Annotated in this window: 98 protein-coding genes and 4 pseudogenes (2 of these 102 running past the window's edge); 67 read left to right on the top strand and 35 right to left on the bottom strand. The window is 33.7% G+C overall.

What is annotated here, in order from left to right:
- Window positions 1-1,689, bottom strand: the 5' portion of a protein-coding gene (gene ptsG / locus JQN76_RS02610; protein WP_001227723.1) for a glucose-specific PTS transporter subunit IIBC. 357 nt of this gene lie to the left of the window's left edge; only the first 1,689 of its 2,046 coding nucleotides appear in the window; the start codon lies at window positions 1,687-1,689; its stop codon lies beyond the left edge, outside the window.
- A gap of 585 nt (window positions 1,690-2,274) precedes the next feature.
- Between ptsG (JQN76_RS02610) and mupG the strand changes: the two genes are divergently transcribed.
- From mupG to rpiRb, 4 genes are read left to right on the top strand one after another with little or no spacing between them, the layout of a single operon-like run.
- On the top strand, window positions 2,275-3,330 hold the full coding sequence (gene mupG, locus JQN76_RS02605) for a 6-phospho-N-acetylmuramidase (RefSeq protein WP_001836747.1): 1,056 nt from the start codon (window positions 2,275-2,277) through the stop codon (window positions 3,328-3,330).
- Window positions 3,330-4,226, top strand: a complete 897-nt coding sequence (murQ, locus tag JQN76_RS02600; RefSeq protein WP_000432017.1) for an N-acetylmuramic acid 6-phosphate etherase — start codon at window positions 3,330-3,332, stop codon at window positions 4,224-4,226. Before mupG ends, murQ begins: the two co-directional genes overlap by 1 nt.
- An 11-nt stretch (window positions 4,227-4,237) precedes the next feature.
- A complete protein-coding gene (locus JQN76_RS02595) occupies window positions 4,238-5,692 on the top strand; it encodes a PTS transporter subunit EIIC (protein WP_000159750.1) in 1,455 nt (484 codons plus the stop codon).
- Between the two features lie 2 nt (window positions 5,693-5,694).
- Complete coding sequence (gene rpiRb, locus JQN76_RS02590; RefSeq protein ID WP_000181832.1) at window positions 5,695-6,570, top strand: pentose phosphate pathway transcriptional regulator RpiRB; 876 nt, start codon at window positions 5,695-5,697, stop codon at window positions 6,568-6,570.
- Between the two features lie 193 nt (window positions 6,571-6,763).
- Here the strand turns inward: rpiRb and JQN76_RS02585 are convergent, their stop codons facing one another.
- The gene (locus JQN76_RS02585; protein WP_001550030.1) at window positions 6,764-7,045 is read right to left on the bottom strand and encodes a hypothetical protein; all 282 of its coding nucleotides are present in this window, start codon (window positions 7,043-7,045) and stop codon (window positions 6,764-6,766) included.
- Between the two features lie 212 nt (window positions 7,046-7,257).
- On the opposite strand from JQN76_RS02585, the gene JQN76_RS02580 reads away from it, so the two are divergent.
- Window positions 7,258-10,047, top strand: a complete 2,790-nt coding sequence (locus JQN76_RS02580; protein WP_000331341.1) for a type I restriction endonuclease subunit R — start codon at window positions 7,258-7,260, stop codon at window positions 10,045-10,047.
- Between the two features lie 146 nt (window positions 10,048-10,193).
- On the opposite strand, the pseudogene JQN76_RS02575 reads toward JQN76_RS02580, so the two are convergent.
- Window positions 10,194-10,782, bottom strand: a pseudogene (locus tag JQN76_RS02575) (hypothetical protein).
- A gap of 125 nt (window positions 10,783-10,907) precedes the next feature.
- Here JQN76_RS02575 and JQN76_RS02570 point away from each other — a divergent pair.
- The 9 genes and pseudogenes from JQN76_RS02570 to JQN76_RS14150 form a co-directional block, all read left to right on the top strand.
- A complete protein-coding gene (locus tag JQN76_RS02570) occupies window positions 10,908-12,020 on the top strand; it encodes an efflux RND transporter periplasmic adaptor subunit (protein ID WP_001253190.1) in 1,113 nt (370 codons plus the stop codon).
- Complete coding sequence (locus JQN76_RS02565; protein ID WP_000571407.1) at window positions 12,017-12,697, top strand: ABC transporter ATP-binding protein; 681 nt, start codon at window positions 12,017-12,019, stop codon at window positions 12,695-12,697. The genes JQN76_RS02570 and JQN76_RS02565 overlap by 4 nt, the downstream gene beginning before the upstream one ends.
- On the top strand, window positions 12,694-13,872 hold the full coding sequence (locus JQN76_RS02560) for an ABC transporter permease (RefSeq protein WP_001233237.1): 1,179 nt from the start codon (window positions 12,694-12,696) through the stop codon (window positions 13,870-13,872). The genes JQN76_RS02565 and JQN76_RS02560 overlap by 4 nt, the downstream gene beginning before the upstream one ends.
- 206 nt (window positions 13,873-14,078) lie before the next feature.
- The gene (locus JQN76_RS02555) at window positions 14,079-14,300 is read left to right on the top strand and encodes a putative cyclic bacteriocin (protein ID WP_000915920.1); all 222 of its coding nucleotides are present in this window, start codon (window positions 14,079-14,081) and stop codon (window positions 14,298-14,300) included.
- Window positions 14,301-14,337: 37 nt separating this feature from the next.
- Window positions 14,338-16,056: a hypothetical protein gene (locus tag JQN76_RS02550; protein WP_000517850.1), complete on the top strand. Its 1,719-nt coding sequence runs from the start codon at window positions 14,338-14,340 to the stop codon at window positions 16,054-16,056.
- A 58-nt stretch (window positions 16,057-16,114) separates the two neighbouring features.
- Window positions 16,115-16,558, top strand: a complete 444-nt coding sequence (locus JQN76_RS02545) for a stage II sporulation protein M (RefSeq protein ID WP_001557563.1) — start codon at window positions 16,115-16,117, stop codon at window positions 16,556-16,558.
- An 11-nt stretch (window positions 16,559-16,569) separates the two neighbouring features.
- Window positions 16,570-17,292: an ATP-binding cassette domain-containing protein gene (locus JQN76_RS02540; RefSeq protein WP_000960712.1), complete on the top strand. Its 723-nt coding sequence runs from the start codon at window positions 16,570-16,572 to the stop codon at window positions 17,290-17,292.
- 165 nt (window positions 17,293-17,457) lie between these two features.
- On the top strand, window positions 17,458-17,655 hold the full coding sequence (locus tag JQN76_RS02535; protein ID WP_000794565.1) for a helix-turn-helix transcriptional regulator: 198 nt from the start codon (window positions 17,458-17,460) through the stop codon (window positions 17,653-17,655).
- 173 nt (window positions 17,656-17,828) lie between these two features.
- Window positions 17,829-17,900, top strand: a pseudogene (locus JQN76_RS14150) (hypothetical protein); the annotation flags it as partial.
- A gap of 264 nt (window positions 17,901-18,164) precedes the next feature.
- Here the strand turns inward: JQN76_RS14150 and JQN76_RS02530 are convergent.
- Window positions 18,165-19,757 (bottom strand): ABC transporter ATP-binding protein, encoded by a 1,593-nt coding sequence (locus tag JQN76_RS02530; protein ID WP_000067358.1) that lies wholly within the window; start codon window positions 19,755-19,757, stop codon window positions 18,165-18,167.
- Between JQN76_RS02530 and JQN76_RS02525 the strand changes: the two genes are divergently transcribed.
- Genes JQN76_RS02525 through ggt form a run of 4 tightly spaced genes read left to right on the top strand, consistent with a single transcriptional unit; the run spans window position 19,714 to window position 26,197 of the window.
- Window positions 19,714-21,192, top strand: coding sequence for an ABC transporter permease (locus JQN76_RS02525; RefSeq protein ID WP_001815521.1), 1,479 nt, complete (start codon window positions 19,714-19,716; stop codon window positions 21,190-21,192). The genes JQN76_RS02530 and JQN76_RS02525 overlap by 44 nt on opposite strands.
- A gap of 5 nt (window positions 21,193-21,197) precedes the next feature.
- Window positions 21,198-22,361, top strand: a complete 1,164-nt coding sequence (locus JQN76_RS02520; protein ID WP_000240109.1) for an ABC transporter permease — start codon at window positions 21,198-21,200, stop codon at window positions 22,359-22,361.
- 16 nt (window positions 22,362-22,377) lie between these two features.
- Entirely contained in the window at window positions 22,378-24,153 is a 1,776-nt protein-coding gene (locus JQN76_RS02515) for an ABC transporter substrate-binding protein (RefSeq protein WP_000720804.1), read from the top strand.
- Between the two features lie 37 nt (window positions 24,154-24,190).
- The gene (gene ggt, locus JQN76_RS02510; protein WP_000236406.1) at window positions 24,191-26,197 is read left to right on the top strand and encodes a gamma-glutamyltransferase; all 2,007 of its coding nucleotides are present in this window, start codon (window positions 24,191-24,193) and stop codon (window positions 26,195-26,197) included.
- Window positions 26,198-26,494: 297 nt separating this feature from the next.
- Here the strand turns inward: ggt and JQN76_RS02505 are convergent, their stop codons facing one another.
- Window positions 26,495-27,268 carry a tandem-type lipoprotein gene (locus tag JQN76_RS02505; protein WP_000643623.1) on the bottom strand — a complete coding sequence of 258 codons (774 nt, stop codon included), beginning with the start codon at window positions 27,266-27,268 and terminating at the stop codon, window positions 26,495-26,497.
- 188 nt (window positions 27,269-27,456) lie between these two features.
- Window positions 27,457-28,083, bottom strand: coding sequence for an FMN-dependent NADH-azoreductase (locus tag JQN76_RS02500; RefSeq protein WP_001151451.1), 627 nt, complete (start codon window positions 28,081-28,083; stop codon window positions 27,457-27,459).
- Window positions 28,084-28,291: 208 nt separating this feature from the next.
- On the opposite strand from JQN76_RS02500, the pseudogene JQN76_RS02495 reads away from it, so the two are divergent.
- From JQN76_RS02495 to JQN76_RS02460, 8 genes and pseudogenes are all read left to right on the top strand, one after another.
- Window positions 28,292-28,860: pseudogene (locus JQN76_RS02495) on the top strand (M23 family metallopeptidase).
- A gap of 382 nt (window positions 28,861-29,242) precedes the next feature.
- Window positions 29,243-30,340 (top strand): ABC transporter ATP-binding protein, encoded by a 1,098-nt coding sequence (locus JQN76_RS02490; protein WP_000818913.1) that lies wholly within the window; start codon window positions 29,243-29,245, stop codon window positions 30,338-30,340.
- 12 nt (window positions 30,341-30,352) lie between these two features.
- Window positions 30,353-31,624 (top strand): maltodextrin ABC transporter substrate-binding protein, encoded by a 1,272-nt coding sequence (locus tag JQN76_RS02485; RefSeq protein WP_000034961.1) that lies wholly within the window; start codon window positions 30,353-30,355, stop codon window positions 31,622-31,624.
- A gap of 2 nt (window positions 31,625-31,626) precedes the next feature.
- A complete protein-coding gene (locus JQN76_RS02480; protein ID WP_000166885.1) occupies window positions 31,627-32,895 on the top strand; it encodes a sugar ABC transporter permease in 1,269 nt (422 codons plus the stop codon).
- A gap of 1 nt (window position 32,896) precedes the next feature.
- Window positions 32,897-33,736: a sugar ABC transporter permease gene (locus JQN76_RS02475; RefSeq protein WP_000162661.1), complete on the top strand. Its 840-nt coding sequence runs from the start codon at window positions 32,897-32,899 to the stop codon at window positions 33,734-33,736.
- 73 nt (window positions 33,737-33,809) lie between these two features.
- Window positions 33,810-34,886: a Gfo/Idh/MocA family protein gene (locus tag JQN76_RS02470; RefSeq protein WP_000153465.1), complete on the top strand. Its 1,077-nt coding sequence runs from the start codon at window positions 33,810-33,812 to the stop codon at window positions 34,884-34,886.
- Window positions 34,887-34,910: 24 nt separating this feature from the next.
- On the top strand, window positions 34,911-35,951 hold the full coding sequence (locus tag JQN76_RS02465; protein ID WP_000163819.1) for a Gfo/Idh/MocA family protein: 1,041 nt from the start codon (window positions 34,911-34,913) through the stop codon (window positions 35,949-35,951).
- 54 nt (window positions 35,952-36,005) lie between these two features.
- Entirely contained in the window at window positions 36,006-36,974 is a 969-nt protein-coding gene (locus JQN76_RS02460; RefSeq protein WP_000690421.1) for a sugar phosphate isomerase/epimerase family protein, read from the top strand.
- Window positions 36,975-37,331: 357 nt separating this feature from the next.
- Here the strand turns inward: JQN76_RS02460 and JQN76_RS02455 are convergent, their stop codons facing one another.
- The gene (locus tag JQN76_RS02455; RefSeq protein WP_000603755.1) at window positions 37,332-37,826 is read right to left on the bottom strand and encodes an isoprenylcysteine carboxyl methyltransferase family protein; all 495 of its coding nucleotides are present in this window, start codon (window positions 37,824-37,826) and stop codon (window positions 37,332-37,334) included.
- Window positions 37,827-38,058: 232 nt separating this feature from the next.
- Here JQN76_RS02455 and uhpT point away from each other — a divergent pair, with 232 nt between their 5' ends.
- The gene (gene uhpT, locus JQN76_RS02450) at window positions 38,059-39,438 is read left to right on the top strand and encodes a hexose-6-phosphate:phosphate antiporter UhpT (RefSeq protein ID WP_001008722.1); all 1,380 of its coding nucleotides are present in this window, start codon (window positions 38,059-38,061) and stop codon (window positions 39,436-39,438) included.
- A 346-nt stretch (window positions 39,439-39,784) separates the two neighbouring features.
- On the opposite strand, the gene JQN76_RS02445 is transcribed toward uhpT, so the two are convergent.
- Genes JQN76_RS02445 through JQN76_RS02435 form a run of 3 tightly spaced genes read right to left on the bottom strand, consistent with a single transcriptional unit; the run spans window position 39,785 to window position 43,069 of the window.
- Window positions 39,785-40,555: a response regulator transcription factor HptR gene (locus JQN76_RS02445; RefSeq protein WP_000477518.1), complete on the bottom strand. Its 771-nt coding sequence runs from the start codon at window positions 40,553-40,555 to the stop codon at window positions 39,785-39,787.
- On the bottom strand, window positions 40,548-42,104 hold the full coding sequence (locus JQN76_RS02440) for a hexose phosphate transport sensor histidine kinase HptS (protein ID WP_000127990.1): 1,557 nt from the start codon (window positions 42,102-42,104) through the stop codon (window positions 40,548-40,550). Before JQN76_RS02440 ends, JQN76_RS02445 begins: the two co-directional genes overlap by 8 nt.
- Window positions 42,101-43,069, bottom strand: coding sequence for a hexose phosphate-binding lipoprotein HptA (locus JQN76_RS02435; protein ID WP_000837116.1), 969 nt, complete (start codon window positions 43,067-43,069; stop codon window positions 42,101-42,103). Before JQN76_RS02435 ends, JQN76_RS02440 begins: the two co-directional genes overlap by 4 nt.
- A 587-nt stretch (window positions 43,070-43,656) precedes the next feature.
- Here JQN76_RS02435 and pflB point away from each other — a divergent pair.
- The 4 genes from pflB to JQN76_RS02415 are packed head-to-tail and all read left to right on the top strand — an operon-like array spanning window position 43,657 to window position 48,769.
- Window positions 43,657-45,906 (top strand): formate C-acetyltransferase, encoded by a 2,250-nt coding sequence (gene pflB, locus JQN76_RS02430; RefSeq protein ID WP_000894660.1) that lies wholly within the window; start codon window positions 43,657-43,659, stop codon window positions 45,904-45,906.
- A gap of 22 nt (window positions 45,907-45,928) precedes the next feature.
- Window positions 45,929-46,684, top strand: coding sequence for a pyruvate formate-lyase-activating protein (gene pflA / locus JQN76_RS02425; protein ID WP_000911657.1), 756 nt, complete (start codon window positions 45,929-45,931; stop codon window positions 46,682-46,684).
- A complete protein-coding gene (locus JQN76_RS02420; RefSeq protein ID WP_001108303.1) occupies window positions 46,674-46,955 on the top strand; it encodes a hypothetical protein in 282 nt (93 codons plus the stop codon). Before pflA ends, JQN76_RS02420 begins: the two co-directional genes overlap by 11 nt.
- 50 nt (window positions 46,956-47,005) lie before the next feature.
- Entirely contained in the window at window positions 47,006-48,769 is a 1,764-nt protein-coding gene (locus JQN76_RS02415; RefSeq protein WP_000822606.1) for a glycerophosphoryl diester phosphodiesterase membrane domain-containing protein, read from the top strand.
- Between the two features lie 162 nt (window positions 48,770-48,931).
- Here JQN76_RS02415 and JQN76_RS02410 read toward each other — a convergent pair whose 3' ends face one another.
- Window positions 48,932-49,276 carry a complement inhibitor SCIN family protein gene (locus tag JQN76_RS02410; protein ID WP_000211603.1) on the bottom strand — a complete coding sequence of 115 codons (345 nt, stop codon included), beginning with the start codon at window positions 49,274-49,276 and terminating at the stop codon, window positions 48,932-48,934.
- A gap of 189 nt (window positions 49,277-49,465) precedes the next feature.
- On the opposite strand from JQN76_RS02410, the gene coa reads away from it, so the two are divergent.
- Complete coding sequence (coa, locus tag JQN76_RS02405; RefSeq protein ID WP_000744061.1) at window positions 49,466-51,616, top strand: staphylocoagulase; 2,151 nt, start codon at window positions 49,466-49,468, stop codon at window positions 51,614-51,616.
- A 181-nt stretch (window positions 51,617-51,797) separates the two neighbouring features.
- Here coa and JQN76_RS02400 read toward each other — a convergent pair whose 3' ends face one another.
- The 6 genes from JQN76_RS02400 to fadX all read right to left on the bottom strand — a co-directional run bounded on the left by JQN76_RS02400 (window position 51,798) and on the right by fadX (window position 60,281).
- The gene (locus tag JQN76_RS02400; RefSeq protein ID WP_031762187.1) at window positions 51,798-51,905 is read right to left on the bottom strand and encodes a hypothetical protein; all 108 of its coding nucleotides are present in this window, start codon (window positions 51,903-51,905) and stop codon (window positions 51,798-51,800) included.
- A 297-nt stretch (window positions 51,906-52,202) separates the two neighbouring features.
- Complete coding sequence (locus JQN76_RS02395; RefSeq protein ID WP_001154615.1) at window positions 52,203-53,387, bottom strand: thiolase family protein; 1,185 nt, start codon at window positions 53,385-53,387, stop codon at window positions 52,203-52,205.
- A gap of 29 nt (window positions 53,388-53,416) precedes the next feature.
- Window positions 53,417-55,678 (bottom strand): 3-hydroxyacyl-CoA dehydrogenase/crotonase FadB, encoded by a 2,262-nt coding sequence (gene fadB, locus JQN76_RS02390; protein ID WP_000154517.1) that lies wholly within the window; start codon window positions 55,676-55,678, stop codon window positions 53,417-53,419.
- Between the two features lie 186 nt (window positions 55,679-55,864).
- Complete coding sequence (gene fadE, locus JQN76_RS02385) at window positions 55,865-57,076, bottom strand: acyl-CoA dehydrogenase FadE (protein ID WP_000863505.1); 1,212 nt, start codon at window positions 57,074-57,076, stop codon at window positions 55,865-55,867.
- A 111-nt stretch (window positions 57,077-57,187) separates the two neighbouring features.
- Window positions 57,188-58,693, bottom strand: coding sequence for a long-chain-fatty-acid--CoA ligase FadD (fadD, locus tag JQN76_RS02380; protein ID WP_001008405.1), 1,506 nt, complete (start codon window positions 58,691-58,693; stop codon window positions 57,188-57,190).
- A gap of 25 nt (window positions 58,694-58,718) precedes the next feature.
- Entirely contained in the window at window positions 58,719-60,281 is a 1,563-nt protein-coding gene (gene fadX, locus JQN76_RS02375) for a fatty acid degradation protein FadX (RefSeq protein WP_001836753.1), read from the bottom strand.
- A 455-nt stretch (window positions 60,282-60,736) separates the two neighbouring features.
- Between fadX and JQN76_RS02370 the strand changes: the two genes are divergently transcribed.
- Window positions 60,737-61,879 carry a PrsW family intramembrane metalloprotease gene (locus JQN76_RS02370; RefSeq protein ID WP_072433548.1) on the top strand — a complete coding sequence of 381 codons (1,143 nt, stop codon included), beginning with the start codon at window positions 60,737-60,739 and terminating at the stop codon, window positions 61,877-61,879.
- Window positions 61,880-62,192: 313 nt separating this feature from the next.
- On the opposite strand, the gene nikA is transcribed toward JQN76_RS02370, so the two are convergent.
- The 4 genes from nikA to JQN76_RS02350 all read right to left on the bottom strand — a co-directional run bounded on the left by nikA (window position 62,193) and on the right by JQN76_RS02350 (window position 65,723).
- The gene (gene nikA, locus JQN76_RS02365) at window positions 62,193-63,668 is read right to left on the bottom strand and encodes a nickel ABC transporter substrate-binding protein (RefSeq protein ID WP_000669650.1); all 1,476 of its coding nucleotides are present in this window, start codon (window positions 63,666-63,668) and stop codon (window positions 62,193-62,195) included.
- Window positions 63,669-63,865: 197 nt separating this feature from the next.
- Entirely contained in the window at window positions 63,866-64,222 is a 357-nt protein-coding gene (locus tag JQN76_RS02360) for a DUF488 domain-containing protein (RefSeq protein ID WP_000215214.1), read from the bottom strand.
- Window positions 64,223-64,378: 156 nt separating this feature from the next.
- On the bottom strand, window positions 64,379-64,552 hold the full coding sequence (locus tag JQN76_RS02355) for a hypothetical protein (RefSeq protein WP_000773990.1): 174 nt from the start codon (window positions 64,550-64,552) through the stop codon (window positions 64,379-64,381).
- Between the two features lie 25 nt (window positions 64,553-64,577).
- Window positions 64,578-65,723 (bottom strand): globin domain-containing protein, encoded by a 1,146-nt coding sequence (locus JQN76_RS02350; protein ID WP_000954807.1) that lies wholly within the window; start codon window positions 65,721-65,723, stop codon window positions 64,578-64,580.
- 154 nt (window positions 65,724-65,877) lie between these two features.
- Between JQN76_RS02350 and JQN76_RS02345 the strand changes: the two genes are divergently transcribed.
- Window positions 65,878-65,985, top strand: a complete 108-nt coding sequence (locus JQN76_RS02345; protein WP_001791329.1) for a hypothetical protein — start codon at window positions 65,878-65,880, stop codon at window positions 65,983-65,985.
- Window positions 65,986-66,295: 310 nt separating this feature from the next.
- Window positions 66,296-67,249 (top strand): L-lactate dehydrogenase, encoded by a 954-nt coding sequence (locus JQN76_RS02340; protein WP_001031880.1) that lies wholly within the window; start codon window positions 66,296-66,298, stop codon window positions 67,247-67,249.
- 167 nt (window positions 67,250-67,416) lie between these two features.
- Here JQN76_RS02340 and JQN76_RS14250 read toward each other — a convergent pair whose 3' ends face one another.
- Window positions 67,417-67,542 (bottom strand): hypothetical protein, encoded by a 126-nt coding sequence (locus JQN76_RS14250; RefSeq protein WP_001789457.1) that lies wholly within the window; start codon window positions 67,540-67,542, stop codon window positions 67,417-67,419.
- A 26-nt stretch (window positions 67,543-67,568) separates the two neighbouring features.
- Entirely contained in the window at window positions 67,569-69,098 is a 1,530-nt protein-coding gene (ptsG, locus tag JQN76_RS02335) for a glucose-specific PTS transporter subunit IIBC (protein ID WP_000838210.1), read from the bottom strand.
- A 361-nt stretch (window positions 69,099-69,459) separates the two neighbouring features.
- Here ptsG (JQN76_RS02335) and JQN76_RS02330 point away from each other — a divergent pair, with 361 nt between their 5' ends.
- From JQN76_RS02330 to lrgB, 21 genes are all read left to right on the top strand, one after another.
- Complete coding sequence (locus JQN76_RS02330) at window positions 69,460-70,395, top strand: nucleoside hydrolase (protein WP_000823230.1); 936 nt, start codon at window positions 69,460-69,462, stop codon at window positions 70,393-70,395.
- Window positions 70,396-70,733: 338 nt separating this feature from the next.
- Window positions 70,734-72,830, top strand: coding sequence for a BglG family transcription antiterminator (locus JQN76_RS02325; RefSeq protein WP_001012736.1), 2,097 nt, complete (start codon window positions 70,734-70,736; stop codon window positions 72,828-72,830).
- The gene (locus JQN76_RS02320; RefSeq protein WP_000531478.1) at window positions 72,815-73,282 is read left to right on the top strand and encodes a PTS sugar transporter subunit IIA; all 468 of its coding nucleotides are present in this window, start codon (window positions 72,815-72,817) and stop codon (window positions 73,280-73,282) included. The genes JQN76_RS02325 and JQN76_RS02320 overlap by 16 nt, the downstream gene beginning before the upstream one ends.
- Before the next feature lie 22 nt (window positions 73,283-73,304).
- Window positions 73,305-73,583 carry a PTS sugar transporter subunit IIB gene (locus JQN76_RS02315; RefSeq protein WP_000815795.1) on the top strand — a complete coding sequence of 93 codons (279 nt, stop codon included), beginning with the start codon at window positions 73,305-73,307 and terminating at the stop codon, window positions 73,581-73,583.
- A gap of 226 nt (window positions 73,584-73,809) precedes the next feature.
- Window positions 73,810-75,069 (top strand): PTS galactitol transporter subunit IIC, encoded by a 1,260-nt coding sequence (locus JQN76_RS02310; RefSeq protein WP_000120119.1) that lies wholly within the window; start codon window positions 73,810-73,812, stop codon window positions 75,067-75,069.
- A gap of 17 nt (window positions 75,070-75,086) precedes the next feature.
- Window positions 75,087-76,142, top strand: a complete 1,056-nt coding sequence (locus JQN76_RS02305) for a zinc-binding dehydrogenase (protein WP_000646203.1) — start codon at window positions 75,087-75,089, stop codon at window positions 76,140-76,142.
- A gap of 1 nt (window position 76,143) precedes the next feature.
- Window positions 76,144-76,290, top strand: coding sequence for a hypothetical protein (locus tag JQN76_RS02300; protein ID WP_000230358.1), 147 nt, complete (start codon window positions 76,144-76,146; stop codon window positions 76,288-76,290).
- A gap of 23 nt (window positions 76,291-76,313) precedes the next feature.
- On the top strand, window positions 76,314-77,357 hold the full coding sequence (locus JQN76_RS02295) for a galactitol-1-phosphate 5-dehydrogenase (RefSeq protein ID WP_000645604.1): 1,044 nt from the start codon (window positions 76,314-76,316) through the stop codon (window positions 77,355-77,357).
- 527 nt (window positions 77,358-77,884) lie between these two features.
- The gene (locus JQN76_RS02290) at window positions 77,885-78,601 is read left to right on the top strand and encodes a 2-C-methyl-D-erythritol 4-phosphate cytidylyltransferase (protein ID WP_000638475.1); all 717 of its coding nucleotides are present in this window, start codon (window positions 77,885-77,887) and stop codon (window positions 78,599-78,601) included.
- Window positions 78,594-79,619 (top strand): alcohol dehydrogenase catalytic domain-containing protein, encoded by a 1,026-nt coding sequence (locus JQN76_RS02285; RefSeq protein WP_000610189.1) that lies wholly within the window; start codon window positions 78,594-78,596, stop codon window positions 79,617-79,619. Before JQN76_RS02290 ends, JQN76_RS02285 begins: the two co-directional genes overlap by 8 nt.
- A gap of 21 nt (window positions 79,620-79,640) precedes the next feature.
- Entirely contained in the window at window positions 79,641-81,335 is a 1,695-nt protein-coding gene (gene tarK, locus JQN76_RS02280; protein ID WP_000167990.1) for a teichoic acid ribitol-phosphate polymerase TarK, read from the top strand.
- 427 nt (window positions 81,336-81,762) lie between these two features.
- Entirely contained in the window at window positions 81,763-82,932 is a 1,170-nt protein-coding gene (gene tarF, locus JQN76_RS02275; protein WP_000594810.1) for a teichoic acid glycerol-phosphate transferase TarF, read from the top strand.
- Window positions 82,933-83,207: 275 nt separating this feature from the next.
- Window positions 83,208-83,924 carry a D-ribitol-5-phosphate cytidylyltransferase gene (locus JQN76_RS02270; protein ID WP_000872486.1) on the top strand — a complete coding sequence of 239 codons (717 nt, stop codon included), beginning with the start codon at window positions 83,208-83,210 and terminating at the stop codon, window positions 83,922-83,924.
- A complete protein-coding gene (locus tag JQN76_RS02265; protein ID WP_000610203.1) occupies window positions 83,917-84,942 on the top strand; it encodes a ribitol-5-phosphate dehydrogenase in 1,026 nt (341 codons plus the stop codon). Before JQN76_RS02270 ends, JQN76_RS02265 begins: the two co-directional genes overlap by 8 nt.
- A 21-nt stretch (window positions 84,943-84,963) precedes the next feature.
- A complete protein-coding gene (gene tarL / locus JQN76_RS02260; protein WP_000240920.1) occupies window positions 84,964-86,652 on the top strand; it encodes a teichoic acid ribitol-phosphate polymerase TarL in 1,689 nt (562 codons plus the stop codon).
- Window positions 86,653-86,684: 32 nt separating this feature from the next.
- Window positions 86,685-88,406 (top strand): poly(ribitol-phosphate) beta-N-acetylglucosaminyltransferase, encoded by a 1,722-nt coding sequence (gene tarS / locus JQN76_RS02255; RefSeq protein WP_000975368.1) that lies wholly within the window; start codon window positions 86,685-86,687, stop codon window positions 88,404-88,406.
- A gap of 143 nt (window positions 88,407-88,549) precedes the next feature.
- Window positions 88,550-89,224: an iron-sulfur cluster repair di-iron protein ScdA gene (gene scdA / locus JQN76_RS02250; RefSeq protein ID WP_000608831.1), complete on the top strand. Its 675-nt coding sequence runs from the start codon at window positions 88,550-88,552 to the stop codon at window positions 89,222-89,224.
- A gap of 244 nt (window positions 89,225-89,468) precedes the next feature.
- Window positions 89,469-91,223, top strand: a complete 1,755-nt coding sequence (locus tag JQN76_RS02245; RefSeq protein WP_000950281.1) for a sensor histidine kinase — start codon at window positions 89,469-89,471, stop codon at window positions 91,221-91,223.
- Window positions 91,224-91,225: 2 nt separating this feature from the next.
- Window positions 91,226-91,966 (top strand): response regulator transcription factor LytR, encoded by a 741-nt coding sequence (locus JQN76_RS02240; protein WP_000645454.1) that lies wholly within the window; start codon window positions 91,226-91,228, stop codon window positions 91,964-91,966.
- Window positions 91,967-92,078: 112 nt separating this feature from the next.
- Complete coding sequence (gene lrgA / locus JQN76_RS02235) at window positions 92,079-92,522, top strand: antiholin-like murein hydrolase modulator LrgA (protein ID WP_001792906.1); 444 nt, start codon at window positions 92,079-92,081, stop codon at window positions 92,520-92,522.
- Window positions 92,515-93,216: an antiholin-like protein LrgB gene (gene lrgB / locus JQN76_RS02230; protein WP_000607067.1), complete on the top strand. Its 702-nt coding sequence runs from the start codon at window positions 92,515-92,517 to the stop codon at window positions 93,214-93,216. Before lrgA ends, lrgB begins: the two co-directional genes overlap by 8 nt.
- Before the next feature lie 107 nt (window positions 93,217-93,323).
- Here the strand turns inward: lrgB and JQN76_RS02225 are convergent, their stop codons facing one another.
- Window positions 93,324-94,028, bottom strand: a complete 705-nt coding sequence (locus JQN76_RS02225) for a GntR family transcriptional regulator (RefSeq protein ID WP_000922332.1) — start codon at window positions 94,026-94,028, stop codon at window positions 93,324-93,326.
- A gap of 148 nt (window positions 94,029-94,176) precedes the next feature.
- On the opposite strand from JQN76_RS02225, the gene JQN76_RS02220 reads away from it, so the two are divergent.
- Window positions 94,177-94,968 (top strand): PTS sugar transporter subunit IIAB, encoded by a 792-nt coding sequence (locus JQN76_RS02220; RefSeq protein ID WP_000066933.1) that lies wholly within the window; start codon window positions 94,177-94,179, stop codon window positions 94,966-94,968.
- A gap of 15 nt (window positions 94,969-94,983) precedes the next feature.
- Window positions 94,984-96,420: a 6-phospho-beta-glucosidase gene (locus JQN76_RS02215; protein WP_000164001.1), complete on the top strand. Its 1,437-nt coding sequence runs from the start codon at window positions 94,984-94,986 to the stop codon at window positions 96,418-96,420.
- 490 nt (window positions 96,421-96,910) lie between these two features.
- On the opposite strand, the gene JQN76_RS02210 is transcribed toward JQN76_RS02215, so the two are convergent.
- The gene (locus JQN76_RS02210) at window positions 96,911-97,672 is read right to left on the bottom strand and encodes a class I SAM-dependent methyltransferase (RefSeq protein WP_000031267.1); all 762 of its coding nucleotides are present in this window, start codon (window positions 97,670-97,672) and stop codon (window positions 96,911-96,913) included.
- Between the two features lie 18 nt (window positions 97,673-97,690).
- Between JQN76_RS02210 and JQN76_RS02205 the strand changes: the two genes are divergently transcribed.
- Entirely contained in the window at window positions 97,691-97,825 is a 135-nt protein-coding gene (locus JQN76_RS02205; protein ID WP_001789860.1) for a hypothetical protein, read from the top strand.
- A gap of 97 nt (window positions 97,826-97,922) precedes the next feature.
- On the opposite strand, the gene rbsK is transcribed toward JQN76_RS02205, so the two are convergent.
- The 4 genes from rbsK to rbsR form a co-directional block, all read right to left on the bottom strand.
- Complete coding sequence (gene rbsK / locus JQN76_RS02200) at window positions 97,923-98,837, bottom strand: ribokinase (protein WP_000182745.1); 915 nt, start codon at window positions 98,835-98,837, stop codon at window positions 97,923-97,925.
- A gap of 27 nt (window positions 98,838-98,864) precedes the next feature.
- Window positions 98,865-99,269 (bottom strand): D-ribose pyranase, encoded by a 405-nt coding sequence (rbsD, locus tag JQN76_RS02195; protein ID WP_000747873.1) that lies wholly within the window; start codon window positions 99,267-99,269, stop codon window positions 98,865-98,867.
- 14 nt (window positions 99,270-99,283) lie between these two features.
- Window positions 99,284-100,165, bottom strand: coding sequence for a ribose/proton symporter RbsU (gene rbsU, locus JQN76_RS02190; RefSeq protein WP_000029204.1), 882 nt, complete (start codon window positions 100,163-100,165; stop codon window positions 99,284-99,286).
- Between the two features lie 231 nt (window positions 100,166-100,396).
- Window positions 100,397-101,395 (bottom strand): ribose utilization transcriptional repressor RbsR, encoded by a 999-nt coding sequence (gene rbsR, locus JQN76_RS02185; RefSeq protein ID WP_000757894.1) that lies wholly within the window; start codon window positions 101,393-101,395, stop codon window positions 100,397-100,399.
- A gap of 150 nt (window positions 101,396-101,545) precedes the next feature.
- Here rbsR and JQN76_RS02180 point away from each other — a divergent pair.
- Window positions 101,546-101,709: pseudogene (locus JQN76_RS02180) on the top strand (NADH-quinone oxidoreductase subunit L); the annotation flags it as partial.
- Window positions 101,710-101,878: 169 nt separating this feature from the next.
- Here JQN76_RS02180 and JQN76_RS02175 read toward each other — a convergent pair.
- The gene (locus JQN76_RS02175; protein WP_001836751.1) at window positions 101,879-103,255 is read right to left on the bottom strand and encodes an MFS transporter; all 1,377 of its coding nucleotides are present in this window, start codon (window positions 103,253-103,255) and stop codon (window positions 101,879-101,881) included.
- 233 nt (window positions 103,256-103,488) lie between these two features.
- On the opposite strand from JQN76_RS02175, the gene JQN76_RS02170 reads away from it, so the two are divergent.
- Together JQN76_RS02170 and lytM are read left to right on the top strand one after the other, a co-directional pair.
- Window positions 103,489-104,481, top strand: a complete 993-nt coding sequence (locus JQN76_RS02170) for a choloylglycine hydrolase family protein (protein ID WP_000337372.1) — start codon at window positions 103,489-103,491, stop codon at window positions 104,479-104,481.
- Window positions 104,482-104,806: 325 nt separating this feature from the next.
- The gene (gene lytM / locus JQN76_RS02165) at window positions 104,807-105,757 is read left to right on the top strand and encodes a glycine-glycine endopeptidase LytM (RefSeq protein ID WP_000736795.1); all 951 of its coding nucleotides are present in this window, start codon (window positions 104,807-104,809) and stop codon (window positions 105,755-105,757) included.
- Window positions 105,758-105,808: 51 nt separating this feature from the next.
- Here the strand turns inward: lytM and JQN76_RS02160 are convergent, their stop codons facing one another.
- The 4 genes from JQN76_RS02160 to JQN76_RS02145 all read right to left on the bottom strand — a co-directional run bounded on the left by JQN76_RS02160 (window position 105,809) and on the right by JQN76_RS02145 (window position 110,156).
- Entirely contained in the window at window positions 105,809-106,468 is a 660-nt protein-coding gene (locus JQN76_RS02160; protein WP_000570077.1) for an ABC transporter ATP-binding protein, read from the bottom strand.
- A 13-nt stretch (window positions 106,469-106,481) separates the two neighbouring features.
- Entirely contained in the window at window positions 106,482-107,402 is a 921-nt protein-coding gene (locus tag JQN76_RS02155; RefSeq protein ID WP_000806118.1) for an ABC transporter permease, read from the bottom strand.
- Window positions 107,399-108,565 carry an ABC transporter permease gene (locus JQN76_RS02150; protein WP_000848760.1) on the bottom strand — a complete coding sequence of 389 codons (1,167 nt, stop codon included), beginning with the start codon at window positions 108,563-108,565 and terminating at the stop codon, window positions 107,399-107,401. The genes JQN76_RS02155 and JQN76_RS02150 overlap by 4 nt, the downstream gene beginning before the upstream one ends.
- Before the next feature lie 67 nt (window positions 108,566-108,632).
- Entirely contained in the window at window positions 108,633-110,156 is a 1,524-nt protein-coding gene (locus JQN76_RS02145) for a DUF6583 family protein (protein ID WP_000038514.1), read from the bottom strand.
- A gap of 270 nt (window positions 110,157-110,426) precedes the next feature.
- On the opposite strand from JQN76_RS02145, the gene JQN76_RS02140 reads away from it, so the two are divergent.
- From JQN76_RS02140 to JQN76_RS02130, 3 genes are read left to right on the top strand one after another with little or no spacing between them, the layout of a single operon-like run.
- Window positions 110,427-111,068 carry a DUF5079 family protein gene (locus tag JQN76_RS02140; RefSeq protein ID WP_000421230.1) on the top strand — a complete coding sequence of 214 codons (642 nt, stop codon included), beginning with the start codon at window positions 110,427-110,429 and terminating at the stop codon, window positions 111,066-111,068.
- Window positions 111,069-111,104: 36 nt separating this feature from the next.
- Window positions 111,105-111,752 carry a DUF5079 family protein gene (locus JQN76_RS02135; RefSeq protein WP_000403077.1) on the top strand — a complete coding sequence of 216 codons (648 nt, stop codon included), beginning with the start codon at window positions 111,105-111,107 and terminating at the stop codon, window positions 111,750-111,752.
- Window positions 111,753-111,785: 33 nt separating this feature from the next.
- Window positions 111,786-112,373 (top strand): DUF5080 family protein, encoded by a 588-nt coding sequence (locus JQN76_RS02130; protein WP_000583197.1) that lies wholly within the window; start codon window positions 111,786-111,788, stop codon window positions 112,371-112,373.
- 142 nt (window positions 112,374-112,515) lie between these two features.
- On the opposite strand, the gene JQN76_RS02125 is transcribed toward JQN76_RS02130, so the two are convergent.
- On the bottom strand, window positions 112,516-113,409 hold the full coding sequence (locus JQN76_RS02125; RefSeq protein WP_000751207.1) for a CHAP domain-containing protein: 894 nt from the start codon (window positions 113,407-113,409) through the stop codon (window positions 112,516-112,518).
- A gap of 247 nt (window positions 113,410-113,656) precedes the next feature.
- On the opposite strand from JQN76_RS02125, the gene esxA reads away from it, so the two are divergent.
- Window positions 113,657-113,950 (top strand): WXG100 family type VII secretion effector EsxA, encoded by a 294-nt coding sequence (gene esxA / locus JQN76_RS02120; RefSeq protein WP_001240826.1) that lies wholly within the window; start codon window positions 113,657-113,659, stop codon window positions 113,948-113,950.
- An 83-nt stretch (window positions 113,951-114,033) separates the two neighbouring features.
- Window positions 114,034-115,343, top strand: the beginning of a protein-coding gene (gene esaA / locus JQN76_RS02115) for a type VII secretion protein EsaA (RefSeq protein ID WP_000728946.1). 1,720 nt of this gene lie beyond the right edge of the window; the window shows 1,310 of its 3,030 coding nt (coding positions 1-1,310); it begins with the start codon at window positions 114,034-114,036; the stop codon falls past the right edge of the window.

The following is a 115,343-nucleotide window of genomic DNA, read 5'->3' as shown; positions in this document are numbered from 1 at the left end:
GATACCGTCACCCATCATTTTTTCGCTGAACACTTGATCAGGCACTTCTGATAAAGGTGTTACTTCACCAGTTAATGGTGCATGAACGATATGGCTCAATTCGCTTGTTGCAGATTTATCTTCTGCAACAACAACAGTTTCGTCTTTATCGTCTTCCATAGTAGTAGGGTTTTCTACTACTTGACCATTCATAATCTGTTGCATTTCATGTTTGATTTGGTCAGATTTAGGACCAAAAATTGCTTGCATATTATTGCCGACTTCTAATACACCAGATGCGCCTAAATCTTTCAAACCAGGAACATCAACTTTAGATTTGTCGTTAACTTCAACACGTAGACGTGTGATACAAGCGTCTAAATGTTTAATGTTTGCTTTGCCACCCATAGCTTCTAATACTGCATATGGTAATTCAGTTGCTGAAGCAGTAGCCGCTTGTGATTGTTTATCTTCACGACCTGGTGTTTTGTATTTTAATTTTACAATTAAGAATCGGAATACGAAGTAGTAAATAACTGCGTATACAAGACCTACAGGAATAACTAACCACCATTGTGTCTTATTAGGTAGTATACCGAGTAAGAAGTAGTCGATGAAACCACCTGAGAATGTATAACCTAGATGAAGATCTAATAAGTACAATGTTAAGAATGATAAACCATCAAGTACTGCGTGAATAAAGAATAATAATGGTGCTACAAATAAGAATGAGAATTCTAATGGTTCTGTAATACCAGTTAAGAATGATGTTAAAGCAGCAGAACCCATTAAACCTGCTACTACTTTCTTATTTTCAGGTTTAGCTGTGTGATAAATTGCTAAAGCTGCTGCAGGTAAACCGAACATCATAACAGGGAATTCACCTTGCATGAATTTACCAGCTGTCAAATGTGCGCCTTCACGAATTTGTTCGATAAAGATACGTTGGTCACCGTGAATAATTTCACCAGCTGCATTTTTCCATGAACCAAACTCGAACCAGAACGGTGCGTGGAAAATGTGATGTAGACCGAATGGAATTAATAAACGCTTGATGAAACCAAATAAGAATACGGCAACACCAGTATTTGAATCTAATAATCCTGTACTGAATGCATTTAATCCTGATTGAATCGTTGGCCAAATTAATGCCATTGGGAATGCTAAAATAAATGATGTTGTAGCCATCATAATAGGTACGAAACGCTTACCAGCGAAGAAACCTAAATAAGATGGTAAGTTAATGTTATAGAACTTGTTATAACACCAAGCTGCCAGGGCCCCGATTATAATACCGCCGAACACACCTGTTTGTAATGTTGGGATACCTAAAATGCTAGCGTAACCACTCGCTGGATCACCAATATTCTTAGGTGTAACTTGTAAAAAGTCGCCCATTGTTTTGTTCATGATTATGTAACCGACGAATGCTGCGATAGCTGCTACGCCATCACCGCCAGCTAATCCGATTGCGACACCTAATGCGAAAATCATAGGCAAGTTATCAAAAATGATACCACCAGCACCTGTCATTAATTTAGCGACAGTTTGTACGCCACCATTTTGTATAAACGGCAAGTAGTGTTGTAATGATTCACCTTGCATAGCTGTACCGATAGCTAATAACAGACCAGCTGCTGGTAAAATCGCAACAGGTAACATTAGCGCTTTACCAATACGTTGCAATTGACCGAAAAGTTTCTTCCTCACTTGTCCAACCTCCAAAGTTGTATTTATTATTTAAGATTCAATAAAAAAAGACACGAGCAAATAGACTGTGTTGGTAACCATCACAGCTTAATTTAACTCATGCCTAATCTTACTTAGTAACACGTTGGTGTATGTAATTAATGTAAAAGAAGCAATTGACTAAGTAGTATATAAAACTGATACGTTAGTTTATCTAGCTTACCATCACATCTTATTGAATCTTATTTGTTTGCGACTCCTATTTTAGCATGGTGAAGTATGCGTTTTCAATACAATTATTAAATTCAATTTCAAATCTCTTAATTGTTCACAGATTATTATTAAAACATAATATAAGATAATCCTGAATAAAATGTATAAAAGTTATTGTAATAATCCAGCAGTAGCAGCTATTATCAGCACTTAAAAGAAAGGATAATCTTTGATGGTGTAATAATTAACTTGTGACAGAAATATGTAAGATTATTACAATGAACAGGCTTTAACTGATTAATATTGTAATGTGTTTTCTCTTATAGTAAAATGTAAGCGATTACACAACTCGACTATATTTTCCTAATAATTATATTGTTAAGGAGGGCTACTTTGACAGGCTTTTCAGTGTATTTAGGACAACCTTTAGATGAAGCGTATATTAAGCGAATGATTAAACAAGGTTACCAAATGATTTTTACATCTGTACAAATACCAGAAGAAGATGACGAGACAAAATATCATTATTTCACAAAACTACTCAATTTATTAAAACATGAACAAGTGACTTACCTCATAGATGCTAATCCATCTATTTTAACACCATCTTTTTATGACCATCTTCGACAATATGATGCACAATTTATGATTCGTATCGATCATAGTACATCAATTGAGGCAATCGAAGCGATAATGGCACAGGGTTTAAAGTGCTGTTTGAATGCAAGTATTATTTCCCGGGAATTGTTAACAAGCTTACATCAACAATTGAATGATTTTACATTACTTTCATTTTGTCATAACTATTATCCAAGACCAGATACGGGATTATCTGTTGACTTGGTCAATAAGAAAAATGAACTCATTTATCAATTTAATCCAAAGGCACAAATATATGGTTTTATTGTAGGGAGTGATTTGCGAGGTCCTTTGCATAAAGGCTTGCCAACAATTGAAGCAACGAGACATAGTCATCCTGTCGTTGCAGCTAAATTATTACAAGAAACTGGTGTATCTGAAGTGTTAGTTGGAGACTCATTGATTGAAATGAGGCAGGCAAAACAACTTATAGATTTTTGCAAGCATAGGCATTTCACGTTATGTATTGAAGAAGTGTTTGATACGACAGTGACTTACCTTTTCGATATGTGTCATAAAGTACGCCCGGATAATCCGGAAAATGTCATTCGTTCGGAAACGTCAAGACAAATATGTCCACATTCGATTCAACCACAGTTTACGACGCAACGACGCATTGGTTCAGTAACCGTTGATAATTTGAATAACGGACGTTATCAAGGCGAAATGCAAATTGTGAGACAAACGCTTAGTGCACATGACAATGTGAATGTTGTTGCACAAATTATTAAAGAAGACTTACCACTGTTAAGTTGTATCGAGCCGAATGATACATTTGATTTTCAAAAAACTAGGCAGTGTAAGAAGTGATGGAAAATAGTACGACCGAAGCGCGTAATGAAGCGACGATGCATCTTGATGAAATGACTGTGGAAGAGGCTTTAATTACGATGAATAAAGAAGATCAGCAAGTCCCGTTAGCAGTTCGAAAGGCAATACCACAATTGACAAAAGTAATTAAAAAAACAATTGCACAGTATAAAAAGGGTGGACGATTGATTTATATCGGTGCAGGTACAAGTGGAAGGTTGGGTGTCTTAGATGCAGCGGAGTGTGTACCTACATTCAATACTGACCCTCATGAAATTATAGGTATTATTGCTGGTGGACAACATGCTATGACGATGGCTGTAGAAGGTGCGGAAGATCACAAAAAATTAGCGGAAGAAGATTTGAAAAATATAGATTTAACATCAAAAGATGTCGTTATAGGAATTGCCGCGAGTGGCAAAACGCCATATGTTATAGGCGGTTTAACATTTGCTAACACAATCGGTGCTACAACAGTATCTATTTCATGCAATGAACATGCAGTTATAAGTGAAATTGCGCAGTATCCAGTAGAAGTTAAAGTTGGTCCAGAAGTATTAACTGGTTCAACACGTTTAAAGTCTGGTACAGCACAAAAGTTAATTTTAAATATGATTTCAACCATCACAATGGTTGGTGTCGGAAAAGTTTACGATAACCTCATGATTGATGTTAAAGCAACCAATCAAAAACTGATCGACCGTTCAGTGCGTATTATTCAAGAAATATGTGCTATCACATATGATGAAGCAATGGCGTTATATCAGGTATCTGAGCATGATGTGAAAGTTGCGACAGTTATGGGTATGTGTGGCATTTCTAAGGAAGAAGCAACAAGACGGTTATTAAACAATGGTGACATTGTTAAACGAGCAATCAGAGATAGACAACCTTAGGAGGGATTTAAATGACCAAAGAACAACAACTTGCAGAACGAATTATTGCTGCAGTAGGTGGTATGGATAATATAGATAGTGTCATGAACTGTATGACACGTGTGCGTATTAAAGTATTAGATGAGAATAAAGTAGATGACCAAGAACTAAGGCATATTGATGGTGTCATGGGTGTTATACACGATGAACGCATTCAAGTTGTGGTTGGACCTGGTACAGTCAATAAAGTGGCTAATCATATGGCGGAATTAAGTGGTGTTAAACTAGGTGACCCAATACCACACCATCACAATGATAGTGAAAAAATGGACTATAAATCATATGCAGCTGATAAAGCAAAGGCGAATAAGGAAGCGCATAAAGCAAAACAAAAGAATGGTAAGTTGAATAAAGTATTGAAATCAATTGCCAATATCTTTATACCGTTGATTCCTGCATTTATTGGAGCTGGATTAATTGGTGGTATTGCAGCAGTACTGAGTAACTTAATGGTGGCAGGCTATATTTCAGGTGCTTGGATTACGCAACTTATAACAGTATTTAATGTCATTAAAGACGGTATGTTAGCATACTTAGCTATTTTCACTGGTATTAATGCGGCTAAAGAATTTGGTGCGACACCAGGACTTGGTGGCGTGATTGGTGGTACAACGTTATTAACGGGTATTGCTGGTAAAAATATTTTAATGAATGTCTTCACTGGAGAACCATTGCAACCTGGACAAGGTGGGATTATTGGCGTTATTTTTGCCGTTTGGATTTTAAGTATTGTCGAAAAGAGATTACATAAAATTGTGCCAAATGCGATTGATATTATTGTAACGCCGACTATTGCATTGTTGATTGTAGGACTATTAACTATCTTTATCTTTATGCCATTAGCAGGTTTTGTTTCAGACAGTTTAGTTTCAGTAGTTAACGGAATTATTAGTATTGGTGGCGTATTTAGTGGATTTATCATTGGTGCAAGCTTCCTACCGTTAGTTATGTTAGGGCTTCATCATATTTTTACGCCAATTCATATAGAAATGATTAACCAATCAGGTGCTACTTACTTATTGCCAATTGCAGCGATGGCTGGTGCTGGACAAGTAGGTGCCGCATTAGCACTTTGGGTAAGATGTAAACGCAACACAACATTACGTAATACTTTAAAAGGTGCATTGCCAGTTGGTTTCCTAGGTATCGGAGAACCATTAATCTATGGTGTGACTTTGCCATTAGGTCGACCTTTCTTAACTGCTTGTATTGGTGGTGGTATTGGTGGCGCTGTAATAGGTGGAATTGGACATATTGGTGCCAAAGCAATAGGCCCAAGTGGTGTGTCACTATTACCATTAATCTCAGATAATATGTATTTAGGTTATATTGCAGGATTACTTGCTGCGTATGCTGGTGGATTCGTTTGTACATATTTATTTGGAACGACAAAGGCGATGCGACAGACAGATTTGTTGGGTGATTAATGATGACAAATATTTTATATCGCATTGATAAGCAGTTGAGTGATTTTACGAAGACAGAAAAGATAATCGCTGATTACATTTTAAAGAATCCACATAAAATCATTGATATGACTGTGAATGATTTGGCAGATGTTACGAATGTTAGTACAGCATCAATTGTTAGATTTAGTCGGAAAATGACACATCAAGGTTTTCAAGAGCTAAAGATTGCGATATCTCGATACTTACCCGAAGATATTGCAACCAATCCACATTTAGAATTGATTGAAAATGAATCTGTAGAAACTTTGAAAAATAAAATGATTGCTAGAGCAACGAATACGATGCGATTTGTAGCTACTAATATTATGGATGCGCAAATTGATGCAATTTGTGATGTGTTGAAAAATGCCAGGACAATATTTTTATTTGGATTTGGCGCATCGAGTTTGACTATTGGTGATCTTTTTCAAAAGTTATCTCGTATTGGCTTAAATGTCAGGTTATTACATGAAACGCATTTACTTGTGTCAACATTTGCGACGCATGATGATAGAGATTGCATGATTTTTGTGACGAATCAAGGTAGTCATAGTGAATTGCAGTCAATTGCACAGGTGGCCACACATTACAGTATTCCCATCATAACTATATCTAGTACAGCTAATAATCCAGTGGCTCAAATTGCAGACTATGCATTGATTTATGGCAGAACTGATGAAAATGAAATGCGTATGGCGGCTACAACGTCACTATTTGCACAGTTATTCACGGTAGATATATTGTACTATCGATTTGTAGCATTAAATTATCATGCGATTCTAGATTGTATAACCCAATCGAAAATGGCACTTGATAATTACAGGAAGCATCTTGCGACGATAGATTTTAAACATTAGATATTGTGTGCGTTCTAACATAAAGTTAGTTGCAACGTAAACAATTGAAGTTTTTGATGTGATTCAGTTGCTTGATGAAAAATTGTTGCTACAAGTTTGTAAAACTGGCATAGAGGCTATTTTGAAAATGATAAAGGCGTGACAAATTAAAGCAAAGTTCAGATTTGAGCTTTGCTTTTTTCATAGATGGAAATTAAATGCTGAAGAATAATTTTAATGCTAAATGAACTAATACGAAGGTGCTAAAAGCAATTATTATCAAATTAGTGATATGAATGAAATGTTTAAATCGTTTGCGTTGATTGTATTCGGGACTTTTATAGAGTAGGTAGTAGTACATAAAGAGTATGGCTGCGAACATGCCGAATATTGAAGTGAAGTTACCTACAGTGACTGCCATGTAATGATTTAAAGTTAAATAGTAACTTAGACTAATAATAAAAAATAAAATGATTTGATAGGTAATTAACACCATTCAAGTCCCTCCATTAATCGTAGACAAAAAATTTATCAATGATTTGATTATTTGTATTCAAATTTTAGTATACGACTTACCTCAAAGACAAATATTAAAAGATAAGACAATAAAATTAGAATAAATTTACGTTTGAAGATAAAAAACAAACATTTTTCATTAAAGTTTATGATATATTTAGAGCAATAGAAAGTGTATGGAAGGGGATATGAATGGCATACCAAAGTGAATACGCATTAGAAAATGAAATGATGAATCAACTTGAACAATTGGGTTACGAAAGAGTAACGATACGTGATAATAAGCAATTGCTTGATAATTTTAGAACGATTTTAAATGAGCGTCATGCGGACAAATTAGAAGGCAATCCCTTAACAGATAAAGAATTTCAACGTCTGTTAACGATGATTGATGGAAAAAGTATTTTCGAGAGTGCCCGTATTTTACGTGATAAATTACCACTTAGACGTGATGATGAGTCTGAGATTTATTTGTCGTTTTTAGATACGAAAAGTTGGTGTAAAAATAAGTTTCAAGTGACGAATCAAGTATCTGTCGAGGATACATATAAAGCACGTTATGATGTAACGATATTAATCAACGGACTACCCCTTGTCCAAGTTGAATTGAAACGTCGAGGTATTGATATTAATGAGGCGTTTAACCAAGTAAAACGTTACCGCAAACAAAATTACACAGGCTTATTCCGCTACATACAAATGTTTATCATTAGTAATGGTGTTGAAACGCGATACTTTTCTAATAATGATAGCGAACTATTGAAGAGTCACATGTTTTATTGGAGTGATAAACAGAATAACCGTATCAATACATTGCAATCGTTTGCTGAGTCATTTATGAGACCTTGTCAATTAGCTAAGATGATATCGCGCTATATGATTATTAATGAAACAGATAGAATACTGATGGCAATGCGTCCGTATCAAGTGTATGCGGTAGAAGCACTTATTCAACAAGCGACTGAGACAGGGAATAATGGATATGTATGGCATACAACTGGAAGTGGTAAGACGTTGACTTCTTTTAAAGCGAGTCAGATTTTATCACAGCAAGATGACATTAAGAAAGTTATCTTTTTGGTTGACCGTAAAGACTTGGATAGTCAAACAGAAGAGGAATTTAATAAATTTGCTAAGGGTGCTGTAGACAAAACTTTTAATACCTCGCAACTGGTACGCCAACTAAATGATAAAAGTTTGCCACTTATTGTAACGACGATTCAAAAAATGGCTAAAGCGATTCAAGGGAATGCCCATTTATTAGAACAGTATAAAACGAATAAAGTTGTATTTATTATTGATGAGTGTCATCGCAGTCAATTTGGTGACATGCATCGTCTAGTTAAACAACATTTCAAAAATGCCCAATACTTTGGATTCACTGGTACGCCACGTTTTCCAGAAAATAGTAGTCAAGATGGTAGAACAACTGCAGATATTTTCGGTAGATGCTTACATACGTATTTAATTAGAGATGCCATTCATGATGGTAATGTACTTGGTTTCTCAGTTGACTATATTAATACTTTTAAAAATAAAGCTTTAAAAGCAGAAGATAACAGCATGGTTGAAGCAATTGATACGGAAGAAGTATGGTTAGCGGATAAACGTGTGGAATTAGTAACACGACATATCATCAATAATCATGATAAATATACACGTAATCGTCAATATTCAAGTATATTTACAGTCCAAAGTATTCACGCGCTTATTAAATATTATGAGACATTTAAGCGACTTAACAAAAAGTTGGAACAACCGTTAACGATAGCTGGTATATTTACGTTTAAACCTAATGAAGATGATCGTGATGGTGAAGTGCCATATCATTCACGTGAAAAATTAGAGATAATGATTAGTGATTATAATAAAAAGTTCGAGACGAATTTTTCAACAGACACAACTAATGAGTATTTTAATCATATTTCAAAAAACGTTAAAAAGGGCGTTAAAGATAGTAAAATTGATATCTTAATCGTTGTTAATATGTTCTTAACTGGTTTTGATAGTAAAGTACTGAACACTTTATATGTTGATAAGAATTTAATGTATCATGATTTAATTCAAGCGTATTCACGTACAAATAGGGTTGAAAAAGAATCAAAGCCATTTGGTAAAATTGTAAACTATCGTGACTTGAAAAAAGAGACAGACGATGCACTGAGAGTATTCTCACAAACAAATGATACGGATACAATTTTAATGCGCAGTTATGAAGAGTATAAAAAAGAATTTATGGACGCTTATCGTGAGCTTAAAATGATTGTGCCGACACCACACATGGTTGATGACATTCAAGATGAAGAAGAGCTAAAGCGCTTTGTTGAAGCTTATCGTTTATTAGCTAAAATAATATTACGTTTAAAAGCATTTGACGAGTTTGAGTTTACAATTGATGAAATTGGAATGGATGAACAAGAGAATGAAGACTATAAAAGTAAATATTTAGCTGTGTACGATCAAGTAAAAAGAGCGACGGCTGAGAAAAATAAAGTATCCATTTTAAATGATATTGATTTCGAAATAGAAATGATGCGTAATGATACGATTAATGTGAATTATATTATGAATATATTGAGACAAATTGATCTTGAAGACAAAGCGGAACAACGTCGTAACCAAGAACAAATTAGACGCATTTTAGATCATGCAGATGATCCGACATTGAGGTTAAAACGAGATCTAATTAGAGAATTCATCGACAATGTTGTACCTTCTTTAAATAAGGATGATGATATCGATCAAGAATATGTTAATTTCGAAAGTATTAAAAAAGAAGCGGAGTTCAAAGGATTTGCTGGAGAGAGATCTATCGATGAACAAGCCCTAAAAACAATTTCAAATGACTACCAGTATAGTGGTGTTGTAAACCCACATCACCTTAAAAAAATGATTGGTGATTTGCCATTGAAAGAAAAGCGTAAAGCAAGAAAAGCCATTGAATCTTTCGTGGCAGAAACAACTGAAAAATACGGTGTGTAATGATTCAGCCCCCTCGCTAGATTAGTGTAGGGGGCATTATTATTTCATTAGAAAAGGCTCATTTGTTAAATTCATCTTATCAAGAATATAACGAATGTTCCTTGTTTTAAACTTATTAATTAATAGAGACATTTTATCTGAAAATATCACTGAATGCTAATACTAATCAAAGAAAAAGTGATAATTAAAATAAGATATATAATACCCCAAATAGTGGATGCTCGTATAGAAAGTTTCGACGTACCAATTAGCATGACTGTAAGTATGTATGCTTGTACAAAAAATTGTAAGTCGAAAGTACCCAGAATGCGATTTCCTTTAGCAAAAATATTTAAACTAGTAATAGAATAGTCAATTAATGATAAACCGGCACTTATTTGGATGGTAAGTATAATTAAACTAATAGCATTTGTAAACAGTATGTAGCTTAACGTTGCAGAGAATATAGATTTTGTATTAGCATCTGAGCGCATAATTCTAGAGATAACTAGAATGATTAAAAATGTAAATAATACGCTGAAAACTCTTGAGAAAAAAATACTAATTTGACTAAAAATTTTTATTTGTGCTAATGATGTCTCTGAGAGTCCTGCTTCACTCAATAACTTTTTATAGTCCACTAACAAATGTATATGTAACAATTATTATCAAAGTCAGAAACAGCTTAATGATTAACTTTGGTTGAATGCGGATATTTGCAAAGTGATTAAACAAAGGTAGTTTTGATAATGACATATAGACCTCCTAATGATATAATTCTCCTATATTTTATCATAAAAATAATATAAAAAATATATTTTATTAAAACTAAGTATAAAAAATGGTTTGAAGAGTATTTAACATTTATAGGAGGACATAAATTGAGGCGTAAAAGGAAATGGCTAATTGTTATTTGTGTATTATTAGTATTGATTACGATATCACAAATTTTGAAACATTTTAACTATGGAACTGAGAGTAAAGAAGCATACAATACATATACGGTTGAAAAAGAAAGACAATTAGATTTACAAGGTAAGGCATATCCACGTGAAGTTAAAACATATTATAAAAATAATCAGGTTGGAACATATTTGGGTGTGCAAGTAGCGGACGGGCAAACAGTCAAAAAAGGAGACATGTTAATTAATTATAAAATAAATAGTAATAAACGACAGCAACTTGTTGATAAGATAAATGATACTCAACATATTATTACAGAAGTTTATTTAAACATTACTAAAGGTTTAAACAATCGAGAGATACAGAAGAAGTTAATTGAATATAAGCAGACATTATATGAAGCTCAACAGCAATTGTATCAGTATGATAGTCAAAATAGGGATAGTATGTATGCATCATTTGATGGCAAGATTATGATCAAGAATATAGATAATGACAGTGATAATCAACCTATACTGTATCTCATTTCAAAGGAGTCTCATATTAAAACGTCTGTTACGGAGTTTGATTTAAACAAAGTCAAAAAAGGAGACAAAGTTAACTTAAGTATTACGAGTACGGGTAAAACAGGAGCGGGGATTATAAAACAAATCTCTGAGTTGCCTATTAGTTATGAAGAGAATTTAAGTCTTCACGAAAATGATGCCCTGCATTTACCAGAAAGTAACAACGATGGGGAATTAGCAAATTCAAAATCGATTTCGGCATCTCCAATATTTAAGAGTAATAACAACTCTGAATTATCAAAGTATGGAGTTATAATTGATGATCTTAGTCTACCAATACGTGCAGGTTATTCGTTGGAAATTAAAGTCCCATTAAATGCGATTAAAATACCTAAATCAGTATTAACAAAAGGCAATAATGTTTTTATTGTTAATAAAAATAGTATTGTGGAAAAACGGAATATTCGTATAAAAAGAATCAATGGTGACATTATTGTAGAAAAGGGGTTAAAACCTGGAGACAAGTTAATTAAACAACCTAAAAGTACAATGAATGATGGTGATAAGGTTGAGATTTCGTCATGATAGAATTAAAGAATGTTTATAGGACTTTTAAAAACGGTGATAAAAATATTCGAGTTTTAAAAGACATTAATATACATATCAATGCAGGTGAATTCATAGCGATTATGGGACCATCAGGCTCAGGGAAGAGCACACTGATTAATATCTTAGGATTTATAGATCGAGAGTATCATGGTGAATATTTGTTTGAAGGAAGTAATTATCAGACACAATCTGATAATCAATTGGCAAACATAAGAAATAAAACAGTTGGATTTGTTTTTCAAAATTTTAAACTAATTCATAATAATACTATTTTAGAAAATATAAGTATGCCACTGGTATATACAAATATGAATACGATAGAACGAAAGAATAAAGTTATGACTGTGCTCAGTGCTGTAGGCCTAGATGGCAAAGGTGATTTTACTCCTAGTAAACTATCAGGCGGTCAACAACAACGTGTTGCAATTGCGCGAGCCATTATAAATAATCCAAAGTTTATTATTGCAGATGAGCCAACGGGTGCTTTGGATTCAGATACATCTAAAATTATTATGGACATATTTACATCATTAAACCGAGATAATCATACTACAATTATTTTAGTCACACATGATCGTAAAGTAGCAGAAAAAGCTGATCGAATAATTCATATTTTGGATGGTCGTATACAACATGAAGAGGTGATTAAATGAGGAAAGTTTTCAATATTTTTACAATAGCTTTTAAATCAATATTGAAAAATAAAGGTAGAAATATATTTACAATGATAGGTATAATCATCGGTATTTCTTCTGTTATTACGATAATGTCTTTGGGAAATGGCTTTAAAAAAACTGCTGCTGATCAATTTTCAGATGCTGGCGCCGGAAAACAAGAAGCGTTGATTAGCTTTACTTTTAAAGTTGATGAGAAAATCAAAAAGTATCCTTTTAATCAAAGAGATATAGAGTTGGTAAATCAAGTTGATGGCGTACTAGATGCGAAGCTAAAGGAAAATAAAGAAGAAGGAATTGAAGCCACAATAACTAATGTCCAGAAAAAAAGTGACATCTTCATTATAAAAAAACAAAATTTACACTCTTTTAAAGTAGGTAGAGGGTTTGATAAAGAGGATAATGAATTACGTAAGAAAATAGTGGTTATAAATGATCAAGTAGCAAAAACTGTATTCAATAATAATGCTATTGGTAAATCGCTATATATTGAGGGACAGGGATTTGAAGTCATAGGAATTACGGATAAACTATATTCTGACTCATCTACCGTTATAATGCCTGAAAATACATTCAACTACTATATGGGACACTTACATCAAGGTCTGCCTACCTTACAGATAATTATTGAAGATGGTTACAATAAAAAAACTGTAGTTAAAAAAGTAGAATCACTATTAAATAAAAAAGGATCGGGCTCTGTTTTAGGTGAGTATACATATACAGACACTGAAGAAATTATCAAAAGTATTGATAAAATTTTTGATAGTATTACTTATTTTGTAGCAGCTGTTGCCGGTATTTCACTTTTTATTGCTGGTATTGGAGTTATGAATGTCATGTATATATCTGTAGCTGAAAGAACAGAAGAAATTGCGATACGACGTGCATTTGGTGCAAAAAGTCGAGATATTGAACTACAATTTTTAATAGAGAGCATTTTAATATGTGTGACAAGTGGTTTTATTGGACTTATTTTAGGTGTTGTGTTTGCAACAATAATTGATGTATTAACACCAGATTATATTAAAAGTGTAGTAAGTTTGAGTTCTGTCATAATTGCGGTTAGTGTGTCGATATTAATTGGACTTCTTTTTGGATGGATACCAGCTCGCGCAGCATCTAAGAAAGAGCTCTTAGATATTATAAAATAGTAAATTTAAAATGGTAAAAGTACTGAAGACTAATTATCATATTAAACTGACTATCAACACCAACGATGGAAATGCGTATTAGAATAAAAGTAAGATATATATTGCAAAATGCAAATTATATATTGAATTTACTCAAAAAATAACATATTACTTTTAAAATATAAAAAAATATTATATAATATTTTTGAGAAGGAGGTGGAAGGCCTATGCTAAAATTACATAAAAAAATAGCTTGGACAGGAATCAAAGGTTCAGCTATAACTACATTTATTACTGCCTTATATAATGGAAGTAGTGTTTGGAACGCGCTAGCTGTTGCTGGTATTGCTTTTGGTGGTGGCGCTGGTACTGCGGTTGCAGCTCTTGGTCGTGCAACAGTAATGAGATTTATCAAACGTTGGGGCGTACGAAAAACAGCTGCTTGGTAAAAGATAATCTAATTCTTTATAAGAGAGGCTTTCTTTTTTGGGAAAGCCTCTTTTTAAAAAAGGAGATTCAATGAATAATTCAATATTTTATACCTATTTAAAATTTAATCTTAGATATTTTATCCGTAGAAAATTTGAAATTGTAAAAAGGTCGCGACTTAATGTTACTACAAAAATACTGTTTTTAATTAAATTGATTTTTTCGTCACTATTATTATTTATTTCAACTATTATGTTAGCTGACTATTTCAGTGATTATATTGATTTTATAGAATATTATTTCTATGCGAGTATGTTTATTTACATTGTATTTATACCATTAATACCTAGAACTAAATTATTGATCAATCCAATGGATAAACAGCTGTTATATAGATCTAGTTTGAGAGAAGTTGACATTTTTAACTTGATATATGCTTCAGACGTTTTAAAAAAGTTTGTTGGATATTTTAATTTGTTGATAGTTGGTATGGCTATTAGTTTATATCATATTAGTCCTTTTATATTTAACCTCAAGGTTTTTTGTGCACTAATATACTTTTCAACAATCTCTTATGTAATTCAAATTATTTTTATAAATATTAAAGTCATAAGCACAAAAAAATTATTTTCTTATCACTATTGTGTTTTTAATTTTATGATGGGAAGCATTGTTTCTGTTATTGGATTTGTCGTCTCATTTCTTTTAGTAAATTTATTAATAAAACCCTTTTTAGTTTTTTCGACATATGTAATAAAAAGTAAGAAAACTTTTGAATGGTATAGTTATTTTCAGGATATAAAGAACGAAGTCATTATTATTAATGAAAAAGTTATGCAATTATTAGATTATATATCACCTCACACTATTTTTATGAGATTAAACTTTGTGAATATATCATTTGTGATTATTACAATAGCTTTATTTATAGCGTTATATTATTTTAATAAAATAGGGTTTTGGTATAGAAAAGAAGATATCTATCTATCTTCAACAAATATTAATTTTTCGTTGCCAATTTCAATAAAAGCTATAACAACAATACAGCTAAAACACTGGATAAGTAACAAAGAAGAAGTTAATTTACATAAACCTTTCTTCTATATTAGTTATTCAATATGGTTCTTTTTAGGGTGTTTAATCTATTTTTCACAGATGGCATATAATCAGTTAGCTAATGCAGTTATTTTTATTTTGATATTAAACACTATAACTCGTGATAGTTTTTCTGCGGGGACGGATTTTTTTACTAAATCATTACGTTTTGATTCAGATAGAAAAAGTATCGGTTTGTATAGGATGTCAAACACTGATTTTAAACAAATTTACGATTCTAAATTATCTCTAATTCGCTTTATTGGTTTTAAAGAAACAATACTTGCTATTATTTTATTAGCAATATTTTTAAATCAAGACATATATTTATATATAATTGGATTTGAAATAATAATCATCAATACAGTAATAATTCCTAATTTATCATTATTACCTTCGTATTTATCTCCACATTTCAATCATCAACATTACAGTGAATTAGAGTCTTTTGAAGAACAAATTTTTCTTGAAGATACTGTTTTTGATAAAGTTAAGAATTTTTTATCGTCATCATATTTTTTAATTCTATTTGTAGGTTACTTATCTCAACGTAATTATATTGACATAATGATTTTTATAATTATTTTCAACATTTTAGCCTTAATACTTGTTTCGTTGTTTATTAGGTTTTCTAAACAAAAAATAACAAAGTCTTGGAGAAAGAGGGATTTATATTTATAGTATTAAATACAAACAAATTTTTATTTTTAATATATTGGTGTTAATAATAGGTGGATTATTGGGATGCTTGGTTTATTACTTATTAAATATTGATTTAGGTAAAATGATAGTTGCTCAAGATTTAAATTTACAAGAGATTTTCTTTCATAATTTAATTTATTTCTTCTCTGCAATATTTGGTTTTCTGACACTTGGTCTGTTAAATATAGGTATGTTACTCATAAATTCTGGGATGTTAGGCTTTTTTATAGCACATGGAATCTATAGCAATCAATTAAAATCTATTCTATTAGTATTAGCGCCACACGCTATATTTGAGATTTTAGCACTTTTAATTGCTTCAACATTCTCATTAGGTTTTTTATCATACCTTTATCAAAGAATGGTAAAGAAAAATAAAATAAAAAATAAAATGTTCCATAATTTTGTAACAACAATAATAACTGTTATTGTATTAACAATAATCGCATCATTATTAGAAGTTTATGTAACCATAAATTAAGGAAGTGTATCATGCTAGTTTTAAATAATCTTCAAAAAAAATTTACTAATTCAAAAATGGTTTTGAATAATGTGAATGCTAAGTTTAGAAGTGGGAGCATCAATTGCATAGTGGGAGTAAATGGGGCAGGTAAAACGACTTTGTTAAATATTATTAGTAGTATATTGATGCCAACAAAAGGTGATGTATATTTAAATAGTGAAAGTATTTTTGAAAATAGCACACTAAAAAAAGAGATTTTTTACACACCAGTAAATCCCTTTTTTTATGAAAATTTAAGTGCTAAAGATAATTTGTACTTAATATGTAGCCTATATAATCGGAAAATAGATCAAATAACTATTGAGAAAACTATTAAAGATGTAGGTTTGAATATAGAAGATCTAAATATACCTGTATATAATTTTTCAAGTGGTATGAAGCAAAAACTAAATTTTGCTTCTATGTTATTAGTAGATTCAAATGTTTTATTATTAGATGAACCATTTAATGCCCTTGACCATGTTGCTCAAAAAAATTTCACACGAATTTTAAAGGGATTAGTTTCTAAAGAAAAGATAATAATTTTCACTAGTCATTTGCCTAATACAATTTTAGAACTCTCAGAAAATATTTATTTGTTAAAAGATGGATGTTTTACAGATAAACGAAAAGCACAGTCATTTAATCAAACCACGTTAGAAACATGGTTGTTAGAAAGTCAAAAAGAGGTGATACCTTATGAAGAAAAATGATTTGTTAGTAATGAGTGTAGTATATATTTTAACTTCAGTCATAATGTTCTACATTAATGGATTAAGTAAACAATTTTTTACATATGTAGTTGGTTTCCCAATTATTTATTTTGGTTATATATGTCTAGTTAATCTTATAAAAAAAAGAAGTCGGAATAATTAAAAGTGAAAAATAATTTGAAAATAGCTAGAGTTTCACTATCTATGACTCAAAAGGAGCTAGCAAATAAAGTTGGAGTAACTAGACAAACAATATCTCTTATAGAAAAGGGTGTACATAACCCCTCTCTATCACTATGTAAAAATATTTGTTCGGTGTTGAATAAAAATTTGGATGAGATATTTGGAGAGAAACCACAATAAAAGAGCTTATTGAAAGATAATCTAAAAGTCGACAATATATTTCTTCTCAGAAACTGCTATTATTTTGAAAAGAAAACACACTTATTATAAATTTAAAATACCGAAATATAGCATTATTAAATCAAAAATAGAATTAAAAAAGAAAATTAATCGAGAAAAGTATTAAATGTCATTTATTTGAATGTGTTAATTATGAAAGAAAAAGAGTAAGTGATGTTAAATATACATTGACTAAGCTAAGTTGACACACTCAAAAATCTGAATATTCTAATAAAATATAAATAATCCCCCGCACTTCACATAGTGGCGGGGGATTTATTCTGGCGTTAAAATGCCCAAAGTATGGGGGTGACTCTTAAATCATGGCAAAGCACCTAAAACTTGATATGGTGCCGAGCCCTAACTTAGCACAATATAGTTAGTATGACAAAGTCATCTAACATAACACATCAGAGATTGCCTGATTTATTCCAGACCATACAGTGATACAGTTGCACAACGCATGACTTTTATTTAGCAATAACTGCTACTTCTGAAATAAGTTGCTTTGCATAGTCTGATTGCGGATGTTTGATAATATCTTCTGTGTTATTCAGTTCAACGATTTCGCCATTTTTCATAACTGCTACGCGATCACATATTTCATTGATAACACCCATGTCATGTGTGATGAATAAATAAGTGATGCCGAAGTCTAACTGTAATTGTTTTAATAACTCGATGATATCTTTTTGAATTGAAACGTCTAAAGCGGACACTGCCTCGTCGCAAACAATCACTTTAGGTTCTACAGCAAGTGCTCTCGCGATACTTACACGCTGACGTTGCCCACCAGATAATTCGTGTGGATAGCGATATAAGAAACTTTGATCTAGGCCAACTTTTTCTAACAACGATACGACAGTTTTAATAATGTCATCATTATCTTTGACTTTTCCATGAATGATTAGTGGTCGTTTAATCACATCAATGACTTTAAATCTTGGGTTAATAGATGCGAATGGATCTTGAAAAATCATTTGTATCTCTTGTCGTAAAGATTTCAATTCATCATCTTTAAATAAACTTAATGGTAATTCATTATACCAAATAAAGCCTTCTGACACTTCCTTTAGACCGACGACCGTCTTAGCTAATGTCGATTTCCCTGACCCTGACTCACCAACAATGCCTAATGTTTCGCCTTTTCTAATAGCCAAGTTAATAGCATTAACTGCTCGGTATAGGCTACCACTCGGTGATGTGTAATCCACGCTCACGCGATTGAATTTTAATAAAATATCATTGTTTAACAATCTTGGCGGACGCGTTTGATGAATATCAGGAATTGCATCTATTAAGCGTTTCGTATAGGTATGTTGTGGCGATTTAAAAATACTTTCAACCGTGCCACTTTCAACGACACTTCCATCTTTCATTACAATCACATCGTCGCAAAATTGATACACAGCGCCTAAATCGTGAGTGATAAAAATAATAGACGTTTCGGTGTACTCATAAAGGGACTTCATTAACTGCAGTAATTGATTTTGTGTACTGGCATCTAATGCCGTTGTTGGTTCATCTGCGATTAAAATTTGTGGCTTTAAAATCAATGCCATTGCTATCATGACACGTTGACGCATACCACCAGAAAGTTCATGTGGATAAGCATCAAATTGTCGAGTTGCATGTTTTATACCTACTTTTTCTAAAATGTCTATTGTCATCGACTTTGCTTCAGATTTAGATACACGTTTATGTTGAAATAGTACTTCTGTAATTTGTTTGCCGATCGTTAATCTTGGATTTAACGAAGAGAGTGGATCTTGAAAAATCATTGAAATATCCTTACCTCGAATTTGTTGTAACGCTGAAGTTGATAAATTAGTTAACGATTGCCCATTAAAAATAATTTCTCCTGTTAATGTGTGATCTGGATAATCTGGTAGTAGCCCTAAAATAGATTTAGCAGTAATACTTTTTCCTGATCCTGATTCACCAACAATACCTAGGATATGTTTTTTTCGTAATTCGAAAGAGACGTTTTTTACCGCTTGAACTGTAGTTTCATCATAATTGAATTGTACATTCAGACTGTTGACTTCTAATAAATTTGACATGATGTTGTGCCTCCCTATTCACAAATGTGTAAATTTATTCTATACTTTTGTATATCATAGTAATCTACTCAAGATTATTTTACAAGGAGTGATTATCATAATTACTTATTTAGAATCTTTTAAGTCGTTGTATCACAAGGCATTTTACAAGTTTGTATTATCGGTATTAAGCTTGCCAATATTTTTATATGCAGTGATAAAGTTTTTCTTTTCTGCTAAGAGAAAAAATTTTTACGCTAATAATTCTGAAATTTCAGAATTTGAACAGGCGTTACATCAAAAATATAAATATTTATCGCAGCAAAAGTCATCCACACAAATACATAAAGAAGCATTAAAAATATTCAAGGCACAAAGTTCTAATACGAGTTCAAAGAATATTGAACAAGCACATTTTTCAACATACTTTGAAAATGTATTATTTCATAAGTTCATCATGATCAAAGTGATATTGGCCTTGCCGATGTTCATCTTATTGACTTTTTATTTACAGCCATTAGTAAGATATATTTTTGAGCGAATTGTCATGGCTGTGATTGTCATCATTGGTGTTATTGTCAGTGTGTTTACCATTCTGTATTTTTCACCGCTTGATGCGGCTTATAGCATACTGGGACAAAATGCAACAAAGGCACAGATACATCAATTCAATGTATTACATCATCTTAACGAACCTTATTTTATTCAATTGTGGGATACCATCAAGGGTGTTTTTACCTTTGACTTAGGTACGACTTACAAAGGGAATGATGTTGTGACTAAAGCAGTTGGCGAAAGAATTCCAATTACAATAATTGTCGCAGTATTAGCGCTAATTGTGGCATTAATTATTGCGATACCAATTGGTATTATCAGTGCGATGAAGCGAAATAGTTGGCTTGATATCACGTTAATGATAATTGCATTAATTGGTTTATCTATTCCAAGTTTCTGGCAAGGGCTATTATTCATTTTAGCGTTCTCATTGAAATTGGATATTTTGCCACCATCTTATATGCCAGAACATCCAATATCATTGATTTTACCTGTACTTGTCATTGGGACAAGTATTGCTGCTTCTATCACGCGTATGACAAGGTCTTCTGTACTTGAAGTAATGCGCAGCGATTATGTTTTAACTGCTTATGCAAAAGGATTATCGACGACACAAGTAGTTATTAAACATATTTTGAAAAATGCCATTATTCCAATTGTAACGCTAGTTGGTCTTCTAGTGGCAGAATTACTAGGCGGTTCAGCAGTGACGGAACAAGTATTTAACATTAATGGTATCGGTCGTTATATCGTCCAAAAACAACTAATACCTGATATTCCAGCAGTCATGGGTGGGGTCGTATATATATCAATTGTAATATCTTTAGCAAACTTAATTATTGATATATTTTATGCTTTAATCGATCCAAAATTACGTAGTGAAATTAACGAAAGGAAGTGAGGCATATGGTAAAACTTACAACAAAGATAGCTTCCTTAAAACTATTCGCAAGTTATGCTATTGCAACTTATATTTTAGTTATATTAACGAGTGCATTAAATCTTTTTAAAGGTTATGTGGCCGATACGTTCTATATTGCAGAAACATTGCTAATCGTTTTAACCATCATTTTAATTATCATCTTAACAACGGAACAAACATGGAAGCATCATGACCTATGGCGACGTATCGTCGAAGTGTTGTTATTGTTGATGACATTAACAGGCAACGTATTTACATTATTAATGTTTGTAAGTATTAGACGTTACCAACGTACATCGCAAATACATAGTTATAACGGGTGGGAATCGTTTATACGAAAAACTACTAGACATCGTATTGCGATTATCGGGTTACTTATTTTAGTCTACATGCTGACATTATCAGTTGTGTCACAATTTACATTTGATACGACATTGGCTACTAAAAATCAGTTCAATGCACTGTTACATGGACCGAGTCTAGCCTATCCGTTTGGTACTGATGATTTCGGTAGAGACTTATTTACACGCGTAGTTGTCGGAACGAAGCTGACATTTTCAATTTCAATTATTTCAGTAGTTATTGCAGTTATTTTTGGTGTGTTACTAGGCACTATCGCAGGTTATTTTAATCATATTGATAATTTAATAATGCGAATTTTAGATGTAGTGTTTGCAATTCCATCATTATTGTTAGCGGTGGCAATTATTGCATCATTTGGAGCAAGTATTCCAAATTTAATTATTGCTTTAAGTATCGGTAATATACCATCATTTGCACGGACAATGCGTGCCAGTGTTTTAGAAATTAAACGCATGGAATATGTAGATGCAGCACGTATCACTGGTGAAAACACTTGGAATATCATATGGCGTTATATTTTACCGAATGCGATTGCGCCTATGATTGTACGTTTTTCATTAAATATAGGTGTGGTTGTATTAACAACAAGTAGTTTAAGTTTCCTAGGACTTGGTGTTGCACCTGATGTAGCTGAATGGGGCAACATTTTACGTACCGGTAGTAACTACTTGGAAACGCACAGTAATTTAGCTATTGTACCTGGTATTTGTATTATGTTCGTCGTTTTAGCATTTAATTTTATAGGTGATGCAGTGCGTGATGCACTAGATCCAAGAATTCATTAAAAAGGTAGGGATAGATGTGAAGAAAATCATTAGTATCGCAATTATAGTTTTAGCGTTGGTATTAAGTGGTTGTGGTGTCCCTACGAAATCAGAAGTGGCTCAAAAGTCATCGAAAGTTGAAGTGAAAGGCGAGCGACCAACAATACATTTCCTAGGACAAGCAAGTTATGAAAATGATATGAATATCGTTAAAGATCAATTGGAAAATGCAGGATTTAACGTGAAGATGAATATCCAACCAGATTATGGTAGCTATCGTACACAACGTCAAGCCGGCAATTATGATATCCAAATTGATGACTGGATGACAGTGTTTGGTGACCCGAACTATGCTATGACGGCATTATTTAGTTCTACAGGATCAAATAGTTTATTGAAAGATAAACATGTAGACCAGTTGTTAAATAAAGCTTCTACTCAAAATGAAGCAGATGTTAAACAAACATATAAGCAAATTGAAGATGAAGTTGTATTTGATAAAGGGTATATGGCGCCTTTATATGGATCAAAAAAGAATTTAGTATATGACAATAAAGTGTTAGATAAAAATAGTGTTGGATTGCCAAATTCACGTGCATTAATATGGCAACAATTTGATTACAACAATAGTAGAGAACGAGATACGCGGCCACTTGTGATGACACAACAAGATGGTGAAATTCCTACATTGGATCCAATACGTTCAATTGCGCCGTCAGTATATTCAATTAATATGAATATGTACACAAGGTTATTATTATTAGATGAAAATGATCATTTAACAACGAAAGGTTCGTTAAGTCATGATTATGCTGTGAATAAGGACAATAAAGCGTTTTATTTCTTGTTAAGAGATGATGATTATTTTGCGAAAGTGGTCAATGGACAAGCACGTAATACTGGAGAGCGTGTATCGGCTGAAGATGTTAAGTTTTCTTTAGATAGAGCACGTGATAAAAAGTCTGTGCCTAACAATAATACTTACAATATGCACAAACATATAAATGACATCAAGATATTAAAAGATGAGGACATCGATCAGTTGCGTAAAGAGAAAGACAAGGATGATAAATCAATCTATGATAAGTTGATTAAAGCTTATAACGTCAAATCGTTAACGACAGATGGTCAAAAAGTAAATAATAAAGACGGTATTTATCAAATTGTTAAAATTACGACAGATCAATCGATGCCTCGAGAGGTAAATTACTTAACACACTCTTCGGCAGGCATTTTATCTAAAAAATTTGTTAATCAAGTAAATCAAGAATATCCAAAAGGATATGGGGATAGCAGTACAATTCCTGCAAATTCAGATGGGAAAAATGCGCTGTATGCAAGTGGCGCATACATTATGACACAGAAAAATGCATATCAAGCAACGTTTCAACGTAATCCAGGATTCAACGAAACAGAAAAAGGTAGTTATGGACCAGCTAAAATTAAAAATATTACATTGAAGTTTAATGGTGATCCGAATAATGCATTGTCAGAACTTAGAAATCATTCAATTGATATGTTGGCAGATGTGAATCAAAAACATTTTGATTTAATTAAGTCGGATAAAAATTTAAGCATTATTCGCAAAAATGGACGCAAGTCAGTCTTTTTAATGCTAAATATTAAAAAAGGTATATTTAAGACGCATCCAAACTTGAGACAAGCAGTAGTTAATGCGATAGATCAGGATCAATTTATTAAGTTTTATCGTGGCGATAAATTTAAAATTGCATCACCGATTACACCACTTGTCGATACTGGTAACGAGCAACGTCAAGATTTAGAAAAAGTAGAAAAAGCCATTAATCAATAATGTTTTAAATATTTAACAGAAAGTAGGAGGATATAGTATGGTCATTAACTTAAATGACAAACAGACAAAAACATCTAAAGAAGGGTTAATTTCCGTATCACATCCTCTTGCGGCTAAAATTGGTAAGGATGTATTAGATCAAGGTGGCAACGCCATGGATGCAGTGATTGCAATTCAACTGGCATTGAATGTGGTAGAACCATTTGCATCAGGTATTGGTGGTGGCGGGTATTTGCTATATTATGAGCAAAGTACTGGCAGTATAACTGCGTTTGATGCGCGTGAGACAGCCCCTGCACATGTAGATAAACAATTTTATCTAGATGATTCAGGCGAATATAAATCATTTTTTGATATGACTACACATGGTAAAACTGTCGCTGTGCCAGCAATTCCAAAGCTGTTTGATTATATTCACAAGCGTTATGCTAAGTTGTCATTGGAAGATTTAATTAATCCTGCAATTGAACTAGCTATTGAAGGTCATGCAGCCAATTGGGCTACTGAAAAATATTCGCGCCAGCAACACGCACGATTGACAAAGTATCATGAAACGGCACAAGTATTTACGCATGAAAATCAATATTGGAGTGAAGGTGATTGGATTGTACAACCCGAATTAGGTAAGACATTTCAAATATTAAGAGAACAAGGGTTTAATGCATTTTATAAAGGTGACATTGCGAAACAATTAGTCAATGTTGTCAAAGCATGTGGTGGGACAATCGCTTTAGAGGATCTAGCCAATTATGACATTCAGATTAAAGCGCCAATCAGTGCGACATTTAAAGACTATGACATTTATTCAATGGGTCCATCTAGTTCCGGTGGTATCACGGTAATTCAAATATTGAAGTTATTAGAACACATCGATTTACCATCTATGGGTCCAAGATCTGTCGATTACTTGCATCATTTGATACAAGCGATGCATTTAGCATATAGTGATCGTGCGCAATACTTGGCGGATGATAATTTTCATGAGGTGCCTGTACAGTCATTAATTGATGACGATTATTTAAAAGCACGCAGTACGCTCATTGATAGCAATAAAGCAAATATTGATATAGAGCATGGTGTTGTGTCTGATTGCATTAGTCATACAGATATTGAAGAAAATCATACCGAAACAACTCATTTTTGTGTGATTGATAAGGAAGGTAATATTGCTTCATTTACGACATCAATTGGTATGATTTATGGTTCAGGTATCACGATTCCAGGCTACGGTGTGTTATTGAATACGACAATGGATGGCTTTGATGTAGTAGATGGTGGTATTAACGAAATTGCACCATATAAACGACCACTAAGTAACATGGCTCCAACGATTGTGATGTATCACGGGAAGCCGATATTAACAGTAGGTGCACCTGGTGCCATAAGTATCATTGCTAGTGTTGCGCAAACATTAATCAATGTATTAGTGTTTGGCATGGATATTCAGCAGGCTATAGATGAACCTAGAATTTATAGTAGCCATCCTAATCGCATTGAATGGGAGCCTCAATTTTCACAATCTACAATATTAGCATTGATTGCACATGGACATGCAATGGAACATAAACCAGATGCCTATATTGGAGATGTACATGGACTACAGGTTGACTTGAATACACGTGACGCGTCGGGAGGTGCTGATGATACGAGGGAAGGCACAGTGATAGGTGGCGATGTATTATCAATTAGAAAACAACCATTACCTAGTCCGAAAATATACGATAATGACACCCATCGAGTATATTTCAATGATATGCAGTTGCCATTATATGCTGAACAAGTGCGGTGGATGCATGACAAATATTGGGTTGATGAAAGTGTTGTCAGAATCATCTTCTCTGAAGTTAGTGCACATATTGAAGATATAAGAAGTTATGAAATCGCCGGAAAAAATTATATAGATATTGCCTGGTTGGCACGGAAGAAAGGTTATCAAGTTACCTTAAAGGATGACAGTTTATACTTAACTGATGAAACGTATCATTCAGTGAAAGCAAACACAAATGCATACTATAGATATGATCGAGATAGTATCACAAGATAATTTATGTATTTGATATATAGTTTGAAGTGGATTTTGATTTTTGTTGAACGAAAGGGTTCGATTTCAAACTTTAGAGTGATGCTTGAGTGTAGTAATGTTGAAGTTGTTATAAGAAACGCTAGTCGCCTTTGTAAAATATAAAACGCCCCACAAATTCGTTTTTGATGTACACCACAATAGTTAGTCTAAAATCTAACTTGATGTGATTCGGTACAATTAAATGAATGATGTGAGGCGTTTTTATAATGTGAGATTTTAATAAATGATTTGGTTATTTCTATAATTACATCATAAGTATTAATGTTCACTTAATTTATTATAAGTAAGGCTTTCTTTGTATATAATTTGGTCTTTTCCAGGACTTGAAAAATAAAAATAAAGTTTCTGATCTTGATGATTATTGCCTTTTAAATCACTCATTCCCTTTAATTCCACCTTTGTTGATGCATTTCTGGGAATATTATATCTACGTTTTAATTGTTTAACGTTTGGATTATCATTCGACAACTTACCAGATAAATTATAATAATCAGTGGTAGGATCATGTGTGACTTTCAAATCATTGCTATTTAAAATGCTTGTTAAATCACCACTTTGAATCAAAAATTGATTGTTTTCGATTTTTTGTTTCAGCGCGGGATCTTTTACGTCTTTTGTGAAAACGATTTTATTATTAACTACTTTTACTGGATAACTTTTGTATGTCGAGTCAGTAGCATTTTTTCTATCGTTTGTAGTTGTGTCATATTCACCAGTTATTTTATGTGTGTTCTTATCTACCTTTAACAACATACGGTCTTCTTTTAAAAGCTCATCTGATCCAACAACTGAATAAGAGGATTCTATATACCATGTGTCTTGATCATTATTTTCATAATGGGGATTATCGTGACCATCAATTTCATAAAGCGTTTCTAAGTTTTTAATAGGATACGTACTTAGTACTTTTTTAAGACCATCTTTCAAATGAATTTGTTCCCACTTCATTGCCAAAAACATACCGCCACTGACTACAATTGAAATAATAATAATTGCTGCTAAGTTTAACCAGAAAATTTTATGTGCTTTCATACATTCCCACCGTTTCTCAAAATACTTCATTAACACTATAATAATATATTTTGAAAAATATTTACATCAGTATTAAAGTGAATATCAAATTTTAAATTTATGAAAATAATAGATATTTATAAAAAGCGGAAAAGAGATACAATAAAAAACTGCATGACGTTGAGGAGTCACACAGTGTAATTAAAAATTTAAAATGTAGTTGCTAATTTTTCAGCATTATTAATACTAGTTGCTTTAATTTCTTCAGTCTTATGAGGTTCAGCATTGTGTCCTTCAATAATGATTGTTTCATATGATGGCACACCTAAGAATGTCATAATTGTTCTTAAATAACGGTCACCCATTTCAAAATCAGCAGCAGGTCCTTCAGTATAATATCCACCACGTGATTGAATGTGTAATACTTTTTTGTCAGTTAACAAACCTTGAGGTCCTTCAGCAGAATATTTAAAAGTTTTACCTGCAATTGAAATAGCATCAATATATGCTTTAACTACAGGTGGGAAAGAAAGGTTCCACATAGGCGTTACAAATACATATTTATCTGCACTTAAAAATTCTTCTAAAATGTCACTCAATCTTGAAACTTTCATTTGTTCATCATCAGTTAACGTTTCGCCATTACTCATTTTTCCCCAACCAGTTAATACATCTTTGTCAATAACTGGAATATAAGTTTCAAATAAATCAATATGTTTCACTTCATCATCAGGATGTTGTTGTTGATATGTTTCGATAAATGCTTTACCAGCCGCCATAGAATTTGATACCAGTTCATTAAAAGGGTGTGCTGTAATATATAATACTTTTGCCATTTGAAAATTCTCCTCTGTTTCTGTTATTTTCTTGAGTATAATTATTATATTAGATATAAAATTTGATATCAATAAAAATATTCAAATTACCATCATTTTCTTCATCTATATTTGGCAGTACTACTAAAGTATGAGTGCATTTAATTATGAAATAGTTGATTTAGAATATATACTTAATACCCAAAATATATGAAGGATGGATGCCACTATGACAAAGCGACCAAAACGTATTTTGGCAACAATTATCATTTTTCTTTCACTATTATTTATATAGATGACATTCAAAAATGGTTTAACCAATATACCGATAAATTGACACAAAATCATAAAGGACAAGGACACTCAAAATGGGAAGACTTTTTTAGAGGGAGTCGGATTACAGAGACTTTTGGTAAATATCAACATTCACCATTTGATGGTAAGCATTATGGAGTTGATTTTGCATTGCCAAAAGGTACACCAATTAAAGCGCCGACGAATGGTAAAGTAACACGTATCTTTAATAATGAATTAGGCGGCAAGGTATTACAGATTACCGAAGACAATGGAGAATATCACCAGTGGTATCTACACTTAGACAAATATAATGTCAAAGTAGGTGATCGAGTCAAAGCAGGTGATATTATTGCATATTCAGGTAATACAGGTAAACAAACGACAGGCGCACATTTACATTTTCAAAGAATGAAGGGTGGCGTAGGTAATGCATATGCAGAAGATCCTAAACCGTTTATCGATCAGTTACCTGATGGGGAACGTAGCCTATATGATTTGTAGTTATAGAAGAGTGCCCGCAGTCTAAAAAATTAAGCAATCATTGTGTGAGTATGATACTTACATAATGGTTGCTTTTTTCAATGAAAATCGTAATGCTAAGTCATACTTGTTTGATTTAGATATTACTTAAAATGTAAGACAAGGTTGTTAGCATTGGCAGTGAAATATCGCACGTAAAAAATCATTATTGCCACACTAAAAATAGTTGTGCGCTATATCAATTTTCTGTATAAAAGTTTAATTCTGACAGTAATGTAAACGTTTCCAATTTATGATTGACATTAATAATGACTGAATATATGATTTATGTAAGTATTTGTGCAAACGTTTTCACAAAGTGTATTGCACAATCAAACTGTAAACAAAGTATGGGAGGCATAACATGGCAGAACTAAAGTTAGAGCATATTAAAAAGACGTATGATAACAACAATACTGTAGTGAAAGATTTTAATCTACATATTACTGACAAAGAATTCATTGTATTTGTTGGTCCATCGGGATGTGGTAAATCAACAACATTACGAATGGTTGCTGGACTAGAGTCTATCACATCTGGAGATTTTTATATTGATGGGGAACGCATGAACGATGTTGAACCAAAGAATAGAGATATTGCGATGGTATTTCAAAACTATGCATTATATCCACATATGACTGTATTTGAAAATATGGCATTTGGGCTAAAGCTACGTAAAGTAAATAAAAAAGAGATTGAACAAAAAGTCAATGAAGCAGCTGAAATATTAGGATTAACTGAGTATCTTGGTCGTAAACCAAAAGCGTTATCTGGTGGACAGCGTCAACGTGTTGCTTTGGGCAGAGCTATTGTTAGGGATGCGAAAGTCTTTTTAATGGATGAACCATTATCGAATCTTGATGCGAAGCTTCGAGTACAAATGCGCACAGAAATATTGAAATTACATAAGCGACTTAATACTACGACAATTTATGTTACACATGATCAAACTGAAGCATTGACGATGGCTAGTCGAATTGTTGTTTTGAAAGATGGCGACATTATGCAAGTCGGCACACCTAGAGAAATATATGATGCCCCTAATTGCATATTTGTGGCGCAATTTATCGGCTCACCAGCAATGAATATGTTGAATGCTACAGTTGAAATGGACGGATTGAAGGTAGGAACACATCATTTTAAATTACATAATAAAAAATTTGAAAAGTTAAAAGCTGCTGGCTACTTAGACAAGGAAATTATTTTAGGTATTCGAGCTGAAGACATTCATGAAGAACCAATATTTATTCAAACTTCTCCAGAGACACAATTTGAATCTGAAGTAGCTGTATCCGAACTGTTAGGTTCAGAAATCATGGTACATAGTACATTCCAAGGAATAGAATTGATTTCTAAATTAGATTCAAGAACACAAGTGATGGCGAACGACAAGATTACACTAGCATTTGATATGAATAAGTGTCACTTTTTTGATGAAAAAACAGGAAATCGTATCGTCTAAGGGGGAGTATTCATGTCTAAAATTTTAAAATGTATCACGTTAGCCGTGGTAATGTTATTAATCGTAACTGCATGTGGCCCTAATCGTTCGAAAGAAGATATTGATAAAGCATTGAATAAAGATAATTCTAAAGACAAGCCTAACCAACTTACGATGTGGGTGGATGGCGACAAGCAAATGGCGTTTTATAAAAAAATTACGGATCAATATACTAAAAAAACTGGCATCAAAGTAAAGCTTGTAAATATTGGTCAAAATGATCAACTAGAAAATATTTCGCTAGACGCTCCTGCAGGAAAAGGTCCAGATATCTTTTTCTTAGCACATGATAATACTGGAAGTGCCTATCTACAAGGCTTAGCTGCTGAAATCAAATTATCAAAAGATGAGTTGAAAGGTTTCAATAAGCAAGCACTTAAAGCGATGAATTATGACAATAAGCAACTAGCATTGCCAGCTATCGTTGAAACAACCGCACTTTTCTATAATAAAAAATTAGTGAAAAATGCACCGCAAACGTTAGAAGAAGTTGAAGCTAATGCTGCCAAACTAACTGATAGTAAAAAGAAACAATACGGTATGTTATTTGATGCTAAAAATTTCTATTTTAATTATCCGTTTTTATTCGGCAATGATGATTATATTTTCAAGAAAAATGGCAGTGAATATGATATTCATCAGCTAGGACTAAATTCAAAACATGTCGTCAAAAATGCTGAACGATTACAAAAATGGTACGACAAAGGGTATCTTCCTAAGGCAGCAACACATGATGTCATGATTGGTCTTTTTAAAGAAGGAAAAGTAGGACAATTTGTCACTGGACCGTGGAACATTAATGAATATCAAGAAACGTTTGGTAAAGATTTAGGAGTAACAACATTACCTACAGATGGTGGCAAACCTATGAAACCATTTCTCGGTGTACGTGGTTGGTATTTATCTGAATATAGTAAACATAAGTATTGGGCTAAAGATTTAATGCTGTATATCACTAGTAAAGATACATTACAAAAATATACAGATGAAATGAGCGAAATTACTGGACGTGTTGACGTGAAATCATCTAATCCAAATTTAAAAGTGTTTGAAAAGCAAGCACGTCATGCTGAACCGATGCCTAATATTCCTGAAATGCGACAAGTTTGGGAACCGATGGGCAATGCAAGCATATTTATCTCAAATGGTAAGAATCCTAAACAAGCGTTAGATGAGGCGACGAATGATATAACGCAAAATATTAAGATTCTTCATCCATCACAAAATGATAAGAAAGGAGATTAGTTATGACGAAACGTAACCCTAAATTAGCGGCATTATTATCTGTTATACCTGGTTTGGGACAGTTTTATAATAAAAGACCCATTAAAGGTACGATATTTTTTATCTTTTTCATCAGTTTTATTTCTGTATTTTATAGCTTTTTAAATATTGGTTTTTGGGGATTGTTCACATTAGGGACAGTACCTAAGTTAGACGATTCTCGTGTCTTACTTGCACAAGGTATTATTTCTATCTTACTCTTTGCTTTTGCAATCATGCTATATGTCATTAATATTTTAGATGCATATCGTAATGCTGAACGATTTAATCGCAATGAGGAAATAAAGGATCCGAAGGCACGTATGGTTGCAACATGGGACAAGACGTTCCCATACTTACTAATCTCACCAGGTACATTCTTATTGATATTTGTAGTTGTATTTCCATTAATATTTATGTTTGGAGTAGCATTTACAAATTACAATTTATACAACGCGCCTCCGAGACACACATTAGAATGGGTTGGTTTAGATAACTTTAAAACGTTATTCACAATTGGCGTTTGGCGTAAAACATTTTTCAGTGTTATTACTTGGACATTAGTATGGACGCTTGTTGCAACGACACTTCAAATTGCATTAGGGCTGTTTTTGGCAATTATTGTAAATCACCCTGTCGTCAAAGGTAAGAAATTTATCCGTACTGTGTTAATCCTACCTTGGGCTGTACCATCATTTGTGACAATTTTAATATTTGTAGCGTTATTTAATGATGAATTTGGTGCGATAAATAATGATATTTTGCAACCTTTATTAGGTGTAGCACCAGCATGGTTAAGTGATCCGTTTTGGGCAAAAGTGGCATTAATCGGCATTCAAGTATGGCTTGGATTCCCATTTGTCTTTGCACTGTTCACTGGAGTACTGCAAAGTATTTCATCAGATTGGTACGAAGCAGCAGATATGGATGGTGCGTCTAGTTGGCAAAAGTTTAGAAACATCACATTCCCGCATGTCATTTACGCCACAGCGCCATTGTTAATTATGCAATATGCAGGTAATTTCAATAATTTTAATCTTATTTATCTATTTAATAAAGGCGGTCCACCAGTGTCAGGACAGAATGCTGGTAGTACAGATATCTTGATATCTTGGGTGTATAATCTGACATTTGAGTTTAACAACTTCAACATGGGTGCAGTTGTGTCATTAATTATTGGATTTATTGTTGCTATTGTCGCATTTATTCAATTCAGACGTACAAGTACGTTTAAAGATGAGGGAGGTTTATAAGATGACAAAGAAGAAAAACATATTAAAAGCAATCGGTATTTACAGTTTTATAGCGATGATGTTTGTCATCATTTTATATCCACTACTGTGGACATTTGGCATTTCCCTTAATCCAGGTACGAACTTGTATGGTGCCAAAATGATACCAGACAATGCAACATTTAAAAATTATGCATTCTTACTATTCGATGACAGTAGTCAATACCTGACTTGGTATAAAAATACGCTTATCGTAGCATCTGCAAATGCACTGTTTAGTGTGATATTTGTCACGTTAACAGCATATGCTTTTTCTAGATATCGCTTTGTTGGTCGTAAATACGGGCTGATTACATTTTTGATTTTACAAATGTTCCCTGTATTAATGGCAATGGTCGCAATCTATATTTTGCTAAATACAATTGGATTATTAGATTCTTTATTTGGACTAACACTGGTATATATTGGTGGATCAATACCGATGAATGCCTTTTTAGTGAAAGGTTACTTCGATACGATTCCAAAAGAACTTGATGAATCTGCCAAAATTGATGGTGCAGGGCATATGCGTATTTTCTTACAAATTATGCTTCCATTAGCTAAGCCGATTTTAGCAGTTGTTGCTTTGTTCAATTTTATGGGGCCATTTATGGACTTTATATTACCTAAAATACTATTAAGAAGTCCTGAAAAATTCACATTAGCAGTTGGATTGTTCAACTTTATTAATGATAAGTATGCAAATAATTTCACAGTGTTTGCAGCAGGGGCAATTATGATTGCAGTACCTATAGCAATCGTATTCTTGTTCTTGCAACGCTATTTAGTATCAGGTTTAACAACAGGTGCGACAAAAGGTTAGTTTGAAATTAGGAGCGGGACAGAAATGATAAAGAACCACTAATGACGATAAAGATTAAAAGGAGGACGTTATGATGACGATTAAAGTTGGAATCATTGGGTGTGGTGGTATTGCGAATGGCAAGCACATGCCAAGTTTACAAAAAGTTGAAAATGTTGAAATGATCGCATTTTGTGACGTAGACATTTCGAAAGCAGCGAGTGCGGCAGAAGCATACGGAACTGACAATGCAAAGGTTTATGATGATTACAAAGCATTGTTAAAAGATGACACGATTGATGTTATCCATGTTTGTACGCCAAATGACTCGCATTGTGAAATTACTGTAGCAGGGTTGCATGCCGGTAAACATGTGATGTGTGAAAAACCAATGGCTAAAACGACAGCAGAAGCTCAAAAAATGATAGATACAGCTAAATCAACAGGTAAAAAATTAACAATAGGTTATCAAAATCGTTTCCGAGCAGATAGTCAATTTTTACATCAAGCAGCGCAACGTGGCGACTTAGGAGACATTTACTTCGGAAAGGCACATGCCATTCGTCGTCGAGCAGTACCAACATGGGGTGTCTTTCTAGACGAAGAAGCTCAAGGTGGAGGACCATTAATCGATATCGGTACACACGCTTTAGATTTAACGTTATGGATGATGGATAATTATGAACCAGAATCAGTGATGGGTTCAACATTCCATAAATTAAATAAACAGCATGATGCGGCAAACGCTTGGGGTTCATGGAATCCAGATGAATTTACAGTTGAAGATTCTGCGTTTGGATTTATTAAAATGAAGAATGGAGCGACGATCATTTTAGAATCCGCTTGGGCGATTAATTCTTTAGAAGTGGATGAGGCAAAATGTTCATTATCAGGAACTAAAGCAGGTGCTGATATGAAAGATGGTCTACGTATTCATGGTGAAGACATGGGTACACTTTATACCAAACACGTTGAATTGGAAAACAAAGGCGTCGACTTTTATGAAGGTAATGAAGTGGATGAAGCTGAAGAAGAAGCAAAAGCTTGGATTGATGCAGTTGTAAATGATACTGAACCAGTTGTGAAACCGGAACAAGCAATGGTAGTTACAAAAATTCTTGAAGCGATTTATCAGTCTGCAAAATCAGGCAAAGCAATTTACTTTGAATAACATCATACGGTAAGGAGGCACATCATGACAAAATTAAAAGTTGGTGTGATAGGTGTTGGTGGCATTGCACAAGACCGTCATATTCCAGCATTGCTGAAACTCAAAGACACAGTCTCATTAGTTGCAGTACAAGATATTAATACAGTTCAGATGATTGATGTTGCGAAGCGCTTTAATATACCTCAGGCAGTTGAGACACCTAGCGAGCTGTTTAAACTTGTTGATGCGGTGGTCATTTGTACACCCAATAAATTCCATGCTGATCTTTCTATAGAAGCATTGAACCATGGTGTCCATGTCTTATGCGAAAAGCCAATGGCAATGACGACGGAAGAGTGTGATCGCATGATTGAAGCGGCTAATAAAAATCACAAATTATTAACTATCGCTTATCATTATCGTCACACAGATGTCGCTATGACTGCTAAAAAAGCAATTGAAGCAGGTGTGGTTGGTAAACCTTTAGTAGCACGTGTACAAGCGATGCGTAGGCGTAAAGTACCTGGGTGGGGTGTTTTTACCAATAAAGCGTTGCAAGGTGGCGGTAGTTTAATCGATTATGGTTGCCACTTGTTAGACTTATCTTTGTGGCTATTAGGTAAAGATATGGTGCCGCATGAAGTGCTAGGAAAAACATATAATCAATTGAGTAAACAACCGAATCAAATTAATGATTGGGGAACATTTGATCATACTAAATTTGATGTCGATGATCATGTTACTAGTTATATGACATTTGCCAATCGAGCAAGCATGCAGTTTGAATGTTCGTGGTCTGCAAATATAAAGGAAGATAAGGTGCACGTTAGTTTATCAGGCGAAGATGGCGGTATCAATTTATTTCCATTTGAAATATATGAGCCCCGCTTTGGAACTATTTTTGAAAGCAAAGCTAATGTTGAGCATAACGAAGACATTGCTGGTGAGAGACAGGCGCGTAACTTTGTCAATGCGTGTTTAGGTATAGAAGAGATTGTGGTGAAACCGGAAGAAGCACGCAATGTAAATGCCCTTATAGAAGCGATTTATCGTAGTGATCTTGATAATAAGAGTATACAACTTTAATGATTATCATATATGATACAAAATTCTCAATATAAAAAGAAGGAGTGCTTTTCAATGAAAATAGGTGTATTTTCAGTATTATTTTACGATAAAAATTTTGAAGATATGTTAGATTATGTCTCAGAATCTGGATTGGATATGATTGAAGTTGGAACAGGTGGTAACCCAGGAGATAAATTTTGTAAGTTAGATGAGTTGTTAGAAAATGAAGACAAGCGCCAAGCATTTATGAAGTCAATCACAGACAGAGGCTTACAAATAAGTGGTTTCAGTTGTCATAACAATCCAATTTCTCCAGATCCGACAGAAGCGAAAGAAGCCGATGAAACGTTACGTAAAACAATCCGTTTAGCAAATCTATTAGACGTGCCAGTTGTTAATACATTTTCTGGCATTGCAGGATCAGATGATACCGCTAAAAAGCCTAATTGGCCTGTTACACCTTGGCCAACAGCCTACTCTGAAATTTATGATTATCAGTGGAATGAAAAGTTGATACCATATTGGCAAGATTTAGCTGAGTTTGCAAAAGAGCAAGATGTAAAAATTGCCATAGAGTTGCATGCAGGATTTTTAGTGCATACACCATATACAATGTTGAAGTTACGTGAGGCTACAAATGAATATATCGGTGCTAACTTAGATCCTAGTCATCTATGGTGGCAAGGTATTGACCCAATTGCTGCGATTCGCATATTAGGCCAAGCAAATGCAATTCATCACTTCCATGCTAAAGATACGTATATTAATCAAGAAAATGTAAATATGTATGGTTTAACTGATATGCAACCATATGGTAACGTTGCGACAAGAGCATGGACATTCCGTACAGTTGGTTATGGACATAGTCCATATGTATGGGCAGATATCATAAGTCAACTTATTATTAATGGATATGATTATGTATTAAGTATTGAACATGAAGATCCTATTATGTCAGTAGAAGAAGGTTTCCAAAAAGCTTGTCAAACTTTGAAATCTGTTAATATTTACGACAAGCCAGCAGACATGTGGTGGGCATAATACGAACTCGAGGTTAGTCTGAAGTTTGTCTGAAGTAAGACTGGTGGCAGTGTTGAATAAATGCATATGCCGCCAAGCCATTGCCAAAAATTTCACACCTTAAATCATGTCATTGTTTGTAAAGAAGGTGTACTTTATATAAGTATATAGCGATGGTCATACCCATTCACAGTAACAATCCTTACCATTGAAAAGAGTATATAACCTTTTCAATGGTGAGGTATATGATAATAAAAAAGCCTGTTGTCACAATGGTCATAGACACGACATACTTTAAAGGTTTCTGAATATAATATTTCAGAGCGCACTTTAAAGATGGACGTCGATGGCGACTAATGTGATGACAGGCTTTCATTTTTAAATATTCATTAATTTCTCTTCTTGTTTAATACGTACATATAAGAAATACGCATACGGTACTAATAAAATAGTTGTATATGTTGCGTGTGTTAATAATAATACACCGATTAATTCAGGAATGATGTTTAAGAAGTAATTTGGGTGTTTTGTAATTTTATATAATCCAGATTTAATAATAGGATGGTTAGGTAAAATGAATAATTTTAATGTCCAAATACCACCTAAAGTTTTAATAACCATAAATAACATGATATAAGCAAAGATTAATATAACTAAGCCAATACCATTTGCAAAGCTAAATGTATCTTTATTAATAAATGCCTCTACACCAGCCAATACATAAATTAAAACGTGTGTTATTGCTAAAAACTTCGAATTTTTAACGCCATATTCAACTGCACCGTCTGCTTTTAATTGTTTTGAGTGATTAATAGATATCTTTAAGCTGACAAGTCTGATACAGAAAAAGATAAGTAATATAGATAGAATCATGATGTCCTCCGTCATTATGTCATATGTATAAGCGTTGATTTTGACAACATAAAGTATTTTATAGATAAAACTTGTCAAATACTATTAACTATTTATTAATTTTAGTACATAAATATGTTTCTAAGTATGTGTTTATGTTCAGTATTTTGGATAATTTAATAATTTTAAGGATATTAAGCGCTTACACCGACGTGATATATTTGGCTTAACGAAAATGATTGAGGTGACAGAGATGAACTTTTTTGATATCCATAAGATTCCGAACAAAGGCATTCCATTATCGGTACAACGTAAATTATGGCTTAGAAACTTTATGCAAGCTTTCTTTGTAGTGTTCTTTGTTTATATGGCTATGTATTTAATTCGAAACAACTTTAAGGCGGCCCAACCGTTTTTAAAAGAGGAAATCGGATTATCTACATTAGAACTTGGTTATATCGGATTAGCATTTAGTATCACGTACGGTTTAGGGAAAACATTACTTGGATATTTTGTCGATGGACGTAACACAAAACGTATTATCTCGTTCTTACTTATCTTATCTGCGATTACAGTTTTAATTATGGGATTTGTTTTAAGTTACTTTGGTTCTGTAATGGGATTATTAATTGTACTTTGGGGACTTAACGGGGTGTTCCAATCAGTTGGTGGACCTGCAAGTTATTCAACGATTTCAAGATGGGCGCCAAGAACGAAACGTGGCCGATACTTAGGATTTTGGAATACATCACATAATATCGGTGGTGCCATTGCAGGTGGTGTTGCACTTTGGGGTGCTAATGTATTCTTCCATGGAAATGTTATAGGGATGTTCATTTTCCCATCGGTGATTGCATTACTTATTGGTATCGCAACATTATTTATCGGAAAAGATGATCCAGAAGAATTAGGATGGAATCGTGCTGAAGAAATTTGGGAAGAGCCGGTCGATAAAGAAAATATTGATTCTCAAGGTATGACGAAATGGGAGATCTTTAAAAAATATATCCTGGGAAATCCTGTTATATGGATTCTATGTGTTTCAAACGTCTTTGTATACATTGTACGAATCGGTATTGATAACTGGGCACCGTTATATGTGTCAGAGCATTTACACTTTAGTAAAGGCGATGCAGTTAATACGATATTCTACTTTGAAATTGGTGCATTAGTTGCAAGTTTATTATGGGGCTACGTATCAGACTTATTAAAAGGTCGTCGTGCAATTGTAGCTATTGGCTGTATGTTTATGATTACATTTGTTGTCTTATTCTACACAAATGCTACAAGTGTCATGATGGTTAACATTTCATTGTTTGCATTAGGTGCGTTAATCTTTGGTCCGCAATTATTAATTGGTGTATCATTGACTGGTTTTGTTCCTAAAAATGCCATCAGTGTAGCAAACGGAATGACAGGTTCATTCGCGTATCTATTCGGTGACTCAATGGCGAAAGTTGGTTTGGCGGCTATTGCTGATCCAACACGTAACGGTTTAAACATCTTTGGATATACATTAAGTGGATGGACAGATGTTTTCATCGTCTTCTATGTTGCATTATTCCTAGGCATGATTCTATTAGGAATCGTTGCTTTCTATGAAGAAAAGAAAATTAGAAGTTTAAAAATCTAATATCAATCGGATTAAAAGTATCGCCAATTTATTGCAGTATAGTTGGCAATCCTGCCCCGACGGCATGTGCGTGAAGAGATGAAAGATACTGCTTCTACCCTTGCAAATATATCATCTCTATGTCTCGGGGCAGATCATAATTCCCTGTTATGAAGTATCCTTATTTGCCCGACTTAGGGTGACTCAATGAATTTACTCCTTACAATAAAGACATATAGCGGTGTCGATATTGTAGGGAGTATTGTTTTATATTTAAACTCTCTAAAAAGCGGACTGAAAGAAAAGTGAAAACTTCTCTAGCAGTCCGCTTTTTCATAGAACAAAATGGAGGCGCCATAATCATTAGTTATTTGTTAATATATTTTGCTTGCTTACAATAATCACTTGGCGACATTTGTAAATATTTTTTAAAATGATAGCTAAACATTTTATACTCTGAAAAGCCTACTTTGTCTGCAATTTCATAGTGCTTATAATGTCGATCTAACAATTGCAGAGATTGTAAAATACGATAGCGATTTAAATAATCGACAATTGTAATACCAACATGATCTTTAAATGTTCGCATCGCATACGATTCACTAACATCGATATGTTGAATTAAATCTGAAACAGTCACTTTCGTTTGATAAGATTGCTTAATTTGATCAACAATCTGATTTACATAATAATCATCGTATTCTACTTTTAATAATGGTTGGAAGGCATCATGACAAGGTGCTAAGCTACGGCCGTTCTGTGATTGTTGCTCTAATAAGGTACGGACAAGTCTTCCTAAAATAACTTCTAATTGTGCATGGTCTACTGGTTTTAATAAATAATCAAGAACATGATGTTGAATGCCGGCTTTCATATATTCAAAGTCATCGTAACTCGATAATATGATGACATTACAATCTAGATGCGCAATATCATTGAGTAAATCGACGCCATTTTTACGTGGCATACGAATATCAGTAATTACTAATTCTGGCTGATGTTGTTGAATTAGTGATAATGCTTCAACACCATCTTTAGCAGTGTATATTGTATTGAAATGATAGTCTCCCCAAGGAATGATTTGCTTTAATCCTTCTCGAATAATTCGTTCATCATCACAAATAACTACCTTAAACATCTACATTCCCCCTTGAAAGTGGTATTTTATAACAAATTAACGTACCTTGATTACGCTTTGAAAAAATATGAAGTCGTGCATGTGAACCATATTGAATCATTGCTTTATTGTGTAAATGATTTAATCCCAAATGCTTAGTATCAAATACATCATTATTAAGAGATTGGCGTACATATTGCAGGCGAGATGACGACATCCCGATACCATTGTCGCAAACTAAAACATGTAAATTCTGACGTGCCAATGTCAGGCGTATAGTAATGTCCAATGACTCAGTATCTCTACCATGTTTAATAGCATTTTCTATGAGTGGCTGAAGCATCATTTTACCAATTGTCTGGTGACGCGCTTCTTCAGAACTTTCGATATGGAGCTTAATCATGTCATCAAAACGGATGTTTTGTATCGCAACATACTGTTCAATGTAGTTCAGCTCTTCGTTTAATTCCACTGTATGTGAATTTGTACGTAATGAGTAACGTAACATTTGCGATAATTGTTGGACCACAGTTTGTGCTAATTTCGGAGATAACGTAATTAAATATTGTATTGTTTGCATCGTATTGAATAGGAAATGAGGTTGGAATTGGCGCTCTATTTCCTTTAACTGAATATCACGCAAGCGACGTTCTGTATGCTCAATAGAATGGATCAGTTGCTCATTTGATTCAAATAAATCGTAAATATAATTATTAATTTCTTCTAGTTCACTGTTGTTTTTTAAAGGCGTATATGTACCTAGATGACGATTTTTGGCATAGTAAATTTTTTGAATAATCGTTTCGATATCTTTTGTTTGTCGTTTAGCCATATTATCTGCGCTAATGAAACCAAATATTACTAGTAAAACAAGAACTACGGCCATAACAATTAACAACGTGATACCATCTTCAATGTTTTCATGTATATCTTTATAAATAATGAGACGATGGTCAGCATGGTTTAATTTTACAGATTCATTCATAAATCCGAATTGTTGCGGTCTATACTTTTCACCTATAGTAAAACGGTCATCGTTGGCGTATAAAATATTGTCATATTGATCAACGATAAGTGCGAATTGTCGGCTATCTTTCTTAATTTCACTTAAACGTGGGGTGTTAGCCATATAAATTTTAAGCATATATGTACTATTATTGAATTTAAGCTGATGCGTTGAAAATAAATACATATTTTTAGTGTTTAAATGTTCATAATTATTGGTTATAAACTGATTTGGTCCAGATAATTCATAATAAAGTGTTGCGGGCTGTTGGTGTATTAATTTTAATAATTCACGTTTTGTAGCGGTAACATCATGATGATTTGTTAAATCGAGCTCTTGAAACGAATTATTATGCTGTGTAATAAATGTCTGAATCTGCTTTTCAGTGTGATGTAAAGATGACTGACTTTCATCAACATGTTGATGAATCGTACGATGCTCAATCCAAATATAGATGGCATAGAAGCTTACTAGTCCAATAATAATGACTAAAAATACTGGAAAAATAGTAGACGCAAATAACGATCGTCTCAATTGATGTCTATAAGGTTTGTATGCCGTCATTGAATCATCTCCAAAAATTTATGATGTGGAATGTCCGGTAATTTAGATTTCGGTATTAAAGGTATGTTCTTAAGATTTTCGATAGACTGATCGCTTTGTTCACTAACATCCTTTCGAATTGACTTGGCATCGAACTCTGCAACTAATCGTTGTTGTACTGAGCGGCTTGTTAAATATTGCACTAACTTTTTACGCTTAGGATGAGGGTGTGCATTTTTAACTAAAGCAATACCATCAACATTTAACATTGTTCCTTCAATTGGATAAACGATTGATACAGGATAACCTTTGTTTTTCCATGTGCGTGCATCTTGTTCGTAGCTTAGACCTGCGTAATATTTACCTTTTGCAACATCTTCAATGACTTTAGACGTCTTTGACAGTTGCATCGCATGGTTTTGGAATTGATGCACATCACTTACTCGATGATGCATGCTATAAATAGCGCGCATATGTTGATAGCCTGTCGTTGTTGTATTTGGATTTGAGTACGCAATTTTACCTTTAAGTATAGGTTGTAATAAATCTTGATAACCTCGAATCTTAATATCTCCTTGTAAATCTGAATTCACTACTATAACTGTTGGCATTAATAGAAAACTAGTAACATATTTATTGTTCGAGCGATAATCCTCTAATTGCTGTGTTACAGATGTATCTTGATAGGGAACAAAATCTTCTGGATGATCAATTGTTTCTGATAACACACCACCCATAAAGACGTCACCACGCTCCGAAAAATCTTCGTTATGCAAGTTTGAAAGCAGTACTTGAGTAGATCCATGTTTGATTTCAATTTTGACATGCTCTTGTTTTTCAAATTCATTTAAAATTGGACGAATCAAGTTTGATTGATACGGAGAATAAACTGTTAATACATTTTTATCTGATTCAGAGTGACGCGTATTAGCGCATGATGATAAAAAAATGAGAAATAATAGCAAGATATAAATTTTTGATTTCATGATATCCCATCAATTCTATGTATATTTTAATACAATAATTTTAGCAATAAATGACGCATAAGTAATGTTAAATATTTAGAAATGTTTATAGATGACTTGTTAAGACGTTGCAAATGTTGTGATAGCACAAAATTATTGTTTGTCAAGACGATTTACCGAGGCTGTAAAATCAAACTGTTATATTTTATTTGTAGCTGTTATATAAAAAACGGCAAGATATTGAACGGTTCAAAAGTATATTTTTACGTCAATAAAAGTATTTAATCCAGTCTCTTCATATATAAAAGTAAATCTTTCTAAGTGTTGATTTAACGCTTATCAACAATCATTTTTTATAAACAAATATATACTCCTAAATTAACTTTTAAAGCAATGAAAATAGTGAACATTATAACTGTTGTGTAACAGAATGCAATTAGCATATTACTGTTACACAAATTAGTACAGTTTCTATGTTTTGACATACATTTGATGAAAATTGTACATAATTTATGTGAAAAAAATCACAACAAACATGCTACAATGACTATGAAAACGTTAACATAGCATTTCAAATTCACAACATTATACAGATGGAGGCGTTTAGTATGTTAGAAACAAATAAAAATCATGCAACAGCTTGGCAAGGATTTAAAAATGGAAGATGGAACAGACACGTAGATGTAAGAGAGTTTATCCAATTAAACTACACTCTTTATGAAGGTAATGATTCATTTTTAGCAGGACCAACAGAAGCAACTTCTAAACTTTGGGAACAAGTAATGCAGTTATCGAAAGAAGAACGTGAACGTGGCGGCATGTGGGATATGGACACGAAAGTAGCTTCAACAATCACATCTCATGATGCTGGTTATTTAGACAAAGATTTAGAAACAATTGTAGGTGTACAAACTGAAAAGCCATTCAAACGTTCAATGCAACCATTCGGTGGTATTCGTATGGCGAAAGCAGCTTGTGAAGCTTACGGTTACGAATTAGACGAAGAAACTGAAAAAATCTTTACAGATTATCGTAAAACACATAACCAAGGTGTATTCGATGCATATTCTAGAGAAATGTTGAACTGCCGTAAAGCAGGTGTAATCACTGGTTTACCTGATGCATACGGACGTGGACGTATTATCGGTGACTATCGTCGTGTAGCTTTATATGGTGTAGATTTCTTAATGGAAGAAAAAATGCATGACTTCAACACGATGTCTACAGAAATGTCAGAAGATGTAATTCGTTTACGTGAAGAATTATCAGAACAATATCGTGCATTAAAAGAATTAAAAGAACTTGGACAAAAATATGGTTTCGATTTAAGCCGTCCAGCAGAAAACTTCAAAGAAGCAGTTCAATGGTTATACTTAGCATACCTTGCTGCAATTAAAGAACAAAACGGTGCAGCAATGAGTTTAGGTCGTACATCAACATTCTTAGATATCTATGCTGAACGTGACCTTAAAGCAGGTGTTATTACTGAAAGCGAAGTTCAAGAAATTATTGACCACTTCATCATGAAATTACGTATTGTTAAATTTGCTCGTACACCTGATTACAATGAATTATTCTCTGGAGACCCAACTTGGGTAACTGAATCTATCGGTGGTGTAGGTATCGACGGACGTCCACTTGTTACGAAAAACTCATTCCGTTTCTTACACTCATTAGATAACTTAGGTCCAGCTCCAGAACCAAACTTAACAGTATTATGGTCAGTACGTTTACCTGACAACTTCAAAACATACTGTGCAAAAATGAGTATTAAAACAAGTTCTATCCAATATGAAAATGATGACATTATGCGCGAAAGCTATGGCGATGACTATGGTATCGCATGTTGTGTATCAGCGATGACAATTGGTAAACAAATGCAATTCTTCGGTGCACGTGCGAACTTAGCTAAAACATTACTTTACGCAATCAATGGTGGTAAAGATGAAAAATCTGGTGCACAAGTTGGTCCAAACTTCGAAGGTATTAACAGCGAAGTATTAGAATATGACGAAGTATTCAAGAAATTTGATCAAATGATGGATTGGCTAGCAGGTGTTTACATTAACTCATTAAATGTTATTCACTACATGCACGATAAATACAGCTATGAACGTATTGAAATGGCATTACATGATACAGAAATTGTACGTACAATGGCAACAGGTATCGCTGGTTTATCAGTAGCAGCTGACTCATTATCTGCAATTAAATATGCACAAGTTAAACCAATTCGTAACGAAGAAGGTCTTGTAGTAGACTTTGAAATCGAAGGCGACTTCCCTAAATACGGTAACAATGACGACCGTGTAGATGATATCGCAGTTGATTTAGTAGAACGCTTCATGACTAAATTACGTAGTCATAAAACATATCGTGATTCAGAACATACAATGAGTGTATTAACAATTACTTCAAACGTTGTATACGGTAAGAAAACTGGTAACACACCAGACGGACGTAAAGCTGGCGAACCATTTGCTCCAGGTGCAAACCCAATGCATGGCCGTGACCAAAAAGGTGCATTATCTTCATTAAGTTCTGTAGCTAAGATCCCTTACGATTGCTGTAAAGATGGTATTTCAAATACATTCAGTATCGTACCAAAATCATTAGGTAAAGAACCAGAAGATCAAAACCGTAACTTAACTAGTATGTTAGATGGTTACGCAATGCAATGTGGTCACCACTTAAATATTAACGTATTTAACCGTGAAACATTAATAGATGCAATGGAACATCCAGAAGAATATCCACAGTTAACAATCCGTGTATCTGGTTACGCTGTTAACTTCATTAAATTAACACGTGAACAACAATTAGATGTAATTTCTCGTACATTCCATGAAAGTATGTAACAAAATTTAAGGTGGGAGCACTATGCTTAAGGGACACTTACATTCTGTCGAAAGTTTAGGTACTGTCGATGGACCGGGATTAAGATATATATTATTTACACAAGGATGCTTACTTAGATGCTTGTATTGCCACAATCCAGATACTTGGAAAATTAGTGAGCCATCAAGAGAAGTCACAGTTGATGAAATGGTGAATGAAATATTACCATACAAACCATACTTTGATGCATCGGGTGGCGGTGTAACAGTCAGTGGTGGCGAACCATTGTTACAAATGCCATTCTTAGAAAAATTATTTGCGGAATTAAAAGAAAATGGTGTGCACACTTGCTTAGACACATCGGCTGGATGTGCTAATGATACAAAAGCATTTCAAAGGCATTTTGAAGAATTACAAAAACATACAGACTTGATATTATTAGATATAAAACATATTGATAATGACAAACATATTAGATTGACAGGAAAGCCTAATACACACATCCTTAACTTCGCGCGCAAACTGTCAGATATGAAACAACCTGTATGGATTCGACATGTCCTTGTGCCTGGTTATTCTGATGATAAAGACGATTTAATTAAACTAGGGGAATTCATTAATTCTCTTGATAACGTCGAAAAGTTTGAAATTCTGCCATATCATCAGTTAGGTGTTCATAAGTGGAAAACATTGGGCATTGCATATGAATTAGAAGATGTCGAAGCGCCCGATGATGAAGCTGTTAAAGCAGCCTACCGTTATGTTAACTTCAAAGGGAAAATTCCCGTTGAATTATAAATACAATTCAGACCGAAAAGAAAGCATATGCAACTTCAAGAGTGAAGGGGCATATGCTTCTTTTTCAATTGAGTATAGAGTATTAGCAAGACGTAGTAAGTATATGAGACAACTTCTACAATGGTTGAAGGAAGACGTTTTTGTAAGTAGCTATGCTGATAAAGAATGTGATGTCTTGTTAAAGGTGGGGTTCCAATATCATCGAATGGGTTATTATTTGATACTTGCATATGAATATGAGTCTTTTCAAATTTTTATTGACCCTGAGTAATGAAAAATATTAAGATGAAACTTAATATTAAAGCAATGCGGAGCGTGATTATGAAGAGAATTAGTAAAGATATATGGGCAGTATTTAAATTACTGTATCAAAATAAAGGGCGTTTTAGCATTAATGCCTTACTATTGCAGTTAATCATGATTTTTATTAGTAGTACATACTTAATTTTACTATTTAATATGATGTTAAAAGTAGCTGGGCAAAGCCAACTTACGATTAACAATTGGACGGAAATCGTAAGTCATCCTGCCAGTGTGATACTTCTTATTATATTCATATTAAGTGTTGCTTTTCTGATTTATGTAGAGTTTTCATTGTTAGTTTATATGATTTATGCCGGCTTTGATCGACAGATTATTACATTTAAATCCATTTTTAAAAATGCCTTTGTAAATGTGCGTAAACTCGTAGGTGTACCAGTTATTTTCTTTGTCATTTATTTAATGTTAATGATACCCATTGCCAACCTAGGACTAAGTTCAGTATTAACAAAAAATATTTACATACCTAAATTTTTAACGGAAGAACTTATGAAAACGACGAAAGGTATAATCATTTACGGTACCTTTATGATTGCTGTATTTATATTAAACTTTAAATTAATATTTACTTTACCGTTAACGATTTTAAACCGCCAGTCGTTATTTAAAAATATGAGACTAAGTTGGCAAATTACGAAGCGAAATAAGTTTCGACTTGTTATAGAAATAGTTATATTGGAACTCATCATTGGTGCGATTTTAACATTAATTATTTCAGGAGCAACATATCTTGCTATTTGTGTAGATGAAGAAGGAGATAAGTTTTTAGTCTCATCAATTTTATTTGTTGTATTGAAAAGCGCATTGTTCTTCTATTATTTATTTACGAAATTATCATTAATCAGTGTGTTAGTACTGCACTTAAAACAAGAGAATGTATTAGACCAACCGGGCTTAGAATTTAAATACCCAAAACCGAAACGGAAGTCTAGGTTCTTTATAATTTCAATGGTACTTGCAGTGACATGTTTTATCGGTTATAACATGTACTTACTTTACAATAATACTATCAATACAAATATCTCCATTATTGGCCATCGTGGTTTCGAAGATAAAGGCGTTGAAAATTCTATTCCGTCATTGAAAGCTGCTGCAAAAGCGAATGTCGAATACGTTGAGTTAGATACAATTATGACGAAAGATAAACAATTTGTTGTTAGTCATGATAACAATTTGAAACGTTTAACAGGTGTTAATAAAAATATTTCTGAATCTAATTTCAAAGATGTCGTCGGTTTGAAAATGCGTCAAAATGGACATGAAGCAAAACTTGTATCCTTAGACGAATTTATTGAAACGGCTAAACAATCAAATGTGAAGCTACTAGTAGAGTTAAAGCCACATGGTAAAGAACCAGCAGATTATACACAACGTGTTATTGATATTTTGAAAAAGCATGGTGTTGAACATCAATATCGTGTGATGTCATTGGATTATGATGTGATGACTAAGTTGAAAAAAGAAGCGTCATATCTCAAGTGTGGTTATATCATTCCGTTGCAGTTTGGTCATTTTAAAGAAACATCATTAGATTTCTTTGTCATCGAAGATTTTTCTTATTCGCCAAGACTTGTTAATCAAGCGCACTTGGAAAATAAAGAAGTCTATACTTGGACTATTAACGGCGAAGAAGATTTAACGAAATACTTACAAACCAATGTTGATGGTATTATCACAGATGACCCAGCATTAGCTGATCAGATTAAAGAAGAAAAGAAAGACGAAACATACTTCGATCGTTCTATAAGAATTTTGTTTGAATAATATAAACAAAGACCTCTAAAGTTATCAAGATGATACTTTCAGAGGTCTTTTTAATGTTGCGCCTATGGCATGAGCGATTGTTTTATTCGTTTATAAACATGTGTCAAGTATTTATAAGGCAATTTGGCGTCACAAACACTTACATGATTTATTGGTGAATTATTAATTGTTTTGTGAATGCAAAGGGTTAGAAATTGAATCGTAAATACTTTCTAATCTATGTTTCGCTTTAGTCATTTGATCCAAATTTTTAGTGCGTATAGCTGATTTAACAATATAGTGCGCAGCTAAAATGTCGCGTTTTTGATACGCATCTAAATTTAGGTACGATAATTTATTTAAGTCAGTGTTTGCTATTAATTCATGTAATTGATCTACAAGCGCTTGATGTTGATACGTATGTGATGTAGTTTCAGATTTGCTTGCTAATTTAATACCAGTCGTATCAAGGAGCGCCGCTTTAATACCAGCAACTAAATATGTTTTGATTTTCATTTGTGTTGTCATGCTTTGTTACTCCTTTGATGTACATTAATCAAAAAAATTATACACTATTGTATATTGCAAAGCTAATTAACTATAACAAAAAGATAGTTAATGCTTTGTTTATTCTAGTTAATATATAGTTAATGTCTTTTAATATTTTGTTTCTTTAATGTAGATTGGGCAATTACATTTTGGAGGAATTAAAAAATTATGAAAAAGCAAATAATTTCGCTAGGCGCATTAGCAGTTGCATCTAGCTTATTTACATGGGATAACAAAGCAGATGCGATAGTAACAAAGGATTATAATGGGAAATCACAAGTTAATGCTGGGAGTAAAAATGGGACACCGATTTCTAATGGTTACTTTTGGGGGAAAATCGATAGTCTAGAATCACAATTTTCTAAAGCATTAGCAATAATTGAAGAGTATCAATATGGTGAGAAAGAATATAAAGATGCAAAAGATAAGTTTATGGATAGAATTTTGTCAGAAGATCAATATCTTTTGGAGAAAAAGAAAGCTCTGTATGAGAAATATAAAGAGTGGTATAAAAAGCACAAAGAGATAAACCCAACTTATCCAAAAATGCAAACATTCCATGAATTTAGTGTATATAATCTAACTATGGAAGAATACAATGAGATTTCTAAATCTTTGAAAGATGCGGAAGAAGAGTTTCGTAAAAATGTAAGCGAAGTTCAACTACAAAATTCTGATTTGAAGTCTTTTGACAAAACTAGAGAAACTAAGGCTACAGATGATATATACGATTTTGTTTGTGAAATAGACACACTTGTAGCTACGTATTATGGCGACCAGAATTATAGAGAAAATGCGAAAGAACTTAGAATGAAAATGGATTTAATACTTGGAGATTCTGATAACCCTAACCGAATTACGAATGAAAGAATTAAAAATGAAATGATGAAAGATTTAAATTCAATCATTGATGATTTCTTTATAGATACTAATCAAAACAGACCTACAACGATAAAGAAATACGATCCTAGAATTCATGACTTTACTAAGAAAAAAGAGAATAAAAGTAACTTCGATGCTTTAGTTAAAGAAACTAAAGATGCGGTTGCTAAGGCTGATAATTCTTGGAAAACTAAAACTGTCAAAACATATGGTGAAGCTGAAACAAAAGCACATGTTGTAAAAGAAGAGAAGAAAGTTGAAGAACCTCAATTACCTAAAGTTGGAAACCAGCAAGAGGATAAAACTACAGTTGATAAAGCTGAAGAAACAACACAACCAGTGGCACAGCCATTAGTTAAAATTCCACAGGGCACAATTACAGGTGAAATTGTAAAAGGTCCAGACTATCCAACTATGGAAAATAAAACGTTACAAGGTGAAATCGTTCAAGGTCCAGATTTCCCAACAATGGAACAAAGCGGCCCATCATTAAGCAATAATTATACAAACCCACCGTTAACGGACCCTATTTTAGAAGGTCTTGAAGGTAGCTCATCTAAACTTGAAATAAAACCACAAGGTACTGAATCAACGTTGAAAGGTACTCAAGGAGAATCAAGTGATATTGAAGTTAAACCTCAAGCAACTGAAACAACAGAAGCTTCAAAATATGGTCCGAGACCGCAATTTAACAAAACACCTAAGTATGTGAAATATAGAGATGCTGGTACAGGTATCCGTGAATACAACGATGGAACATTTGGATATGAAGCGAGACCAAGATTCAACAAGCCAAGTGAAACAAATGCATACAACGTAACGACAAATCAAGATGGCACAGTAACATATGGCGCTCGCCCAACACAAAATAAGCCATCAGAAACAAATGCATATAACGTAACAACACATGCAAACGGCCAAGTGTCATACGGTGCTCGTCCGACATACAAGAAACCAAGTAAAACAAACGCATACAACGTAACGACAAATCAAGATGGCACAGTATCATATGGGGCTCGCCCAACACAAAACAAGCCAAGCAAAACAAATGCATATAACGTAACAACACATGCAAACGGCCAAGTATCATACGGAGCTCGCCCGACATACAAGAAACCAAGCAAAACAAATGCATACAACGTAACAACACATGCAAATGGTCAAGTATCATATGGCGCTCGCCCGACACAAAAAAAGCCAAGCAAAACAAATGCATATAACGTAACAACACATGCAAATGGTCAAGTATCATACGGAGCTCGCCCGACATACAAGAAGCCAAGCGAAACAAATGCATACAACGTAACAACACATGCAAATGGTCAAGTATCATATGGCGCTCGCCCGACACAAAAAAAGCCAAGCGAAACAAACGCATATAACGTAACAACACATGCAGATGGTACTGCGACATATGGGCCTAGAGTAACAAAATAAATTTATAACTCTATCCAAAGACATACAGTCAATACAAAGAATTATGTATCTATACAACAGTAATCATGCATTCTATGATGCTTCTAACTGAATTAAAGCATCGAACAATCGGAAGCATATTTCTAAATTATTTATTCATTATAGTCTTAAACATAACATGACCTAATATATTACTAACCTATTAAAATAAACCACGCACATCTAAGTGATATACGACAATCACAGCAATAATAATTGCTTTAGAAAGTCGTACCGAACTGGAACTTACAAGTCTAGTTCGAACACACACTGATGTGAGTGGTTTTCTTTATTTTAAACATGAACAATCAGATAAGTTACTAGCATTAGCAAATATTATTAAATCAAAGGGCTTCGATTCATAAAATTTAAAACAATGATTAAAATTAGACGTGTAAATGTTAAATTCTAAAACGGAAATAACCACCATCCCATTAAACCACTTTTTTGTTCAATCACTATATTTCACACAGCTTCATTAATAAAACGAAATTGCTTCAACCCGCTTCAACTTCAGCCTACTTCATTCAATAACCTAACGAATCCGCTTCATCCAAAATCAACCATTCTAACGCACATACTCAAATATAGCAGCTGCACCCATGCCGACACCAATACACATCGTAACCATGCCGTAACGGCTATCGGGACGTCTACCCATTTCATTAAGTAAACGCGCGGTTAACATTGCCCCTGTAGCACCTAATGGATGACCTAAAGCAATAGCGCCACCATTCACATTCGTACGTGATATATCTAGACCTACTTCTTTAATAGATGCAATCGTTTGAGAAGCAAATGCTTCGTTCAATTCGATCAAATCAATGTCTTCAACAGATAGATTGCTGAGTGACAATACTTCAGGAATCGCATATGCAGGCCCAATACCCATAATTTTCGGGTCAACGCCTACTGCCTTATAACCAACGAATCGTGCAATAGGTGTCACGCCTAGTTCTTTCACTTTATCTCCAGACATTAAAACTACAAATCCTGCACCATCAGAAAGTGGGGCAGATGTTCCCGCAGTCACAGTGCCGTCAGCTTTAAATACTGTACGTAATTTGGCTAATGCCTCCATCGTGGTGTCAGGGCGTATAAATTCATCTTGGTCAAAGATATTTGTGTGTACTTTTGGTCCTGCGTTTGTATATTCAACTGAGTTTACCCGTATTGGAATAATTTCATCTTTGAACCGACCATCACGTTGTGCGTCATAGGCACGTTGATGACTTCTGACAGCATAAGCATCTTGATCTTCGCGTGATACGTCAAATTGGGATGCTACATTTTCAGCAGTTAAACCCATAGGATATGACGCACCTATATCATCATATTGTAAGGTTGGATTGTTTGTGGGCTCGTTGCCACCCATTGGTACGGCACTCATCAATTCAACGCCACCAGCTACAAGTATATCTCCTTGACCAGCCATAATTTGATTGGCTGCAATCGCGATGGTTTGTAATCCTGATGAGCAGTAGCGATTCACTGTTTGACCCGGTACCGTGTCAGATAATCCCGTACGCAATGCAATCGTTCGTGCAATGTTTTGTCCTTGTAATCCTTCTGGAAAAGCCGTACCAACAATGACATCTTCAATCAAATTCTTATTGAATTTTCCGTCAATACGTTTCAATACGCCTTGTAATACTTTGGCTGCGACATCATCAGGTCTTTCGTGGAATAATGCGCCTTGCTTTGCTTTTGCTGCGGCTGAACGCCCATAAGCTACAATGTATGCTTCTTGCATGGTTATCATCCTCTCTTAATGACTATCTTTTAATTACGTAATGGCTTACCAGTTTTTAACATATGTGAAATTCTTTCATATGATTTTTTAGATTTTAGTAAGTCAATAAAGCCAATTTTCTCCAACGATTGAATGTAACGTTGATTGATAAATGTATTTCTTGGTAAATCACCACCCGCTAAAATTGTGGCGATATTTAAGGCGATATGATAATCATGGTCGCTAATAAAATGCCCCCGTCTTTGCGCATCTAATTGTCCTTGGATCAATGCTTTGAAGTCTTCACCTAAAGCGATATATTGATGTCTAGGATTCGGAATATAGTTTGTTTCTGCTTCATATTTCGCACGTTTGAGCGCAACTTCGACACGTTGTGCTGTATTGAAAATAATCGTATCTGTATCACGTAAATAACTATAACGACGTGCCTCAAAGGCATTTGTAGAGACTTTCGCAAATGCGATATTCGTCAGTACTTTTGTCATGGAAGCTTGTTTGTCATCAAACTTATGCGATGTGCGTAATATGCGATCAGCCATTTCTGCAAGGCCACCGCCACTCGGTAATAAGCCAACGCCTGCTTCAACAAGACCTATATATGTTTCACTTGCAGCGACAACAATAGGTGAGTAAAGTACAAGCTCACAGCCACCGCCTAAGGCACGACCTTGAACAGCTGTGACTACTGGTTTCAAACTATACTTCAAACGATTAAAGCTATAATGTAATTTATCAATTGATTGTGCAACGACATCATCTACAAGACCGTCTTCATGCGCCTTTTTCATTAAGAAAAGGTTAGCACCCACACTGAAATTGTTACCATCTGCATAAATGACCATACTTGTGTAATGTTCATTTTCCAGTAAATCAATGGCATCAACTAACGCATCGTTGAATTCATCGGTAATGACATTATTTTTACTTTGTAATTTCAGTAACAGTTGATCATCATGAGTTACGGAAAGTTTGGCATCACCTTTATCCCAAAGTTCATCTTTTACGAAGTGAGAAATAGGTGTTGCATATTCAATGGTCTCATCTTGTTTATAAAAGCCACCATCTAAATCACTAATCCATTGTGGTAAGTCTCCAAGTTCGTCTTCCATACGTGTTTTAACACGTTCGTATCCCATTGCATCCCATAATTGGAATGGACCAAGTTTCCAGTTGAACCCCCAGACAAGCGCACGGTCTATGTCTCGGAAATCATCGGTAGCTTTAGGTACATTGATAGCAGAGTAATAGAAATTATTACGTAATGTCTCCCATAAAAATAGTCCCGCTTCGTCTTGCGCATTGAATATGGTATCAAGGTTATGCACTAAGTCTTTATTAAATTCATTTAAAATTGGTAATTGTGGTTGCGATACAGGTACATAATCTTGTTTTTCAACATCGTAAACAAGTCGAGCTTTAGTTTCTTTATCCTTTTTGTAAAATCCTTGTTTCGTTTTACGTCCGAGTGCGCCATTGTCAAACAACGTATTTACAATTTTGACATCATGAAAATAAGGTGTTTCTTCAGGTACTTGTTGCATGCCTTTAATTACAGACACTGCAATATCTAAACCGACTAGGTCAGATAGCGCATATGTACCTGTTTTAGGACGACCAATCGCTTGCCCAGTTAAAGCATCCACATCTACAATGCTTATCTTGTGTTGCTCGGCGCGATACATAATATCATTCATTGTTTGCGTGCCGACTCTATTTGCGACAAAGCCAGGCACATCATTGACGACAATGACACCTTTACCTAACACATTTTGCGCGAAATTTTTTACATCTAATATAATAGATTCCTTCGTGTGTGACGTAGGTATTAACTCCACTAATTTCATAATACGTGGTGGGTTAAAGAAATGTAGACCAAAGAATCGTTCTTGATCCTTCTCGTTAAATGCTTGAGCAATCGCATTAATTGGAATACCTGATGTATTTGTAGCGAATAAAGCATCTTCTTTAGCATGTTGTAGAACTTGTTGCCAAACAGCATGCTTAATTTCAATATCTTCTTTGACTGCTTCGATATATAAATCAGCATCATCATTTACCAAGTCATCATCAAAATTACCATATGTTAAATGACTCGCTAGATTTAAGTCGAATAGTAGCGGCCGTTTCTTATCTGTAATTTTATCGTAAGATTTTTTCGCAATGAGATTTGGATCGTTTTTGTCCACTACAATATCTAATAGTTTTACTTTAAGTCCAGCATTCACAAAGAGTGCTGCCAGTTGAGCGCCCATCGTGCCTGCGCCAAGAACGGTTACTTTATTAATTGTCATAGTGATTCCTCCAATTTAGTTGAGGATAAGATAACCATTAAGATAATTGGAATAACGTTGCTATTTTATAAAATTAATTAAGTATCTTTGACAGTCATCTTAGCCTCTTATTTAAGGAAAAAGCTTTATGCTTAAAATAAGTCTTTTTTTAGTGAAATTAATGCATCTCATATAATTCTTTGCTATTTATACGAAAGCAGAATCTCCAGTCAAAGCGCGTCCAATTACTAAGGCATTAATTTCATGTGTACCTTCGTACGTGTAAATCGCTTCTGCATCAGAGAAGAAACGTGCAATATCATAATCGTCAGCTAGTATGCCATTACCACCTGTAATACCGCGGCCCATAGCTACTGTCTCACGCAAACGTAAGGCATTCATCATCTTCGCCGTTGAAGTTGCAACCTCGTCATATTCACCATGTGCTTGCATATTAGCTAATTGAGCACATGTTGCCATTGCTTGAGCTAAATTACCTTGCATCATTGCTAGCTTTTCTTGTATTAACTGATATTTACTAATTGGTTTGCCAAATTGCTTACGCTCAGTGACATAATCTAATGTGGCACGTAAAGCGCCAGCCATACCACCTGTAGCCATATAAGCAACGCCTGCTCTCGTTGAATAAAGAATTTTGGCAATATCTTTAAAGCTTGTTATGTTTTGTAAGCGATCCGCTTCATCTACTTTGACATTAGTTAATTTAATTAGTGCGTTAGGAACAATGCGAAGTGCGATTTTATTATCAATGACTTCAATATCGACGCCATCTTGTTCTGGTCTGACTACAAAGCAATGGGGTTTGCCAGTTTCTTTATTTACTGCGAATACTGGAATGACATCAGATACATGTGCACCACCAATCCATTTCTTTTCACCATTGATAACCCAAGTATCGCCTTGGCGTTCAGCGATTGTTTCAAGACCTCCCGCAACGTCCGAACCGTGTTCTGGTTCAGTTAAAGCAAAGCATGTACGCAGTTCATGTGACTGTAATTTAGGTACATATTTCGCAATTTGTTCTTTGCTACCTCCGAAATAGAAAGTGTTATGCCCTAAACCTTGGTGAACACCGAGTAGGGTAGCTAAGGAAATATCAAATCGCGCGAGTAGGTAAGACATGAAAAACTGAAATAGTTGACTAGGCATTTTGGCGTTTGGACGATCCTTGTAAAGTAATGGATTGTTAAAATAATTTAATTCTCCCAGATCTTTAAAATAGTCCTCGGGTACAGTAGCGTCTATCCAATGTTGATTAATATTTTCACGGTACTTACTTTCTAGCAATGAATCTACTTGTTGTAAAAATTCGACTTCACCGTCTGTTAAACCTTTAGCAATACTAAGTACATCTTCAGGAAATAATGTTTTTAAGACCGTTTCTTTTTCAAATGCCATATAAATTCCTCCTAAAAATAATATGAATACTAATGTGAAATGCATTTAATTCAAAAACAACACGCTTTATTTGTAAACGCTTACACTAAATATCAAAAATTTTTATCACCTTTAAAGTGTTTGTGAGACTTTGTCATTCATCATTTGTCGAATCGCAAGTTTATCTGGTTTCTGCGTACTGTTTAACGGCATATGTGTCACTGGTACATACATTCTTGGGACTTTATAACCTGCTAAACGACTTCGCATATGTTGATCTAAAATTTTAGCGTAATGAGGTTCATCTTCGCGAAGTATAATGGCTGCAGCAATTGATTCACCATATTTTGGATGATCATAGCCAACGACCACACACCGGTCTACTAGTGGATGCTCAGCTAAAGCATTTTCGACTTCAGATGGTAAGACATTTTCGCCACCAGTTATGATTAATTCTTTTTTGCGGTCAATAATAAATATATCGCCATCGTCGTCCATCTTCGCTAAGTCACCAGTTAATAAATAACGACCATGAAATGCTTTGGCAGTCTCTGCTGGTTTATTCCAATATCCTGGCGTGACATTTTTAGCCTTAATTGCAAGTTCGCCAATCTCACCAGTAGGTACTTCCTCACCGTTATCATCAAGGATACGTGCATCAACGAACATGACTGCTTTACCAATACTCATTGGCTTACGTTTTGAATTTTCCGGTGTATTAACAAGTACAAGAGGTGCTTCAGTTAAACCATAGCCGTTAATAATGTTTATGCCATATTGTTTAAAAGCTGCTTGGATACTTGGTAATGGTTGTGAACCACCTTGGATGATATAATCCATAGCTTTAAAATTTTCAGGATTAAAATTACTAGCACGTAGCGTACTATAATACATTGTCGGAATCATGATAATAAATGTAGGTTGATATTGTGCAATCATGTCATTCAATTCTTCGCCGTTAAAGTAACGTTGAAGAATAAGTGTGCCACCTGACATTAATACTGGTAATACAGTATCGTTAAACCCTAAAACATGGAACATTGGTGTTGATACAATCGTAATATAGTTTGAATTGAACTTGTACGTTAGCTCTAAGTTTGCACCGTTATGAACGAATGATTCATATGAGAACATCACACCTTTAGGTGATCCGGTTGTACCACTTGTATAAATTAATGCTGCAAGGTCTTGTGGTTCAACAGGAGTTGCTTGAAAAGGTTGGTGATAATCTGGATTTACGATTTCATCATATTGCGCTACATCAATATCCATATGCAATAAGTTTTGGTCAATATCGGTGAGTGAACTTAAATGTTTTTCAGCATAGAAGAGCAGTTTTAATTGTGCATCTTCCACAATGGCTGCAATTTCTTTTGGGTTAAGCCGCCAATTCAATGGTAAAAAAACCGCACCTGTTTTAAAACAAGCAAATAATAAATCTAATATTGCAATATCATTTGGCGCAAAAATACCGATAACATCGCCTTTTTTAACACCTTGAGATGTTAAATAATGTGCCATATTATCAGCGCGTGCATTGAGTTGTTGGTATGTCCAAGATGTTTGTTTTGCGTGATCAATAACGGCAGGCTTGTCATCATCGAAGTCTGAACGCGTTTTTATCCAATCGAAATTCATTAGTATACCCCCTTTAGCTTCACTTTCATACTTTATGAATTGATTGTTTAAGTTGTCCCCATTTTTCTTTGTAAATGCTGGTATCAATTAATTTTAAATGATCAGCAATAATTGGTTTAAAAGCCATTTGATTCAAAATATCTTTATGCAAATCAAGACCTGGTGCAATTTCAATTAGTTTCAAGCCTTGATTGGTGAGTTCGAATACTGCACGATCAGTAACAAAATAGACTTCTTGCTCGAGTGATTGTGAATATTGTGCATTAAAGTCGATATGGCTCACATCTGATACAAATTTCTGGTTTTGTCCTTCAGTTTCAATGTTTAATCGTTGATTATGACATGAGACATGACTGCCAGCTACAAAAGTACCTGAAAAGATAATTTTATTTACAGATTGCGTAATGTCTATAAAGCCGCCACATCCATTTAGTCGGTCATTGAAGTAAGACACGTTGACATTGCCGTATTGATCAACCTCAGCAAAGCTAAGATAGGCAACTGATACACCATTGTTATAAATAAAATCCCATGCTCGATCATGAGGCATGCGCACATCTGCATTGTAATTCATACCAAAATGTTCACGACTCCCAACGAATCCACCGAAAATGCCAACATCTAAAATCGGTTGCACATCATGTTCAACACATTCTTCATGCAATAAATTAGAGAGTTCATTATTGATGCCATAACCGATGCTAATTGTATCGCCATAAGTTAAAAACTGAGCAGCACGTCGGAGAATCAATTTGCGACTATTAAAAGGTAATGCGGGTTCAGGTATTCCATCAATTCGTTCTTCTCCAGACAAGGCTGGTAAATAATGACTTTGAATTACTTGGCGGTGATTCTTTTCATCTTCTGTGACGTATACATAATCGACAAGATTTCCTGGGATAACAACTTCATTCGGTTTTAGTTGATAGTCGTCAACTAAATCTTTAACTTGTACAATAACTTTCCCATGATTGGCTTTCGCGTTTAATGCGACATGATAACACTCGCTCAAGTACGCTTCTTGAGTTAAATAAATGTTACCTTGTTGATCTGCGTATGTTCCTCTCAGTAGTGCCACATCAACGCTAGGGAATGTGTAATGTAAGTATGTTTCATCGTTGATGGTTACTAATGAAACTAAATCATCCGTTGTTCGTGTATTTACTTTACCGCCACCGTATCTAGGATCAACAGCTGTGTTTAATCCGATTTTAGTAATAACTCCAGGTAATAATTGATTACTCTGACGATAATGAGTTGCAATGATACCTTGTGGTAAAAAATAAGCTTCAATGTCATTATTTTTCATTGCTTGTGCCGTTTTGGAAGAAGCCGTTAAAATACTCATAATGACACGTTTAATCATGCGACGTTCTATAAAATCATCTAAATCCGGTGCGGCACCTAAACTATGAATATCATTCGCTAATATAAACGTTAAATCATTGGGCGTATGAAATGTGTCATGTTGCGCTAACACAGCACGTAGAACTTCGGCGGGTAAGTTGGCTACAGCTAATGCTGGTAAACCAATCACATCACCATCTTTAATGATATGTTGTAAGTCGTGCCATGTGATTTGTTTCAAGCAAGTCACCTCCATCACATTTGATAAAATATAGCGTTTTTACACTTTGTGTAAACCCTTACAAGAAATATAACATAACGACGTTTAAAATCAATTAGAAATATCTTTTTATTCTGATAATAGACACAGTATAGACACATTTTGATGGTCGATAACAATTGTAATATCAAGGGTTTGTAATGAATTGAATATCATTAAAATACTTATATAAAAATATTGCTCGGAATATAAAAAGTTAAATAGGTATTGATTTTTAAATATGAAATACAAAGCGCCCAATCGAACAAAGTATTTATATTAAAATATGGAAAATTCATCAATATTAAATTAAAATAGTTTTATTATGAAAAGTGAAAGTAGGTAAGTCTATGGAAGGTCTTAATCATCGAAGAAATACAGAAAAAGAAGAGACAACACAAACGCAATCAGTTGCACCTAATACAGGTGAAGAGGAGATGTCATCAGCAATTACACAATCAACTAAGACGTCCGACATACATAATGAATCTATCGATAAACAAATGGAAGCCAAAGCGCATGAAACAGCGCAAAATACAGATTTAAAAAATGAAGCAAGAAGTTTATTTGATAATGCAACCAAATCTATCGGTAGACTAGCCGGCAATGATGAAAGCTTAAATCTTAATTTAAAAGATATGTTTTCTGAAGTATTTAAGCCACATACTAAAAACGAAGCAGATGAAATATTTATAGCGGGTACTGCTAAAACTACGCCAGCAATTTGTGACATATCAGAAGAATGGGGGAAGCCATGGCTCTTTTCTCGAGTATTCATCGCTTTCACAGTAACATTTATTGGATTATGGGTCATGGCAGCAATTTTTAATAACACTAACGCGATTCCGGGTCTCATTTTTATAGGGGCTTTAACAGTACCATTATCGGGTTTGTTCTTCTTTTATGAATCAAATGCGTTTAAAAATATTAGCATTTTTGAAGTTATTATCATGTTCTTTATTGGCGGCGTATTTTCATTACTAAGTACGATGGTATTATATAGATTTGTCGTTTTTAGTGATCAATTCGAAAGGTTTGGTTCTTTAACATTTTTCGATGCATTTTTAGTAGGATTAGTTGAAGAAACTGGAAAAGCACTCATTATTGTTTATTTCGTCAATAAATTGAAAACAAATAAGATTTTGAATGGATTATTAATCGGTGCTGCTATTGGTGCAGGTTTCGCAGTTTTTGAATCAGCAGGTTATATTTTGAATTTCGCTTTAGGAGAAAATGTCCCATTATTAGATATTGTCTTCACACGTGCGTGGACTGCGATTGGTGGTCATTTAGTTTGGTCAGCGATTGTTGGTGCTGCAATAGTTATTGCGAAAGAACAGCATGGCTTTGAATTCAAAGATATTTTTGATAAACGCTTTTTAATATTCTTTTTATCAGCCGTTGGTTTACATGGCATTTGGGATACATCATTAACGATTCTTGGCAGTGATACGTTGAAAATATTTATTTTAATCGTTATTGTGTGGATACTTGTATTCATTTTAATGGGGGCAGGTTTAAAACAAGTGAATTTACTGCAGAAAGAATTTAAAGAACAACAGAAAAAAGTAGACGAATAATAATTAAAGCTTATGTTGCTCATATGTTTGTGACATAAGCTATTTTTATAATTTGTCTTTAAAAGAGTGGAATAGGAATACTTTTCGGAGTTAAAAAAGTGTTTCACGTTAAACAAATAGTGACAATTAGATTTATATAAAATGAACATGATTCACTGAAAGTATGTAATAATTATTTTATTGAAATTCATCAAACAGAAATTAATACAATCATATAAGCAAATTAAACCACGCCATAATCATATTGGATGACTTCGGCGTGGTTTTTATAGTTGAAGCAGGGCTGAGACATAAATCAATGTCCCACACTCCCTTATCGTTCAATCGTTGTTCGATAATCGATTAAATAGATACCTTCAGGTGTTACTTTATAATTTTTAACCTTAGAGTTAGCAGCGACTATTTGATCGTTGTAAGCAATATAACTGTTTGGTACATCTCGACTTGATAATTTAATAATATCATTAGAAATATTGTGACGTTCCTTAACATCTACAGTATGATTCAATTGATTAATTAAATCATCGACGTTGCTATTATTGTAGGCTCCTTTATTAATAGCACCATCTTTTTTATATGCTTGATTAAAGAAATAACCAGTATCTCCACGAGGAATTGTTCCGAAACTATACATCGTTGCATCCCATGCAGAACGGTCTTTTAAGTAACCTTCTATGTCATCAACACTTTTAATGTCGATTTCAATATTTGCTTTTTTAGCATCTGATTGTAATACTTGCGCAATTTTCGATAGCTCTGGACGACCGTCATACGTAATTAACTTAATTTTTAAAGGGTGTTCTTTTGTATAACCATCTTTAGCTAACAACGTTTTTGCTTGTTCGATATTTTGTTTGGTTAACTTAGGTTCTTTAATATATGGAATTTTATCATTAAATGGACTCGTTGCAGGTTTCGCATAACCTTGATAAATATGATCTGCAATACCTTGTCTATCAATGATATGATCTAATGCTTCACGAACGGATTTAGTCATTTTTTTATTAGTATGATTATACATAAGTAAAGAAGTTCTAAATCCAGATTCTTTTGACACTTTTAAATTTTGATTATTTTCTATGTCATGAACTTTATTAACTGGGACATCAGTTATTAAATCATCTTTTTGAGATTCTAAATTTCTGACGCGATTATTGCCGTCTTCTTGGTACGTCACAGTAATATGATCAAGTTTCGGTTTACCTTGCCAATAGTCCTTAAAATTCGACAATGATATTTTTCGAGATTGCTTATAATCTTTTATTTGGTAAGGGCCTGTACCAACAGGAGTTTGATTAACATCTGATTTAGCATCTGTATCATAAATTGCCATAAAAGGATTAGCTAATTCAGATACAAGTTCAGGGTAAGCGGAGTTGGTTTTAATTGTCAGTTTTTGACCTTTAGCGGTAATTGATGATATTGGTAATGAATATTTGACCAAGTCGCTTTTTTTCATGCTATTTTCAAGGCTAGATTTCACTTTTTCTGCAGTCAATTTTTGACCGTTTTGAAATTTAATATTATCTTTTAATTCTATATCTAACGTTGTATCATTTGGTTGATGATACGATTTCACTAATGCTTTTTCTATTTTTCCTTGATCATTTGTTTTAAATAATGATTCTGCAGCACCAATCTTAACTGGTACATCTGTTTCATAAGGTGCAATAGACTTTGTTTTTAACGGTAACGAAATATTTAAGTCTTTGCCAGATGAATGCATTGAGCCACATCCTGATAACACTAATACTGCTGAAAATATAGTTGCTAGTCTTTTAAACTTCATTTCATTAACACTCTCTTTCTAATTACTATGTAAAACCCAACAATTAATATTTTAAAACTTTATTTTGTTAAAGTAAAATATTGTTCAAGTTTAGTAATCATTAAATTTCAATTAATTGTAGTAATTATGCTTTTTAAAAATAAATATTAGAAATGAAGTTAGCAACATTTATAGTGATTCACGATAAACATATATACCTAAGTATTGAGCAACTGCTGTAGTACTACAGCTTGGTTATGTTTAGTATCTTTTGCTGCATATAACAATAGAACATGATTATGCTGATTTACAATATCCTTTAATTTGTCAAAAGCATCTTTTTGTGCATCCTGATCACGTAATTCTTTTTCATATTTTTCTTTAAAAGCTCCAAAAAGTTTAGGATCATGTTGGAACCATTGTCGCAACTCAGTAGAAGGGGCAATGTCTTTTAACCAATAATCTAGGTTAGCAGTTCTTTTCGAAATACCTCTCGGCCAGACTCTATCGACTAGGATACGAATAGCGTCGGTATTATCTTTATTGTCATAAATCCGTCCAATATCTACGGTCATCTTGTGAACTCCTTTCTTATGAAATTCAGTGAGCATACATCAATGCATGTTGTGGTGGGACGACGAAATAAATTTTGCGAAAATCTCATTACTGTCCCACTCCCAATTAAAAAACAGCCATGACAAAGTAAAGTCATAGCTGTTTTTGTATATATGTTATTTATTTTTACGTTTAGTTAAATACTTCAAACCAACTGCAAAGACGGTGTAACCGGCAAGTGTTTGAATCAATGTTTTGATTAAATTGTTATTTTTAACAATAATATTTGCAGTAACAATACTTACGAAATATAATGCAAATACTTTTACGTAACGTTGATTAAGTTTCATATGAGCACTAAACCTCTTTTCTCAGTTATACTGCAACGCTTAGTCTTGGAATAAACGTTTCGTAGTGTACGCGATCCATATCGTAATTTAAAGATTTAAGTGCTTCGATCATAGATTGTAAGAATTTTGTACCACCACAGATATAAATTTCAGGTTTATTTGCTAAAAATACTTGTAATTCTTCAGCACCAATATAGCCTTGTTTATCTTTTAAGTGTGTATATAATTTAGCGTTGTCATGATGGCTTGCGATACTGTTGAAGTTGTCTTTGAAAGGTAAATGTTGTTCATTTTCAGCAACTTGAACCATCTGTGTATCTAAACCTTTGGCAGAGGCAGCTTCATACATAGCTACTAAAGGTGTAACACCAATACCTGAACCTAAGAAAAGTTGTGGTTCAGTCGTATTCTCTAATACGAATCCACCTACAGGCGCAGCTAAATTAATCATATCGCCTTCTTTAATCTCATCGTGTAAAATTGTTGAAACTTCGCCTTCATGTTCTGTTGTGACATCACGTTTAACGCCAAAAGTTAAATGGTTTTTTTCACCTGATACGATAGAATAGTGACGTTTAGCTCTATATGGAAGTTTATCACTAGAAACATCAACTGTGATGTATTGGCCTGGTGTAAATTCACTAAAGTCATATTCTTCAGTTTCAACTGTAAATGATTTAATGTCTTCAGATTCTTGTTTAATATTGGTAATTTTGAATGGTTTAAAACCAATCCACATCATTTGATCATAAATTTCTTTTTCAATTTGGATGAACACATCCGCAATAACGCCATATGCTTTTGCCCAAGCTTGAATGACAGGATCATTTTCTTCTAATCCTGTCACGTCTTGGATTGCTTTTAATAAATTTTCCCCCACAATTGGATAATGTTCAGCATAAACTTGTAATGCACAGTGTTTATATGCGACTGGCATAATGACTGGTTTAATAACACTTAAGTTATCGATATTAACCGCAGCGGCCATTACAGCTTGTGCTAATGCTGAAGATTGCATGCCTCGTTTTTGGTTCGTTTGATTAAACATGTTTAAAAGTTCAGGATGCGCTTTAAACATTTTTGGATAAAAGATTGACGTAATTTCTGTCCCTTTCTCTTTAAGTAAAGGCACCGTTTGTTTGATAATGTCTTTCTCTTGTTCTGTAAGCATGATACTCCTCCTTTAATCTGTCTATTTTGATTATTCTACTAAAAATTTCGATATTCAATTAATTGGTTTGAGAAAATATAAATAAAATGGCAAATTTGATAATTGTATGACATTTTTAATTTTTTAAATACTTATCAATAAGCATTGTGTACAATTGTCTGTTTGCACACCGACGATTGCGCGCATTTATTTGACTAATTCAAAAAACATTGTTGTTTTCTTAGAAAAAAGTAAACATGATAATAAAAATGTGAAAGTGTAAATAATCACTGGCGAAGTACGAAGACTAAAGACATCTAAGATGTAATCGTATACAAATTAAAAAGGTGTAAAAATTAAAATAAAATGTGAAATAAATCACAATTTAATATTGACCCAGTACTTAATGCATGTTACATTTTATATGTGAAATAAATCACAAACTTAAAAGCGGATGACACATGACCTTTTAAGTTATGCGTTGAAAATAAAAGAGATGTTTATTTGCTTTTGTATCGTCAATAAGCAGCATTAAACTAACATATTTGAAGCTACACGTATGTTAGTGAATTAATCATAAGGGAGTTTTTGTAATGAACAAATTTAAAGGGAACAAAGTTGTATTAATAGGTAATGGTGCAGTAGGTTCAAGCTACGCATTTTCATTAGTGAACCAAAGCATTGTTGATGAATTAGTCATCATTGATTTAGACACTGAAAAAGTTCGAGGAGATGTTATGGATTTAAAACATGCCACACCATATTCTCCAACAACAGTTCGTGTGAAAGCTGGCGAATACAGTGATTGTCATGATGCGGATCTAGTTGTCATCTGTGCTGGTGCTGCACAAAAACCTGGAGAAACACGTTTAGATTTAGTATCTAAAAACTTGAAAATATTCAAATCAATTGTTGGTGAAGTAATGGCATCAAAATTTGATGGTATTTTCTTGGTAGCTACAAATCCTGTTGATATTTTAGCGTATGCAACATGGAAATTCTCTGGTTTACCTAAAGAACGTGTTATAGGTTCTGGTACAATTTTAGACTCTGCACGCTTTAGATTATTGTTAAGCGAAGCGTTCGATGTTGCGCCACGTAGCGTCGATGCTCAAATTATTGGTGAACATGGTGACACTGAATTACCAGTATGGTCACACGCTAATATTGCGGGTCAACCTTTGAAGACATTACTTGAACAACGTCCTGAGGGCAAAGCGCAAATTGAACAAATTTTTGTTCAAACACGTGATGCAGCATATGACATTATTCAAGCTAAAGGTGCCACTTATTATGGTGTTGCAATGGGATTAGCTAGAATTACTGAAGCGATTTTCAGAAATGAAGATGCCGTATTGACTGTATCAGCATTATTAGAAGGCGAATATGATGAAGAAGATGTTTATATTGGTGTTCCAGCAGTCATCAATAGAAACGGTATTCGCAACGTCGTAGAAATCCCATTAAACGACGAAGAACAAAGCAAGTTCGCACATTCAGCTAAAACATTAAAAGATATTATGGCTGAAGCAGAAGAACTTAAATAACTTTTTATAAAATCTATACCATTCCAAAAATTGTAAAACCTTACCCCAAAAATTGTATAAAGGGCTATTTGATACAACTATATGTGTCGAGTAGCCCTATTTTTAATGTAGTGAAAGTCGTTGTTGAAATTAAATTCAAATCTGGCACTTAAGCTTTAATCATAGCATTAAGATGATTGTCTAGCAGAGGCGATTTGCGGGCTCACTACAGTGCATGATGAACTTAATGCTTCAAATGTAACATTAAAAATAAAAGCAACGATGTCACTTCTTACTTCGTACATCGTTGCCATTAGTTCTGTTGATATTTCGGTTAGTCTTAATCCCCGAGCAATTCTTCAATTTCATTTTTGATAACTGTAACGTGAGGCCCATAAATTACTTGCACACCAGTGCCTTGCTGGATTACACCTTTGGCACCAGTACTTTCGAGTAATGCTTTATCGACTTTGTCATTTTGATGAAGTGTGACGCGTAGTCTCGTTGCACAACAGTCAACGATTTCAATGTTATCTTTGCCTCCCAAACCAGCAACAATAGTTTGTGCTCTTTCAGTAGCCTCAACTTGTTGTGCTGCAGCTTTATCTTCTCGACCAGGTGTTTTGAAATTAAATTTCGTAATTAAGAATCTGAAAACGATGTAATACAAACAGAACCACACAATTCCAATAGGTATGACGTATAGGTAGTTTGTTTTACTATTACCTTGTAGCACACCAAAAAGTAAGAAATCGATAAAGCCTCCACTGAAGGTTTGACCAATTGTAATGTTGAAAATGTCTGACATCATAAATGCTAATCCATCAAAGAAGGCATGGATTACATAAAGAATAGGTGCGACAAACAAGAAACTAAACTCTAAAGGTTCGGTAATACCTGTTAAAAATGAAGTGAGTGCAGCGGATAACATTAAACCGCCGACAACTTTTTTATGTTCAGGTTTAGCTGTGTGATAAATTGCAAGTGCGGCACCACATAAGCCGAACATCATCGTAATAAAACGGCCTGACATAAAGCGTGACACACCTGAATAATACTTCGTCACATCTGGATCACCAAGTTGAGCAAAGAAGATGTTCTGCGTACCTTGAACTAAGTGTCCTTTGACTTCTAAAGTACCACCAAGTGCCGTCTGCCAAAACGGTAAGTAAAAAATATGATGTAAACCGAGTGGACCTAACAATCTTAAGATGAAGCCATAAACAAAAGTACCGATGGCACCTGTTTTCGTTACAAATCCACCAACATGATAAATGCCGGCTTGTATGCTTGGCCAAATGAAAAACATCAATACACCTAAAAAGATTGCGGCAAATGCTGTGACAATAGGGACAAATCTAGAGCCACCAAAGAAACCTAAATACGGTGGTAATACCACTTTGTGATATTTGTTGTGAAGTATTGCGGTCATAATACCTGTGATAATCCCGCCAAAAACACCGGTTTCAACCGTTTGTATACCGAGCACCATGCCTTGTCCATTTTGTGCAAGCTGATCTTTTGCCAATGTGCCCGTGATAGTTAATAAGCCATTCATAGTTGCGTTCATAATTAAGAAACCGAGTAGTGCAGCTAAACCTGCAGTACCTTTATCGCTTCTAGATAATCCGATTGCGACACCAATTGCAAAGATGACTGGTAAATTTTGGAAAACAATACTACCTGCAGCTGACATTAATGTAAAAATATTTTGTAATAAGGTAATATCTAAAATAGGGTATGCTTTAACGGTGTTTGGATTACTTAATGCACCACCGATACCCAACAATAGACCTGCAGCTGGTAAGATTGCGATAGGTAGCATAAAGGACTTGCCGAACTGCTGTGCTTTTTCAAATAAAGATTTCATCAACATCCCTCCTAATTATTCTCAATATAGCTTTTGAGAAATTTAATATCAATATATATTCTGTGTATGAAAATATTTTTCATAAAAATTGTTTGAATCATGTAACAATCATATAAATTGCTGTTTATATTGTTGTGAAAATGAGTTGACAAAAGTCGGTATAGATATGTAGACATCCTATTTTTAGCGAGGTAGGTTGATAAGGCATATCGGATAAATTTATAAGCCATAAAATAGATAAATAGTGTTTGTATCCAAAAATATGAGAAAGTTAAAACTATTTTTCAAAATAAACATGATTCACCACATAAATAAATATACATAAGCTATCGATAACAACTTAAGAAAGGTGGATATATAAATGAAAAGAAAGATTATTATGGATTGTGATCCAGGACACGATGATGCAATAGCATTAATTTTAGCGGGGGCAATTGACAGTCCACTAGAGATATTAGCTGTAACAACAGTCGCAGGTAATCAATCAGTTGACAAGAATACGACAAACGCCTTGAACGTATTGGATATTATGGGACGTCAAGATATAGCAGTAGCGAAAGGTGCGGACAGGCCGTTAATTAAATCAGCTGCCTTTGCTTCTGAAATACATGGGGAATCTGGATTAGATGGTCCGAAACTACCGTCGACACCATCACGTCAAGCAGTTGCAATGCCAGCATCAGATGTGATTATAAACAAAGTGATGACGAGTGATACACCTGTAACAATTGTAGCGACAGGTCCTCTTACGAATGTAGCAACGGCATTGATTCGTGAGCCAAGAATCGCTGAGCATATTGAATCTATTACTTTGATGGGTGGTGGTACATTTGGAAATTGGACGCCTACAGCAGAATTCAATATTTGGGTAGATGCTGAAGCAGCGAAGCGTGTTTTTGAAAGTGGGATTACTATAAATGTGTTTGGTTTAGATGTAACACATCAAGTTTTAGCCGACAATCACGTGATTGAACGCTTTGAAAGTATCAATAATCCTGTTGCACAGTTCGTCGTAGAATTATTGCAATTCTTTAAGAAGACATACAAGACTCACTTTAATATGGATGGTGGTCCAATACATGATGCTTGTACAATTTTGTATTTGTTACAACCAGAATTGTTTACAATGGTACCCGTTAATATCGACATTGAACATCAAAGTTCACTAACTTATGGCACTATGGCTGTCGATTTAAATCATGTTACAGGTAAGCCTGCCAATGCTTATTTTGCTACAGCAGTTGATGTTGAAGAAGTGTGGAACTTGATAGATTATAAGTTACGTACTTACGAATAATAATACTTAATTAAATAGATACAGTTAGCCCTAAGGCGCCTGATATAAGCGTCCTTAGGGTTTTTGTATTGGATTACATTGGTCATGACAATTTGATAATGATTGAGATATGTATGTTAAAAATGCTTCAAAAAACATAAAACACAAAAATATATGTAAAAATTTCAATTGATTTATTTTAAAAGATTAAAATCACAAAAAAATATAGATATAATTGAAATGTTGTTAAAACATCACAATGATGTACATGCTCATTTTGAAAATATGTGTTCAAAGTGTGTACATCGGTGTGACGATTGATGATAAATTGAGCTCAGATGCTCAAAGGAGGATCGAACATGAACGGGGATAATCAGCAAATACTCAGAGAAATTGTATTGAATCCTACTATTCATGGTAAAGAACTTGAATCGATATTTGGTTTGTCTCGTAGACAACTAGGATATCGCATTCAAAAAATCAATTTGTGGCTTGAACAAGAGGGTTATCCAAAACTTGAAAGAACAAGCCAAGGAAATTTTATTGTAAGTTCTGAAATCATGACGTTATTCAAGCGAGATGTATCGGAGCAGCAAATGTTAAACGGCAACAATGTCATTTTTAGCATAGAAACACGTCGTTATTATTTAATGCTCATGCTTTTTAGTAAGGAAAATGCAATGTCTCTAAACCATTTTTCAATTGATTTACAAGTCAGTAAAAATACTGTCATTCACGATATAAATCATGTGAAAGAGCAATTGGAAGATCATGGTTTGTCACTTAAGTATTCTCGAAAGCATGGTTATGAAATTGTTGGTGATGAATTTGAAGTTCGCCGTTTCTTCATTAAGTTGATTGATCAAAGGTTGAATCATGATATTACTAAAAGTGAAGTTTTAAAGGCGCTCAACTTAACATTCGAAGATATCGCATATCAAAAAGACAAGATCAAACAGGTAGAACAATTTTTGAAGAGTCGCTTTATAGACAAATCACTTAGTTCATTGCCTTATGTCCTTTGTGTGATTCGTAGACGAATTCAAAGTGGTCATGTGATGAATCCATTAAATATTAATTATCAGTATTTGAGGGATACGAAAGAATATCAAGCAACGGAGATTATGACGCAACATGAGCCGGATTTGCCAGAAGCGGAAAAGTTATATTTGACATTACACTTACTTTCAACAAGTGTGCAATGGACTGATTTGCAGGAATCAGATAACATATCGAATTTAACGATGGCCATCGCTCAAATGATTCACCATTTTGAACAAATCACTTTTATTAACATTGAAGATAAGGAGAAATTATCACAGCAACTCTTGTTACATTTAACGCCTGCTTTTTATAGGATTAAATATAACTTAACGGATCGTGATGAATTAATAAATCCTTTACAAGGAAATTATCAATCCTTATTTCATATGGTGAAACAATCATGTCAATCGTTAACTGAATATTTCGGAAAATCGTTGCCTGATAATGAAATAGCATATTTAACCATGTTGTTCGGAGGTAGTTTGAGACGTCAAGATGAAAACTTCGATGGCAAGATAAAAGCTATTATCGTGTGTACACAAGGCACGTCAGTATCACAAATGATGTTATACGAGTTGCGAAACTTATTTCCAGAAATTATTTTCTTAGATGCGATTTCACTTAGAACATTTGAAAATTACACATTAGATTATGACATCGTCTTTTCACCAATGTTTGTCCTAACACATAAAAAATTATTTATCACAAAAGTAGCTTTATCTGAAAATGAGCAACGAAAGTTACGTAAAGATGTGATGAAGTACATTAATAAGGAATCGGCTGACATTGATAAGGAAATAAACAAGTTAATGGCATTAATTGAACGCACAACGACAGTTAATGACATTACAGAACTACGTGATGGTTTAGAAGATTTTATTGCCAATTATAATTCAATTTCAACCATTAATGGATCGATTGTCACACAAAATAAGACATTAGATTTAGCTGACTTGATACCGGCAAGGCACGTGAAAAGAATGCATCATGTTGAAAATATTGATGAAGCTATTGCTAAAGCAAGTGATGTGTTAGTTGCTAATCATTTTATTGATATTAAATATATTCATGAGATGCAACAGGTATTTGATGATTCGTATATGGTTATCATGCAAAATATTGCTATTCCACATGCATACTCTGAAAAGCATGTACATAAAACAGCGATGAGTATGTTGATATTACAAGAACCAATATACATGTCAGATGGAACAGCAATCCATATTATTGTACCTATTGCTGCTGTTGATAAAGTGACACACTTAAGAGCGTTACTACAATTGAGAGATGTGGCGCAAGACAATGACGCAATTAAGCGCATCATACAAAGTCGCAAAAATTCTGATGTAAATGAGATTTTAAAAAATTATTCAAATAAAGAAGCGAGGGGAAATGGATGGGACAGCAATTAGTGCATAAAGAAAATATAATGCTCAATTTGTCGGCAACTGATAAAGAATCCGTATTGTCACAAATGTCAGATGTGTTATTTCAAAATGGGTTCGTGAAGTCAACGTTTAAAGATGCAGTCATCGACAGAGAAAAAGAATTTGCTACTGGTTTACCAACGCATCTATGTTCGGTCGCTATACCGCATACAGATGTCGAACATATTAACCATAGAACGATAGGTGTGGCTGTTCTAGAAAAAGAAGTGCCGTTTATTGAAATGGGAACACTTGATCAACAGACAGAAGTGAAAATCGTTTTTATGTTAGCAATGAATAAAGTAGATGATCAACTTAAGCTGTTACAACAGTTGATGCAAATTTTTCAAAGTGAAGAAAAATTGGAGCAGATTCTACGAACGAAAGATGAAACAATTTTAGCAACACTAATCAATGATTATTTGGAATATAACTAAAAATTAATTGGAGGAATTGAAAATGAAACAAGTATTAGTAGCGTGTGGTGCAGGTATTGCAACGTCAACAGTAGTAAATAATGCAATTGAGGAAATGGCAAAGGAACACAATATTAAAGTAGATATTAAACAAATCAAAATTACAGAAGTTGGACCTTATGAAGACACTGCAGATTTATTAGTTACAACTGCAATGACAAAAAAAGAATATAAATTCCCAGTTATCAACGCACGTAATTTCTTAACTGGTATTGGTATTGAAGAAACAAAACAACAAATCTTAACAGAGTTACAAAAATAACGGAATTGATATGTAACGTGGGTCAATAACATATAAATATATGCAAATTGCATATAAATGACTATCACGACAAATGATTGTTGATGACATAGAAACGCAGTGACTGTAATTCAAAAGGACTGCAGTCGAATGTAGCAAGGGTTGTCGTTGAAATGACTGTAACGTCAAATGTAATCACAATCGGAAAGTATCGTGACAATGCATATATAACAGGGAGGGTTTAAATATGAGTTACTTCACTGATTTTGTAAGGGGATTTTTAGATTTAGGTGCAACTGTTATTTTACCGGTTGTCATATTCTTGCTTGGCCTATTCTTTAGGCAGAAAATTGGAGCGGCATTTAGGTCTGGTTTAACAATAGGTGTGGCTTTTGTAGGGATTTTCTTAGTCATCGATTTATTAGTTAAAAATTTAGGGCCAGCAGCACAAGCGATGGTTAAAAATTTAGGCGTCAGTCTGAATGTGATTGATGTAGGTTGGCCAGCAACATCATCTATCGCTTGGGCATCATCTGTCGCAGCATTTATTATTCCACTCGGAATCATAGTTAACGTTGTATTGCTAGTAACTAAAGTGACAAAGACGATGAATGTAGATATTTGGAATTTTTGGCATTATACGTTTACAGCAGCAATGGTTTATTCCGTATCAGGCAGTATTTGGCAAGCGTTATTAGCAGCAGTTATTTTCCAAATTATCTGTTTGAAAGTAGCAGATTGGACAGCACCGATGATGAGTGAGTTCTTTGATTTACCAGGTGTATCGATTGCTACAGGAAGTACAATTTCTTATGCACCAGGTATTTACTTAGTTAAATTGTTACAAAAAGTACCCGGTCTGAATAAGTTAGATGCTGATCCTGAAACAATTCAAAAACGTTTTGGCGCATTTGGAGAGTCTATATTTGTCGGCTTAATTTTAGGTTTAGGTATTGGTGTGTTAGCAGGTTACAAACCTGGAGACATCATTAATTTAGGAATGTCAATGGCTGCAGTAATGGTATTAATGCCTAGAATGGTAAAAATCTTAATGGAAGGTTTAATGCCAGTTTCAGAGTCTGCAAGAACATGGCTAAATAAACGTTTTGGCGAACGTGAAATTTATATTGGATTGGATGCGGCTGTAGCATTAGGTCATCCAGCGGTTATTTCGACAGCATTAATTTTAGTACCTATCACTGTTTTATTAGCCGTTATTTTACCAGGAAACCAAGTACTACCTTTTGGTGACTTAGCAACGATACCATTTGTTGTCGCGTTTATTGTTGGTGCAGCAAGAGGAAACATTATTCATTCTGTCATTGTGGGTACGATTATGATTGCAATTTCATTATATATTGCAACAGACGTAGCACCCATTTTCACAGATATGGCGAAAGGTACGAATGTACAAATGCCAAAAGGTTCATCTGAAATTTCAAGTATTGATCAAGGTGGTAATATCGTTAACTATCTTATCTTTAAACTATTTAGTCTATTCAATTAAAAATCGAGGTGTTTGTGGTGAAAGCTTTAGTAAAAACAAGAGAAGGACATGGCAACTTAGAACTTCTTGATAAAGAAGTTGCAACACCGCTAGATGATAAAGTAAAGATTAAAGTACATTATGCAGGAATTTGTGGCACAGATATTCATACTTATGAAGGTCATTATAAAGTTAATTTTCCAGTGACATTAGGTCATGAATTTTCTGGTGAAATCGTTGAAGTTGGAGCAGACGTTAAAGATTTTAAAGTTGGTGACCGTGTCACATCTGAAACGACATTCTATGTTTGTAATGAGTGTGAATACTGTAAATCAAAAGACTATAATTTATGCAACCATCGAAAAGGTATTGGAACACAAGTTGATGGCGCATTTACTAATTATGTCATTGCACGTGAAGAAAGTTTGCATCATATTCCAGACGAAGTATCGTATCAGTCTGCAGCTATGACAGAACCATTAGCATGTGCACATCATGGCGTTTCTAAGATTCAAGTCAATTCAGGCGATGTAGCAGTTGTAATGGGACCTGGGCCAATCGGATTACTTGTAGCACAAGTGTTAAAAAGTAAAGGCGCAACTGTTGTGGTAACTGGATTGGACAATGACAAAGTCAGATTAGATAAAGCAGAAGCATTGCACATGGATTATGTAGTCAATTTACAACAAACAGACTTAAAAACGTATATCAATGGAATTACAGACGGTTACGGTGCAGATGTTGTTGTTGAATGTTCAGGTGCAGTTCCAGCAGCACGACAAGGTTTGGATATTTTACGCAAAAAAGGTTTCTACAGTCAAATAGGTATTTTTAAGGATGCTGAAATTCCATTTGATATGGAAAAAGTGATTCAAAAAGAAATAACAGTTGTTGGTAGTAGAAGTCAAAAGCCAGCAGATTGGGAACCTTCATTGCAACTTATGGCGGATGGTTTAGTAAATGCTGAAGCTTTGGTGACAAAAATATATGATATTTCGAAATGGGACGAGGCGTATCAACATTTAAAATCCGGCGAAGGTATTAAAGCATTACTTAAGCCGCTCGATTTAGATGAAAATGAAGGAGAGAATTAATATGGTAGAATCAATGCTAACTTTTATGCTTGGGCCATTAAGACAAATCACTGATTTTTATATGGAACATTTACTCGTAAGTAATTCCATTGTCATTGCAGGTTATTTTGCGACAGGTATTTTTAAAAAGAAAAAAGTTGTGAATTAAATCAAATTTGAGGTGATTTACAAGTGAAAGCATTGAAATTATATGGCGTGGAAGATTTACGGTATGAGGATAATGAAAAGCCAGTCATTGAAAGTGCGAATGACGTTATTATTAAAGTACGAGCGACTGGCATATGTGGTTCAGACACGTCACGATACAAAAAAATGGGGCCATACATTAAAGGTATGCCATTTGGTCATGAATTTTCAGGTGTAGTAGATGCCATTGGAAGTGATGTTACGCATGTTAATGTGGGCGACAAAGTGACAGGTTGCCCAGCAATACCTTGTTATCAATGCGAGTATTGTTTAAAAGGTGAATATGCACGATGTGAAAAGTTATTCGTCATTGGCTCATATGAACCTGGATCGTTCGCGGAATATGTCAAATTGCCAGCGCAAAATGTTTTAAAGGTTCCAGACAATGTTGATTACATTGAAGCAGCAATGGTTGAGCCATCAGCCGTTGTTGCGCATGGGTTTTATAAATCGAATATACAACCTGGTATGACTGTTGCAGTAATGGGGTGTGGCAGTATAGGTTTGTTAGCTATTCAATGGGCACGAATATTTGGTGCTGCACATATCATCGCTATAGATATAGATGCGCATAAACTAGATATTGCAACATCATTGGGCGCACATCAAACAATCAATTCAAAAGAAGAAAATCTTGAGAAATTCATCGAAAATCATTACGCCAATCAAATCGATTTAGCTATAGAATCATCAGGTGCTAAAGTTACGATTGGTCAAATATTGACGCTACCTAAAAAAGGTGGCGAGGTGGTATTACTCGGAATACCATATGATGATATTGAGATTGATCGCGTTCATTTTGAAAAAATTCTGCGTAACGAGTTGACAGTATGTGGCTCTTGGAACTGTTTGTCCAGTAATTTTCCGGGCAAAGAGTGGACGGCAACCTTACATTATATGAAGACGAAAGATATTAATGTAAAGCCTATTATTTCTCATTTTTTACCGTTAGAAAAAGGCCCGGAGACATTTGATAAATTAGTTAACAAGAAAGAACGATTTGATAAAGTCATGTTTACGATTTATTAGTATGCACCTTTGAGGACGAAAACGCTGGTATAGTTATAGCTATGAAAGTGCGAATGCCGTCTGGTCTATAGATACTATCGAAATAATTCATCTTCGAATATACGTTGATAAATAGCCGGTTTACTTGTGTGAAATATGCTTGTGAATCGGTTGTTTTGCATTTTGTATACTTAAAATGAGATGGCAATATTTGATAATTTTTAAAGTGAAAATCAAGTACAGCCACTTAATAAGATAAATTTATTATAATATATGGTAAAATGATGGCAGTAATAATGAATTTGAAAAAGAGTAAACATTAATACCTTTAACAATTTAATATCGTCAGAGTTAATGATTAACTGCATGGCAAAACAACTTAGAATGGTCAGTTACAAAAATACATTTTTATAAAAAATTATCACACTATTGTGACAACTATCTTTGGATTAATAAAAGAGGCAAGTGAGCAATAGGTTAGGCTTATGTGCGGGCATAGGTCAGTAATGTATAAATGGAAATGATGTAATGACAGAATGGAGGACAACATGATTTATGCAGGTATTTTAGCAGGAGGTATTGGTTCGAGAATGGGGAACGTGCCATTACCAAAACAATTTTTAGATATTGATAATAAACCGATTTTAATCCATACAATTGAGAAGTTCATTTTAGTGAGTGAATTTAATGAGATTATTATCGCAACGCCAGCACAGTGGATTTCCCATACACAGGATATTTTAAAAAAATATAACATTACAGATCAACGTGTCAAAGTAGTTGCAGGTGGTACGGATCGAAATGAAACAATTATGAACATTATCGACCATATTCGCAATGTAAATGGAATTAATAATGATGATGTGATTGTAACTCATGATGCCGTAAGACCATTTTTAACTCAACGTATTATTAAAGAGAACATTGAAGTAGCAGCAAAATATGGTGCAGTAGATACAGTCATTGAAGCAATTGATACGATTGTAATGTCTAAAGATAAACAGAACATACACAGTATCCCTGTAAGGAATGAAATGTATCAAGGCCAAACACCACAATCATTTAATATTAAATTATTACAAGATAGTTATCGCGCCTTAAGTAGTGAACAAAAAGAAATCTTATCAGATGCATGTAAAATCATTGTCGAATCTGGACATGCAGTTAAATTGGTACGTGGAGAACTATACAACATTAAAGTGACAACACCGTATGATTTAAAAGTAGCAAATGCCATTATTCAAGGTGATATTGCCGATGATTAATCAAGTATATCAACTCGTTGCACCGAGACAGTTCGACGTCACATATAATAATGTTGATATTTATGGTAATCATGTCATCGTAAGACCTTTATACTTGTCTATTTGTGCAGCTGATCAAAGGTATTACACAGGTCGAAGAGATGAAAATGTACTACGCAAAAAATTACCAATGTCATTAGTTCATGAAGCTGTTGGTGAAGTTGTATTTGATAGTAAAGGGGTATTTGAAAAAGGTACGAAAGTAGTAATGGTACCGAATACACCTACAGAGCAACATCATATTATTGCGGAGAATTACTTAGCCTCTAGTTATTTTAGATCTAGTGGTTATGATGGTTTTATGCAAGACTACGTTGTGATGGCACATGATCGTATCGTTCCGCTGCCTAATGACATTGATTTGAGTACGATTTCATACACAGAGTTAGTGTCAGTAAGTTATCATGCTATACAACGATTTGAACGTAAATCTATACCTTTGAAAACCAGCTTTGGTATTTGGGGTGATGGTAACTTAGGTTATATTACTGCTATTTTGCTACGTAAGTTGTACCCAGAAGCTAAAACTTATGTATTTGGTAAGACAGACTATAAATTAAGTCATTTTTCATTTGTAGATGACATCTTTACAGTAAATCAAATACCAGATGATCTTAAAATTGATCATGCATTTGAATGTGTTGGAGGTAAAGGAAGTCAAGTTGCACTTCAACAAATAGTTGAACATATTTCACCAGAAGGCAGTATTGCTTTGTTAGGCGTAAGTGAATTACCCGTGGAAGTGAATACACGATTAGTACTTGAAAAAGGATTAACGTTGATTGGTAGTAGTCGAAGCGGCTCTAAAGATTTTGAGCAAGTTGTTGATTTATATCGTAAGTACCCAGACATTGTTGAAAAGTTAGCATTATTAAAAGGACATGAAATTAATGTATGTACGATGCAAGATATCGTCCAAGCGTTTGAAATGGATTTATCGACATCTTGGGGAAAAACAGTATTGAAATGGACGATTTAATAAACCGATGGGGGAATAACAATGACAAAAACGAAACAAGCAATACATATTGATAACATATACTGGGAACGTGTTCAGTTATATATTGAAGGACATAGTGAAGGTGTCGATTTAACATCAGGACAATTTGTTCTGAGGAATTTAACCGAAACAAAAACATTAGAAGCAAATGAAATGAAAATAGACGGTAATACATTTATATGTAGATTCAACGTCGCAATATTAGACGATGGGTATTATTTACCAATGGATAAATATTTATTTGTTTATCATGACCAGTTAGAGTATATTGGACAACTTAATCCAAATATTATTGATCAAGCTTATGAGGGATTAAATGAAGAGCAAATTGAAGAATACAATGAGCTGACTACACAAAATGGAAAAGCAAACTATGTGTTAGCCAACGAAGCTAAAGTTTTCCGCAAAGGTGGCGTATCACAACATACGGTCTATACCATTACTCCGGAAATAGCAAGTGACGTTAACGAATTTGTATTTGATATTGAAATCACCTTACCTCAAGAGAAATCAGGGGTCATTGCGACAAGCGCACACTGGCTTCATAAACAAGGACATAAAGCTTCATTTGAAAGTAGAAGTTTCTTATTTAAAGCTATTTTTAATATTACAAAGTTACTACATATTAAAAGAAGCAAAACAATATTATTCACATCAGATTCGCGTCCGAATTTATCAGGGAATTTCAAGTATGTATATGATGAGTTACTTCGCCAAAAAGTAGATTTTGATTATGATATTAAAACGGTATTTAAGGCGAATATTACGGATAGACGTAAATGGAGAGACAAGTTTAGATTGCCATATTTACTTGGTAAGGCAGATTATATTTTTGTTGATGATTTCCATCCATTAATTTATACGGTTCGCTTTAGACCATCACAAGAAATTATTCAAGTGTGGCATGCCGTTGGTGCTTTTAAAACAGTTGGCTTTAGTCGTACAGGAAAAAAAGGTGGTCCGTTTATCGATTCATTAAACCATCGTAGTTACACGAAAGCATATGTTTCATCAGAAACCGATATTCCATTTTATGCTGAAGCATTTGGAATTAGAGAAGAAAATGTTGTACCAACAGGTGTACCACGTACTGATGTACTATTTGATGAAGCTTATGCAACACAAATTAAACAAGAGATGGAAGATGAATTGCCAATTATAAAAGGTAAGAAAGTTATTCTATTCGCACCGACATTTAGAGGTAATGGTCACGGTACGGCACATTATCCATTTTTTAAAATTGATTTTGAACGTTTAGCAAGATACTGCGAGAAGCATAATGCAGTTGTGTTATTCAAAATGCATCCGTTCGTAAAAAATAGACTTAATATTTCACGTGAACATAGACAATACTTTATCGATGTGTCAGATCATCGTGAAGTTAACGATATTCTCTTTGTTACAGACTTGTTGATTAGTGATTATTCATCTTTAATATATGAATATGCAGTATTTAAAAAGCCGATGATTTTCTATGCATTTGACTTAGAAGATTACATTACGACGCGTGATTTCTATGAACCATATGAATCATTTGTTCCAGGTAAAATTGTACAATCCTTTGATGCATTAATGGATGCTTTGGACAATGAAGATTATGAGGTTGAAAAAGTTGTACCATTCTTAGATAAACATTTTAAATATCAAGATGGTCGCTCAAGTGAACGTTTAGTCAAAGATTTGTTTAGACGCTAATGTTGGCATATATTACTTGCCATGCAAATGAGTCATAAGGCATAGTTTTCAAGAAGGGTTCTGACAATGAAGTTAGCAACATGTCATGATGAGAAGCAGGACTATACAATGAGAATAACCTTTTGATTTTTCATGCATAAGGCGATTCAATCAAAAGCAATCACCTTCCAACTGAATTGTCATTTTGTAAAATAAAATAATCGATCCAATCGTTATCTAATTCATAAATGTGTAAACACATACGTTATGAATGGATAACGATTTTTTGTTATGTTAAAGTGGTACATTAATCATGTATTTCGTATGATAATTAACGACAAGTGTAATGGTTAAATGTATTTTATGATGAAATGCTATAATAGGCATGGTTACAATGAGCTTGCTCATACATATTAATATAATTACAAAAACACGTCGGAGGTACGACATGATTAAAAATACAATTAAAAAATTGATAGAACATAGTATATATACGACTTTTAAATTACTATCAAAATTGCCAAACAAGAATCTAATTTATTTTGAAAGCTTTCATGGTAAACAATACAGCGACAACCCCAAAGCATTATATGAATACTTAACTGAACATAGCGATGCCCAATTAATATGGGGTGTGAAAAAAGGATATGAACACATATTCCAACAGCACAATGTACCATATGTTACAAAGTTTTCAATGAAATGGTTTTTAGCGATGCCAAGAGCGAAAGCGTGGATGATTAACACACGTACACCAGATTGGTTATATAAATCACCGCGAACGACGTACTTACAAACATGGCATGGCACGCCATTAAAAAAGATTGGTTTGGATATTAGTAACGTTAAAATGCTAGGAACAAATACTCAAAATTACCAAGATGGCTTTAAAAAAGAAAGCCAACGGTGGGATTATCTAGTGTCACCTAATCCATATTCGACATCGATATTTCAACATGCATTTCATGTTAGTCGAGATAAGATTTTGGAAACAGGTTATCCAAGAAATGATAAATTATCACATAAACGCAATGATACTGAATATATTAATGGTATTAAGACAAGATTAAATATTCCATTAGATAAAAAAGTGATTATGTACGCGCCAACTTGGCGTGACGATGAAGCGATTCGAGAAGGTTCATATCAATTTAATGTTAACTTTGATATAGAAGCTTTGCGTCAAGCGCTGGATGATGATTATGTTATTTTATTACGCATGCATTATTTAGTTGTGACACGTATTGATGAACATGATGATTTCGTGAAAGACGTTTCAGATTATGAAGATATTTCGGATTTATACTTAATCAGCGATGCGTTAGTTACCGACTACTCATCTGTCATGTTCGACTTCGGTGTATTAAAGCGTCCGCAAATTTTCTATGCGTATGACTTAGATAAATATGGCGATGAGCTTAGAGGTTTTTACATGGATTATAAAAAAGAGTTGCCAGGTCCAATTGTTGAAAATCAAACAGCACTCATTGATGCATTAAAACAAATCGATGAGACTGCAAATGAGTATATTGAAGCACGAACGGTATTTTATCAAAAATTCTGTTCATTAGAAGATGGACACGCGTCACAACGAATTTGCCAAACGATTTTTAAGTGATAACTTAAAAACAATAAAAAATTATAAATTAATTAGTTAAGTGATATAAATAATAAACGAAATGTTTGCTTGTATGTTATTATTTGTGTATGAAAACGTCTGATATAATGTAATATAGGTTTAAACAAAATATGCTAAAATATAAGCAAAATATGTATAATTTTAAGTAATACACAGACATTTAGAGTTTTGATTTTAAAATGAGTTTTCAATTGAAAAATGCAACGAAATTTAAATAATTAAATATAGATATAGTTGAATGGAGGAAGTATTTTATGAAATACGCTGGTATTCTAGCTGGAGGTATAGGCTCAAGAATGGGTAACGTACCTTTACCTAAACAATTTTTAGATTTAGACAACAAACCGATTTTAATCCATACATTAGAAAAATTTATTTTAATTAATGATTTTGAAAAAATTATTATCGCGACGCCACAACAATGGATGACGCATACGAAAGATACACTTAGAAAATTCAAAATTTCTGATGAAAGAATTGAAGTCATTCAAGGTGGTAGCGATCGTAACGATACAATTATGAATATCGTTAAACATATTGAATCAACAAATGGTATTAACGATGACGATGTCATTGTGACACATGATGCAGTTAGACCATTTTTAACGCATCGTATTATTAAAGAAAATATTCAAGCTGCTTTAGAGTACGGTGCAGTAGATACAGTGATTGATGCTATAGATACGATTGTTACATCTAAAGATAATCAAACGATTGATGCAATTCCAGTGCGTAATGAAATGTACCAAGGTCAAACACCTCAATCGTTTAATATTAATTTATTAAAAGAAAGCTATGCACAGTTGAGTGATGAGCAAAAGAGTATTTTATCTGATGCTTGTAAGATTATTGTAGAAACAAACAAACCGGTTCGACTTGTAAAAGGTGAGTTATATAACATTAAAGTAACAACACCTTACGATTTAAAAGTAGCGAATGCTATTATTCGAGGTGGTATTGCCGATGATTAATCAAGTATATCAATTAGTTGCACCTAGACAATTTGAAGTTACGTATAACAACGTAGATATTTACAGTGACTATGTCATTGTACGTCCTTTATATATGTCAATTTGTGCTGCCGATCAAAGATATTATACTGGTAGCCGTGATGAGAATGTCTTATCTCAGAAATTGCCAATGTCTTTAATTCATGAAGGTGTTGGTGAGGTCGTATTTGACAGTAAAGGTGTGTTTAATAAAGGTACAAAAGTAGTTATGGTACCGAATACGCCGACAGAAAAAGACGATGTCATTGCTGAAAACTATTTAAAATCGAGCTACTTCAGATCAAGTGGACATGATGGGTTTATGCAAGATTTTGTGTTGCTAAATCATGATAGAGCTGTACCACTACCTGATGATATTGATTTAAGTATTATTTCATATACAGAGCTTGTAACAGTAAGTTTGCATGCTATTCGTCGTTTTGAAAAGAAATCTATTTCAAATAAAAATACATTTGGTATTTGGGGTGATGGTAACTTAGGTTACATTACAGCCATTTTATTACGTAAATTATATCCAGAGTCTAAAATATATGTCTTTGGTAAAACAGATTATAAATTGAGTCACTTCTCATTTGTTGATGATGTCTTCTTTATTAATAAAATACCTGAAGGCTTAACATTTGATCATGCATTTGAGTGTGTGGGTGGTCGCGGTAGTCAATCAGCCATAAATCAAATGATCGATTACATTTCACCAGAAGGAAGCATTGCACTGTTAGGTGTAAGTGAGTTCCCAGTAGAAGTTAATACACGTCTAGTATTGGAAAAAGGACTAACGTTGATTGGTAGTAGTCGAAGTGGTTCAAAAGATTTCCAAGATGTTGTAGACTTATACATTCAATACCCAGATATTGTAGATAAATTAGCGTTGTTAAAAGGTCAAGAATTTGAAATTGCAACAATTAATGATCTTACAGAAGCTTTTGAAGCAGACCTGTCTACATCTTGGGGTAAAACAGTATTAAAATGGATTATGTAAATAGAAAAGGATGAATTAACGTTGGTTAAAAGTAAGATATATATAGATAAAATCTATTGGGAACGTGTTCAGTTATTCGTTGAAGGACATAGTGAAAACCTAGATTTAGAAGATAGTAATTTTGTATTAAGAAATTTAACTGAGACACGTACAATGAAGGCGAATGATGTCAAAATAGATGGGAATCAATTCGTTTGTCGTTTCAATGTAGCTATCTTAGATAATGGTTATTACTTGCCTGAAGATAAGTACTTATTAGTGAATGAGCAAGAACTTGATTATATTGCACAGTTAAACCCAGATGTGATTAATGATGCATATCAAAATCTAAAGCCAGAACAAGAAGAAGAATACAACGAATTAGAAACACAAAATGGTAAAATCAATTTCTTATTGCAGACTTACCTAAAAGAATTTAGAAAAGGCGGCATTTCGAAGAAAACGGTTTATACTGTTACACCTGAAATTTCTAGCGATGTTAATGAATTTGTCCTTGATGTTGTTGTAACGACTCCGGAAGTTAAAAGTATTTATATCGTTCGTAAATATAAAGAATTACGTAAGTATTTCCGCAAACAATCATTTAATACAAGACAATTTATTTTTAAAGCGATATTTAATACGACGAAATTTTTCCACTTGAAAAAAGGGAATACGGTGTTGTTCACATCAGACTCTAGACCAACGATGTCTGGAAACTTTGAATACATCTATAACGAAATGTTACGTCAAAATTTAGATAAAAAGTATGATATTCACACTGTTTTTAAAGCGAATATTACAGATAGACGTGGCATCATCGACAAGTTTAGATTGCCATATTTACTTGGGAAGGCAGACTACATCTTTGTTGATGACTTTCACCCATTGATTTATACAGTGCGTTTTAGACGTTCTCAAGAAGTTATTCAAGTATGGCATGCCGTTGGTGCCTTTAAAACAGTTGGCTTTAGTCGTACTGGTAAAAAGGGTGGACCATTTATTGATTCATTAAATCATCGTAGCTATACAAAAGCTTATGTATCATCTGAAACCGATATTCCATTCTACGCTGAAGCATTTGGTATTAAAGAGAAAAATGTAGTGCCTACAGGTGTTCCACGTACTGATGTACTATTTGATGAAGCTTATGCGACACAGATTAAACAAGAGATGGAAGATGAATTACCAATTATTAAAGGTAAGAAAGTCATTCTTTTCGCACCAACATTTAGAGGTAGTGGTCATGGTACAGCACATTACCCATTTTTCAAAATTGATTTCGAACGTTTAGCAAGATATTGCGAAAAAAATAACGCGGTTGTATTATTTAAAATGCATCCATTTGTGAAAAATAGACTTAATATTGCAGACAAACATAAACAATATTTTGTTGACGTTTCTGACTTTAGAGAAGTTAATGATATACTGTTCATAACAGATTTATTAATTAGTGACTATTCATCTTTAATATATGAATATGCAGTATTTAAAAAGCCAATGATTTTCTATGCATTTGATTTAGAAGATTATATTACGACGCGTGATTTTTATGAACCATATGAATCATTTGTTCCAGGTAAAATTGTGCAATCATTTGACGCATTAATGGACGCCTTGGACAATGAAGATTATGAAGGAGAAAAAGTCATTCCATTCTTAGATAAACATTTTAAATATCAAGATGGCCGATCAAGTGAGCGTTTAGTCAGAAATTTATTTGGTAGCTAAGTTTATATAGTAGTCAAAGTGGGAGAGGTATAATGATGAAATTTTCAGTAATAGTTCCAACATACAATTCAGAAAAGTATATGACAGAATTACTTAATAGCCTTGCGAAACAAGATTTTCCGAAAACTGAATTTGAAGTGGTTGTAGTTGATGACTGTTCAACAGATCAAACGTTACAAATAGTTGAAAAGTATCGTAATAAATTGAACTTGAAAGTAAGTCAACTCGAAACAAATTCTGGTGGTCCAGGTAAACCTAGAAATGTGGCGTTAAAACAAGCAGAAGGTGAATTTGTATTATTTGTGGACTCCGATGACTATATAAACAAAGAGACTTTAAAGGATGCAGCAGCATTTATTGATGAACATCACTCAGATGTCTTATTGATTAAAATGAAAGGTGTTAATGGTCGTGGTGTACCACAATCTATGTTTAAAGAAACAGCACCTGAAGTTACTTTGTTAAATTCAAGAATTATCTATACTTTAAGCCCGACTAAAATCTATAGAACAGCATTACTAAAAGATAATGACATTTATTTTCCAGAAGAATTAAAGAGTGCAGAAGATCAATTATTTACAATGAAAGCATATTTGAATGCAAATCGAATCAGTGTGTTAAGTGATAAAGCGTATTATTATGCTACAAAGCGTGAAGGGGAACATATGAGTAGTGCGTATGTTTCACCTGAAGACTTTTACGAAGTCATGAGATTGATTGCTGTAGAAATATTAAATGCAGATTTAGAAGAAGCCCATAAAGATCAAATCTTAGCAGAATTTTTAAATCGTCATTTTAGTTTTTCTCGTACGAATGGCTTCTCACTTAAAGTTAAACTAGAAGATCAACCGCAATGGATTAATGCTCTAGGAGACTTTATACAAGCAGTTCCAGAACGTGTAGATGCATTGGTGATGAGTAAATTACGACCATTGTTGCACTACGCGAGAGCGAAAGATATAGACAACTATAGAACTGTAGAAGAAAGTTACCGTCAAGGTCAATACTACCGTTTTGATATTGTAGATGGTAAATTAAACATTCAATTCAATGAAGGCGAACCATACTTTGAAGGCATTGATATCGCTAAGCCAAAAGTGAAAATGACAGCATTTAAATTTGATAATCATAAAATTGTTACAGAGCTAACGTTAAATGAATTTATGATTGGCGAAGGACATTATGATGTCAGACTTAAATTACATTCACGAAACAAGAAGCACACAATGTATGTACCTTTAAGTGTCAATGCGAATAAACAATATCGTTTTAACATTATGTTAGAAGATATTAAAGCGTATTTACCTAAAGAAAAAATTTGGGATGTTTTCTTAGAAGTCCAAATAGGTACGGAAGTATTTGAAGTGCGTGTTGGTAATCAACGTAATAAATATGCATATACTGCAGAAACAAGTGCATTAATTCATTTGAATAATGATTTTTATAGATTAACACCGTATTTCACAAAAGACTTTAATAACATTTCGTTATACTTTACAGCTATTACATTAACGGATTCAATCTCATTGAAGTTAAAAGGTAAAAACAAAATCATTTTAACTGGTCTGGATCGTGGTTATGTATTTGAAGAAGGTATGGCTAGTGTCGTGCTAAAAGACGACATGATTATGGGAATGTTAAGCCAAACGTCAGAAAACGAAGTGGAAATCTTACTTAGTAAAGATATTAAGAAGCGAGACTTCAAAAATATTGTTAAGTTAAACACTGCACATATGACTTACTCGCTAAAATAAATAATAAATGCCCTCAAATCTATGTGAACTAACATGATTTGAGGGTTTTATTTTACTATTTATGAAATGATTATGACATTTCCCTGATTTTCATTTTCATATACATTAAATTGTATACACTGAAAATGAGGAGGTCGTCTATAATGATAAATAAAAATGACATAGTAGCAGATGTAGTAACAGATTATCCGAAAGCAGCAGATATTTTTAGAAGCGTAGGTATAGACTTTTGTTGCGGTGGACAAGTAAGTATAGAAGCAGCATCCTTAGAAAAGAAAAATGTAGATTTGAACGAATTATTACAGCGTCTCAATGACGTTGAACAAACGAATACACCAGGTTCGCTTAACCCTAAATTTTTAAATGTTTCGTCACTTATTCAATATATTCAAGCAGCATATCATGAACCTCTTAGAGAAGAATTTAAAAATTTAACACCTTATGTGACGAAATTATCGAAAGTACATGGACCTAACCATCCATATTTAGTCGAGTTAAAAGAAACATATGATACATTTAAAAATGGCATGTTAGAGCATATGCAAAAAGAAGATGATGTTGATTTTCCAAAACTAATTAAATATGAACAAGGTGAAGTAGTAGACGATATTAATACAGTGATTGATGATTTAGTATCTGATCACATTGCAACGGGACAATTGTTAGTGAAAATGAGCGATTTAACATCTAGCTATGAACCACCGATAGAGGCATGTGGTACGTGGCGACTCGTTTATCAGAGATTAAAAGCACTTGAAGTGTTAACACATGAGCATGTTCATTTAGAGAATCATGTTTTATTTAAAAAAGTATCATAAATAACGCGATTAGAAACTGTTGGCAAAGTAATGTCAGCAGTTTTTCGCTATACTTAACAGAAATTTAGTGATATGAACAGCATTATTTGAAAAGAAAAATGGTCAACTTAGCATAAAAATTGATATGAAAATTTAATGGTATAGATAATTAAATAGTAGCGTGTTTTTTTAATAATTTATTCATGAATTTTACATGCACTATTATGATAAAATAAACATAATTATAATTCACTGAGGTGCTATCGTGCTATCGCTAACAATGTTATTACTTGAGCGTGTAGGTTTAATTATTATTTTGGCCTATGTGTTGATGAATATTCCATATTTTAAAAACTTAATGAATCGTCGACGTACATGGAAAGCACGTTGGCAATTATGTATTATTTTCAGTTTGTTTGCCTTAATGTCTAATTTAACTGGTATCGTCATCGATCATCAACATAGTTTGTCAGGAAGTGTGTACTTCCGTTTAGATGATGATGTATCTTTAGCTAACACACGTGTATTAACGATAGGTGTCGCAGGATTAGTTGGTGGCCCTTTTGTAGGTCTATTTGTTGGCGTTATTTCAGGTATTTTCAGAGTGTATATGGGTGGGGCGGATGCACAAGTTTATCTTATCTCATCTATATTTATCGGTATAATTGCTGGTTATTTTGGCTTACAAGCTCAAAGACGCAAGCGTTACCCGAGTATTGCGAAAAGTGCCATGATTGGAATTGTTATGGAAATGATTCAAATGTTGAGCATTTTAACATTTTCCCACGACAAAGCATATGCGGTTGACCTCATATCATTAATTGCACTACCAATGATTATTGTTAATAGCGTTGGTACGGCGATTTTTATGTCTATTATCATTTCAACATTAAAGCAAGAAGAGCAAATGAAGGCTGTTCAAACACATGACGTACTGCAATTGATGAACCAGACATTGCCGTATTTTAAAGAAGGATTGAATAGAGAATCGGCACAACAAATTGCGATGATTATTAAAAATTTAATGAAAGTATCTGCCGTAGCAATTACAAGCAAAAATGAAATCTTATCGCATGTAGGTGCAGGTAGTGATCATCACATACCAACAAATGAAATATTAACAAGTCTGTCTAAAGATGTATTGAAATCAGGAAAGTTGAAAGAAGTTCATACTAAAGAAGAGATTGGTTGTAGTCATCCGAATTGCCCGCTTAGAGCAGCTATCGTGATACCACTTGAGATGCATGGTTCTATCGTCGGTACATTGAAGATGTATTTTACAAACCCTAATGATTTAACTTTTGTGGAACGTCAACTTGCAGAAGGATTGGCAAATATTTTTAGTAGCCAAATTGAACTTGGTGAAGCCGAAACGCAAAGTAAGTTATTGAAAGATGCTGAGATTAAGTCATTACAGGCACAAGTGAGTCCACATTTTTTCTTCAATTCAATTAACACGATTTCAGCTTTAGTTAGAATAAATAGCGAAAAGGCACGAGAGTTACTATTAGAATTGAGTTATTTTTTCAGAGCGAATTTACAAGGCTCAAAGCAACATACGATTACTTTAGATAAAGAGTTAAGTCAAGTGCGTGCATACTTATCACTCGAACAAGCACGTTATCCAGGAAGATTTAATATCAATATTAATGTTGAAGACAAATATCGCGATGTGCTTGTACCACCATTTTTAATTCAAATTTTAGTTGAAAATGCCATCAAACATGCGTTTACGAATCGAAAGCAAGGTAACGATATTGACGTGTCAGTGATTAAAGAAACTGCAACACATGTACGTATTATTGTACAAGATAATGGTCAGGGTATTTCTAAAGATAAAATGCATTTGTTGGGAGAAACATCTGTAGAATCAGAATCTGGAACTGGTAGTGCTTTAGAAAATTTAAACTTACGCCTAAAAGGATTATTTGGAAAATCCGCAGCATTACAATTTGAATCGACATCGAGCGGTACCACTTTTTGGTGTGTACTTCCTTATGAAAGACAAGAGGAGGAATAAATATGAAAGCATTAATCATAGATGATGAGCCATTAGCACGTAATGAATTAACATATTTATTAAATGAAATTGGTGGTTTTGAAGAAATTAATGAGGCAGAAAATGTAAAAGAAACATTGGAAGCACTACTGATCAATCAATATGACATTATATTTTTAGATGTCAATTTAATGGATGAAAATGGGATCGAATTAGGAGCTAAGATTCAAAAGATGAAAGAGCCACCTGCGATTATTTTTGCAACTGCACATGACCAATACGCAGTACAGGCATTTGAATTAAATGCGACAGACTATATTTTGAAACCGTTTGGTCAAAAACGTATTGAACAAGCAGTCAATAAAGTGCGTGCGACTAAAGCCAAAGATGATAATAGCGCAAATGCAATTGCGAATGATATGTCGGCGAATTTTGATCAAAGTTTACCTGTTGAAATTGACGATAAAATTCACATGTTAAAGCAACAAAATATTATTGGGATTGGCACACATAATGGTATTACAACCATACATACAACGAATCATAAATACGAAACAACAGAGCCATTGAATCGTTATGAAAAACGATTGAATCCCACTTATTTTATACGTATTCATCGTTCATATATTATTAACACGAAACACATTAAAGAAGTGCAACAATGGTTTAACTACACTTATATGGTAATATTGACAAATGGTGTCAAGATGCAAGTTGGACGTTCATTTATGAAAGATTTTAAAGCGTCGATAGGATTACTTTAACAGTAATCCTTTTTTTTATGCATTTTACCTATGATATTTTGTATTTCGGACTAAAATTCACGCAAATCGAAGTGAGCCATCTATACTTTAGTTAAATCAAACGTAGGAGGCAATGGTCGTGAAACAACAAAAAGACGCATCAAAACCAGCACACTTTTTTCACCAAGTCATTGTAATTGCTTTAGTACTCTTTGTATCGAAAATAATTGAATCATTTATGCCAATTCCTATGCCTGCATCAGTAATCGGTTTAGTATTATTATTTGTATTATTATGTACTGGTGCTGTTAAGTTAGGCGAAGTCGAAAAAGTAGGAACGACACTAACAAATAACATTGGCTTACTCTTCGTACCAGCCGGTATCTCAGTTGTTAACTCTTTAGGTGTCATTAGCCAAGCACCATTTTTAATCATTGGACTAATAATCGTCTCAACAATACTATTACTTATTTGTACTGGCTATGTCACACAAATTATTATGAAAGTTACTTCGAGATCTAAAGGTGACAAAGTCACAAAAAAGATCAAAATAGAGGAGGCACAAGCTCATGATTAACCACTTAGCACTAAACACACCTTACTTCGGAATACTGTTATCCGTTATACCATTTTTCTTAGCGACCATATTATTTGAAAAAACAAATCGTTTCTTCTTATTTGCACCGCTATTTGTCAGTATGGTATTTGGTGTGGCCTTCCTCTATTTAACAGGCATTCCGTATAAGACTTACAAAATAGGTGGAGACATTATTTACTTCTTCTTAGAACCAGCAACAATCTGTTTTGCGATTCCGTTATATAAAAAGCGTGAAGTGCTTGTTAAACATTGGCATCGTATCATCGGAGGTATTGGTATCGGTACAGTTGTAGCGTTATTAATTATTTTAACTTTTGCGAAGTTAGCACAATTTGCCAATGATGTTATTTTATCAATGTTACCTCAAGCAGCAACTACAGCGATTGCGTTACCAGTATCAGCTGGTATCGGTGGTATAAAAGAATTAACATCATTAGCAGTTATTTTAAATGGTGTCATTATTTATGCCCTAGGTAATAAATTCTTGAAGCTTTTCCGAATTACTAACCCTATTGCCCGAGGATTAGCACTTGGAACAAGTGGTCACACATTAGGTGTAGCACCAGCCAAAGAATTAGGACCTGTAGAAGAATCAATGGCAAGTATAGCTTTAGTGTTAGTTGGTGTAGTTGTTGTAGCAGTTGTGCCTGTCTTTGTAGCAATATTCTTCTAAAACGAAAAACCTAAGCAAGATAATAGCAGTTTGAGCCATTGTTATTATCGTGAAAAAACGTCTATACTCCGGTTTATAACTGGGATATAGACGTTTTTATGTATGTATTACTTTTTACTAGGAATATAAAACTGTGCATGACGATAATGAAATACGATGTCAGACGAATCAAAGGGTTTGCCAGTCATTGTATAAAAAGTCTGGTGGTAACGTAAACATGGTTCACCTGTAGACAATTGTAGTAATGAAGCTTCACTTGAAGTGAGTTTATCTACATTAAAGAAAATATCTGAAAAACCAATACGAAGTTTCATGTTTGATTCTAAATAGTCGAAGATAGAGCCCTTAGCAATATCATCATTTAAATATTTCACGATTTCTTTATGATAATAAGAATATTCGATACATAAAACATCATCGTCCACGAATCTTAATCGCTCTAAATAGTAGACGGTATCATCTGCATTTAATTGGAGTTCATCTTGTACAGATTTAGGTGGCGTTGCCATCTCCTTAAAAACAAGTACCTTACTTGTCATTCGATGTTCACCTAAACTTTTAGAGAAACCATTAGTCTTAAAGACGTTGATACGATTGGCATCTGCAATATTTCTCACATAAATACCACTGCCTTGTGCTTGATAGATCAAACCATCTTGTTCCAATAAGCCTAATGCTTTAATGATAGTACTCTTACTTACTTGATAACGTTCTTTTAATTGCGTCACGCTTGGCAATTTATCACCGGGTTTGAAATTAGATTGATGTATAAACGCATTAAGTTGCTTAGCAATATGTTCATACTTTAACAATATTCTGTCCTCATTTCACTTTGTCTGTAATTATTATAGCACAAAATATTATAATTGTATCGGCGTTTACAAATTGAACCGGTACAATTATAATTGGAGGTAAGTAAATACATTTTCATTCTACTATCAAGTTGAGGGGGTAATATTTATGAGCAATAAATATAAAGAACAAGCCCAAGACATTCTTACAGCTGTAGGTGGTGTCGAAAACATTGTTGATGCAACGTATGACACGAAGTGCATTACAATTCATATGCAACATACAATTCCTTCTACAGCAAATGAAGTGAAACAAATAGTTGATGTGACATCTGTAGCAGAAAATGATGCGCAGTTAGTCATAAAATTAAATGGAAATGTCGATGAAGTGTATCAGCAATTACAGCGATTAATTAAGAATGCTAATGTTGAAGAGAGTGAGAATACTGACAACATTAATAGCCAAGATACAAGTTATACACCTCAAGTAAAAGTAACAACACCAATTTTAGTGAAAGCACCAATCGCTGGTCGTCGTATTTTACTTAAAGAAGTAAGAGATTCAATTTTTAGAGAGAAAATGGTAGGCGAAGGCTTGGCAATTAAAGCTCATGAAGAATCCAAAGTAATCGCACCGTTCAATGGTTTAGTATCTATGATTGTACCAACTAAGCATGCAGTTGGTATTCAATCAGAAGACGGTGTGGACATAGTCATTCATATTGGCGTGAATACAGTTGACTTGGAAGGTAAAGGGTTCAAGTGCTTTGTAAAGCAAAATGATCATGTTGAAGCAGGGCAAACGTTGTTGCAATTCGACCAGCAATATATACAACAACAAGGCTACAATGCTGACGTTATTGTCGTTATTAGCAACTCTGCCGATTTAGGAAAAGTAGAACTGACAATGAATGAAATCATTACGACTGAAGATGTTATTTTTAAAATATTTAAAAACTAGGAGTGTGTTGTAATAATGACAAAATTACCGCAAAATTTTATGTGGGGTGGCGCTCTTGCCGCAAATCAATTTGAAGGTGGATATGATAAAGGTGGTAAAGGATTAAGTGTAATTGATGTTATGACGAGTGGTGCACATGGCAAAGCACGTCAGATTACAGAATCTATAGATCCCAATCACTATTATCCAAATCATGAAGGTATTGATTTTTATCATCGTTATAAGGAAGATATTGCCTTGTTTAAAGAAATGGGATTGAAATGTTTACGTACGTCGATTGCGTGGACACGTATCTTTCCGAATGGGGATGAAGGTGTGCCAAATGAAGAAGGACTTGCCTTTTATGATCGTATCTTTGATGAATTAATTGCACAAGGTATTGAACCTGTTGTGACGTTATCACATTTTGAGATGCCACTTCATTTAGCGAAACATTATGGTGGATTTAGAAATAGAGAAGTTGTCGATTATTTTGTGCATTTTGCGCGTGTTGTATTTGAAAGATATAAAGATAAAGTGACATATTGGATGACGTTTAATGAAATTAATAATCAGATGGACACATCAAATCCTATCTTTTTATGGACGAATTCTGGGGTAGCATTGACAGAAAATGATAATCCTGAAGAAGTCTTGTATCAAGTAGCACATCATGAACTTTTAGCCAGTGCTTTAGCAGTTCGTCTTGGTAAAGAGATTAATCCGAAGTTTAAGATTGGAACAATGATTTCACATGTACCCATTTATCCATATTCGTGTCATCCGAAAGATATGATGGAAGCACAAATTGCGAATCGCTTACGTTTCTTTTTCCCGGATGTCCAAGTGAGAGGTTATTATCCAAGCTATGCTAAAAAAATGTTGGCACGAAAAGGATATGATGTTGGATGGCAAGAAGGGGACGACAGTATTTTACAGCAGGGCACGGTTGATTATATTGGCTTTAGTTATTACATGTCTACGGCTGTAAAACATGATGTTGATACTACAGTTGAAAACAACATCGTCAACGGTGGTTTGAATCATTCTGTGGAGAATCCGCATATCGCAACGAGTGATTGGGGTTGGGCGATTGATCCAGATGGCTTAAGATATACATTGAATGTGTTATATGATCGTTATCAGTTGCCACTTTTTATTGTGGAAAATGGTTTTGGTGCAGTTGATGAAGTGGTAGATGGACATATTCATGATGATTATCGCATTGAATATTTAAAAGCACATATTACAGCAGCGATAGAAGCAGTTGATCAAGATGGTGTAGATTTAATCGGTTATACGCCATGGGGAATCATTGATATTGTTTCATTTACAACCGGTGAAATGAAGAAACGCTATGGTTTAATATATGTTGATCGAGATAATGATGGTCATGGCACGATGGAACGCTTGAAAAAAGATTCGTTCTATTGGTATCAACAAGTGATAGCATCAAATGGAGATAAATTATAAAGGTACATTGTAAGTATTTTAGGGTTAGAGCCCGAGACATAAATTAATATAGTAGGACCTACAGTGTTATATTGGCGGGCCCCAACACAAAGAATTTCGAAAAGAAATTCTACAGGTAATGCAAGTTGGCGGGGCCCCAACATAGAAGCTGGCGGAAAGTCAGCATACAATAATGTGCAAGTTGGCGGGGCCCCAACACAGAGAATTTCGAAAAGAAATTCTACAGGTAATGCAAGTTGGGGAAGGACAGAAATAAATTTTGCGAAAATATCATTTCTGTTCCAATCCCGTGATGTTAAAATTTTAAAAAAAATAATGCCACTAACTAAGTATGTATAGTGTTAATGTTTGAGTGTTTATGAAAGTCTTTAACCAAAATTGATGACTTACTAATCAACGATAACGATATTGTTAAGTAGATGATTAGTGTCACAAAGAAATTAAAGTAGCAGTCAAACATAGATACAAAGTACGGTTAGTGGCATTATATTTAGTCCTCTTTTTTAGCGACAAAAGTAATATAATTCATATCTTTACGCAATTTAGTCATCGTTTTAAACATTTTACAAAACATTGGTCGATTTTCTTTTTTCAAAGCATTGTTGATAATCTTTATAGTTCCAACAATACCTTCGTCATAAATTAAACCTTTTGGTGTCATTAAACTCATTGGACCAGTATGATAATGCACATGATTAAAACCAGCTTGATTATATAAATCTAACCAGCCAAGTTTCGTCTGCGGTGAGACATTGACATTAATTGCTGCAGATAATGATTTAACAACATGTGTGGCATGTGATTCATTAACGATGACAATATCATGTGTTAACAAGATACCCCCAGGCTTTAAGACTCGGTAGTACTCGCGTAATGCTTTTTCCTTTATGGCGATGGGTAACATTGTTAACATTGCTTCATTTAAAACGATATCGAATTGATTGTCATCAAAGGGCAATTTAACAGCATTCGCTTGTTGAACTTGAATATATGATTCAAGACCTGCTGCTGAAATGTTTTCCTGTGCTTTTTCTAATGCTTTCTTATTTATATCAACGCCTTGAATGTGACAGCCATATGTATGAGCTAGATAAATAGATGTTGTGCACATATTACATGCCACTTCTAACACTTGTTTATCTTGTGAAAATGCCCCTTGTTGTATTAACCAATCTGTTGCTTCTTTACCACCGGGGCGTAGACGAGTTTTTCCTAATTTAGCTAAAAATGTATGACCAGCTTCTTTAGACATAGCATAACCTCCTTTTAATTGATAATTATTATCATTAATATAGCATATTTATATGCGATAATTTGGAAGTTAAAAAGATTACAAAAAATTGTCACTTCATTTATAACTAAACATGAGTCAACAAGCATAGGTTTAGTGGAAAATTATTTCTAATAGATGATGTTTTATAAAGATAAAAAAGCACAGCCATGATATACGAATGTTGCATGTTATATGCTAAACCTTCATATCATAGCTGTGTTTGATTCATTTAAACTTGATTTACTTCTTCTAGTAGAGGAATAGATGCTTGCGCGCCGTGTTTTTGTACAGTGAGTGAGCTCGCTTTATTACCAAAATCAATAGCATCTGCTAAGTTATCTTGCGACTTGTTTAAGCGACTGACAAATGCACCAATAAATGTGTCGCCTGCAGCAGTTGTATCAATCGCATTTACTTTATAAGCTTCGATGTGTTGGCTTTGATTTTTAGTAGCAAAATATGTACCTTGCTTACCTAGCGTAATCAAAACAGTCTTAATGCCTAAAGATAAAAAGTAATTGGCATTGTCTTTCATAGATTGTTCATTAGTTACTTTAATCCCAGATAACAATTCGGCTTCTGTTTCGTTTGGCACAATAATATCGATTAATGATAATAATTCATTAGGTAATGCTTTCGCTGGTGCAGGATTTAATACTGTCGTCACACCATGTGCCTTGGCAATTTCAAATGCAGATATAATAGCCGGGATGGGTACTTCTAATTGTGCAACGATAAAGTCTGCATTGATTATAGCGTCTTTTGCGTTAATAACATCTTCAGGTGTCATCGTCATATTCGCACCACCATAAACATAGATGGTGTTTTGTCCTTCTGCATTCACAGTGATAAAGGCTTGGCCTGTTTTTGCTTCAGTTGTTTTGATAATATATGATGTATCAATATGAGCCGCTTTAAAATCTTCTAAGATGAAATCAGCAACGCCATCAGTGCCAATTTTAGTAATAAATGTTGTGTCTGCTTGCATGCGTGCAGTGGCAATAGCCTGGTTGGCACCTTTACCTCCGCCGAATGCTTTTTGTGCTTCTTCAACATGTAATGTTTCGCCTGGTTGTGCATATCTTTCAACTGTTAAAAATTGATCGACATTCGTTGAACCTAAAATAACAACTTTGTTGGTCATGTGTACGCTCCTTTCAAGTTATAACTTTTAAAAAGTAACATTCGATTCTAATGCAATATTAGAGTAGGGCGTTGTTTCACCAGTACGAATATTACCTTTATTTAATGGGTGAGCTAAGTTACTTTTCATTTCTTCGTGAGGAATGAAAATGATTTCGATTTCCGATGAAATCAATTGTTTAATTTGTTGCAATTGTGTAGGGTTATGTTCTTTTATTTCTTCTGCTAAGTATATTTTTTGGATTTCCATTTCTTCTAACACTGTAGCTAAGACATCAATAAAGCGTGGTAAGTTTTTAGTTACAGCTAGGTCGATACGACGATGATCATTTGGAATTGGCATGCCAGCGTCATTAATCGTTAATAGATCAAAATGACCAATTGTCGCGATTGCTTTTGAAATATGTTCATTTAAAACAGCTGATTTTTTCATGACATCTACACTCCTTATTTTATAAATACTGTAACAGAAGCGGCTACTAAAATGAGTACTAAGCCGATGATTGTAATAACCATTTCTTTTGACGTTTTATGTTGTTTTAAGAAATAAATACCAGTTAATGTAGCAAGCACAACGGATGTTTGAGAAAGAATAAATCCAGTTGCTAAACCATTCATATTAGGTTGTGCTGAAATAAGATATGTTAAGGCACCAAATGCAAAGAAGAAACCTGAAATAATTTGTAACCACGTAATTTTATTACGGAATGGATTCTCTGCTTTCATATTCATAAAGCCATAAATGACTGCAACAATTACCATACCCATTGCTTGAGGTAAAAAGGCAGTTAGGCCATCAATAGAAGTTGCTTGCGGTGCAGCTGAATATAACCAGTATCCAAATTCACCAATTAACAGAAGTACCACTGCACGACGTAAATTTTTGGCGTTACTTGCTTCTTTGCGTTCACTCCAAACTGTCATACGCGCCCCAATTAGAATAACGACTAAAGCTGTAAAGCCAATGATTTTATGACCAATGCCTGGCCAATTTCCTAATGCAAAGACACCCCATAAAGATGCGCCTAATAATTGGAATGCTGTTGTGACAGGCATGGCACGAGATGAACCGACTAATTCGAACGCTTTAAATGTAATGATTTGTCCGAATCCCCATCCTGCACCTGATAATAAGGCGAATAGTAAATTTGTTCCAGTAGGGAAGCCACTTGATGTGACTACGGCTAATATAATAGCGAAGATTAACGTACCTACAGTAGCACCGATAATTTGATGTACAGGTTTACCACCAAACTTTGAAGCGACTGTTGGGAAGAATCCCCAGCCAATTAAGGGGCCTAACCCGATAAGTAATGCAACAATGCTCATGTTATACACCTCACGATTTGTTTCTAGTAAAACGTTTTACCAGTGCCATCGTACCATTTTTATTTGTAAAATGCATGCGTTTTCATAAAGGCTGAAAACGTTTAAATCATATTTAAAAATTCATACATTATTATTTTAATTTCTTAGTGAAATAATTATGATTAAAAACCCTCAGCATTAAAGCAACGCTAAGGGCCTAACAATGATGAGTATATTTCGGAAGATACGTAGTTAGTTTGAAAGATGATAGCCAGTTGTTGCACGAATTTTTAAAGTCGTTGGTAATTCAATCATATCAATGGATTTATCTAAGTGCTGTAATCGTTGAAGTAATAAGGTTAAAGATGTTTTGCCAATATCAGTTATAGGTTGTGCCACAGTAGTTAAAGGTGGCGAGACGTACGCTGCATAATCAATGTCGTCATAACCTATTAATGAGATATCTTTCGGAATACTGATGCCATGTTCAATTAGTCCTCGTAAAATGCCAATAGCGAGTTCATCGTTAATAGCGAAGATTGCAGTGGCAGATTGAACCATGATGTCATCAACAATGGTTAGCCCACCGCGCTTAGATAATTCAGTATGGACGATTTGTGGTTCTGGCAATTGATTCGCGCGCAAAGTATCAACAAATCCAGCGACACGAGTCGACATATTCGCCATCATGTCATATGGTGCAACAATCATCATATTGTTGTGACCGAGTTCTATTAAATGTTGTGCTGCAAGTTGTCCGCCTTGATATTCATTTGTCCGAACAAAATCTGTATAGCCTTGATGGTCATTTTGATCCAGTACGACATAAGGTACATGATGTTTCTTTAGATAGTTATTTAGGGCGTCCGGGGATGAAATGTATTGTGCGATGATTAATCCGTCAATACCTCGATCAATTAAATGTTTAATATTGTCATACAAATCAGTTGCTGTAGATGTTAAAAAGCATAAATCAACATCAGATGGTTTATGGTCATGAATACTTTGCATCAGTGATGAGAAAAACGGATTTGTTAAGCTAGGTAAAATGACGCCAATAGTTTGAATTTTACTACCGCGCAATTGTTTTGCATGTTTATTAGGGGCATAGCCTAAACGTTCTGAAACAGCATGTACGTTTTTTATCGTTGTTGCGGAAAAACGACTATCATTATGATTTAAAATATGTGACACAGTTGTAACTGATACACCAGCTTCTCTAGCAACATCTTTAATTGACACTTTTTTCATATTATATTCCTTCTCTTTATTCTGTAATTAATCATACAGTTATATACCCGATTATTATATTCATCATATCATGATAAACATTTGATGACATATGAAGACGTGAATGACTTTTATTGTCTACAAACAGACGCCTATAGTATGCGATTAAGGTTGAGGCGAGAGAATATATTATTAAGGTTAAATAACTTTTAATGATTATGATAACAAGAATTTTAAAATCTTTATTGTGATGAAAAATACAAAAGCCATTATTTTAAATAATGGCTTTTGTATTTGAAAAAAGTATTAAAAAATATAACGAAATGATGTGGTTAGCTCAAGATCAAACACCTTCTTATAAAACTATTAATCGTTTTAGAGTGAATCCTAATACTGATGCGTTAATTGAATCTTTATTTATTCAGTTCGCTTATTTTTCTTGAATTTCTTGTATATCATTTTAAAGTGATAAAGATATTTCGAAACATGATGCTTCTATTATATTTAAGATTTAACCGTTTTTGGAATGATCATGTATGCAGACAATGAGCCGAGCATCATTAATATAATGCTGACGATAAATGTTACAGTTGCAGCTACACTAGGCGTATAGTTTAGTTGTAACATACTGAAAACAGTTGTACTTAACGCTATACCAAAGGCGCCACCTAGTGTGCCACTCATTTTATATAATCCTGTAGCTAAACCAACTTTTTCATTAGGCATACTGAAAATTGCAATTGTAAGGCCGGGTGTTGCGACTAAACCATTTCCAATTGCGCAAATGACAAACCCAATAACAACAGCAATGATATATTGTGATGGTTGAAGTGATGTCATGCTAATAATAGTGATGCCGATGACAGGGAACAACGGACCAATGATGAGCATCAATTTGCCACCGAAACGTAATGTTGCTTTTTCACCTAAACGAATCATCGCAACTGCCACAATGGCATATGGCAATGTAACAAGTCCAGATTGCGCAGCTGATAAACCAAGGTGTGTTTGAGCATATATGAAAAAGACCACTGTTACGCCTAGACCACTATTTAAAACAAAGTTATTTAAAAATGCACCAATGAACGGACGGTTGCGTAATACTGAGAAATCAATAAAAGGTACTTCATGTCGACGTTCGATGATGATGAATATCAACGTAGTGATGCTAAAAATGCTCAGACAAATGATTGAAAATGTACTAAACCAACCTTGTTCGAATCCTTGTGTTAACAATAATGTAAAGCTACCAATCATAACAGCGAAAATCGACATACCTTTGTAATCGAATGGATGACGGTGGCTATGTTGACTTACTTTTTCAGGTGTGCCTTTTAGAAGCAATATGGCAATGAAAGCAATGACTATACTAATGATGAAATTCGTTTGCCATCCGAAATTTGTGGCAATTAAATCGCCGATAACACCAGCTAGGCCGATGCCACCAACAGTACTAATCATTAGATAACTAATCGCTCGTCTTAAATGATCTCCTTTAAATTGATTATTTAAAACGCCAACTGTTGAAGGTAACAAGATAGCTGCTGATAGACCTTGTAAAATTCTACCGATGATGAGCAGTGCAGTGATGTCCGATATAATTAATAGAAGAGATGCAAACATACTGATTATGAGACCCATGTATGTCATTCTCAGTTGTCCTATTTTATCAGCAATATCACCTGCAGCCACCATGAAGATACCTGTGGCGAAGGAAGTTAAACTAATAGATAAATTTAACACGGCAGGAGAGGTTTGATACGTTTGACCAACGAGAGGTCCTATATTAATAAATGATTGTGCAAACAACCAATATGTTAATGCAGACAACATAATCGCAATAATAATATTACTGCGTGGTGAAGATTGTGTGTTATTCACAGATGTCACTCCTTGTAAAAATTAAATATAGAAAGTCATGAGATGAAGTGAACGGATGTATAGATGATCGTTCACTCACACATAAGTCATGATTTCCTTACATATCATACCACAGTTATTGAGAATGAATATCAATTAATTGCTTGTATGATTGATTTTTTATAGTATGTTTAAGTGAAACAGCTTTATTTGAAAGTGATTAAAGTAAATGAAGGTACAGAGGAGTGAGAACAATGTGCACAGGATTCACAATACAAACTTTAAATAATCAAGTACTTCTTGGACGCACGATGGATTATGATTATCCATTAGATGGTTCGCCAGCAGTGACGCCTAGAAATTATCGTTGGACATCTCGCACTGGCACGACAGGCCAAACGCAATATGGCTTTATTGGTACAGGAACAGATATGGAAGGTTTTATTTATGGTGATGGTGTTAATGAACATGGCGTTGCCATTTCAACACAATATTTCCGAGGTTATAGTTCATATGGATCAACACACAAAGCGGACGCGATGAATATTACGCAAAATGAAATTGTGACATGGATTTTGGGATATACAACAAGCATTGAAGATATGAAACAACAAGCATCCCAAATACATGTTGTAGCTGTATATTTAAATGATATCGGTGAAGTTCCGCCATTGCATTATCATGTTTCCGATGCAACTGGACATTCAGTCGAAGTTTCATTTAAAGAGGGTGAAGTGGTTATAAAAGATAACCCTATTGGTGTCTTAACAAATCATCCAGACTTAAATTGGCATTATAGTAATTTAAGACAATATATCAATATTTCTCCTTATCCAGCAACAGCAAAGTTATTGGAAGGTGTAACGATTGAACCTTTAGGCAATGAAGCAGGTACATTTGGATTGCCAGGTGGATTTACTTCAACTGAGCGCTTTGTGAGAATGGCATTTATGAAAGCAAACATTGCTCAAAACAATGATAAAGAAATGGATTTAATGAATGCATTTTATTTATTAGATGCGGTAAATATACCGATTGGAATTGTACGTCCGCATGATGCTGACAATCACTATACGATGTATCAGACCGTAATAAATTTAACTACAAGAACGTTATATATTAAGTATTATGGCAGCAATGAAATAGTAGCATTAAAGCTCACAGATGATTTAATTAATAGAAAAGATATGACGATTTTTAAGCCTGAGAAGCATATCACTATTAGAAAGTTGAATGACAATCAATAGCGATTGATAATGGAATTTGGTTGATATGATTTGATGGATGATTACTATCATACATTAGCGTTGAACCGCGAACATGGACGAATGATTAGTTGTTAATTTTGAAAATTTATAAAAGGTTAAACGAATGCAGTGAGAGATGTCATTTTAATATCAATGTATGGCTATTTTGTAATGACAATGTAATGAGTTTAGTAAAACATTTCGGGAATATTAAATAGTTGGAAAATGAGAATTAAATCCTTTACTCAGTTGTCTAATTCTTTTAGTATGTGCAGTACAGTTTAATTGAAAACTAACTTTAACTTTAATGGAGGATGTTTTATACATGAAAAAATTAACAGCAGCAGCGATTGCAACGATGGGCTTCGCTACATTTACAATGGCGCATCAAGCAGATGCAGCAGAAACGACAAACACCCAACAAGCACATACACAAATGTCAACACAATCACAAGACGTATCTTATGGTACTTATTATACAATTGATTCTAATGGGGATTATCATCACACACCTGATGGTAACTGGAATCAAGCAATGTTTGATAATAAAGAATATAGCTATACATTCGTAGATGCTCAAGGACATACGCATTATTTTTATAACTGTTATCCAAAAAATGCAAATGCCAATGGAAGCGGCCAAACATATGTGAATCCAGCAACAGCAGGAGATAACAATGACTACACAGCGAGTCAAAGCCAACAGCATATTAATCAATATGGCTATCAATCAAATGTAGGTCCAGACGCGAGCTATTATTCACATAGTAACAACAACCAAGCGTATAACAGCCATGATGGTAATGGAAAGGTCAATTCCCCTAATGGCACGTCTAATCAAAATGGCGGATCAGCAAGTAAAGCGACAGCTAGTGGTCATGCGAAAGACGCAAGCTGGTTAACAAGTCGTAAACAACTACAACCATATGGACAATATCACGGTGGTGGTGCGCATTACGGTGTCGACTATGCAATGCCTGAAAATTCACCAGTTTACTCATTAACTGATGGTACAGTAGTACAAGCAGGTTGGAGTAACTATGGTGGGGGTAATCAAGTAACGATTAAAGAAGCGAACAGTAATAACTACCAATGGTATATGCATAATAATCGTTTAACTGTTTCAGCTGGTGATAAAGTCAAAGCTGGTGACCAAATTGCATATTCAGGTAGTACGGGTAATTCAACAGCACCTCACGTACACTTCCAACGTATGTCTGGTGGCATCGGTAATCAATATGCAGTAGACCCAACGTCATACTTGCAAAGTAGATAATACAGTAAATCCCAAGTTACGATATCATACGCAACTTGGGATTTTTTCGTTTTAATAATAGGTATAAGCCCATTGCTTGTCCTCTAAAACATGTTGATAAAAAGGATCTTGGCCAATTAACTTGATATCATCTGCAAGTGCTTCAACTTCATCTAAATGATGGGTAGTTAATATAATTAAACATTTAGATTTCATAATGTTAAGCAGTTGGTGGATGTCATGTCTAGATTTCAAATCAATACCAACTGTCGGTTCATCTAAAATTAGAATTCGAGGTTGACCTAGTAAACCTACTAATATATTAATTTTACGTTTATTCCCACCAGACAATGTAGATACTTTGGCAGACGTATCATCAAAATTTAATTGCTGTAAATATTCGTTGATAGTTGTATCGTTAATTGGATTTTTACAAAGTGATTTAAAAAAATTAATGTTTTCAGCCACTGTCATGTGTTCAAATAACGCAATGTCTTGTGGCACATAACCGATGTGATTTTGGATTTGTCTTTGATTCCATTTTTCGCCGAAATAGTTGATAGTTCCATCATTAGCTTTTTCAATACCAGCGACCATACGAAGTAATGTTGATTTTCCAGCGCCATTATCACCAAGTAATACGGTTAAACGATTACTATCAAAGGACATAGTTAAATGATTGAAAATCTGTTTGTTACGGTAACGCTTTGAAAGGTTATTAATTTCTATCATCAGTTACGCTCCTTTACATGAAAATAATCAAGTATACGATACCCATAGCAAGTGCATATATAAATGTCATGAATAATCGATGACTTATTGTTTGAATATGGAATAAGATAAAGACGATACCTATCTCATAAATCAATATAAGTAACAGTGATTTTAAGTAAAATATTAAGCTGAGTGGTTGAGACAAATATAGACTAACTGCCAATAGTACCAACAATAACAAGATCGTATGTGTCATTACATAAGTACTATATAGTTTGAAACGGCTTAAATGATATTGTGATAATCGTTGCAATGCTGCTTGTTGGTTTAAACGATAATGAAGTACTACTTGAACAGCGCTAACAAATAAAATCACCGCAAAGATTAAGCTAATTGAAATAGAGTGTTGTGCTTGTTTAGTAAGCGACACAAATTTGATTTTAGATTCAGGTGTATGTTTATGATAGGACTTGTTGATAGCATCGATGGATTGATGTTGTTTCATATCCTCAAGGTGTTCATAAATAATGTTAGGAATTTGCTGTTCATATAATGAACTACTAACAATTTCTACAGCAATACCACCTATAAAGTCATCTCTACCATATAACTGTATCGTTTCTTTTAAACTGTTCTCTTTTAATTTTTGAGAGAAACCTTTAGGAATTTGCATACTTAAAATAGCTTCCTTTTTAGTAACATCATCTTCAATATAGCTTTCATCTTCATCGACTTTTTTAATAGTTACATAGTCAGATTGTTTAATTTTATTGACGAATGATTTTGATGCAGTGGTTTGGTCTAAATCTTGAATGGTAATCGGTATTTTGAAGTTGTCATGTGCTACACGGTAACCGATACCAATAAGTACGAGTGCGATGACAATGGTTGTTACGAGCAAGATGTATTGTAACCATTGCTTGAACACAACAAGTTGTATATAAGGCTTCATTGACGATACCTCCAAACCAATACAGCTAAATTAATTATCAAAAGTGCGATGAAGCTAAGATAGAAACTAGGGTGCAGTTCTAAAATGTAGTTGTTTAAAATAATTTCTAACAATTGATTTGTTACAACTGCGAACGGTTGAATATTGAAAACGCCATTTGCTATATGTTGTAAAAAAATCGTAGGTATTGTTAAACCAGATAACACCAGGATGAAAATAGCTAATATGACTTTACTAATACTATTCAACAAGCCTGTTGTTAAAAGTTCGATGAGTAATAACCACAGTATTAAAAAGGTAACATAATAGCTTAAATGAATGGCTAACGTTGGCCAATTATATAATTCAAAGGTGTTCGGAATACTGAACACAATCCAAACTACACCAACGATACTCCATAACATAGTATAAAACCATGTAATCAACGCACGAATGATTAATAAACGCTCTTTAGAAAAATGAAACATTTTCAATCGCGCTTTCAATACAGTATCTTGATTCATTTTCAAAACTGTAAATAAAGATAGTGCAAAGATGAATACCGTTGCTAAAAATCCTGTAATTGCATAATAACTGCCCGTATCGTATAAATGAATCGGTTCTAAGTTAAATGCACCTGAACGGTTTAATCCTGTAATCAGCAAATCAGTCATAACATTGATACTGTCAGAATGTGATGCTTTCGGTGCTAAGTCTTGAAAAGCTAAGATGCCACCCATTGATCGCATAAGACGTTGGTAAACAGAATCTGTTAGCTGAGATAGCACGACACTTTTCATGGATTGTTGATCATATGTATATACTGAAATTGGTAGTTCGCCTTGTTTATAAAATGCCTTGGTCATACCTTTATCAAAAACAAAATAGCCTTGAAGTTTATGTTTTTTTAACAAAGTATGTGCTTGCTTATCATCATATGCTTTAATGCTTACATTTTTTCCTAGGTTACTCCCTTTACCAATAGAGTTTAAGATTAATTTCGTTTCACTTGATTGATCTTTATCTACGACACCTATATTAAAATGATTGTCATCTTCTGTTACATGTTGGATCGTCGTTAATGTAATAAGGAGTGCCGCTAATATAAATAGTAAATAGATAATCAAATACCACTTTTTCAATAAAAAAGAGTGGTAGATGCGAAACAAATGTATTGTTTTCATTTAACCACTCCTCCAATGATAAGATTGAAAGGCAAGATGACCTTCCAATCTTATTTTTATATTTTAGTTATTTAGATGCCTTTTTTAAAATTGATTCAAACATTTTGCCGCCATTTTTTTCTATTTCTTTTTCAAGTTTTTCACGGTCTTTTGAAGATAGACTATTGAAATCTTTCGCACCACTATCATCAAAATCAATATCTGCTTTCAATTTTGTGCTAGATTTTAAAATGAAATTAATTGGTTCTTCAGCATATTTGATGCCGATATTTAACGTAGATTTCTGAGTGTTATTTTTTACGTCAGAATCTATATTATTTTCAAAAGTGAATTCATTTTCGTCGCCATATTTATCTAATGCGACAGTGATTTTACCTTTATCTTGACGTTTTGTGCCATCTACTTTTTCTTGGTTATCTAATTTGATTTTTGATTCATCATATTCTGTCTTTTTACCAAATTCGTATTTATCACTGTATTTATTGTCTTTTTCCTTAGAAGATACGCCTTTAATTGTATATTTCGCTTCAGCATACGTGTATTTATCTTGATCGAAATCAAGTGCGTAATCTAGTTTTAACTTATCGTCTTCTAAAGTATTAGTACCTTTGATTTTAGTTTTATTATTTTCTTTGTCTGTAATAGTAATTTCTCGTTTTACAATCGTATGTTTTTCGGTATAAATTTTAGATTGAATTTTAGCAAATTCATCCTTTTTAGTTTCTTTGACATCGTCAATTGCTTTTTTGATGTCCTTATCAAAGTCTTTTGTAGTACCTTGTTCTTCCATTAATTTTTTAAGGTCTTTATCCTTTTTAGCTTCTTCTAATACAGCTAATGTGATTTTTTTAGTGTCAGCTCTGCTAAGTGTTAACGTGACAGGTCTAACTTTGTACTTTTCACCATTAACCTTAATTTCTTCTTTTTTACCTTTATCAAAATTATCGTCATCTAATTTGTCGACAATAAGTTCGGAATATTTTTCGGCAATTTTGCTGTAGTCACTTTGTTGTGCTTGAGCATTACTAAAAAGAGTATTTAAATTTAGTTGTTGGTTTGTAATACCATTTTCTTTTGCTATTTCTTCATCTTCGCCTGTAAGTTTTGAATAAGTTGATAATAAATCAGAATTATTAACACTATATTTCCCTTTAAATAATGGTGATTCGAAATAATGCTTATCTTTATCTGCAGCTAACTGGAATTTCCCTAATGCAGAGTCTGCTATTGTTGGTTCAAGATTAATCATTGATTTCTCTTTTTTAGGATCATGTCCATATGACATTTTAATTTTCGAAGCATTAACAACAGATTTAGGAATACCAAGCCCCTTAACAATTTCATCTGATGCATCTGCGCTTAATTCTAATGAAGATAAAAATGAATTATCTTTCATCTTTTCTTGGAACTTCACTTCGTTTTCAAAACGGTCATTAAAATAATCTTTATACATTTTTGCAGTTTGTTGTTCGCTTTTTAAGTATGTATTTTTCGGTGTGTTTGCAAAAAATGCATAAACTCCCCATGCGATTCCACCTATTAATAATAAGACAATAATAATAGGAATTATAATTTTTAACTTTTTAGACATTTTGCTTCCTCCCAATTATTTATGAGTTAATCATATCAGAACAATACATTTTATTAAATGGTTTATTTTAAATTTTGTTTAAATTAATAGAATTTTAGTTATAATAATGTTTAATAAGTTATTGAAAATCTAATAAACTACAAAAAATAGTTTGATTACATAATGATTCTTGAAAAATGTAGGTTAACTTGATAATATGCATTTTTTTGGCGAAGAAGATTTATTTAACTTATAAAAATATTGAAGTGAGATTGGGGAGATTATGAATTTATGGAATTGAAAGTCGATGATTTTGTAAAGAATATAAAAAGACCGTACTTAACTGTATTGGGAGTATTTGTAGTTGCCTATTCATTATTTTTTGATTCATTGATGTTTTTCTATGGCAAACTATATGATAAATTGCCTGTATATTTGCTGGTGTTTATGGCCTTTACAGCTGTAATTTTGATTATGATGTACATACAAGAGAAAAATGAGAATTACAAAGTTGAAAAAAGATATGTGGTTAGATATCTCACACTTAACGTTATTGTGGGATATACTTTGCCATTGCTTTTGGCATCTATTTATGTTTTTGGGGTAGCTGGTTTTGGATTTGACGTTTTTAATTATTGGCTAGGTATAGTGATGATGCTATTTATTTCTTGGTTAGGCTTATTTTTATTTTATAAAAATAAATTTGATAGTGAAAATCCGAATAAAGCAGTTAATGTCATAGCAATTATAATAAAATTATTTGCATTTGGTGGATTATTCTATATTAGTACAATTGTACCTAACACTGCAGATGAAGAAAAATTTATATATACAAGTATTCTAATAAATTTAGCTTCTGATGCTCTTCTTGTTAGGTCATATTTTAATTACGCGTTATACAAGAGTATTAAGAAAGATATCGAAAAAGTTTAGATAATTAAAGATTTTTGTATAGGGGGGATAAGTGTAATGGAGATAAAGGAAATTGTAGCAAATATAAAAAGGCCGTACTTAACACCTTTTGTAATATTTACGATTTTGCTCTCATTGTTTTTTGATGCGATTATGTTTTTCAATAGTAAACTTTATGATAAGTTGCCATTATATTTAGTCGTATTTTTAATTTTTGCAATAGTAGTGTCAATTTTACTGTATTTACAAGAAAAAAGTGAGAAGGTAAAAGTTGAGAAAAAGAATGTGATTTGGTATATGACACTAAATGTTATAACTGGTTATTCAATGCCATTATTTATTGCTTCTACTTATGTTGTTGGTGCAGCAGTAAACGATATAGATGTGTTTTATTATTGGTGCGGAGTAGCTTTGATGTTATTTATTTCTTGGTTAGGTTTATTTTTATTTTATAAAAATGAATTTGATAGTGAAAATCCTAATCCTGCAGTTAACTTTATAGCAATTATTATAAAATTATTTGCTTTAGCAACTATATTTTATATAAGTAAAGTTGCGCCTAGTATTGCGGATGAAAAGAACTTTATATTTTTAAGTATACTAATAAATTTAGGTGTTGATGCTCTACTTGTTAGGTCATATTTTAATTACGCGTTATACAAGAGTATTAAGAAAGATATCGAAAATGAAGGTAAGACAATGTAAAGGAAAGACATAAAAAATAATAGGAGTCTAACCATGATAATTTTTATTTTAATAACAATATTTGCTATTTATTATATAGCAATGATTGCTAGTTTATTTAAAAGTGAAGGTTTTTCAATAATAGGTTTAATATTAGATGTTGTTATAATGGGGACATTGATTTTTTACTATTTTATAGGCGCTCGCTTTGTTGATCATGATTTAAGCAACTTTTTAATGTTCATGGATACTGGATCATATATTTTTATGTACTTTGCAATTAAGTGTTTATGGGTGAAACCTAAGGTAGTAAATTATTTGATTGCAAAAGAATTGGGTGAATCTAAAGAGGTCATTGAAGAGCAGGAATTAGATTTACAGACATCAAAGATAAGAGGTATCTACTTTTTCATTATTTCAGTGGTGATGTTAATTATCACTAAATTAAGAATGCAACCTGAGTTACAGGCAGATGCTATATCGATGAATCCTGTATTTATTTTTGTTGGTGTTATAATCATTTTAATTTGGCTAGTACTGGATATATATCGCAAGAAAAAATACGGTATATTCTTATTCAAGACGATAGTGCCATTAGTTGTTACGATTTGGATTATTATAGCTACAATTATACTTTCGTAAATGATTTTGATTAATGGGGAATGTAGAGAACATTTCTTTGTAATTTTATAATCGAATAACATACAAAATAAAGCGACCAATTTTGCAGTGTTACGAATTGTAAACTGCGAACTGGTCGCTTTTTATTGATGTCATGATTAATTTAATGGATGTAATTATATGATGAAACTTCTGAAGCAGAGATGGTTCTTGATGAAACGATATATTCACCAATCCAATTCATTTCTGAAATTAGAATACTTCCATCAATATTAACTTTTTCAACGTAGGCTACATGACCAAATGGACCATTTACTGTTTGTAAAATTGATCCTCGTGTTGGGTGTCTATCTACTTTGAAGCCATTGCTTGAAGCTTGGCCTGCCCAGTTTTTAGCATCTCCCCAAAATGTACTAATCGTGTGTCCATCTTTGGCACGTTTATCAAAGACATACCATGTACATTGTCCAGCAGTATATAAGTTGTTCTTACTTGTGATAAGAGGCTGATCAATGATTTTACCGTTACCTAATGCTAAAGGTTTACCGTCAGCAGTCTTTGCTTTGTCATTAAATTCGGCGATTTGTAATTCGTCATACAATTCGTCTAAATCGATGCCTGTAATAAGCCCTTTGTTATCTTTTGAAAAAGCGTTATTTAATTCATCGTCATTGTCTTCGACATTCGGTATTGCTGGTGTCAAAGGATTGCTTGGTGACGTTTGAGGCGGTGTGTGTGAATCAATTGCGTCATTAATGTGCGTATACTGACCACTTAATGAAGAATGGTACTGATTGTTGTTAAGATCACGTTGATTTGCGTGTTGATGATTGTCGTTTGTACGTGACTGGTTTTGATGATTGTTGTTTGGCGTGTTGTTTTTGTCATATGTATAAGTATACGCGCCGGTGTCTTTATTCACTTTGAACTGTGCGTTTGGGTGTGCTTTCTTTGCTTCTTCTAATGTTTTGCTATCATTCGTATATGCTTGAGCCGAGTTAGGCGACATACTAAATAAAGTAAGAGTTGTCATCGTCAGTAAAATTGTTTTCTTCATAATAACCATTTAATCCTTTATGTATTTAATTTAATTTTAGTATACACATTTATATTACAAAAATGAATGGTTAATTAAAAATATATGGGTATATTCAATATATTTATTTAAAAAAAGCTAAAAATACTTAAAAAACTATATACATATACTAATAATTTATATATTATTTGAGTAAGGAGCACTTTTTCAAAAAATAGTGTCCCTAAAAAGTTTTGATAAACTTAAAATATTCAGGAGGTTTCTAGTTATGGCAATGATTAAGATGAGTCCAGAGGAAATCAGAGCAAAATCGCAATCTTACGGGCAAGGTTCAGACCAAATCCGTCAAATTTTATCTGATTTAACACGTGCACAAGGTGAAATTGCAGCGAACTGGGAAGGTCAAGCTTTCAGCCGTTTCGAAGAGCAATTCCAACAACTTAGTCCTAAAGTAGAAAAATTTGCACAATTATTAGAAGAAATTAAACAACAATTGAATAGCACTGCTGATGCCGTTCAAGAACAAGACCAACAACTTTCTAATAATTTCGGTTTGCAATAAGCATTCTGAAATTGGCAAAGTCACATTTTCTAATGTGGCTTTGCTTATCATTTTTTTAAGAAAACAACTGAAAGGAAATAAGCATGAAAAAGAAAAATTGGATTTATGCATTAATTGTCACTTTAATTATTATAATTGCCATAGTTAGTATGATATTTTTTGTTCAAACAAAATATGGAGATCAATCAGAAAAAGGATCCCAAAGTGTAAGTAATAAAAATAATAAAATACATATCGCAATTGTTAACGAGGATCAACCAACGACATATAACGGTAAAAAAGTTGAGCTGGGTCAAGCATTTATTAAAAGGTTAGCAAATGAGAAAAACTATAAATTTGAAACAGTAACAAGAAACGTTGCTGAGTCTGGTTTGAAAAATGGTGGATACCAAGTCATGATTGTTATCCCAGAAAACTTTTCAAAATTGGCAATGCAATTAGACGCTAAAACACCATCGAAAATATCGCTACAGTATAAAACAGCTGTAGGACAAAAAGAAGAAGTAGCTAAAAACACAGAAAAAGTTGTAAGTAATGTACTTAACGACTTTAACAAAAACTTAGTCGAAATTTATTTAACAAGCATCATTGATAATTTACATAATGCACAAAAAAATGTTGGCGCTATTATGACGCGTGAACATGGTGTGAATAGTAAATTCTCGAATTACTTATTAAATCCAATTAACGACTTCCCGGAATTATTTACAGATACGCTTGTAAATTCAATTTCTGCAAACAAAGATATTACAAAATGGTTCCAAACATACAATAAATCATTATTGAGTGCGAATTCAGATACGTTCAGAGTGAACACAGATTATAATGTTTCGACTTTAATTGAAAAACAAAATTCATTATTTGACGAGCACAATACAGCGATGGATAAAATGTTACAAGATTATAAATCGCAAAAAGATAGCGTGGAACTTGATAACTATATCAATGCATTAAAACAGATGGACAGCCAAATTGATCAACAATCAAGTATGCAAGATACAGGTAAAGAAGAATATAAACAAACTGTTAAAGAAAACTTAGATAAATTAAGAGAAATCATTCAATCACAAGAGTCACCATTTTCAAAAGGTATGATTGAAGACTATCGTAAGCAATTAACAGAATCGCTGCAAGATGAGCTTGCAAATAACAAAGACTTACAAGATGCGCTAAATAGCATTAAAATGAACAATGCTCAATTCGCTGAAAACTTAGAAAAACAACTTCATGATGATATTGTCAAAGAACCTGATACAGATACAACATTTATCTATAACATGTCTAAACAAGACTTTATAGCTGCAGGTTTAAATGAGGATGAAGCTAATAAATACGAAGCAATTGTCAAAGAAGCAAAACGTTATAAAAACGAATATAATTTGAAAAAACCGTT

Source organism: Staphylococcus sp. SM3655 (genome assembly GCF_016917315.1).
In the GTDB taxonomy this organism is placed as follows: Bacteria; Bacillota; Bacilli; order Staphylococcales; family Staphylococcaceae; genus Staphylococcus; species Staphylococcus aureus.
This window is presented reverse-complemented; position numbering and strand designations above follow the sequence as displayed.

Bases quoted from the DNA above. Each gene is read 5' to 3' on its own strand.
- JQN76_RS02530 (WP_000067358.1), bottom strand. From the start codon at position 19,757: ATGTCAAATTTATTAGAAGTCAACAGTCTGAATGTACAATTCAATTAT.
- scdA (WP_000608831.1), top strand. From the start codon at position 88,550: ATGATAAATAAAAATGACATAGTAGCAGATGTAGTAACAGATTATCCG.
- JQN76_RS02520 (WP_000240109.1), top strand. From the start codon at position 21,198: ATGGTAAAACTTACAACAAAGATAGCTTCCTTAAAACTATTCGCAAGT.
- tarS (WP_000975368.1), top strand. From the start codon at position 86,685: ATGATGAAATTTTCAGTAATAGTTCCAACATACAATTCAGAAAAGTAT.
- JQN76_RS02580 (WP_000331341.1), top strand. From the start codon at position 7,258: ATGGCATACCAAAGTGAATACGCATTAGAAAATGAAATGATGAATCAA.
- JQN76_RS02145 (WP_000038514.1), bottom strand. From the start codon at position 110,156: ATGTCTAAAAAGTTAAAAATTATAATTCCTATTATTATTGTCTTATTA.
- JQN76_RS02330 (WP_000823230.1), top strand. From the start codon at position 69,460: ATGAAAAGAAAGATTATTATGGATTGTGATCCAGGACACGATGATGCA.
- rpiRb (WP_000181832.1), top strand. From the start codon at position 5,695: ATGACAAATATTTTATATCGCATTGATAAGCAGTTGAGTGATTTTACG.
- rbsK (WP_000182745.1), bottom strand. From the start codon at position 98,837: ATGACCAACAAAGTTGTTATTTTAGGTTCAACGAATGTCGATCAATTT.
- JQN76_RS02240 (WP_000645454.1), top strand. From the start codon at position 91,226: ATGAAAGCATTAATCATAGATGATGAGCCATTAGCACGTAATGAATTA.
- nikA (WP_000669650.1), bottom strand. From the start codon at position 63,668: ATGAAGTTTAAAAGACTAGCAACTATATTTTCAGCAGTATTAGTGTTA.
- tarF (WP_000594810.1), top strand. From the start codon at position 81,763: ATGATTAAAAATACAATTAAAAAATTGATAGAACATAGTATATATACG.
- rbsD (WP_000747873.1), bottom strand. From the start codon at position 99,269: ATGAAAAAATCAGCTGTTTTAAATGAACATATTTCAAAAGCAATCGCG.
- esxA (WP_001240826.1), top strand. From the start codon at position 113,657: ATGGCAATGATTAAGATGAGTCCAGAGGAAATCAGAGCAAAATCGCAA.
- rbsU (WP_000029204.1), bottom strand. From the start codon at position 100,165: ATGAGCATTGTTGCATTACTTATCGGGTTAGGCCCCTTAATTGGCTGG.
- JQN76_RS02285 (WP_000610189.1), top strand. From the start codon at position 78,594: ATGATTAATCAAGTATATCAACTCGTTGCACCGAGACAGTTCGACGTC.
- JQN76_RS02460 (WP_000690421.1), top strand. From the start codon at position 36,006: ATGAAAATAGGTGTATTTTCAGTATTATTTTACGATAAAAATTTTGAA.
- JQN76_RS02355 (WP_000773990.1), bottom strand. From the start codon at position 64,552: ATGAAACTTAATCAACGTTACGTAAAAGTATTTGCATTATATTTCGTA.
- JQN76_RS02270 (WP_000872486.1), top strand. From the start codon at position 83,208: ATGAAATACGCTGGTATTCTAGCTGGAGGTATAGGCTCAAGAATGGGT.
- JQN76_RS02585 (WP_001550030.1), bottom strand. From the start codon at position 7,045: ATGGTGTTAATTACCTATCAAATCATTTTATTTTTTATTATTAGTCTA.
- JQN76_RS02350 (WP_000954807.1), bottom strand. From the start codon at position 65,723: ATGCTTACAGAACAAGAGAAAGACATTATCAAACAAACGGTGCCTTTA.
- JQN76_RS02505 (WP_000643623.1), bottom strand. From the start codon at position 27,268: ATGAAAGCACATAAAATTTTCTGGTTAAACTTAGCAGCAATTATTATT.
- JQN76_RS02465 (WP_000163819.1), top strand. From the start codon at position 34,911: ATGACAAAATTAAAAGTTGGTGTGATAGGTGTTGGTGGCATTGCACAA.
- lrgA (WP_001792906.1), top strand. From the start codon at position 92,079: ATGGTCGTGAAACAACAAAAAGACGCATCAAAACCAGCACACTTTTTT.
- JQN76_RS02540 (WP_000960712.1), top strand. From the start codon at position 16,570: ATGCTAGTTTTAAATAATCTTCAAAAAAAATTTACTAATTCAAAAATG.
- JQN76_RS02265 (WP_000610203.1), top strand. From the start codon at position 83,917: ATGATTAATCAAGTATATCAATTAGTTGCACCTAGACAATTTGAAGTT.
- fadD (WP_001008405.1), bottom strand. From the start codon at position 58,693: ATGAATTTCGATTGGATAAAAACGCGTTCAGACTTCGATGATGACAAG.
- JQN76_RS02125 (WP_000751207.1), bottom strand. From the start codon at position 113,409: ATGAAGAAAACAATTTTACTGACGATGACAACTCTTACTTTATTTAGT.
- JQN76_RS02415 (WP_000822606.1), top strand. From the start codon at position 47,006: ATGAAGAGAATTAGTAAAGATATATGGGCAGTATTTAAATTACTGTAT.
- JQN76_RS02210 (WP_000031267.1), bottom strand. From the start codon at position 97,672: ATGTCTAAAGAAGCTGGTCATACATTTTTAGCTAAATTAGGAAAAACT.
- JQN76_RS02555 (WP_000915920.1), top strand. From the start codon at position 14,079: ATGCTAAAATTACATAAAAAAATAGCTTGGACAGGAATCAAAGGTTCA.
- JQN76_RS02315 (WP_000815795.1), top strand. From the start codon at position 73,305: ATGAAACAAGTATTAGTAGCGTGTGGTGCAGGTATTGCAACGTCAACA.
- JQN76_RS02135 (WP_000403077.1), top strand. From the start codon at position 111,105: ATGGAGATAAAGGAAATTGTAGCAAATATAAAAAGGCCGTACTTAACA.
- JQN76_RS02340 (WP_001031880.1), top strand. From the start codon at position 66,296: ATGAACAAATTTAAAGGGAACAAAGTTGTATTAATAGGTAATGGTGCA.
- JQN76_RS02220 (WP_000066933.1), top strand. From the start codon at position 94,177: ATGAGCAATAAATATAAAGAACAAGCCCAAGACATTCTTACAGCTGTA.
- murQ (WP_000432017.1), top strand. From the start codon at position 3,330: ATGGAAAATAGTACGACCGAAGCGCGTAATGAAGCGACGATGCATCTT.
- JQN76_RS02490 (WP_000818913.1), top strand. From the start codon at position 29,243: ATGGCAGAACTAAAGTTAGAGCATATTAAAAAGACGTATGATAACAAC.
- JQN76_RS02370 (WP_072433548.1), top strand. From the start codon at position 60,737: ATGTCATCAGCAATTACACAATCAACTAAGACGTCCGACATACATAAT.
- JQN76_RS02215 (WP_000164001.1), top strand. From the start codon at position 94,984: ATGACAAAATTACCGCAAAATTTTATGTGGGGTGGCGCTCTTGCCGCA.
- JQN76_RS02595 (WP_000159750.1), top strand. From the start codon at position 4,238: ATGACCAAAGAACAACAACTTGCAGAACGAATTATTGCTGCAGTAGGT.
- JQN76_RS02325 (WP_001012736.1), top strand. From the start codon at position 70,734: ATGAACGGGGATAATCAGCAAATACTCAGAGAAATTGTATTGAATCCT.
- JQN76_RS02150 (WP_000848760.1), bottom strand. From the start codon at position 108,565: ATGAAAACAATACATTTGTTTCGCATCTACCACTCTTTTTTATTGAAA.
- JQN76_RS02130 (WP_000583197.1), top strand. From the start codon at position 111,786: ATGATAATTTTTATTTTAATAACAATATTTGCTATTTATTATATAGCA.
- JQN76_RS02160 (WP_000570077.1), bottom strand. From the start codon at position 106,468: ATGATAGAAATTAATAACCTTTCAAAGCGTTACCGTAACAAACAGATT.
- JQN76_RS02320 (WP_000531478.1), top strand. From the start codon at position 72,815: ATGGGACAGCAATTAGTGCATAAAGAAAATATAATGCTCAATTTGTCG.
- JQN76_RS02410 (WP_000211603.1), bottom strand. From the start codon at position 49,276: ATGACAACACAAATGAAAATCAAAACATATTTAGTTGCTGGTATTAAA.
- JQN76_RS02485 (WP_000034961.1), top strand. From the start codon at position 30,353: ATGTCTAAAATTTTAAAATGTATCACGTTAGCCGTGGTAATGTTATTA.
- lrgB (WP_000607067.1), top strand. From the start codon at position 92,515: ATGATTAACCACTTAGCACTAAACACACCTTACTTCGGAATACTGTTA.
- fadE (WP_000863505.1), bottom strand. From the start codon at position 57,076: ATGGCATTTGAAAAAGAAACGGTCTTAAAAACATTATTTCCTGAAGAT.
- pflA (WP_000911657.1), top strand. From the start codon at position 45,929: ATGCTTAAGGGACACTTACATTCTGTCGAAAGTTTAGGTACTGTCGAT.
- JQN76_RS02480 (WP_000166885.1), top strand. From the start codon at position 31,627: ATGACGAAACGTAACCCTAAATTAGCGGCATTATTATCTGTTATACCT.
- JQN76_RS02155 (WP_000806118.1), bottom strand. From the start codon at position 107,402: ATGAAGCCTTATATACAACTTGTTGTGTTCAAGCAATGGTTACAATAC.
- rbsR (WP_000757894.1), bottom strand. From the start codon at position 101,395: ATGAAAAAAGTGTCAATTAAAGATGTTGCTAGAGAAGCTGGTGTATCA.
- ptsG (WP_000838210.1), bottom strand. From the start codon at position 69,098: ATGAAATCTTTATTTGAAAAAGCACAGCAGTTCGGCAAGTCCTTTATG.
- JQN76_RS14250 (WP_001789457.1), bottom strand. From the start codon at position 67,542: ATGGCAACGATGTACGAAGTAAGAAGTGACATCGTTGCTTTTATTTTT.
- JQN76_RS02475 (WP_000162661.1), top strand. From the start codon at position 32,897: ATGACAAAGAAGAAAAACATATTAAAAGCAATCGGTATTTACAGTTTT.
- JQN76_RS02440 (WP_000127990.1), bottom strand. From the start codon at position 42,104: ATGACGGCATACAAACCTTATAGACATCAATTGAGACGATCGTTATTT.
- coa (WP_000744061.1), top strand. From the start codon at position 49,466: ATGAAAAAGCAAATAATTTCGCTAGGCGCATTAGCAGTTGCATCTAGC.
- ggt (WP_000236406.1), top strand. From the start codon at position 24,191: ATGGTCATTAACTTAAATGACAAACAGACAAAAACATCTAAAGAAGGG.
- JQN76_RS02170 (WP_000337372.1), top strand. From the start codon at position 103,489: ATGTGCACAGGATTCACAATACAAACTTTAAATAATCAAGTACTTCTT.
- uhpT (WP_001008722.1), top strand. From the start codon at position 38,059: ATGAACTTTTTTGATATCCATAAGATTCCGAACAAAGGCATTCCATTA.
- JQN76_RS02445 (WP_000477518.1), bottom strand. From the start codon at position 40,555: ATGTTTAAGGTAGTTATTTGTGATGATGAACGAATTATTCGAGAAGGA.
- JQN76_RS02300 (WP_000230358.1), top strand. From the start codon at position 76,144: ATGGTAGAATCAATGCTAACTTTTATGCTTGGGCCATTAAGACAAATC.
- JQN76_RS02470 (WP_000153465.1), top strand. From the start codon at position 33,810: ATGACGATTAAAGTTGGAATCATTGGGTGTGGTGGTATTGCGAATGGC.
- JQN76_RS02560 (WP_001233237.1), top strand. From the start codon at position 12,694: ATGAGGAAAGTTTTCAATATTTTTACAATAGCTTTTAAATCAATATTG.
- JQN76_RS02310 (WP_000120119.1), top strand. From the start codon at position 73,810: ATGAGTTACTTCACTGATTTTGTAAGGGGATTTTTAGATTTAGGTGCA.
- lytM (WP_000736795.1), top strand. From the start codon at position 104,807: ATGAAAAAATTAACAGCAGCAGCGATTGCAACGATGGGCTTCGCTACA.
- pflB (WP_000894660.1), top strand. From the start codon at position 43,657: ATGTTAGAAACAAATAAAAATCATGCAACAGCTTGGCAAGGATTTAAA.
- JQN76_RS02395 (WP_001154615.1), bottom strand. From the start codon at position 53,387: ATGCAAGAAGCATACATTGTAGCTTATGGGCGTTCAGCCGCAGCAAAA.
- tarK (WP_000167990.1), top strand. From the start codon at position 79,641: ATGACAAAAACGAAACAAGCAATACATATTGATAACATATACTGGGAA.
- JQN76_RS02565 (WP_000571407.1), top strand. From the start codon at position 12,017: ATGATAGAATTAAAGAATGTTTATAGGACTTTTAAAAACGGTGATAAA.
- JQN76_RS02360 (WP_000215214.1), bottom strand. From the start codon at position 64,222: ATGACCGTAGATATTGGACGGATTTATGACAATAAAGATAATACCGAC.
- JQN76_RS02140 (WP_000421230.1), top strand. From the start codon at position 110,427: ATGGAATTGAAAGTCGATGATTTTGTAAAGAATATAAAAAGACCGTAC.
- JQN76_RS02455 (WP_000603755.1), bottom strand. From the start codon at position 37,826: ATGATTCTATCTATATTACTTATCTTTTTCTGTATCAGACTTGTCAGC.
- JQN76_RS02435 (WP_000837116.1), bottom strand. From the start codon at position 43,069: ATGAAATCAAAAATTTATATCTTGCTATTATTTCTCATTTTTTTATCA.
- JQN76_RS02500 (WP_001151451.1), bottom strand. From the start codon at position 28,083: ATGGCAAAAGTATTATATATTACAGCACACCCTTTTAATGAACTGGTA.
- JQN76_RS02290 (WP_000638475.1), top strand. From the start codon at position 77,885: ATGATTTATGCAGGTATTTTAGCAGGAGGTATTGGTTCGAGAATGGGG.
- fadB (WP_000154517.1), bottom strand. From the start codon at position 55,678: ATGACAATTAATAAAGTAACCGTTCTTGGCGCAGGCACGATGGGCGCT.